The 113,439-nt window shown below is 67.2% G+C and carries 100 protein-coding genes and 7 tRNA genes (2 of these 107 only partly in view); 27 read left to right on the top strand and 80 right to left on the bottom strand.

Annotated elements, in window-relative coordinates; genetic code table 11:
* From ACG00X_RS10270 to rpsO, 23 genes are all read right to left on the bottom strand, one after another.
* Positions 1 to 847, bottom strand: partial view of an efflux RND transporter periplasmic adaptor subunit gene (locus tag ACG00X_RS10270; protein ID WP_394488042.1) — the 5' portion only. 329 nt of this gene lie to the left of the window's left edge; the window shows 847 of its 1,176 coding nt (coding positions 1-847); its start codon is at positions 845 to 847; its stop codon lies beyond the left edge, outside the window.
* Positions 848 to 1,161: 314 nt separating this feature from the next.
* A complete protein-coding gene (locus tag ACG00X_RS10265; protein ID WP_394488041.1) occupies positions 1,162 to 1,746 on the bottom strand; it encodes an NUDIX domain-containing protein in 585 nt (194 codons plus the stop codon).
* Positions 1,733 to 2,035, bottom strand: coding sequence for a DUF2818 family protein (locus ACG00X_RS10260; RefSeq protein WP_394488040.1), 303 nt, complete (start codon positions 2,033 to 2,035; stop codon positions 1,733 to 1,735). The genes ACG00X_RS10265 and ACG00X_RS10260 overlap by 14 nt, the downstream gene beginning before the upstream one ends.
* Before the next feature lie 4 nt (positions 2,036 to 2,039).
* Positions 2,040 to 3,521 carry an NADH-quinone oxidoreductase subunit NuoN gene (gene nuoN, locus ACG00X_RS10255; RefSeq protein ID WP_394488039.1) on the bottom strand — a complete coding sequence of 494 codons (1,482 nt, stop codon included), beginning with the start codon at positions 3,519 to 3,521 and terminating at the stop codon, positions 2,040 to 2,042.
* Positions 3,522 to 3,541: 20 nt separating this feature from the next.
* Positions 3,542 to 5,020 carry an NADH-quinone oxidoreductase subunit M gene (locus tag ACG00X_RS10250; RefSeq protein ID WP_394488038.1) on the bottom strand — a complete coding sequence of 493 codons (1,479 nt, stop codon included), beginning with the start codon at positions 5,018 to 5,020 and terminating at the stop codon, positions 3,542 to 3,544.
* 20 nt (positions 5,021 to 5,040) lie between these two features.
* The gene (gene nuoL / locus ACG00X_RS10245; protein ID WP_394488037.1) at positions 5,041 to 7,116 is read right to left on the bottom strand and encodes an NADH-quinone oxidoreductase subunit L; all 2,076 of its coding nucleotides are present in this window, start codon (positions 7,114 to 7,116) and stop codon (positions 5,041 to 5,043) included.
* 24 nt (positions 7,117 to 7,140) lie between these two features.
* Positions 7,141 to 7,473, bottom strand: coding sequence for an NADH-quinone oxidoreductase subunit NuoK (gene nuoK, locus ACG00X_RS10240; protein WP_394488036.1), 333 nt, complete (start codon positions 7,471 to 7,473; stop codon positions 7,141 to 7,143).
* Positions 7,470 to 8,111, bottom strand: coding sequence for an NADH-quinone oxidoreductase subunit J (locus ACG00X_RS10235; RefSeq protein WP_394488035.1), 642 nt, complete (start codon positions 8,109 to 8,111; stop codon positions 7,470 to 7,472). Before ACG00X_RS10235 ends, nuoK begins: the two co-directional genes overlap by 4 nt.
* Positions 8,112 to 8,258: 147 nt before the next feature.
* Positions 8,259 to 8,747, bottom strand: a complete 489-nt coding sequence (nuoI, locus tag ACG00X_RS10230; protein WP_268165894.1) for an NADH-quinone oxidoreductase subunit NuoI — start codon at positions 8,745 to 8,747, stop codon at positions 8,259 to 8,261.
* Positions 8,748 to 8,757: 10 nt separating this feature from the next.
* Positions 8,758 to 9,855, bottom strand: coding sequence for an NADH-quinone oxidoreductase subunit NuoH (nuoH, locus tag ACG00X_RS10225; RefSeq protein ID WP_394488034.1), 1,098 nt, complete (start codon positions 9,853 to 9,855; stop codon positions 8,758 to 8,760).
* 14 nt (positions 9,856 to 9,869) lie between these two features.
* Entirely contained in the window at positions 9,870 to 12,176 is a 2,307-nt protein-coding gene (gene nuoG / locus ACG00X_RS10220; protein WP_394488033.1) for an NADH-quinone oxidoreductase subunit NuoG, read from the bottom strand.
* 21 nt (positions 12,177 to 12,197) lie between these two features.
* A complete protein-coding gene (nuoF, locus tag ACG00X_RS10215; RefSeq protein WP_394488032.1) occupies positions 12,198 to 13,538 on the bottom strand; it encodes an NADH-quinone oxidoreductase subunit NuoF in 1,341 nt (446 codons plus the stop codon).
* A gap of 8 nt (positions 13,539 to 13,546) precedes the next feature.
* A complete protein-coding gene (locus ACG00X_RS10210; protein ID WP_394488031.1) occupies positions 13,547 to 14,059 on the bottom strand; it encodes an NADH-quinone oxidoreductase subunit NuoE family protein in 513 nt (170 codons plus the stop codon).
* A 10-nt stretch (positions 14,060 to 14,069) separates the two neighbouring features.
* Positions 14,070 to 15,323, bottom strand: coding sequence for an NADH-quinone oxidoreductase subunit D (locus ACG00X_RS10205; RefSeq protein ID WP_394488030.1), 1,254 nt, complete (start codon positions 15,321 to 15,323; stop codon positions 14,070 to 14,072).
* An 11-nt stretch (positions 15,324 to 15,334) separates the two neighbouring features.
* Positions 15,335 to 15,931 (bottom strand): NADH-quinone oxidoreductase subunit C, encoded by a 597-nt coding sequence (locus tag ACG00X_RS10200; RefSeq protein ID WP_394488029.1) that lies wholly within the window; start codon positions 15,929 to 15,931, stop codon positions 15,335 to 15,337.
* An 8-nt stretch (positions 15,932 to 15,939) separates the two neighbouring features.
* Positions 15,940 to 16,416 (bottom strand): NuoB/complex I 20 kDa subunit family protein, encoded by a 477-nt coding sequence (locus ACG00X_RS10195; protein ID WP_046113908.1) that lies wholly within the window; start codon positions 16,414 to 16,416, stop codon positions 15,940 to 15,942.
* A 33-nt stretch (positions 16,417 to 16,449) separates the two neighbouring features.
* Positions 16,450 to 16,809, bottom strand: coding sequence for an NADH-quinone oxidoreductase subunit A (locus ACG00X_RS10190; protein ID WP_394488028.1), 360 nt, complete (start codon positions 16,807 to 16,809; stop codon positions 16,450 to 16,452).
* A gap of 225 nt (positions 16,810 to 17,034) precedes the next feature.
* A tRNA-Leu gene (locus ACG00X_RS10185) sits at positions 17,035 to 17,119 on the bottom strand.
* Between the two features lie 111 nt (positions 17,120 to 17,230).
* Positions 17,231 to 17,620: a preprotein translocase subunit SecG gene (gene secG / locus ACG00X_RS10180; protein WP_394488027.1), complete on the bottom strand. Its 390-nt coding sequence runs from the start codon at positions 17,618 to 17,620 to the stop codon at positions 17,231 to 17,233.
* Positions 17,621 to 17,676: 56 nt separating this feature from the next.
* A complete protein-coding gene (gene tpiA / locus ACG00X_RS10175; protein ID WP_394488026.1) occupies positions 17,677 to 18,420 on the bottom strand; it encodes a triose-phosphate isomerase in 744 nt (247 codons plus the stop codon).
* 13 nt (positions 18,421 to 18,433) lie between these two features.
* Positions 18,434 to 19,420, bottom strand: coding sequence for an NAD(P)H-quinone oxidoreductase (locus tag ACG00X_RS10170; protein ID WP_394488025.1), 987 nt, complete (start codon positions 19,418 to 19,420; stop codon positions 18,434 to 18,436).
* 11 nt (positions 19,421 to 19,431) lie between these two features.
* Positions 19,432 to 21,576, bottom strand: a complete 2,145-nt coding sequence (gene pnp, locus ACG00X_RS10165) for a polyribonucleotide nucleotidyltransferase (RefSeq protein ID WP_394488024.1) — start codon at positions 21,574 to 21,576, stop codon at positions 19,432 to 19,434.
* Between the two features lie 205 nt (positions 21,577 to 21,781).
* Positions 21,782 to 22,051 (bottom strand): 30S ribosomal protein S15, encoded by a 270-nt coding sequence (gene rpsO / locus ACG00X_RS10160; RefSeq protein ID WP_394488023.1) that lies wholly within the window; start codon positions 22,049 to 22,051, stop codon positions 21,782 to 21,784.
* A gap of 412 nt (positions 22,052 to 22,463) precedes the next feature.
* On the opposite strand from rpsO, the gene ACG00X_RS10155 reads away from it, so the two are divergent.
* Positions 22,464 to 22,898, top strand: coding sequence for an Hsp20/alpha crystallin family protein (locus ACG00X_RS10155; protein WP_394488022.1), 435 nt, complete (start codon positions 22,464 to 22,466; stop codon positions 22,896 to 22,898).
* Here the strand turns inward: ACG00X_RS10155 and tsaD are convergent.
* The 9 genes from tsaD to uvrB form a co-directional block, all read right to left on the bottom strand.
* The gene (gene tsaD / locus ACG00X_RS10150) at positions 22,895 to 23,929 is read right to left on the bottom strand and encodes a tRNA (adenosine(37)-N6)-threonylcarbamoyltransferase complex transferase subunit TsaD (protein ID WP_394488065.1); all 1,035 of its coding nucleotides are present in this window, start codon (positions 23,927 to 23,929) and stop codon (positions 22,895 to 22,897) included. The two genes, ACG00X_RS10155 and tsaD, sit on opposite strands and share 4 nt — an antisense overlap.
* Positions 23,930 to 24,006: 77 nt before the next feature.
* Positions 24,007 to 24,345: an ISC system 2Fe-2S type ferredoxin gene (fdx, locus tag ACG00X_RS10145; protein WP_394488021.1), complete on the bottom strand. Its 339-nt coding sequence runs from the start codon at positions 24,343 to 24,345 to the stop codon at positions 24,007 to 24,009.
* Between the two features lie 10 nt (positions 24,346 to 24,355).
* Entirely contained in the window at positions 24,356 to 26,200 is a 1,845-nt protein-coding gene (hscA, locus tag ACG00X_RS10140; protein WP_394488020.1) for a Fe-S protein assembly chaperone HscA, read from the bottom strand.
* 27 nt (positions 26,201 to 26,227) lie between these two features.
* A complete protein-coding gene (gene hscB, locus ACG00X_RS10135) occupies positions 26,228 to 26,773 on the bottom strand; it encodes a Fe-S protein assembly co-chaperone HscB (RefSeq protein ID WP_394488019.1) in 546 nt (181 codons plus the stop codon).
* Between the two features lie 62 nt (positions 26,774 to 26,835).
* Positions 26,836 to 27,159, bottom strand: coding sequence for an iron-sulfur cluster assembly protein IscA (gene iscA / locus ACG00X_RS10130; RefSeq protein WP_394488018.1), 324 nt, complete (start codon positions 27,157 to 27,159; stop codon positions 26,836 to 26,838).
* A 3-nt stretch (positions 27,160 to 27,162) separates the two neighbouring features.
* Positions 27,163 to 27,555, bottom strand: coding sequence for a Fe-S cluster assembly scaffold IscU (gene iscU, locus ACG00X_RS10125; protein WP_394488017.1), 393 nt, complete (start codon positions 27,553 to 27,555; stop codon positions 27,163 to 27,165).
* Between the two features lie 20 nt (positions 27,556 to 27,575).
* Positions 27,576 to 28,796: an IscS subfamily cysteine desulfurase gene (locus ACG00X_RS10120; protein ID WP_394488016.1), complete on the bottom strand. Its 1,221-nt coding sequence runs from the start codon at positions 28,794 to 28,796 to the stop codon at positions 27,576 to 27,578.
* A gap of 26 nt (positions 28,797 to 28,822) precedes the next feature.
* A complete protein-coding gene (gene iscR / locus ACG00X_RS10115) occupies positions 28,823 to 29,368 on the bottom strand; it encodes a Fe-S cluster assembly transcriptional regulator IscR (protein ID WP_394488015.1) in 546 nt (181 codons plus the stop codon).
* Between the two features lie 198 nt (positions 29,369 to 29,566).
* Positions 29,567 to 31,696: an excinuclease ABC subunit UvrB gene (gene uvrB / locus ACG00X_RS10110; protein WP_394488014.1), complete on the bottom strand. Its 2,130-nt coding sequence runs from the start codon at positions 31,694 to 31,696 to the stop codon at positions 29,567 to 29,569.
* A 113-nt stretch (positions 31,697 to 31,809) separates the two neighbouring features.
* Here uvrB and ACG00X_RS10105 point away from each other — a divergent pair, with 113 nt between their 5' ends.
* The 6 genes from ACG00X_RS10105 to ACG00X_RS10080 all read left to right on the top strand — a co-directional run bounded on the left by ACG00X_RS10105 (position 31,810) and on the right by ACG00X_RS10080 (position 36,315).
* Positions 31,810 to 33,000, top strand: coding sequence for an amino acid aminotransferase (locus ACG00X_RS10105; RefSeq protein ID WP_394488013.1), 1,191 nt, complete (start codon positions 31,810 to 31,812; stop codon positions 32,998 to 33,000).
* Between the two features lie 134 nt (positions 33,001 to 33,134).
* The gene (locus ACG00X_RS10100) at positions 33,135 to 34,478 is read left to right on the top strand and encodes a polyhydroxyalkanoate depolymerase (protein ID WP_394488012.1); all 1,344 of its coding nucleotides are present in this window, start codon (positions 33,135 to 33,137) and stop codon (positions 34,476 to 34,478) included.
* Positions 34,475 to 35,119: an electron transport complex subunit RsxB gene (rsxB, locus tag ACG00X_RS10095; RefSeq protein ID WP_394488011.1), complete on the top strand. Its 645-nt coding sequence runs from the start codon at positions 34,475 to 34,477 to the stop codon at positions 35,117 to 35,119. Before ACG00X_RS10100 ends, rsxB begins: the two co-directional genes overlap by 4 nt.
* Before the next feature lie 19 nt (positions 35,120 to 35,138).
* Positions 35,139 to 35,783 (top strand): endonuclease III, encoded by a 645-nt coding sequence (nth, locus tag ACG00X_RS10090; protein WP_394488010.1) that lies wholly within the window; start codon positions 35,139 to 35,141, stop codon positions 35,781 to 35,783.
* A gap of 14 nt (positions 35,784 to 35,797) precedes the next feature.
* Positions 35,798 to 36,010 (top strand): DUF904 domain-containing protein, encoded by a 213-nt coding sequence (locus ACG00X_RS10085; protein ID WP_394488009.1) that lies wholly within the window; start codon positions 35,798 to 35,800, stop codon positions 36,008 to 36,010.
* A complete protein-coding gene (locus ACG00X_RS10080) occupies positions 36,007 to 36,315 on the top strand; it encodes a cell division protein ZapA (RefSeq protein ID WP_394488008.1) in 309 nt (102 codons plus the stop codon). Before ACG00X_RS10085 ends, ACG00X_RS10080 begins: the two co-directional genes overlap by 4 nt.
* 4 nt (positions 36,316 to 36,319) lie before the next feature.
* On the opposite strand, the gene ACG00X_RS10075 is transcribed toward ACG00X_RS10080, so the two are convergent.
* Positions 36,320 to 38,188, bottom strand: coding sequence for a M48 family metallopeptidase (locus ACG00X_RS10075; protein WP_394488007.1), 1,869 nt, complete (start codon positions 38,186 to 38,188; stop codon positions 36,320 to 36,322).
* A 323-nt stretch (positions 38,189 to 38,511) separates the two neighbouring features.
* Here ACG00X_RS10075 and ACG00X_RS10070 point away from each other — a divergent pair, with 323 nt between their 5' ends.
* The gene (locus ACG00X_RS10070) at positions 38,512 to 38,970 is read left to right on the top strand and encodes an EVE domain-containing protein (RefSeq protein ID WP_394488006.1); all 459 of its coding nucleotides are present in this window, start codon (positions 38,512 to 38,514) and stop codon (positions 38,968 to 38,970) included.
* 17 nt (positions 38,971 to 38,987) lie between these two features.
* Here ACG00X_RS10070 and ACG00X_RS10065 read toward each other — a convergent pair whose 3' ends face one another.
* The gene (locus ACG00X_RS10065) at positions 38,988 to 39,995 is read right to left on the bottom strand and encodes a GGDEF domain-containing protein (RefSeq protein WP_394488005.1); all 1,008 of its coding nucleotides are present in this window, start codon (positions 39,993 to 39,995) and stop codon (positions 38,988 to 38,990) included.
* Between the two features lie 218 nt (positions 39,996 to 40,213).
* Between ACG00X_RS10065 and ACG00X_RS10060 the strand changes: the two genes are divergently transcribed.
* From ACG00X_RS10060 to ACG00X_RS10030, 7 genes are all read left to right on the top strand, one after another.
* Positions 40,214 to 41,434, top strand: coding sequence for a BaiN/RdsA family NAD(P)/FAD-dependent oxidoreductase (locus tag ACG00X_RS10060; RefSeq protein ID WP_394488004.1), 1,221 nt, complete (start codon positions 40,214 to 40,216; stop codon positions 41,432 to 41,434).
* A 166-nt stretch (positions 41,435 to 41,600) separates the two neighbouring features.
* On the top strand, positions 41,601 to 41,813 hold the full coding sequence (gene rpsU / locus ACG00X_RS10055; protein ID WP_012346814.1) for a 30S ribosomal protein S21: 213 nt from the start codon (positions 41,601 to 41,603) through the stop codon (positions 41,811 to 41,813).
* A gap of 106 nt (positions 41,814 to 41,919) precedes the next feature.
* The gene (locus tag ACG00X_RS10050) at positions 41,920 to 42,366 is read left to right on the top strand and encodes a GatB/YqeY domain-containing protein (protein WP_394488003.1); all 447 of its coding nucleotides are present in this window, start codon (positions 41,920 to 41,922) and stop codon (positions 42,364 to 42,366) included.
* 11 nt (positions 42,367 to 42,377) lie between these two features.
* Positions 42,378 to 42,722 (top strand): TIGR01244 family sulfur transferase, encoded by a 345-nt coding sequence (locus ACG00X_RS10045; protein ID WP_394488002.1) that lies wholly within the window; start codon positions 42,378 to 42,380, stop codon positions 42,720 to 42,722.
* 97 nt (positions 42,723 to 42,819) lie between these two features.
* A complete protein-coding gene (locus ACG00X_RS10040) occupies positions 42,820 to 43,428 on the top strand; it encodes a TRAP transporter small permease subunit (protein ID WP_394488001.1) in 609 nt (202 codons plus the stop codon).
* Positions 43,428 to 44,936, top strand: coding sequence for a TRAP transporter large permease (locus ACG00X_RS10035; protein WP_394488063.1), 1,509 nt, complete (start codon positions 43,428 to 43,430; stop codon positions 44,934 to 44,936). Before ACG00X_RS10040 ends, ACG00X_RS10035 begins: the two co-directional genes overlap by 1 nt.
* A gap of 160 nt (positions 44,937 to 45,096) precedes the next feature.
* Complete coding sequence (locus tag ACG00X_RS10030; RefSeq protein WP_394488000.1) at positions 45,097 to 45,348, top strand: hypothetical protein; 252 nt, start codon at positions 45,097 to 45,099, stop codon at positions 45,346 to 45,348.
* Positions 45,349 to 45,418: 70 nt separating this feature from the next.
* Here the strand turns inward: ACG00X_RS10030 and ACG00X_RS10025 are convergent.
* From ACG00X_RS10025 to ACG00X_RS09915, 23 genes are all read right to left on the bottom strand, one after another.
* Positions 45,419 to 45,495: transfer RNA gene (locus ACG00X_RS10025), tRNA-Asp, on the bottom strand.
* Positions 45,496 to 45,597: 102 nt separating this feature from the next.
* Positions 45,598 to 45,673: transfer RNA gene (locus ACG00X_RS10020), tRNA-Glu, on the bottom strand.
* Between the two features lie 45 nt (positions 45,674 to 45,718).
* Positions 45,719 to 45,794 (bottom strand) — tRNA-Ala (locus ACG00X_RS10015).
* A 72-nt stretch (positions 45,795 to 45,866) separates the two neighbouring features.
* Positions 45,867 to 45,943: transfer RNA gene (locus ACG00X_RS10010), tRNA-Asp, on the bottom strand.
* A gap of 52 nt (positions 45,944 to 45,995) precedes the next feature.
* Positions 45,996 to 46,071: transfer RNA gene (locus ACG00X_RS10005), tRNA-Glu, on the bottom strand.
* Between the two features lie 49 nt (positions 46,072 to 46,120).
* A tRNA-Ala gene (locus ACG00X_RS10000) sits at positions 46,121 to 46,196 on the bottom strand.
* Positions 46,197 to 46,288: 92 nt separating this feature from the next.
* Positions 46,289 to 47,692, bottom strand: coding sequence for a glutamate--tRNA ligase (gltX, locus tag ACG00X_RS09995; RefSeq protein ID WP_394487999.1), 1,404 nt, complete (start codon positions 47,690 to 47,692; stop codon positions 46,289 to 46,291).
* A gap of 129 nt (positions 47,693 to 47,821) precedes the next feature.
* Positions 47,822 to 49,333 (bottom strand): amidophosphoribosyltransferase, encoded by a 1,512-nt coding sequence (gene purF, locus ACG00X_RS09990; protein ID WP_394487998.1) that lies wholly within the window; start codon positions 49,331 to 49,333, stop codon positions 47,822 to 47,824.
* A gap of 93 nt (positions 49,334 to 49,426) precedes the next feature.
* Positions 49,427 to 49,963: a CvpA family protein gene (locus ACG00X_RS09985; RefSeq protein WP_394487997.1), complete on the bottom strand. Its 537-nt coding sequence runs from the start codon at positions 49,961 to 49,963 to the stop codon at positions 49,427 to 49,429.
* Positions 49,964 to 49,969: 6 nt separating this feature from the next.
* Positions 49,970 to 50,710 carry an SPOR domain-containing protein gene (locus ACG00X_RS09980; RefSeq protein ID WP_394488061.1) on the bottom strand — a complete coding sequence of 247 codons (741 nt, stop codon included), beginning with the start codon at positions 50,708 to 50,710 and terminating at the stop codon, positions 49,970 to 49,972.
* A 112-nt stretch (positions 50,711 to 50,822) separates the two neighbouring features.
* The gene (gene folC, locus ACG00X_RS09975) at positions 50,823 to 52,133 is read right to left on the bottom strand and encodes a bifunctional tetrahydrofolate synthase/dihydrofolate synthase (protein WP_394487995.1); all 1,311 of its coding nucleotides are present in this window, start codon (positions 52,131 to 52,133) and stop codon (positions 50,823 to 50,825) included.
* 176 nt (positions 52,134 to 52,309) lie between these two features.
* A complete protein-coding gene (accD, locus tag ACG00X_RS09970) occupies positions 52,310 to 53,182 on the bottom strand; it encodes an acetyl-CoA carboxylase, carboxyltransferase subunit beta (protein WP_394487994.1) in 873 nt (290 codons plus the stop codon).
* Complete coding sequence (gene trpA / locus ACG00X_RS09965; protein WP_394487993.1) at positions 53,179 to 53,988, bottom strand: tryptophan synthase subunit alpha; 810 nt, start codon at positions 53,986 to 53,988, stop codon at positions 53,179 to 53,181. The genes accD and trpA overlap by 4 nt, the downstream gene beginning before the upstream one ends.
* A complete protein-coding gene (gene trpB, locus ACG00X_RS09960) occupies positions 53,985 to 55,247 on the bottom strand; it encodes a tryptophan synthase subunit beta (RefSeq protein ID WP_394487992.1) in 1,263 nt (420 codons plus the stop codon). The genes trpA and trpB overlap by 4 nt, the downstream gene beginning before the upstream one ends.
* Before the next feature lie 9 nt (positions 55,248 to 55,256).
* Positions 55,257 to 55,901, bottom strand: coding sequence for a phosphoribosylanthranilate isomerase (locus ACG00X_RS09955; RefSeq protein WP_394487991.1), 645 nt, complete (start codon positions 55,899 to 55,901; stop codon positions 55,257 to 55,259).
* A gap of 85 nt (positions 55,902 to 55,986) precedes the next feature.
* Positions 55,987 to 56,769 (bottom strand): tRNA pseudouridine(38-40) synthase TruA, encoded by a 783-nt coding sequence (gene truA / locus ACG00X_RS09950; RefSeq protein ID WP_394487990.1) that lies wholly within the window; start codon positions 56,767 to 56,769, stop codon positions 55,987 to 55,989.
* Between the two features lie 69 nt (positions 56,770 to 56,838).
* Positions 56,839 to 59,358, bottom strand: coding sequence for a motility hub landmark protein FimV (locus tag ACG00X_RS09945; protein ID WP_394487989.1), 2,520 nt, complete (start codon positions 59,356 to 59,358; stop codon positions 56,839 to 56,841).
* Between the two features lie 268 nt (positions 59,359 to 59,626).
* Entirely contained in the window at positions 59,627 to 60,748 is a 1,122-nt protein-coding gene (asd, locus tag ACG00X_RS09940; protein WP_394487988.1) for an aspartate-semialdehyde dehydrogenase, read from the bottom strand.
* Between the two features lie 94 nt (positions 60,749 to 60,842).
* Complete coding sequence (gene leuB, locus ACG00X_RS09935) at positions 60,843 to 61,943, bottom strand: 3-isopropylmalate dehydrogenase (protein WP_394487987.1); 1,101 nt, start codon at positions 61,941 to 61,943, stop codon at positions 60,843 to 60,845.
* Between the two features lie 109 nt (positions 61,944 to 62,052).
* A complete protein-coding gene (leuD, locus tag ACG00X_RS09930) occupies positions 62,053 to 62,700 on the bottom strand; it encodes a 3-isopropylmalate dehydratase small subunit (protein ID WP_394487986.1) in 648 nt (215 codons plus the stop codon).
* Between the two features lie 62 nt (positions 62,701 to 62,762).
* Positions 62,763 to 64,205: a 3-isopropylmalate dehydratase large subunit gene (gene leuC / locus ACG00X_RS09925; RefSeq protein ID WP_394487985.1), complete on the bottom strand. Its 1,443-nt coding sequence runs from the start codon at positions 64,203 to 64,205 to the stop codon at positions 62,763 to 62,765.
* Between the two features lie 112 nt (positions 64,206 to 64,317).
* Positions 64,318 to 65,211: a LysR family transcriptional regulator gene (locus ACG00X_RS09920; RefSeq protein WP_394487984.1), complete on the bottom strand. Its 894-nt coding sequence runs from the start codon at positions 65,209 to 65,211 to the stop codon at positions 64,318 to 64,320.
* An 81-nt stretch (positions 65,212 to 65,292) separates the two neighbouring features.
* Complete coding sequence (locus ACG00X_RS09915) at positions 65,293 to 66,621, bottom strand: phospholipase C/P1 nuclease family protein (RefSeq protein ID WP_394487983.1); 1,329 nt, start codon at positions 66,619 to 66,621, stop codon at positions 65,293 to 65,295.
* 190 nt (positions 66,622 to 66,811) lie between these two features.
* On the opposite strand from ACG00X_RS09915, the gene ACG00X_RS09910 reads away from it, so the two are divergent.
* On the top strand, positions 66,812 to 68,491 hold the full coding sequence (locus ACG00X_RS09910; protein WP_394487982.1) for a vWA domain-containing protein: 1,680 nt from the start codon (positions 66,812 to 66,814) through the stop codon (positions 68,489 to 68,491).
* 4 nt (positions 68,492 to 68,495) lie between these two features.
* On the opposite strand, the gene ACG00X_RS09905 is transcribed toward ACG00X_RS09910, so the two are convergent.
* From ACG00X_RS09905 to scpA, 12 genes are all read right to left on the bottom strand, one after another.
* Entirely contained in the window at positions 68,496 to 68,981 is a 486-nt protein-coding gene (locus tag ACG00X_RS09905) for a VOC family protein (RefSeq protein WP_394487981.1), read from the bottom strand.
* A 5-nt stretch (positions 68,982 to 68,986) separates the two neighbouring features.
* On the bottom strand, positions 68,987 to 70,192 hold the full coding sequence (locus tag ACG00X_RS09900) for an FAD-dependent oxidoreductase (protein WP_394487980.1): 1,206 nt from the start codon (positions 70,190 to 70,192) through the stop codon (positions 68,987 to 68,989).
* Between the two features lie 165 nt (positions 70,193 to 70,357).
* Positions 70,358 to 72,403, bottom strand: coding sequence for an acetyl-CoA carboxylase biotin carboxylase subunit (gene accC / locus ACG00X_RS09895; RefSeq protein ID WP_394487979.1), 2,046 nt, complete (start codon positions 72,401 to 72,403; stop codon positions 70,358 to 70,360).
* Positions 72,404 to 72,519: 116 nt separating this feature from the next.
* Positions 72,520 to 72,651, bottom strand: coding sequence for a hypothetical protein (locus ACG00X_RS09890; protein ID WP_394487978.1), 132 nt, complete (start codon positions 72,649 to 72,651; stop codon positions 72,520 to 72,522).
* Between the two features lie 43 nt (positions 72,652 to 72,694).
* Positions 72,695 to 74,140: a DUF389 domain-containing protein gene (locus ACG00X_RS09885; protein ID WP_394487977.1), complete on the bottom strand. Its 1,446-nt coding sequence runs from the start codon at positions 74,138 to 74,140 to the stop codon at positions 72,695 to 72,697.
* Positions 74,141 to 74,158: 18 nt separating this feature from the next.
* The gene (locus tag ACG00X_RS09880; protein WP_394487976.1) at positions 74,159 to 74,449 is read right to left on the bottom strand and encodes a helix-hairpin-helix domain-containing protein; all 291 of its coding nucleotides are present in this window, start codon (positions 74,447 to 74,449) and stop codon (positions 74,159 to 74,161) included.
* On the bottom strand, positions 74,446 to 75,588 hold the full coding sequence (locus ACG00X_RS09875; protein WP_394487975.1) for a hypothetical protein: 1,143 nt from the start codon (positions 75,586 to 75,588) through the stop codon (positions 74,446 to 74,448). The genes ACG00X_RS09880 and ACG00X_RS09875 overlap by 4 nt, the downstream gene beginning before the upstream one ends.
* Positions 75,589 to 75,596: 8 nt before the next feature.
* Complete coding sequence (locus ACG00X_RS09870; RefSeq protein WP_394487973.1) at positions 75,597 to 76,289, bottom strand: hypothetical protein; 693 nt, start codon at positions 76,287 to 76,289, stop codon at positions 75,597 to 75,599.
* 7 nt (positions 76,290 to 76,296) lie between these two features.
* A complete protein-coding gene (locus ACG00X_RS09865) occupies positions 76,297 to 77,829 on the bottom strand; it encodes an acyl-CoA carboxylase subunit beta (protein ID WP_394487972.1) in 1,533 nt (510 codons plus the stop codon).
* A 12-nt stretch (positions 77,830 to 77,841) separates the two neighbouring features.
* Entirely contained in the window at positions 77,842 to 78,231 is a 390-nt protein-coding gene (locus ACG00X_RS09860; protein ID WP_394487971.1) for a VOC family protein, read from the bottom strand.
* Positions 78,228 to 79,196, bottom strand: a complete 969-nt coding sequence (meaB, locus tag ACG00X_RS09855) for a methylmalonyl Co-A mutase-associated GTPase MeaB (protein WP_394487970.1) — start codon at positions 79,194 to 79,196, stop codon at positions 78,228 to 78,230. The genes ACG00X_RS09860 and meaB overlap by 4 nt, the downstream gene beginning before the upstream one ends.
* The gene (scpA, locus tag ACG00X_RS09850; protein ID WP_394487969.1) at positions 79,193 to 81,376 is read right to left on the bottom strand and encodes a methylmalonyl-CoA mutase; all 2,184 of its coding nucleotides are present in this window, start codon (positions 81,374 to 81,376) and stop codon (positions 79,193 to 79,195) included. The genes meaB and scpA overlap by 4 nt, the downstream gene beginning before the upstream one ends.
* 81 nt (positions 81,377 to 81,457) lie before the next feature.
* Here scpA and ACG00X_RS09845 point away from each other — a divergent pair, with 81 nt between their 5' ends.
* The 5 genes from ACG00X_RS09845 to ACG00X_RS09825 all read left to right on the top strand — a co-directional run bounded on the left by ACG00X_RS09845 (position 81,458) and on the right by ACG00X_RS09825 (position 97,047).
* A complete protein-coding gene (locus tag ACG00X_RS09845; RefSeq protein ID WP_394487968.1) occupies positions 81,458 to 82,117 on the top strand; it encodes a GntR family transcriptional regulator in 660 nt (219 codons plus the stop codon).
* A 377-nt stretch (positions 82,118 to 82,494) separates the two neighbouring features.
* Positions 82,495 to 90,705 (top strand): heme utilization protein, encoded by an 8,211-nt coding sequence (locus ACG00X_RS09840; protein WP_394487967.1) that lies wholly within the window; start codon positions 82,495 to 82,497, stop codon positions 90,703 to 90,705.
* 75 nt (positions 90,706 to 90,780) lie between these two features.
* A complete protein-coding gene (locus ACG00X_RS09835) occupies positions 90,781 to 95,214 on the top strand; it encodes a hypothetical protein (RefSeq protein ID WP_394487966.1) in 4,434 nt (1,477 codons plus the stop codon).
* A 106-nt stretch (positions 95,215 to 95,320) separates the two neighbouring features.
* Positions 95,321 to 96,283, top strand: a complete 963-nt coding sequence (locus ACG00X_RS09830) for a glycosyltransferase family protein (protein WP_394487965.1) — start codon at positions 95,321 to 95,323, stop codon at positions 96,281 to 96,283.
* Positions 96,280 to 97,047 (top strand): DUF4422 domain-containing protein, encoded by a 768-nt coding sequence (locus tag ACG00X_RS09825; RefSeq protein ID WP_394487964.1) that lies wholly within the window; start codon positions 96,280 to 96,282, stop codon positions 97,045 to 97,047. The genes ACG00X_RS09830 and ACG00X_RS09825 overlap by 4 nt, the downstream gene beginning before the upstream one ends.
* A gap of 31 nt (positions 97,048 to 97,078) precedes the next feature.
* Here the strand turns inward: ACG00X_RS09825 and ACG00X_RS09820 are convergent, their stop codons facing one another.
* The 7 genes from ACG00X_RS09820 to ACG00X_RS09790 all read right to left on the bottom strand — a co-directional run bounded on the left by ACG00X_RS09820 (position 97,079) and on the right by ACG00X_RS09790 (position 106,472).
* Entirely contained in the window at positions 97,079 to 98,200 is a 1,122-nt protein-coding gene (locus ACG00X_RS09820) for a UDP-galactopyranose/dTDP-fucopyranose mutase family protein (RefSeq protein ID WP_394487963.1), read from the bottom strand.
* A 14-nt stretch (positions 98,201 to 98,214) separates the two neighbouring features.
* Positions 98,215 to 98,907 (bottom strand): glycosyltransferase, encoded by a 693-nt coding sequence (locus ACG00X_RS09815; RefSeq protein WP_394487962.1) that lies wholly within the window; start codon positions 98,905 to 98,907, stop codon positions 98,215 to 98,217.
* 19 nt (positions 98,908 to 98,926) lie between these two features.
* The gene (locus ACG00X_RS09810; protein ID WP_394487961.1) at positions 98,927 to 100,264 is read right to left on the bottom strand and encodes a TolC family protein; all 1,338 of its coding nucleotides are present in this window, start codon (positions 100,262 to 100,264) and stop codon (positions 98,927 to 98,929) included.
* A gap of 111 nt (positions 100,265 to 100,375) precedes the next feature.
* Positions 100,376 to 101,584 carry an HlyD family type I secretion periplasmic adaptor subunit gene (locus ACG00X_RS09805; protein WP_394487960.1) on the bottom strand — a complete coding sequence of 403 codons (1,209 nt, stop codon included), beginning with the start codon at positions 101,582 to 101,584 and terminating at the stop codon, positions 100,376 to 100,378.
* A 3-nt stretch (positions 101,585 to 101,587) separates the two neighbouring features.
* Entirely contained in the window at positions 101,588 to 103,951 is a 2,364-nt protein-coding gene (locus ACG00X_RS09800) for a type I secretion system permease/ATPase (RefSeq protein ID WP_394487959.1), read from the bottom strand.
* A gap of 24 nt (positions 103,952 to 103,975) precedes the next feature.
* A complete protein-coding gene (locus ACG00X_RS09795) occupies positions 103,976 to 105,832 on the bottom strand; it encodes an O-linked N-acetylglucosamine transferase, SPINDLY family protein (protein ID WP_394487958.1) in 1,857 nt (618 codons plus the stop codon).
* A 130-nt stretch (positions 105,833 to 105,962) separates the two neighbouring features.
* Complete coding sequence (locus tag ACG00X_RS09790; protein ID WP_394487957.1) at positions 105,963 to 106,472, bottom strand: DUF1993 domain-containing protein; 510 nt, start codon at positions 106,470 to 106,472, stop codon at positions 105,963 to 105,965.
* Between the two features lie 146 nt (positions 106,473 to 106,618).
* On the opposite strand from ACG00X_RS09790, the gene ACG00X_RS09785 reads away from it, so the two are divergent.
* From ACG00X_RS09785 to ACG00X_RS09775, 3 genes are read left to right on the top strand one after another with little or no spacing between them, the layout of a single operon-like run.
* Positions 106,619 to 107,626 carry a D-2-hydroxyacid dehydrogenase family protein gene (locus ACG00X_RS09785; protein WP_394487956.1) on the top strand — a complete coding sequence of 336 codons (1,008 nt, stop codon included), beginning with the start codon at positions 106,619 to 106,621 and terminating at the stop codon, positions 107,624 to 107,626.
* Positions 107,623 to 108,171 carry a chromate transporter gene (locus ACG00X_RS09780; protein WP_394487954.1) on the top strand — a complete coding sequence of 183 codons (549 nt, stop codon included), beginning with the start codon at positions 107,623 to 107,625 and terminating at the stop codon, positions 108,169 to 108,171. The genes ACG00X_RS09785 and ACG00X_RS09780 overlap by 4 nt, the downstream gene beginning before the upstream one ends.
* Positions 108,168 to 108,707, top strand: coding sequence for a chromate transporter (locus ACG00X_RS09775; RefSeq protein WP_394487953.1), 540 nt, complete (start codon positions 108,168 to 108,170; stop codon positions 108,705 to 108,707). Before ACG00X_RS09780 ends, ACG00X_RS09775 begins: the two co-directional genes overlap by 4 nt.
* Positions 108,708 to 108,727: 20 nt before the next feature.
* Here ACG00X_RS09775 and ACG00X_RS09770 read toward each other — a convergent pair whose 3' ends face one another.
* Positions 108,728 to 109,090 carry a DUF1304 domain-containing protein gene (locus ACG00X_RS09770; RefSeq protein WP_394487951.1) on the bottom strand — a complete coding sequence of 121 codons (363 nt, stop codon included), beginning with the start codon at positions 109,088 to 109,090 and terminating at the stop codon, positions 108,728 to 108,730.
* 168 nt (positions 109,091 to 109,258) lie between these two features.
* Here ACG00X_RS09770 and ACG00X_RS09765 point away from each other — a divergent pair, with 168 nt between their 5' ends.
* Together ACG00X_RS09765 and ACG00X_RS09760 are read left to right on the top strand one after the other, a co-directional pair.
* A complete protein-coding gene (locus tag ACG00X_RS09765) occupies positions 109,259 to 109,735 on the top strand; it encodes a MarR family winged helix-turn-helix transcriptional regulator (RefSeq protein ID WP_394487950.1) in 477 nt (158 codons plus the stop codon).
* A gap of 54 nt (positions 109,736 to 109,789) precedes the next feature.
* The gene (locus ACG00X_RS09760; protein ID WP_394487949.1) at positions 109,790 to 110,224 is read left to right on the top strand and encodes an organic hydroperoxide resistance protein; all 435 of its coding nucleotides are present in this window, start codon (positions 109,790 to 109,792) and stop codon (positions 110,222 to 110,224) included.
* Here the strand turns inward: ACG00X_RS09760 and ACG00X_RS09755 are convergent, their stop codons facing one another.
* Complete coding sequence (locus ACG00X_RS09755; RefSeq protein ID WP_394487948.1) at positions 110,225 to 111,142, bottom strand: asparaginase; 918 nt, start codon at positions 111,140 to 111,142, stop codon at positions 110,225 to 110,227.
* Between the two features lie 84 nt (positions 111,143 to 111,226).
* On the opposite strand from ACG00X_RS09755, the gene lexA reads away from it, so the two are divergent.
* Positions 111,227 to 111,898 carry a transcriptional repressor LexA gene (gene lexA / locus ACG00X_RS09750; RefSeq protein ID WP_394487947.1) on the top strand — a complete coding sequence of 224 codons (672 nt, stop codon included), beginning with the start codon at positions 111,227 to 111,229 and terminating at the stop codon, positions 111,896 to 111,898.
* Positions 111,899 to 111,989: 91 nt separating this feature from the next.
* Here the strand turns inward: lexA and ACG00X_RS09745 are convergent, their stop codons facing one another.
* The gene (locus tag ACG00X_RS09745; RefSeq protein WP_394487946.1) at positions 111,990 to 112,835 is read right to left on the bottom strand and encodes a hypothetical protein; all 846 of its coding nucleotides are present in this window, start codon (positions 112,833 to 112,835) and stop codon (positions 111,990 to 111,992) included.
* A gap of 123 nt (positions 112,836 to 112,958) precedes the next feature.
* Positions 112,959 to 113,439: the 3' portion of an isocitrate lyase gene (gene aceA, locus ACG00X_RS09740; RefSeq protein ID WP_394487944.1), read on the bottom strand. The gene runs 818 nt beyond the window's last position; 481 of the gene's 1,299 nt are visible here — the last part of the coding sequence; the start codon falls outside the window, past its right edge; its stop codon occupies positions 112,959 to 112,961.

Genomic DNA, 113,439 nt, shown 5'->3' with positions numbered 1-113,439 from the left:
CCTGCTTGGGATCGACGAAATCCACCAGCAGTGCGACCTGGCGCGTGACCGGATCGGCGGCCACGTCGATGCGGCGAATGCGCCCCTCTACGTTGGGATTGGCCGCGCCGTTGATGCGCAGGTCGACCGGCTGCCCGAGCTTCAGCTCGGCGCGGCGATCGGCGGAGACGTAGCCCTCGAAGCGCATGCTGCTGGGGTCGATGACTTTGAGCAAGGCCTTGCCGACCTGGGCCGTGTCACCCGCCGACACCTGCCGCTCGCTGACCACGCCGTCGAATGGCGAACGCACCTCGGTGCGCGCGACCTGCTGGCGGGCGGCGACCAGCCGCGCGTCGGCCGCCACGCGCTCGCTCATCGCGGCCGTGCGGCGGTTCTGCGCGTCTTCCAGCGCCTGCAGCGACACCATGCCCTGCGCCTGCAGCTGCTTTTGCCGCTGGTACTGACGGTCAGACTGCTCGAAGGCCTCGGCTGCGGCCCGCGCCGCTTCCTGCGCAGACGTGAGGCTGTCGCGGATAGACGTGGCGTCCAGGCTCACGAGCAGGTCCCCCTTGCGCACCAGCTCGCCGTTCTCCTTGTAGACCTGCTGCACGATGGCCGAAACCTCCGCGCGCAGGTCAGCCCGGCGCTCGGGCTGCACCGCGCCGGTGATCAGCGGGCCGTTGCTGTGCTCCTGCTGGCCCATGACGAGGCGATCCTCGACCCGCAACTGCAACGCGGCGGGCGGCTTGGCAGCGCCGGCATCGTCGCCCGGCTTCTTGCACGCCGTCAACGCGAGCAGCGCTGCCAGTGCGGCGAGGGTCAGCAGGCTCTGCGAAGACGCAGGCGCAAAGTGGGGACGGTGTTTCATCCTGGAATCGATCTTCGTTGTTGTGGCCGGGATTCGTGACCGGTCGGTTGGCGCGCCGACCGGATGCGCCACCTTGCGGCAGCACCATCGTCTTCATGTTCGTACACAGTACGACACAAGCGCGGCAAGCATAACGAGACCGCCCAGGGGTGGCGGAAGTCGTGCGACAGACTGCGGATTGCGCGGCCAGGCCGCGACTTTGGCGGGACAGCCCGTCGACAGGTCGGATGAATTGCGCGAAAAGCTGCCTGAACGGCTGCGCGCAGCAGGCCACCGGCGGCAGGAGCCCGGCCGCGTGTGCGGCTCGGCGCCAGTCAGACCGCCGTGGGAACCCAGTCCAGCGGCCAGCCGCCCTGCTGCCAGCGCTGCAGCCACAGCAGCCCGATCAGCGTCTTGGCGTCGGTCAGCTCGCCCCGTTGGGCCAGCGCGTCGAGCTCCTCGACGCTGTGCGTGACCAGCTCGAGGAATTCGCCTTCGTCGAGCTGCTGCGCACCGCGCGTGAGCCCCCGGGCGAAGTAGATATGGATGCCTTCGTCCGAATAGGCGATGGCGTTGTGCAGCACACCGGCGTACGCCCACTCACGGGCGCTGTAGCCGGTTTCCTCCAGCAGCTCGCGGCGTCCACAATCGAGAGGATGTTCGCCCGCGTCCAGCTTGCCGGCAGGGAACTCCAGCATGACCCGCGCCATCGGATAGCGGTATTGCCGCTCCATGAGCAGCCGCCCGTCGTCGAGCAGCGGCACCACCATGACGGCGCCCGGATGGCGGATGTACTCGCGGTGCGAGGTCTTGCCGTCGGGCAGCGTCACGCGGTCACGACGCACATCCAGGAAATGGCCCTGGTAGACCTGCGTGCTCTCGAGCAGCCGCTCGACCAGATGATCGTCAGCCTCGGCCACGGCGCAGATACCTCCAGACGAAGCCAGGGAAGCCCAGCGTGATGAAGAGGCAGGTGCCGGCCGCGTAGAACTCCCAACCTTGTGGAGAGCGCTGGCCGATGCGGGCTTCGAGGAACGAGCCCAAGCCGTAGACCAGGCCGGCCATCAACGCCAGTTCCATCAGCCGCCAGCCCACCGCCTTCGGCGCGCGGCGCGGCCCGACGAAGAGCAGCCGCTCGCTGAAGTAAGGCAGGTTGGCTGCGGCGATGGCCACAGCCAGGACCAGCCAGACGGCGACGGTCTGGTCCATCAGATCAGGTCGCCAGCGCCTGGCGGATGGCGATCTTGCACAGATCGAGCAGGCCGCCCGGCAGCAGCCCGAACGCCAGCACGGCGACGCCGTTGAGCGTCATGACGAAGCGCACGTCACCGGGCGCTTGCAGCGGCGCGGTATCCGTCGGCGTGTCGAACCACATCACCTTGATGACGCGCAGGTAGTAGAACGCACCGATCAGCGACACCACGACGGCGAACACCGCCAGGCCGATGTAGAACGGCAGACCGGTGACCACCAGCGCCTGCAGCACGGCCAGCTTGGCGTAGAAGCCGACGGTCGGCGGCACGCCGGCCAGGGAGATCATGAACATCGTCATGACCAACGCGAACCACGGGCTGCGCTTGGCCAAGCCGGCCAGGTCCTTGATCTCCTCGGCCTCATGGCCCTGGCGCGACAGCAGGATGACCATGCCGAAGGTGCCCAGCGTCGTCAGGACGTAGGTGACGGCATAGAACATCGCGGCGCTGTAGGCGTTGGTGCCCCAGGTGGTGCTCGTGTTCACGACACCGGCGGTCATGCCCAGCAGCATGAAGCCCATGTTGGCAATGGTCGAGTAGGCCAACATGCGCTTGAGGTTGGTCTGCGCAATGGCCGCCAGGTTGCCGATCAGCAGCGACATGACGGACAACACGATCAGCATCTGCTGCCAGTCTGCGGCCAGGCCGATCATGCCCTCCACCAGCAGACGCACGGTGATGGCAAACGCCGCCAGCTTGGGCGCGGCGCCGATGAGCAAGGTGACCGCCGTGGGCGCGCCCTGGTAGACGTCAGGCACCCACATGTGGAAGGGTGCTGCGCCCAGCTTGAAGGCCAGGCCGGCGACGACGAACACGACGCCGAAGACCAGCACGCTGGTGTTCGGGATGCCCTTGGCGATGACGTTGAACACGTCGGGGATGGTCAGCGAGCCGGTGGCGCCATACATCATCGACAGGCCGTACAGCAGGAAACCGCTGGCCAGCGCGCCGAGGACGAAGTACTTCATCGCGGCCTCGGTGGACACCGCATGGTCGCGGCGCAGCGCGACGAGCGCATACAGCGACAGGCTCATCAGCTCCAGGCCGAGATAGACGACCAGGAAGTTGTTGGCCGACAGCATGACGCTGATGCCCAGCAGCGCGAACAGGCTCAGGATGAAGAGCTCGCCCTTGAGCATTTCACGCGACGCCGCATACGGGCGGGCGTAGACCAGCGTGACCAGCGTGGCCACGCAGGCGAAGCCGGCCAGCAGGTGGCCCATCGGGTCGGCGACCACCATGTCTTGCATGGCATAGGTCGTCAGGCCGGCGTTGAAGTAGCAGAAATGCATGCCACCGACGACGACCAGCGTCAGCTGAGTCAGCCAGTACGTCGGGCGGCGTTGCTCGTCAGTGACCCACAGGTCCACGAGTGCCACGATGCAGCCCATCGCCAGCAGCAGGATTTCAGGGTAGATCGCGAGCCAGTTCATGTCGTTCATTGTTGTGCCTCAGCTCGCCGTCAGACCGGGATCTTGCTCTGCGCGACGTGCTTGAGCAGCTCGACGACCGAGTTATGCATCACGTCGGTGAAGGGCTTCGGATAGAGGCCCATGTAGAGCGTCGCCACCGCCAGCACGGCGAGCATGATGAATTCGCGCTTGTTGATGTCGGTCAGCGCGCGGACATCGTCGTTGGCGATGTCACCAAAGTAGACGCGCTTGATCATCCACAGCGTGTAGGCCGCGCCGAACACCAAGGCCGTCGCCGCGATGCCACCCAGCCAGAAGTTGTGGGCGACGGTGCCGAGGATGACCATCCACTCGCCGACGAAGCCGGCCGTGGCGGGCAGGCCGCAGTTGGCCATGCCGAAGAACACCGCGAAGGCCGCGAACTTGGGCATGGTGTTGACGACACCGCCATAGGACGAGATCTCACGCGAATGCACGCGGTCGTACAGCACGCCGATGCACAGGAACATGGCACCCGACACAAAGCCGTGCGAGATCATCTGCACGAGGCCGCCGGAAACGCCGAGCTCGTTGAAGACGAAGAAGCCCAGCGTCACAAAGCCCATGTGCGCGATGGACGAATACGCCACCAGCTTCTTCATGTCCTTCTGCACCAGTGCCACCAGGCCGATGTAGACGACGGCGATGAGCGACAGCGTGATGATGAGCCACGACCACTCACGCACGGCGTCCGGCGCGATCGGCAGCGAGAAGCGCAGGAAGCCATAGCAACCCAGCTTCAGCATGATGGCCGCCAGCACGACGGAGCCGCCGGTGGGCGCCTCGACGTGGGCGTCGGGCAGCCAGGTGTGCACCGGCCACATCGGCACCTTGACCGAGAACGCAGCCAGGAAGGCGAAGAACAGATAGGTCTGCACCGAGGCGCCGAGCGGCAGCTTGTGCCAGGTCTGGATGTCGAAGCTGCCACCCGACTTGGCGTACAGGTACAGCAACGCCACCAGCATCAGCAGCGAGCCGGCCAGCGTGTACAGGAAGAACTTGAACGCCGCATAGACACGGTTCGGGCCGCCCCAGACGCCGATGATGATGTACATCGGAATCAGCGTGGCCTCGAAGAACACGTAGAACAGCATGCCGTCCAGCGCGGCGAACACGCCCACCATCAGGCCGGACAGGATCAGGAACGCGCCCATGTACTGGTTCACGCGCGTCTCGATGACCTCCCAGGCCGAGATGACGACGATGATGGTGATGAACGCCGTCAGCGGCACAAACCACATGGAGATGCCATCCACACCCAGGTGGTAGCGGATGTTGAAGCGCTCGATCCAGGCATGGTTCTCGACGAACTGCATGGCAGCCGTCGAGGTGTCGAAGCCGGTGATCAGCGGGATCGTGACGAGGAAACTCGCCACGGCGCCCACCAGCGCCATCCAGCGGACGGCGTTGGCCTGTTCATCGCGCCCGATCGCCAGCAGCAGCGCGCCGCAGACGATGGGCAGAAAAATCGCAAGACTCAGGTACGTCATTCTTGTTCTCCGCCTCTCGCTCAGCCGCCGATGAGGGACCTGAACTGCGGCTCGATAAACGGCCACAGCTGCCAGGTCATCAACCCCATGACGCCAAGGATCATGACGAGGGCGTACCAGTACAGATAGCCCGTCTGGAAGCGTCGCACCAAGCCCGCGATACCGCCGACCGTGCGTGCCGAGCCGTTGATGATCAGGCCATCGATGAGTGCGCCGTCACCGCCCTTCCACAGGCCGGTGCCGATGAGGCGCGCAGCGCGGGCGAGGATGTTCTCGTTGATCCAGTCGAGGAAATACTTGTTCTCCAGGATGACGACCAGCGGACGCAGCACCTTGGCCAGCGTTGCAGGAATGCCGGGCGCCACCATGTAGAAGACATAGGCCGTTGCCACACCGCCGAGCGCCAGCCAGAACGGCAGCGTCGTGAACGCATGCAGCGCCATCAACAAGGCCTCGTTGCCCTGAGCCACCTCGGCGCCGTGCAGGAACTCCTCGCGCAGCTCGGTCATGGCGTGATGCACATGCTCGTTCACGAAGATGGCGTCCTTGAGGAAGTCGCCGTACAGCATCGAACTGATCGTCAGGAAGCCGATGACGACCGACGGAATGGCCAGCAGCACCAGCGGCACCCAGACAACAGCAGGCGACTCGTGCGGCGTGTGCGCATGGCCGTGGCCATCGTCGCCGTGATCGTCATGGTGGTCGTGCTCACCCGGGAACGGCTTGTGGTGGAAGTTCTCCTTGCCGTGGAAGACCAGGAAGTACATCCGGAACGAATAGAACGCCGTCACGAACACGCCGGCGATGACGGCGAAGTACGCGAAGCCCGCGCCCGGCAGATGGCTGGCGTGCACGGCCTCGATGATCGAGTCCTTCGAATAGAAGCCCGAGAACAGCGGCGTGCCGATCAGCGCGAGCGAACCCAGCAGCGACGTGATCCACGTGATCTTCATGTGCTTCCACAGGCCGCCCATGTTGCGGATGTCCTGGTCGTGGTGCATGCCGATGATGACGGAGCCCGCGCCGAGGAACAGCAGCGCCTTGAAGAACGCGTGCGTCATCAGGTGGAAGACGGCGACCGAGTAGGCCGAGGCGCCCAGCGCCACGGTCATGTAGCCCAGCTGCGACAGCGTGGAGTACGCGACGACGCGCTTGATGTCGTTCTGGATGATGCCCAGGAAGCCCATGAACAGCGCCGTGATCGAGCCGATCACCATGACGAAGTTCAGCGCCGTGTCGGTCAGCTCGAACAGCGGCGACATGCGCGCCACCATGAAGATGCCGGCCGTCACCATCGTGGCGGCGTGGATCAGCGCGGAGATGGGGGTCGGGCCTTCCATGGAGTCAGGCAGCCACACGTGCAGCGGGAACTGCGCCGACTTGCCCATCGCGCCGATGAACAGGCAAATGCAGGCCACGGTCAGCAGCGCCCAGTCCGTGCCCGGGAACACCAGCTTGGCCAGCTCGCCGGACTTGGCGAAGGTCTCGGTGTAGTTCAGCGTGCCGCCGTAGGCGACCAGCAGGCCGATGCCCAGGATGAAGCCGAAGTCACCGACCCGGTTCACCAGGAAGGCCTTCATGTTGGCGAAGATGGCGCTCTGCTTCTTGTACCAGAAGCCGATCAGCAGGTAGGACACCAGGCCCACCGCTTCCCAGCCGAAGAACAGCTGCAGCATGTTGTTGCTCATGACCAGCATCAGCATGCTGAACGTGAACAGCGAGATGTAGGAGAAGAAGCGCTGGTAGCCGTCGTCCTCTTCCATGTAGCCGATGGTGTAGATGTGCACCATCAGCGACACGAAGGTCACGACGCACATCATCATCGCGGTCAGGCCATCGATGAGGAAACCGACCTCCATCTTCAGCGGGCCGAGCACCATCCATTCATAGACGGTCGCGTTGAAGCGCGCGCCGTCGACGGCCACGCTGTAGAGCGTCATCGCCGACAGGATGAACGCGACGAGCACGCCCAGGATGGTGGCCACGTGCGAGCCGCGGCGGCCCACCGTCTTGCCGAAGAAGCCAGCGACGATGGCGCCCGCCAGCGGTGCCAGCGGCACCGTCAGCAGCAGGTTCTGTGAGAGTTGTGCAGACATCTTTTTCGCCTGTGTCCTTGTCGATCAGCCCTTCAGCGCGTCGAGTTCCTCGACGTTGATGCTGGCGCGGTTGCGGAACAGCACCACGAGGATGGCCAGGCCAATGGCCGACTCGGCCGCCGCGACGGTCAGGATGAAGAACACGAAGACCTGCCCGGCCATCTTGTCGGCCTCAACCGGCAGATAGTGCGAGAAGGCGACGAAGTTCAGGTTGACGGCCAGCAGCATCAGCTCGATGGCCATCAGCAGCACGATCAGGTTCTTGCGGTTCAGGAAGATCCCGATCACCGACAGCGCGAACAGCATCGCGCCCAGCGTCAGGAAATGTCCCAGGGTCAATCCAGCGGCGCCGATCATGCCTGGCCTCCTTCGGTGGGTGCTGCGGGCTGCGCGGGGGCAGCGACGGTCGGTGCCATCTTGACGATGCGCAGGCGGTCCGCCTTCGTGACCTTGACCTGCTCCGACGCGTCCATCGCTCGGGAATCCTTGCGGCGGCGCAGCGTCAGCGCGATGGCCGCGACGATGGCGACCAGCAGCAGCACGGCAGCGATCTGCAGCGGATACAGGTAGTTCGTGTAGATCTCGATGCCGAGCAGCTTGGTGTTGCCCTGCTGGATCTGGGCTGCGGTGGCGACGGGCGCCTCGCTGACCTGGAAGCCACCCATCAGCACGATGCCCATCTCGAACGCGATCAACGCGCCGATGACCGCCGCAACCGGCATGTGCGTCCAGAAGCCTTCACGCAGACTGTCCGTGTTCAAGTCCAGCATCATGACGACGAACAGGAACAGCACCATGACCGCGCCGATATAGACCAGCACCAGCGCAATGGCGAGGAACTCGGCCTTCAGCAGCATCCACAGGCAGGAAGCCGTGAAGAACGACAGGATCAGGAACAGCGCGGCATGCACCGTGCTGCGCGCCGTGATGACGCGGAACGAACTCACCAGCAGGATGCCGGAGAAGACGTAGAAGAGGATGGTCGTGATGTCCATATGTACTCGGGCAAACACTTCTGACTTTTGATCCGGATCGACCGCCGGGCCGTCACAAGGACGATCCGGGCAGATGGCGGGCCAGGCGTCGGCCTGGGTCCGTCTGCGTCCCTTCGCGGGACCGACCGGGCACTCCCGGACGAGGGGTCAGCGATATTTGGCGTCTGCCTCCTTTTGCGCCGCAATCTGAGGCTCGTACTTGTCACCGACCGCCAGCAGCATGTCCTTGGTGAAGTACAGGTCGCCACGCTTCTCGCCGTGGTATTCGAAGATGTTGGTCTCGACGATGGAGTCCACCGGGCAGCTTTCTTCGCAGAAGCCGCAGAAGATGCACTTGGTCAGGTCGATGTCGTAGCGCGTCGTGCGACGGCTGCCGTCGGCGCGCACGTCGCTTTCGATCGTGATGGCCATCGCCGGGCAGACCGCCTCGCAGAGCTTGCAGGCGATGCAACGCTCTTCGCCGTTCTCGTAACGACGTAGCGCGTGCAGGCCGCGGAAGCGCGGGCTCAGCGGCGTCTTCTCTTCCGGGAACTGGACGGTGATGTTGCGCGACAGGAAGTGACGGCCAGTCAGCTTCATCCCCTTGAGCAGTTCCCAGAGGAAGAAGGTCTTCGCGAAATTCGTGATTGCTGTCATGGTCGCCGCCTCACTTCCAGATGTTGAACGGGGTCTGCATCCAGGCACCGACAACGACCAGCCAGATCAGCGTGATGGGAATGAAGATCTTCCAGCCCAGACGCATGATCTGGTCATAGCGGAAGCGCGGGAACGTGGCACGCACCCACAGGAACATCGTGACGACGAAGAAGGTCTTGGCGAACAGCCAGAACCAGTTCCAGAACGCCATCGTGCTCTTGAAGAAGGCTGGCACTTCCATGCCCAGCAGGCTCCAGGAGATCGGTGCGCTCCAGCCACCCAGGAACATGACGACGGCCAGCGCCGACACCAGGATCATGTTGGCGTATTCGGCCAGGAAGAACATCGCGAACGACATGCCCGAGTACTCGATCATGTGGCCGGCAACGATTTCCGATTCGCCTTCAACGACGTCGAACGGGTGGCGGTTGGTTTCGGCCAGACCCGAGATGAAGTAGACGATGAAGATCGGGAACAGCGGCAGCCAGTTCCAGGACAGCAGGCTCACGCCATGGCTGGCGAACCAGCCGCGCTCCTGGGCCTGAACGATCTCGGTCATGTTCAAGCTACCCGTGACCATCAGCACGATGACCAGCGCGAAGCCCATCGCAATCTCATAAGAGACCATCTGGGCCGACGCCCGCAGTGCGCCCAGGAAGGCGTACTTCGAGTTGGACGCCCAGCCGGCGATGATGACGCCGTAGACCTCCAGCGACGTGATCGCCATCAGGAACAGCAGGCCGGCATTGACGTTGGCCACGGCTGCGTCCGGACCGAACGGCACGACGGCCCAGGCGGCCAGCGCCGGCATGATGGTCATGACGGGACCGAGGAAGAACAAGCCCTTGCTGGCAGCAGCAGGCTTGATGATTTCCTTGAAGATCAGCTTCACCGCGTCGGCGATGGGGGTCAGCAGGCCGTAGGGGCCCACGCGGTTGGGGCCCGGGCGGATCTGCGACCAGCCGATGGCCTTGCGCTCCCACAGCGTCAGGTAGGCCACGCAGCCCAGCAGCGGCAGGATCACCGCGACGATCTTCAGCAGGCTCCAGACCAGCGGCCACAAGGCCCCCAGCAGCGAAGCGCCGTTTTGGTAGAGGGTGTCGATCATGGGTTCAGGCTCCCTCAGACCTTGCTGATGCTCAGCGTGCCGAAGATGGCACCCAGAGCAGCGGTTTGCGGCAGACCGGCAGGCACACGGGCCACACCGTCAGGCAGGCCGGCTTCCAGCCGTGCCGGCAGTTGGGCGGCTCCGCCGTCCTGGACCACGCGCACGAGGTCGCCATCCTTCAGCGCCAGTTGCTGCCAGAGGCTGGCCGGCAGGCCGACGGTCGCGGCCTCGCGGCCATCGGCCGTCAGCTGCAGCGAGCTGGCATTGCGCACCAGCGCATCCGCCGCGTAGATGGGCAGGTTGCCGAAGCGCTCGACGCCCTCACCTCGCGCAGCCACCGGCGTCACGGCGCCGGCCGCGTTGCTCAGTCGCACCGTGAGATCGCCACCCAGCGCTTGCTCGCGCACCTGCTCGGAGCTGTCCTGGTCGAAGCCCGGCAGGCCCAGCAGGTTGCCCAGCACGCGCAGCACCTTCCAGGCCGGGCGAGTCTCAGCCAGCGGACGCACGACGCCAACAAAACTCTGCAGGCGGCCCTCGGCATTCACGAAGCTGCCTGAGGTTTCGGTGAACGGTGCGATCGGCAGCACGACGTCGGCGTATTCCAGACCGCTCTTGAACGGGCTCAGCACGACCACCATCTCAGCTGCGTCGAGTGCCTTGGCGGCGCCAGCGGCGTTCGCGGCGTCCAGCACCGGATCGGTGTTCAGCAGCACGGCGGCCTTCAAGGCCGTGCCCGACAGCATCTGGCCGGCGTTCAGGCCGTCGATCTGCGGCTGCGCCTTCACCAGTTGCGCGCCAACGGTGTTGGCATCGGCGGTCAGGTAGCCAACGCTCGCTCCCGTCTGCTGCGCGATCCACTGCGCCAGGGCCAGCAGGCTGGTCGCCTGCGGATGTTCGGCGGCGGCGTTGCCGAGCAGCACGGCCTTCGCGCGACCCGATTGCAGGCTCGCGGCGATGGCCTGGGCCTCGGCCGTTGCAGTGCCGGCCAGCGGCGCACCGGCGCCGATGGCGGCGGCCACGTCGGCCAGGGCCTGAACCCAGCCCGACGGCGCGACCGACAGCGAGCCCGCCAGCGGCATCAGCCAGTCATCGCTGCTCAGGCCGATGCGATGCACGGCGGCGCCACGGCGCGCGGCGTGGCGCAGACGTGCGGCGAAGAGCGGGTGATCCTTGCGCAGGTTAGAGCCAACCACCAGCGCACGGTCCAGTTCGGACAGGCTGGCGATGCTGCTGCCCAGCCAGCGTGCATTGCCGGCCGGGGCCGCATTGCCGAAGTCGCTGTGGCGCAGGCGGTGGTCGATGTTGTCGCTGCCCAGGCCGCGCACGAGTTGCGCCAGCAGGTGCAGTTCCTCGACCGTGCTGTGGGCCGAAGCGAGCGCGCCGATGGCAGCGGCGCCGTGATCGGCCTTGATGGTCTTCAAGCCGTTGGCGATGTATTCGAGCGCGATAGTCCAGTCGACCTGCTTCCACGCACCGCCCTGCTTGATCATGGGGGCGGTCAGGCGGGCGTCGCTGTTGAGGGCCTCGTAGCTGAAGCGATCGCGGTCGGCGATCCAGCATTCGTTGACGTCCTCGTTCTCCAGCGGCACGACGCGCAGGACCTGGTGGTTCTTGACCTGGACGACCAGGTTCGCACCGGTGGAATCGTGCGGGCTGACGCTCTTGCGGCGCGACAGTTCCCAGGTGCGGGCGCTGTAGCGGAAGGGCTTGCTGGTCAACGCACCGACCGGGCAGATGTCGATCATGTTGCCCGACAGCTCGGAGTCGACGGTGCGGCCCACGAAGGTCTGGATCTCGCTGTGCTCGCCGCGGTGAGCCATGCCCAGCTCCATCTGGCCGGCGATTTCCTGGCCGAAGCGCACGCAGCGGGTGCAGTGGATGCAGCGGCTCATCTCCTCCATGGAGATCAGCGGCCCGACGTTCTTGTGGAAGACGACGCGCTTTTCTTCGACGTAGCGGCTCTTGCTGCCGCCATAGCCGACGGCCAGATCCTGCAGTTGGCATTCGCCGCCCTGGTCACAGATCGGGCAGTCCAGCGGGTGGTTGATCAGCAGGAATTCCATGACGCCCTGCTGAGCCTTGATCGCCTTGTCGCTCTTGGTGCGAACGATCATGCCCTGCGTGACCGGTGTCGCGCAGGCAGGCATGGGCTTGGGCGCCTTCTCCACGTCCACCAGGCACATGCGGCAGTTGGCCGCGATGCTGAGCTTCTTGTGGTAGCAGAAGTGCGGGATGTAGGCGCCGGCCTTCTCGGCTGCATGCATGACCATGCTGCCTTCCTGGACCGAGACCTTCTGACCGTCGAGTTCGATTTCAACCATGATGGTGTTTCCCTAGGCAGCTCAGGTCGGAGCCACCAGGGGCTTCTTGTGTTCAATCAGGTGCACGAACTCGTGCTTGAAGTGCTTGATCATGGCGCGCACCGGCATCGCGGCGGCATCGCCCAACGCGCAGATCGTGCGGCCCTGGATGTTGTCGGCCACCGAGTTCAGCAGATCGATGTCCTCCGCCCTGCCCTCGCCATGGTAGATGCGCTCCAGCACTCGGTGCATCCAGCCCGTGCCTTCGCGGCAAGGCGTGCATTGGCCGCAGGACTCGTGGCTGTAGAAGTAGGACAGACGCAGCAGGCTCTGCACCATGCAGCGCGAGTCGTCGATGACGATGACGGCACCCGAGCCCAGCATGGAGCCGGCCTTGGCGATGGAGTCATAGTCCATCGTGCACTGCATCATCACGTCGGCAGGCAACACCGGGGCGGATGAACCACCAGGAATCACGGCCTTGAGCTTGCGGCCCTTGCGCACGCCGCCAGCCAGCTCCAGCAGCGTCGAGAACGGCGTGCCCAGCGGGATCTCGAAATTGCCCGGCTTCTCCACGTCACCCGACACCGAGAACAGCTTGGTGCCGCCGTTGTTCGGCTTGCCGATCTCGAGGTAGGCCTGGCCGCCATTGCGGATGATCCAGGGCACCGCGGCGAAGGTCTCGGTGTTGTTGATGGTGGTGGGCTTGCCGTACAGGCCGAAACTGGCCGGGAACGGCGGCTTGAAGCGCGGCTGGCCCTTCTTGCCTTCCAGCGACTCCAGCAGCGCAGTTTCCTCGCCGCAGATGTAGGCGCCGAAACCATGGTGCGCATGCAGCTGGAAGCTGAAGCCCGAGCCCATGATCTTGTCGCCGAGGTAGCCCGCCACGCGGGCCTCTTCCAGGGCAGCCTCGAAGCGTTCGTACACCTCGAAGATCTCGCCGTGGATGTAGTTGTAGCCCACCGTGATGCCCATCGCGTAGGCCGCGATGATCATGCCCTCGATGACCTGATGCGGGTTGTGCATCAGGATCTCGCGGTCCTTGCAGGTGCCCGGCTCGCCCTCGTCGGAATTGCAGACGAGGTACTTCTGGCCCGGGAACTGGCGGGGCATGAAGCTCCACTTCAGGCCCGTCGGGAAGCCCGCGCCGCCACGGCCGCGCAGTGCCGACGTCTTGACCTCGGCGATCACCTGATCGGCCGTCAGGCCTTCGCCACCGTCCTTGCCGAGGATCTTGCGCAGCGCCGCGTAGCCGCCGCGCGCCTCATAGTCCTTGATCGACCAGTTCTTGCCGTTCAGGTCTGCATAGATCTGCGGCGTGATGTGGCGGCCGTGGAAGCAGGTCTCGGCGCCCGTGCTTTGGAATTTGGAGAGGTCCAGCATCGTTGTCCTCAGCCCTTGGCCGCTTCGGCGCGCAGCGTGTCGACCAGTTGGTCGAGGCGGTCGTTGCTCATGAAGCTGCACATCTGGCGATCGTTGACCAGCATGACCGGCGAATCGGCGCAGGCGCCCAGGCACTCGCTCTTCTGCACGGTGAACAGGCCGTCAGCCGTCGTGCCGCCCTGCTCGATGCCGAGCTTGCTGCACAGGTGATCGAGCGCCTTCTGGCCATCACGCAGTTGGCATGGCAGGTTCGCGCAGACGTTCAGCTTGAACTTGCCGACCGGCCGCTGGTTGTACATGTTGTAGAAGGTCGTCACCTCGTAGACGGCGATGGCCGGCATGCCGAGGTGGGCCGCGATGGCGTCTTCGGCCGCCCGCGACACAAAGCCTTCTTCCTGCTGCACGATGGCCAGGCAGGCCATGACGGCGGACTGGCGCAGGTCGTAGGGGTACTTGGCGACCTCGCGGTCGAAGCGAGCGCGGGTCGCGTCGCTGAGGGTGTAGTCGGTGCTGCTCGTCATCGTGTGCCTGTCAACGATCGATTTCGCCGAACACGATGTCCATCGTGCCGATGATGGCCACGGCGTCCGCGATCATGTGGCCCTTGCCCATTTCGTCCAGAGCCGCGAGGTGGGCAAAGCCCGGTGCGCGGATCTTCAGGCGATACGGCTTGTTGGCACCGTCGCTGACCATGTAGATGCCGAATTCGCCCTTCGGGTGCTCGACAGCCGCATAGGCCTCGCCCGCGGGCACGTGGAAACCTTCCGTGAAGAGCTTGAAGTGGTGGATCAGCTCTTCCATGCTGGACTTCATGTCCACGCGGGCCGGCGGCGCCACCTTGTGGTTGTCGGTGATGACCGGACCGGGGTTGGCCTTGAGCCACTGCACGCACTGCTGCACGATGCGGTTGGACTGACGCATTTCCTCGACGCGCACCACGTAGCGGTCGTAGGTGTCGCCATTGGTGCCGACCGGGATGTCGAAATCCATCTTGTCGTACACGTCGTACGGCTGCTTCTTGCGCAGGTCCCAGGCGATGCCCGAGCCGCGCAGCATGGCGCCCGTGAAGCCCATGTTGAGCGCACGCTCCGGCGACACGACGCCGATGCCGACCGTGCGCTGCTTCCAGATGCGGTTGTCCGTCAGCAGCGTTTCGTAGTCGTCGATGTTCTTCGGCAGGCGCTTGGCGAAGTCCTCGATGAAGTCCAGCAGCGAGCCCTGACGGTTCTCGTTCATCTGCGCAATCGCCTTGGCGTTGCGGATCTTGCTGACCTGGTACTGAGGCATCGTGTCCGGCAGGTCACGATAAACGCCACCCGGACGGAAATAGGCCGCGTGCATGCGCGCGCCCGACACCGCCTCGTACATGTCGAAGATGTCCTCACGCTCGCGGAAGCAGTAGATGAGGATGTTCATCGCACCGCAGTCCAGCCCATGACAGCCCAGCCACAGCAGGTGGTTCAGGATGCGGGTCAGCTCCGCGAACATGACGCGGATGTACTGCGCACGGATCGGCACGTCGATGCCCAGCATCTTCTCGATGGCCAGGCAGTAGGCATGCTCGTTGGCCATCATCGACACGTAGTCGAGACGGTCCATGTAGGGCAGCGACTGGATGAAGGTCTTGCTCTCGGCCAGCTTCTCGGTGGCTCGGTGCAGCAGGCCGATGTGCGGGTCGGCGCGCTGGATGACTTCACCGTCCAGCTCCAGCACCAGGCGCAGCACGCCGTGTGCGGCCGGGTGCTGAGGGCCGAAGTTCAGCGTGTAGTTCTTGATTTCTGCCATGGCTGTTCGACTTACAGGCCGCCGTACTTGTCTTCGCGGATGATGCGCGGCGTGATCTCGCGCGGCTCGATGGTCACCGGCTGATAGACCACGCGCTTTTGCTCGGCGTCGTAGCGCATCTCGACATGACCCGACACCGGGAAGTCCTTGCGCATCGGGTGGCCGATGAAGCCGTAGTCCGTCAGGATGCGGCGAAGGTCGTTGTGGCCGTCGAAGATGACGCCATACATGTCGAACGCCTCACGCTCGAACCAGTTGGCCGAGTTCCACACCGGCGTGACCGAGGCCACGCAAGGGAAATCGTCATCGGTCGCGAACACCTTCAGGCGCAGGCGGAAGTTGTGCTTGACGGACAACAGGTGGCTGACGACAGCGAAACGCGCACCTTCATAGCCGCCGTTGCCGTAGTCGCTGTAATCGACGCCGCAGAGGTCGATCAGCTGCTCGAGCTTGAGATCGGCGTGATCGTGCAGCGTGCGGGCGACGTCGAGATAGTCGGCAGCGCGCACGGTCAGCGTCAGCTCGCCGAGTGCATTCTTGAGTTCGACGACGCGCTCGCCGAGGATGGCGCCAATCTGCTGGGCCAGGGTTTCGAGGTGTTGACTCATCCTGCAGCTCAGCGGGCGATGGTGTTTTCGCGGCGGATCTTGGCCTGCAACTGCAGGATGCCGTAGAGCAGCGCCTCGGCGGTCGGCGGACAGCCGGGCACGTAGACGTCCACCGGCACGATGCGATCACAGCCCCGCACGACGGAATAGCTGTAGTGATAGTAGCCACCGCCGTTGGCGCAGGAACCCATCGACAGCACCCAGCGCGGCTCGGCCATCTGGTCGTAGACCTTGCGCAGCGCCGGCGCCATCTTGTTGCACAGCGTGCCGGCCACGATCATCAGGTCGGATTGCCGCGGGCTCGGACGGAACAGCATGCCGAAGCGGTCGATGTCGTAGCGCGCGGCGCCCGCGTGCATCATCTCCACCGCACAGCAAGCCAGGCCGAACGTCATCGGCCAGAGCGAGCCCGTCTTGGACCAGTTGATGAGCTTGTCGACCGACGTGGTGACGAAGCCCTCTTTCAAGACGCCTTCAATACCCATTTGGAGTTCCCAGCAACGTGTTTGGCGTGACGCTTATTCCCAGTCCAGGGCGCCTTTTTTCCACTCGTAGGCGAAGCCGACGACCAGAATGCCGAGGAAGATCATCATCGCCCAGAAGCCCGTCGCCCCGATCTCCTTGAGCGCAACAGCCCAGGGGAACAGGAAGGCAATTTCCAGGTCGAACAGGATGAAGAGGATGGCGACGAGGTAGTAGCGCACGTCGAACTTCATGCGCGCGTCCTCGAAGGCCTCGAATCCGCACTCGTAAGGAGAGTTCTTGGCTTCACTCGGCCGGTTGGGCCCGAGCAGCGCGCCCAACACTTGAGGCGCGATCCCGACCACTGCGCCGACCAAGATGAAAAGGATGACGGGCAGGTATTGTTCGAGATTCATCGTTGAGTTCCCGGGCCGGTAAAACTTCTGTCAACGTGACCGCTGCACAAGCCGACCACAAAAGCAAACGGGCGCGCCACCAGCGAATCGAAAGAATCGCTCGCGGATCGCGCCCGCCCGAAACCTTGCGCCAGCCAATCCGGATCAACCGGTCAGCCGCCACGACAGGCCGCTTTGCTCTGGACGACTCCCGCCTCAGAACCAGCGGGAATCCTAGCCAATATTTGGTGCCGTCGGCGAGACTCGAACTCGCACAGCTTTCGCCACTACCCCCTCAAGATAGCGTGTCTACCAATTTCACCACGACGGCAGGGTATTCAATTTGCCTGGCAGCTAGGAGGGTTTTGTCTGCCAGACAGCCTCGCATTCTATACCGGAAATTTCAAGCCTTTCGGTAAAGACGCGAGGTTTTTGCTTCAACTCAGCTCGACGCAGCGGAAGCAGCCACAGGAGCCGAGGCCGCAGGCGCCACAACAGCGCCCGGAATGGCTGCAGCGCCAGACGCCGCCGGCGCAGGCGCGACCACCGGGGCGCGATCGAGCGCCGTGTCGGCCCCCGTCGACACCGACGTGCGGCTGTTGGACAGGAAGGCCAGGCCCAGGGTGCAGCCGAAGAACAGCGTGGCCGCGACGGCCGTGCTGCGCGACAGGAAATTCGCGCTGCCCGTGGCACCAAACAGGCTGCCCGAGGCGCCGCTGCCGAAGGAGGCGCCCATGTCGGCACCCTTGCCGTGCTGCACGAGCACCAGACCGATGATCGCCAGGGCCGACAGCAGCTGAACGATCAAGACCAGATTTGCAAAGAACTGCATTCCAAACACTCCATCAAAACTCGAAACGCCCCACCCTCTCGGGCGAGCCGGAAAAATCAGTGAGCAGCCGCGCGGCAGATCGCCGCGAAATCGGCCACTTTCAGGGCCGCGCCGCCGATCAGCCCGCCATCGATGTCGGGCTGCGCGAACAACTCGGCGGCATTGTCCGGCTTGACACTGCCGCCATAGAGGATGCGCATGGCCACCGCACGGTCCGTGGCCGCGCGCAGCTGCGCGCGCAGCACGGCATGAACCGCCTGCGCCTGCGCGGGCGTGGCCGTCAAGCCGGTGCCGATCGCCCACACGGGCTCATACGCCACCACCATCTCGCCACAGCAATGCCCCAGCGTATGGATGACAGCGGCAAGCTGGCGCTTGACGACCGACTCGGTCAACCCGGCCTCGCGCTCCGCAAGCGTCTCGCCGACGCAGACGATGGGCGTCACCCCGTGGGCCAGCGCCGCCTTTGCCTTGTCGGCGACCAGCTGATCGCTCTCGGCATGGTAGGCACGCCGCTCGGAGTGGCCGACGATGACGTAGCGGCAAGCCATATCGGCCAGCATGGCGCTCGACACCTCACCGGTGTAGGCCCCCTGCTCGTGCGCCGAACAATCCTGCGCGCCGTAATTCAACGCCGTCGCCGTCAATGCCAGGGCAGTCTCGGCGATATACGGGAACGGCACGCAGACGGTGACATCCGCATTCCACGGACCCGCCTCCTTCAAGCCGGCCAGCAACTGGGCATTCGCCGCACGGCTGCCATGCATCTTCCAGTTGCCGACGACGAGCTTCCTTCTCATCTCTTGCTCTCCATCACCAGGTCAGCACGATCTTGCCGATGTGCTGGTTGGATTCCATGCGCGCATGCGCTTCTGCAGCCCGGACTGCCGGCAGTTCGCAGTCGACGACGGGCCGCACGCGCCCCGCCTCGATCAAGGGCCAGACCTTCTCGCGCAGCGACTGCGCCAGCCGACCCTTGAATGCCGCCGAACGCGGGCGCAGCGTCGACCCCGTGATCGTCAGGCGCCTGCGCAGCACGAGGCCGGCGTCGATTTCCGACGTCACGCCACCCTGCACCGCAATCAGCGCCAGGCGGCCATCTTCGGCGAGCGCCTGCACGCCGCGGCCGATGTAGTCTCCCGCGACCATGTCCAGGATCACATCGACACCACGGCCGCCGGTCGCGGCGCGCGCTTCGGCGACGAAGTCCTGCTCGCGGTAGTTGATCGCCACATCGGCACCCAACTGCCGGCAGGCCTCGGCCTTGTCGGCGCTGCCCACCGTCACCAGCACGCGGGCACCCAGCGCCTTGGCGATCTGGATGGCCGTCACGCCGATGCCACTGGAGCCGCCATGAACCAGCAGGGTCTCCCCCGCCACCAGGCCAGCGCGATCGAACACGTTGGCCCAGACGGTGAAGCAGGTCTCCGGCAGCGTGGCCGCCTGCGCCAGCGTCCAGCCCTTGGGCACGGGCAGGCACTGCCCCACCGGCACGCTGCACAACGCCGCATAGCCGCCGCCGTTCGCCAGCGCACAAACACGGTCACCCAGCCGGAAACCATGCGCGGCCAGCGCGGCGGCATCACCCGCGACGATCTCGCCCGCCACTTCCAGGCCGGGCAAATCGCTGGCGCCCGGCGGCGGCGGGTAAGCGCCCTTGCGCTGCAGCACATCCGGGCGATTGACGCCGGAGGCTGCAACGCGGATCAGGCACTCCGCAAGACCCGGCACCGGATCTGGCCGATCGACCAGTTCCAGCACCTCGGGCCCGCCGGGGCGGGTGATCGCGATGGCTTTCATCGCTGGCGCGTTTACTCCGTGGCGGGCGCCGCAGCGTCGGCCACCGGGGCGGCTTCACGCTCGGGGCGATCGATCAGCGCCTTCATGGACAGCTTGATGCGGCCCTTTTCGTCGGTCTCCAGCACCTTGACCTTGACGACTTGGCCTTCCTGCAGGAAGTCGGTCACCTTCTCGACGCGCTGGTGCGCGATCTGGCTGATGTGCAGCAGACCGTCCTTGCCGGGCAGCAGATTCACGAGGGCACCGAAGTCCAGGATCTTGACGATCGGGCCTTCGTAGACCTTGCCGACTTCGACTTCGGCCGTGATCTCTTCGATGCGCTTCTTGGCCAGGGCGGCCTTCTCGGCGTCGGTCGAGGCGATGGTGATCGTGCCGTCTTCGCCGATGTCGATCGTCGTGCCGGTCTCTTCGGTCAGCGCGCGGATGGTGGCGCCGCCCTTGCCGATGACGTCACGGATCTTCTCCGGGTTGATCTTCATCGAGTACAGACGCGGAGCGAACTGCGACACCTCGGTGTTGGCAACGCCCATGGCTTCGACCATCTTGCCCAGGATGTGCAGGCGCGCTTCCTTGGCCTGCGCCAGGGCGACCTGCATGATTTCCTTGGTGATGCCCTGGATCTTGATGTCCATCTGCAGGGCGGTGATGCCCGTGGACGTACCGGCCACCTTGAAGTCCATGTCGCCCAGGTGATCTTCGTCACCCAGGATGTCGGTCAGCACGGCGAAGCGGTTGCCGTCCTTGATCAAGCCCATGGCGATACCGGCCACGTGCGCCTTCAGCGGCACACCGGCGTCCATCAGCGACAGGCAGCCGCCGCAGACCGAAGCCATGGACGACGAGCCGTTGGACTCGGTGATCTCGGAGACGACGCGCAACGAGTACGGGAACTCTTCCTTGCTCGGCAGCACGGCAACCAGGGCACGCTTGGCCAGGCGGCCGTGGCCGATTTCGCGGCGCTTCGGCGAACCCACGCGGCCCGTTTCGCCGGTGGCGAACGGGGGCATGTTGTAGTGCAGCATGAAGCGGTCTTCGACCTCGCCGTCCAGCGCGTCGATGCGCTGGGCGTCGCGGTCGGTACCCAGCGTCGCCACGACGAGCGCCTGCGTCTCACCGCGCGTGAACAGCGCCGAGCCGTGGGTGCGCGGCAGGATGCCGTTGCGGATTTCGATGGGGCGCACGGTGCGCGTGTCGCGGCCGTCGATACGCGGCTCGCCGGCCAGGATCTGGCTGCGCACGATGCGGGCTTCGATCTCGAACAGCAGGCCTTCGACCTCAACCTTGTCGAACGAGACGCCTTCAGCGGTCAGCGCAGCGAAGACGTTCGCGGCGGCCGTGCGGCAGGCTTGCGTGCGGGCTTGCTTGGAGCGGATCTGATAGGCCTCGCGCAGCGGGCCTTCGGCCAGCGCCGCCACCTTGGCGATGAACGCTTCGTCCTTGGCCGGGGCAACCCAGTTCCACGACGGCTTGCCGGCTTCCTTCACCAGGTCGTTGATCGCAGCGATCGCGACGTTGCCCTGATCGTGGCCGAACACCACGGCGCCCAGCATGACTTCCTCCGACAGGCCCACAGCCTCGGACTCGACCATCAGCACGGCGGCTTGCGTGCCGGCGACCACCAGATCCATCTGGCTGTTGGCCAGCTCGGTCTTGCTGGGGTTCAGCAGGTATTCACCGTTGACGTAGCCGACGCGGGCAGCGCCGATCGGGCCGTTGAACGGGATGCCGGAGACGGCCAGCGCGGCAGACGTGCCGATCATGGCGGCGATGTCGGCCTGCACTTCGGGGTTCAGGCTGACGACGTGCACGACGACCTGGACTTCGTTGAAGAAGCCTTCGGGGAACAGCGGGCGGATCGGGCGGTCGATCAGGCGGCTGGTCAGCGTCTCGTGCTCGCTCGGGCGGCCTTCACGCTTGAAGAAGCTGCCAGGGATCTTGCCGGCGGCGTAGGTCTTCTCGAGGTAGTCGACGGTCAGCGGGAAGAAGTCCTGGCCGGCCTTGGCCTCGGTCTTGGCGACCACAGTGGCCAGCACGACGGTGCCTTCGATGTTGACAAGGACGGCGCCGGTGGACTGGCGGGCGATCTCGCCCGTTTCCAGCACGACTTGGTGGCGGCCCCATTGGAAGGTCTTCGTGACCTTGTTGAACATGGACATGCTCATCTCCTGGTTGTCATGGGCGCACGCTCGGCGCCCGGATTGGACCGGAAACGAGACTGGGTTTGGCCCAGATGCCATTCCAGGACGATTCGAAAAACCGTCTTGGAATGATCCGCGACCACGTCAGCTTGGTTCCGGCAGATGGACAAAGAGCCTGTACTGGGCGAATGGACCAGACAGGCTCCTCGTGGATTTCAGCGAATTACTTGCGCAGGCCCAGCTTGGCGATCAGCGCCACGTAACGGGCAGAGTCCACACGCTTCAGGTAGGCCAGCAGGCTCTTGCGGGTGTTGACCATCTTCAGCAGACCGCGGCGGCCATGGTGATCCTTGGCGTGGGTCTTGAAGTGGGGGGTCAGCTCGTTGATGCGGGCGGTCAGCAGGGCAACCTGGACTTCCGGGCTACCGGTGTCGTTGGCGCTGCGGGCATTGGCCTTGACGATTTCGGCCTTGTTCAGATCTGCGACGGACATTTCTATGTTCCTGGTGGTCGGAAAGACCGGCCGGGCTGCCCAAATGCGATGGTGCGCCGCAGACGGTTTCCGGGGTTGACTTGCGGTCACGGGGGAAACCGCCCCGAGCCGTGCTGCTGTTCTTCGCGCGCCCCGCCCCGAGGGGCCAAACGGCGAAAAACTCGCGGAGTATAGCGCAAACCCGCAAACCTCCCCCAGCCGCCGCCATGACCGAGCGCAGCGCGAACGGCCTCAATTGCCGCCGCCATGACCGCTTTCAAGAGGGCGCCCCTCACATCCCGCCGATTCATGTGACATGCGTCAACAGGCTGCCGCAACCCTCTTGAAGCATCGCGACCCGCGCCTAGTTTGGGGTCATCGGGCGCTGCTCCCGAGCCAAGACGAGCAGCTTCAGACCTCAAAGGAGATCCTCATGTTCCTCGTTCCCGTGAATCGCAATCTGTCCGACCTGTCCCGCTCGCTGGACCGTTTCTTCGACGACAGCTTCTTCGGCGACAACCGCGACGCCGGCAGCGCCGCACTGCGCAGCCCCGCGCTGGATGTGAGCGAATCCGAGACCGCCTACACCGTCAAGCTGGACATGCCGGGCGTTGCCAAGGATGCGGTCAAGATCAACATCGACGGCCGCCGCATCAGCATCGATGCCGAACAACGCAAGGAGGACGAGCGCAAGGACGGCGAGCGCGTGATCTATCGCGAACGGACCGTCAGCCGTTTCTCGCGCAGCTTCACGCTGCCGCAGGAGATCAGCCAGAGCGACTCCAGCGCCAACCTGGACCACGGCGTGCTGACACTGAAGCTGGCCAAGCGCGCCGCCAGCGCAGCCAGCCAGCTGGCCGTGAGCTAAGCGGCCGACAGGTCCCAGCGCGGCCGGACCTCGAACCCGCCGTCCCGCCGCGCGTCGGCCGTGCCGCGCTGCACCCGCAGCGCGGCGGCCATCGCGATCATGGCGCCGTTGTCGGTGCACAGCGCCAGCTCAGGGTAGTGCACGCGAACGCCTCGCTTCGCGCAGGCCGCATTCAGCTGCTCGCGCAGCTTAGCGTTCGCGCCCACGCCGCCTGCCACGACCAGCCGCTTCAGGCCGGTCTCCTTCAGCGCCAGCAGCGACTTCTTCACCAGCACCTCGACGATGGCGGCCTGCGTGGACGCGGCCAGGTCCGCCTTGGTCTGCTCGCAAGGCTGCCCACCGTCCAGCCCGAGCTTCTTCACCTGGGTCAGCACGGCCGTCTTCAGCCCGGCAAAACTGAAATCGGGCTTGCCACTGTGCAGCAACGGCCGCGGCAACGCGAACGCCTCCGGGTTGCCGAACTCGGCCATGCGCGCCAGGTGCGGGCCGCCCGGGTACGGCAGACCGAGCAGCTTGGCACTCTTGTCGAAGGCCTCGCCAGCGGCGTCGTCGATGGTCTCGCCCAGCATCTCGTAGGCACCGACGTCATCCACACGCATCAGCTGTGTGTGGCCACCGCTGACGAGCAGCGCGACAAACGGGAACTCCGGCGGGTCGGCCGACAGAAACGGCGACAGCAGATGCCCTTCGAGGTGATGGACAGGCAGGGCCGGCACATCCAGCGCCGCCGCGAGCGACACGGCCACCCCGGCCCCCACCAGCAGCGCACCGGCCAGCCCCGGCCCCTGCGTGTAGGCGATCAGATCGACGTCGTGCAGCGCCAGGCCGGCCTGCGACAACACCTCGCGGGCCAGCGGCAACACGCGACGCACGTGGTCGCGCGAGGCCAGCTCGGGCACCACGCCACCGTAGGCCTGATGCATGGCGATCTGGCTGTGCAGCGCCTGTGCCAGCAGCCGGGGCGGTTGCCCGCCCTCCACTTCGATGAGCGCCACGCCCGTCTCGTCGCAGGACGACTCAAACCCCAGGATGCGCTGGCGAGTGGGCACGCCGCCGAGCTCGACGGGCGCCGAGTCAGCTCGGGCGCTGCCCGTCGCGGGCGACGCGCTCACTTGCCTTCCTTGGCGTGGTTGATCGAGTACTTGGGAATCTCGACCGTCACATCCTGCTGACGCAGCAGCGCCTGGCAGGACAGGCGCGAGTCGGGCTCCAAGCCCCAGGCGCGGTCCAGCATGTCTTCCTCGTCCTCCTCCATGCCGGAGAGGGAGCGGCCACCTTCACGCACGATGACGTGGCAGGTCGTGCAGGCACAGACCTGGTCACAGGCATGCTCGATGTGGATGTCGTTGGCCAGCAGGGCCTCGCAGATCGAGGTGCCGGGCGCCGCGGTGATGCTGGCGCCGTCGGGGCAGTATTCGGCGTGCGGAAGGATCTTGATGACGGGCATGGTGTGAATCTCAGAGCTGGCTGACATCGCGGCCCGTCAGGGCTCTGGCGATGGAGCGGTTCATGCGTTCGGCGGCAAAGCCTTCGGTGGCCTCGGCGAGCGCCTTGACGGCAGCGTCGATGGCATCGGCGTCCGCGTCCATCGCGGACAAGGCCACGAGGCGAGCCTCCAGCGCCTCGCGTTCCGCGGCGGGCAGCAGATCACCGTCGGCAGCCAACGCGCTGCGCGTGGCCAGCACCATGCGCTCGGCCTCCACCCGCGCCTCGCGCAGCTTGCGCGCCGCCATGTCGCCCTCGGCACTCGCAAAACCATCCTTGAGCATCTGCGCGATCTCGTCGTCACCAAGCCCGTAGCTGGGTTTGACGGTGATGGCCGCCTGCACACCCGAGGTCAGCTCCTCGGCAGACACACTCAGCAAGCCATCGGCGTCGACCTGAAAGCTCACCCGGATGCGTGCCGCGCCGGCCGCCATCGGCGGGATGCCGCGCAGCTCGAAGCGCGCGAGGGACCGGCATTCGCTGACCAACTCGCGCTCGCCTTGCACGATGTGCACCGCGAGCGCCGTCTGACCGTCCTTGAAGGTCGTGAAGTCCTGCGCCTTGGCGACGGGGATGGTCGAGTTGCGCTCGATGACCCGCTCGACCAGGCCGCCCATCGTCTCCAGACCCAGCGACAACGGGATCACATCCAGCAGCAGGATCTCGCCGTCGGCGGCATTGCCGGCCAGCTGGTTGGCCTGGATGGCAGCACCCAGCGCGACCACTTCATCGGGATTCAGGTTGGTCAGCACCTCACGGCCGAACAGCTCACTGACGGCGCGGCGCACGACGGGCATGCGCGTGGAGCCGCCCACCATGACCGCGCCCTGCACGTCGGCCGCCTTGACCTTGGCATCGCGCAGCACGCGCTTCACCGACGACAGCGTCTTGGCGATCAGCGGCTGGGCGAGTTCTTCAAACTGGGTACGGGTGACGGCCACCCGCAGCTCGCCGGCATCCAGCGCAGCGACGAGTTCGGTCGAGTCGGCGTTGGACAGCGCCTCCTTGGCCACCCGTGCGGCGACAAGCACGGCGCGCTTGTCATGCGCCGACGTGACGACACGATCGCCCAGCGCCCAGTCGGCCAGCGCCCGGTCGAAATCGTCACCGCCCAAGGCCGCATCGCCGCCCGTGGCCACCACCTCGAACACGCCACGCGTCAGGCGCAGCAGCGAGATGTCGAAGGTGCCGCCGCCCAGGTCGTAGACGGCGTAGAGGCCTTCGCTGGCGTTGTCCAGGCCGTAAGCGATGGCCGCAGCCGTGGGCTCGTTGATGAGGCGCAGCACCTTAAGGCCGGCCAGCTCGGCCGCGTCCTTGGTGGCCTGGCGCTGGGCGTCGTCGAAATAAGCCGGCACCGTGATGACGGCGCCGAACAGGTCGTCGACGAAGCTGTCCTCGGCGCGGAAACGCAGCGTGGCCAGGATCTCGGCGGACACCTCGACGGGGCTTTTCACACCGTCGCGCGTCGCGATGGCCAGCATGCCGGGGCGGTCTTCAAAGCGGTACGGCAGACGCTCGCGGTTGGCGATATCCGCCACCGCGCGGCCCATGAAGCGCTTGACCGAGACGATGGTGTTCTCGGGGTCCTCGGCCTGGGCGGCCAACGCATCGGCGCCGATCTGCCGGCGGCCTTCGGGGAGGTAGCGCACGGCGGACGGCAGGATCACACGGCCCTGCTCATCCGGCAGGCATTCGGCGACGCCATGGCGCACCGCGGCAACGAGCGAATGCGTCGTGCCCAGGTCAATGCCCACGGCGATGCGGCGCTGGTGCGGGTCGGGCGACGCGCCGGGTTCGGAGATCTGGAGGAGAGCCATTTTTTGGTCAGTTGGGGACAGAGCGAGTCACTTCGCTCGGGCGGCCTGTCCCGCAAAGTCTTCTAGCTTCGCAAGGCGCTGGTCAATGTCGGCGCGGAAACGCTGGATGAACATCAGCGCCCTCACCTGCCCGGCGGCTGCCGGCGCGTCGTTGTGGTCGTCGAGCAGCCGCTGGGCTTGCGCCAGCGCAGCGGCTTCGGCCTGGGCCGCGTCATCGTCGAGCGCCTCGAGCGCGGTCTCGGTCGCGGCATCGTCCAGCGCCTCGCGCCATTCCATCTGCTGCATCAGGAACGCCGCCGGCATCGCCGTGTTGGTCTCGGCCCCCACCGACGCGCCACGCAGCTCGCACAGATAGGCCGCGCGCTTCACCGGGTCCTTCAGCCGCTGGTAGCCCTCGTTGACGCGCATGGCCCACTGCATCGCCACCCGCTGGGCGGCCGCGCCTTGCGCCGCGAAGCGGTCGGGATGCACCTCGGCTTGCAACACCTTCCAACGCGCATCGATGTCGGCGCGCACCTGAGCCTGCATCTCTGGCAGGCCGAAGAGCTGGAAGTCGTTGTCGGTCAGGCGCATGGGGTCGTCAACAAAAGCAAAAAGCGCGGCCATTGCCGCGCTCAGCAAGCATTCAGGTCGGATCAGACACGGAAGGACTCGCCACAGCCGCAGCGATCTTTCTCGCGCGGGTTGCGGAACTTGAAGCCTTCGTTCAAGCCTTCGCGAACGAAGTCGAGCTCGGTGCCATCGAGATAAGGCAGGCTCTTGGGGTCGATGAGGACCTTGACCTCATGCCCCTCGAACACGACATCCTCGGGCGCCACTTCGTCGGCGTACTCCAGCTTGTAGGCCAGGCCGGAGCAACCGGTCGTCTTCACGCCCAGGCGCACGCCGACACCCTTGCCGCGCTTGGCGATGTAGCGTTTGACGTGGCGGGCCGCCGCCTCGGTCAGGGTGACGGACATGGTTCAGGCCGTTGCCGCGTGCTTGGCGCGGTAGTCGTCCACCGCCGCCTTGATGGCGTCTTCGGCCAGGATGGAGCAGTGGATCTTGACCGGCGGCAGCGCCAGTTCTTCGGCGATCTGCGTGTTCTTGATCGTCAGCGCTTCGTCCAGGCTCTTGCCCTTGACCCATTCGGTCACGAGCGAACTGGAAGCGATGGCCGAACCGCAGCCGTAGGTCTTGAACTTGGCGTCCTCGATGAGGCCGGTCGCCGGGTTGACCTTGATCTGCAGCTTCATCACGTCGCCGCAGGCCGGCGCGCCGACCATGCCGGTGCCAACGTCTTCGTCACCCTTGTCGAAGTTCCCGACGTTGCGGGGGTTCTCGTAGTGGTCGACGACCTTGTCGCTGTATGCCATGAATGTTCTCCTTGCCGGGCTCAGTGAGCCGCCCACTGGATGGTCGACAGGTCGATGCCATCCTTGTACATGTCCCACAGCGGTGACAGTTCACGCAGCTTCGCCACGCGGTCCGTCAGCACGCTGATGGCGTAGTCGATCTCTTCCTCGGTCGTGAAACGGCCGATGGTCATGCGCAGCGAGCTGTGCGCCAGCTCGTCCGAGCGGCCCAGCGCGCGCAGCACATAACTGGGCTCCAGGCTGGCCGACGTGCAGGCCGAGCCCGACGACACCGCCAGGCCCTTGACGCCCATGATCAGCGACTCGCCCTCGACGTAGTTGAACGAGATGTTCAGGTTGTGCGGCACGCGCCGCTCGAGATCGCCGTTGATGAAGGTCTGCTCGATGCCGGACAGGCCCTTGATCAAGCGGCTGTGCAGCGCACGGATGCGCTCGTTCTCGGCACCGATTTCCTCGCGCGCAATGCGGAAGGCCTCGCCCATGCCGACGATCTGGTGCACCGGCAGCGTGCCCGAGCGCATGCCACGCTCGTGGCCGCCGCCATGCATCTGCGCTTCCAGGCGGATGCGGGGCTTGCGGCGCACGTACAGCGCGCCGATGCCCTTGGGGCCATAGCTCTTGTGCGAGGCCAGGCTCATCAGGTCGATGGGCAGCGTGGCGAGGTCGATCTCGACCTTGCCGGTGGCCTGCGCGGCGTCGACGTGGAAGATGACGCCGCGCTCGCGGCACAGGTTGCCCAGTGCGACGACGTCCTGGATGACGCCGATCTCGTTGTTCACGAACATGACCGAGGCCAGGATGGTGTCCGGGCGCAACGCGGCCTTGAAGGCTTCCAGGTCGACGAGGCCGTTCTCCAGCACGTCGAGATAGGTCACGTCGAAGCCCTGGCGCTCCAGCTCACGCATGGTGTCGAGCACGGCCTTGTGCTCGGTCTTCACGGTGATCAAGTGCTTGCCGCGCGTCTTGTAGAACTGCGCAGCGCCCTTGAGCGCCAGGTTGTTCGATTCAGTGGCGCCCGAGGTCCAGACGATCTCGCGCGGGTCGGCGCCAATGAGTTGAGCCACCTGCTCACGGGCGCGCTCCACTGCTTCTTCCGCCTCCCAGCCCCAGGCGTGGCTGCGCGACGCCGGGTTGCCGAAGTGCTCGCGCAACCAGGGAATCATCGCGTCCACGACGCGGGGGTCGCACGGCGTCGTGGCGCCGTAGTCGAGGTAGATCGGGAAGTGCGGGGTCATGTCCATGGAGCGACTACTTTTCTTGGTTCTTCTTACTTGCTGAACGCGCCGCTGAGGTTTCCCCCCAGGGCGAACACCGAATTCGGCGCCGTCACGCGGATGGGCTTGAGCACCGGCTGGCTGGAGATGGCGCGCTTGACGGGTGCCGCCTCGACCTCGAAGCCCTTGGCCAGCTGCTCATCGGCGAGCTTGCGCAGGGAGACGGAATCGAGGTATTCGATCATCTTGGCGTTCAGGTTGGTCCAGAGTTCGTGGGTGATGCAGCGGCCGCTGTCCTCGCCCATGCAGTTTTCCTTGCCACCGCAGCCGGTGGCGTCCAGCGCCTCGTCCACGGCGACGATGATGTCGGCGACTGTGATGTCCTCGGCCTTGCGGCCCAGCGAATAGCCGCCGCCAGGGCCGCGGGTCGATTCGACGAGTTCGTGGCGGCGCAGCTTGCCGAACAACTGCTCCAGGTAGGACAGCGAAATCTGCTGGCGTTGACTGATCGCCGCCAAGGCCACGGGGCCGGTATTCTCGCGCAGCGCCAAGTCCAACATCGCGGTGACTGCAAACCGGCCTTTGGTGGTGAGACGCATAAAAACTCCTTGGCGAGGGCGCCCGGACCGCAAAAGTCCAGGACATTCGATATCGGGTAAACCCGGGACAACCGGGACAATAGCCGAGCGAATCATTTCCGATTATTTTACTCGACTACTGAAATGCGTCCTCGCTGCCGGGCAAGCCCCCGCCGTCAGCAGGCTTTTTGCTGCAGTGCGGCAGCCGCGCCGACGCCCTCAGCGCCCCGCGCCGCCCTGGCGCGCAGCATCGAGCGGCACGACGTTGTCGTGCACCCGCGCCCCAAAGGCCTGCTCGCGCAGCTGCGCGAGTTGGTCGCGCAGCCGGGCCGCCTTCTCGAACTCCAGGTTGCGCGCATGCTCCAGCATCTGCTTTTCGAGCTGGGCGATGCGCTTGGACAAGTCCTTTTCGGACAGCTCCTCCACCTGGGCCGCCGCCAGCAGCTTGGCGTCGTCTCGGCCAGCCTCCTCGGAGTACACGCCGTCGATCAGGTCCTTGATGCGCTTTTGCACGCTGCGCGGCGTGATGCCGTTGGCCTCGTTGAAGGCGATCTGCTTGGCGCGGCGGCGCTCCGTCTCGCCGATGGCCTTGCGCATGGAGTCGGTGATGCGGTCGGCGTACAGGATGGCCTTGCCGTTGAGGTTGCGGGCCGCACGGCCGATGGTCTGGATCAGGCTGCGCTCCGCTCGCAGGAAGCCTTCCTTGTCGGCGTCCAGGATGGCCACGAGCGACACCTCGGGGATGTCCAGTCCTTCGCGCAGCAAATTGATGCCCACCAGCACGTCGAACGCCCCCAGCCGCAGATCGCGCAGGATCTCCACGCGCTCGACGGTGTCCACGTCCGAGTGCAGGTAGCGCACCTTGACGCCGTTGTCGCTGAGGTAATCGGTCAGCTGCTCGGCCATGCGCTTGGTCAGCGTCGTGATCAGCACACGCTCGTTGGCCTCGACGCGCAGGCGGATCTCCTGCAGCACGTCGTCCACCTGGTGCGTCGCGGGCCGCACCTCGACGATGGGATCGACCAACCCGGTCGGCCGCACGACCTGCTCGACCACCTGCCCGGCGTTGTCCTGCTCGTACTGCCCCGGCGTGGCCGACACGAAGACGGCCTGCCGCATCTTGCGCTCGAACTCGGCGAACTTCAGCGGCCGGTTGTCCAGCGCCGACGGCAGGCGAAAACCGAACTCCACCAGCGTCGTCTTGCGCGCCCGGTCGCCGTTGTACATGCCGCCGAACTGGCCGATCAGCACATGGCTTTCGTCCAGGAACATCACCGCATCCGGCGGCAGATAGTCGACCAGCGTCGGCGGCGGATCGCCCGGCTGGGCGCCCGACAGATGGCGCGTGTAGTTCTCGATGCCCTTGCAGTGGCCCACCTCCTGCAGCATCTCCAGGTCGAACCGGGTGCGCTGCTCGAGGCGTTGCGCCTCCACCAGCTTGCCCTCCTTGACGAAGAAGTCCACGCGCTCGCGCAGCTCCTGCTTGATGGCCTCGGCCGCTGCCAGCACCCGCTCGCGCGGCGTCACGTAATGGCTGCTCGGGTAGACGGTGAAGCGCGGGATCTTCTGCCGGACCTGGCCGGTCAGGGGGTCGAACAGCGCCAGGCCGTCGACCTCGTCGTCGAACAGCTCGATGCGGATGGCCAGCTCCGAGTGCTCCGCCGGAAACACGTCGATCGTGTCGCCACGCACGCGGAAGTGCCCGCGCGTGAACTCCATCTCGTTGCGGGTGTACTGCATGCGGATCAGGTGCGCGATCACGTCACGCTGACCCAGCTTGTCGCCCACGCGCAGCGTCATGACCATCTGGTGGTAGTCCGCCGGCGAGCCGATGCCGTAGATGGCCGAGACGGACGCGACGATCACGACGTCGCGCCGCTCGAGCAGGCTCTTCGTGCAGGACAGCCGCAGTTGCTCGATGTGCTCATTGATCGCACTGTCCTTCTCGATGAAGAGGTCGCGCTGCGGCACATAGGCCTCGGGCTGGTAGTAGTCGTAGTAGCTGACGAAGTACTCGACCGCGTTGTTCGGAAAGAAATCCCGGAACTCGCTGTAGAGCTGCGCGGCGAGCGTCTTGTTGGGCGCAAAGATGATGGCCGGCCGGCCCAGCCGGGCGATGACGTTGGCCATCGTGAAGGTCTTGCCCGAGCCGGTCACGCCCAGGAGTGTCTGGTAGCTCAATCCGTCGTTGATGCCGTCTACCAGCTGGCCGATGGCCGTGGGCTGATCCCCCGCCGGCGGGAAAGGCTGGAACAGCTGAAACGGGGAGCCTTCGAAGCTGACGAATTCGCCCTTGCGCTCCTCGGTGTCTCCCGAGGAGACGGTCATGGCGTTCAAGGCTTCTTGCATGGGGGATTCCCTGGGTTCACGGGCAAAATCGCAGCGCTGCGGAATCAGGCAGGTTAGCGCAGACCCTGATTCTTCAACCCTCCCCTGCTGACAACGCCTTTTCAGGAACCTCCATGTCTTCTTTGTTCGCCGACGTCGCCCTGGCTCCCCGTGACCCCATCCTCGGCCTGAACGAGCAGTTCAACGCCGACACCCGCCCGGGCAAGGTCAACCTCGGCGTCGGCGTCTACTACGACGAGGCCGGCAAGCTGCCGCTGCTGAAGTGCGTGCGTGAAGCCGAGGCCGCCATGGCCGCCGCCCCCAAGCCGCGCGGCTATCTGCCCATCGACGGCATCGCCGCCTACGACAAGGCGGTGCAAAAGCTCGTCTTCGGCGCCGAACGCAAGGACGTCGCCACCGTGCAGGCCCTGGGCGGCACCGGCGCGCTGAAGATCGGCGCGGACTTCCTCAAGCAGCTCAACGGCAGCGCCAAGGTCCTCATCTCGGACCCGAGCTGGGAGAACCACCGCGCGCTGTTCACGCAGGCCGGCTTCAAGGTCGAAACCTACCACTACTACGACGCCGCCAACAAGGGCGTGAACTTCGCCGGCATGCTGGCCGCCCTGAACGCCGCACCTAGCGGCACGGTCGTCGTGCTGCACGCCTGCTGCCACAACCCGACCGGCTACGACATCACTGCCGCCCAGTGGGCCGAAGTGGTCGCCGTGGTCAAGGCCAAGGGCCTGACGCCCTTCCTCGACATGGCCTACCAGGGCTTTGGCTTCGGCCTGAAGGAAGACGGCGAGGCGGTGCGCCAGTTCCTGGCCGCCGGCATCGGATTCTTCGTGTCGACCAGCTTCTCCAAGAGCTTCTCGCTGTATGGCGAGCGTGTCGGCGCGCTCAGCGTGGTGTGCAGCAGCGACGAGGAAGCCACCCGCGTGCTGTCGCAGCTGAAGATCATGATCCGCACGAACTACTCCAACCCGCCGACGCACGGCGCCCAGGTCGTGGCCCAGGTGCTGTCGGACGACAAGCTGCGCGCGCTGTGGGAGGAAGAGCTCGCCGGCATGCGCACCCGCATCAAGGCCATGCGCGGCGCGCTGGTGGCGGCGCTGAAGGCGGCCGGCGTCACGCAGGATCTGAGCTTCGTCACCGAGCAGCTGGGCATGTTCAGCTACTCCGGTCTCGCTGCGGCGCAGATGCAGCGGCTGCGCGACGAGTTCGGCGTGTACGGCGTCGACTCCGGCCGCATCTGCGTGGCCGCGCTCAATGAAGGCAACCTCCCGACGGTCGCCGCGGCCATGGCGGCCGTCATGAAGAGCTGAACGCCAGCAGCCCAGCACCAGCCCCGATGGGCGACGGATCGGCGGCCCGGCCGCCGATCCCATTGCTGCAGCGCACAAATCTGCAAGCGATTTCTGGCACCATCGGGTTCCCCTGACCCTTGCCAAGGCCGGCCATGCTGTATCAGCTCTTCGAAACCCAGCGCGCCCTGCTCAGTCCTTTTTCCGAGTTCGCGGCCGCGTCGGCCAAGCTCTACAGCCACCCGCTGTCGCCGTTCGCGCACACGCCGATGTCGCAGCGCCTGTCGGCCGGGCTGGACCTGATGCACCGGCTGGCCAAGGACTACGAAAAGCCCGAGTTCAACATCAAGTCCGTCGAGGTCGACGGCGTTGATGTGGCCGTGCAGGAACTCGTCGCACTGGAAAAGCCGTTCTGCCGGCTGCTGCGCTTCAAGCGCTACACCGACGACCCGGCGGTGCTGGCCAAGATGAAGGACCAGCCGACGGTGCTGGTCGTCGCGCCGCTGTCCGGCCACCACAGCACGCTGCTGCGCGACACGGTCAAGCAACTGCTGAAGGACCACAAGGTCTACATCACCGACTGGACTGACGCACGCATGGTGCCGCTGGAAGTGGGGGCCTTCCATCTGGATGACTACATCCGCTACGTTCAGGAGTTCATCCGGCTCGTGGGCGGCGCGGACAGCCACGTCATCTCCGTCTGCCAGCCCACCGTGCCCGTGCTGGCGGCCATTTCGCTGATGGCGTCGGCCGGCGAGCCGACACCGCGCAGCATGACGATGATGGGTGGCCCCATCGACGCCCGCAAGAGCCCGACGGCGGTCAACAACCTCGCCATGAACCGCAGCTTCGGCTGGTTCGAGGCCAACGTCATCTACCGCGTGCCGACCAACTTCCCAGGTGCCGGCCGCGCCGTGTACCCCGGCTTTCTGCAGCACACCGGCTTCGTCGCGATGAACCCGGACCGCCACCTCTCCTCGCACTACGACTACTTCCTGGACCTCGTGCGCGGCGATGACGACAGCGCCGAGGCCCACCGCAAGTTCTACGACGAATACAACGCCGTGCTGGACATGCCGGCCGAGTACTACCTGGACACCATCAAGACCGTGTTCCAGGACTTCGCCCTCGTCAACGGCACCTGGCAGGTCGACGGCGCGCTGGTGCGACCGCAGGACATCAGCACCACCGCGCTGCTGACCGTCGAAGGCGAACTCGACGACATCTCCGGTGCCGGCCAGACGCGCGCCGCGCACGACCTGTGCTCGGGCGTCCCCAGGCAGCACCAGCTTCACTACGACGCCAAGGGCGCCGGCCACTACGGCATCTTCTCGGGCCGCCGCTGGCGCGACAACGTCTACCCCGAGGTGCGCGACTTCATCGCCAAGTACGAGGCCGCGCCGCTGAAGCAGACGGCCAAGGCCGCACCCGTCAAGGCGGCGGCAAAGGCGCCGGTCAAGACCGCCGCGCCCAAGCGTTCGCGCAGTCGTTCGGCGTGAGCCTCGCCGACCTCATCGACGCCGCGCTGCCGCAGACGCAATGCACGCGCTGCGGCTACCCAGACTGCCGCAGCTACGCGCAGGCACTCGCCACGAACGACGCGGACATCAACCAATGCCCACCCGGCGGCGCTGAAGGCGTCGCCCGGCTGGCAGCCCTCACCGGGCGCCCCGCCCTGCCGCTGAACCCGGTCAACGGCATCGAAGCGACGCGGGGCGTGGCCGTCATCGACGAGGACTGGTGCATCGGCTGCACGCTGTGCATCAAGGCCTGCCCGGCCGACTGCATCGTCGGCGCGCCGAAGGCCATGCACGTCGTCGTCGCATCGCAATGCACCGGCTGCGAGCTGTGCGTGCCGGCCTGCCCGGTCGACTGCATCTCCATGCCGGAGGTGACCACGGCCACAGGCTGGGCCGCCTGGAGCCAGGCGCAGGCGAACGAGGCGCGCGAGCGCTACGACTTCCGGCAGTTCCGCCGCCACCGTGAAACGGTCGAGAACGACGCACGGCTGATCGCGAAAGCCGAAGCCAAGCTCGCCGACCTGCCGGCGGCCTCCGTCATCAGCGACCCCGCTCAGTTGGACCGCAAGCGTGCCGTCATCGAGGCCGCCCTGGCCCGCGCCCGGGCCAAGCGCGGCTGACGCGCTCGACAATCCGCGCATGAACGCGAGCCAAGTCGAACGCTTCTTCGCCACCTTGAAGGCCGCCAACCCGTCACCGCAGACGGAGTTGGAGTACGCCAGCGTCTTTGAACTGCTGACCGCCGTGTTGTTGTCCGCCCAGGCCACGGACGTGGGCGTGAACAAGGCCACCCGCCGGCTGTTTGCAGTGGCCCATACGCCGGCCCAAGTGCTGGCCCTGGGCACCGAGGGGCTGGAGCACTACATCAAGACCATCGGCCTGTACCGCAGCAAGGCCCGCCACCTGCTGCAGACCTGCCAGATCCTCATCGAGCAGCATGGCGGCGAGGTGCCGCGCTCGCGCGAGGCGCTCGAAGCGCTGCCCGGCGTCGGCCGCAAGACGGCCAATGTGGTGCTCAACGTGGGCTTCGGCGAGCCCACGTTGGCGGTCGACACCCACATCTTTCGCGTCGGCAACCGCACCGGGCTGGCACCGGGCAAGACGCCACTGGCCGTCGAGCTCGCGTTGCTGGACCGCGTCCCCGAGGCCTACCTCGTCGACGCCCACCACTGGCTCATCCTGCACGGGCGCTACGTCTGCCAGGCCCGCAAGCCGCTGTGCCACGCCTGCGCCGTGATCAACGAATGCGATCACGGCCGCCACTTAAAATCTGCCACTGCCTGATCACGAGCCCCTCCATGGCCAGCCTGACCGACCTGACCGACCGCGTTGAGCGCCTGCTCGTGCGACACGACGAAATCCTGCGCACCAACCTGCTGCTGCAGGTGCAACTCACCGCCATCACCCAAGAGCGGGACAGCCTGCGCTCGCGACTCAGTGCCGCGCGCGCACGCGTGGACGCCCTCCTCGAGCGGCTCCCGGCCGAAGCCCCGAAAGACGAAGACGCATGAAGCAGATGGAAGTCACCATCATGGGCCAGAGCTATCTGCTCGGCTGCCCGCCCGGCGGCGAAGCGGCGCTGACGGCCGCCGTTGCGCAGGTCGACCGGGAGATGAGCGCCATCCGCGACGGCGGCAAGGTCAAGGCGCGCGAGCGCATCGCCGTGCTGGCCGCGCTGAACCTGGCCTACCAGCTCGCCGACGCGCCACGCGAAACGCCCGTGGCGCCACCGGTGGCGCCCAACGAGTTCCCCGAGATCGACCCGCTGATCAAGCGGCTGGACGAGGCGCTGGGCCACGACGGCCAGCTCCTCTGAAGCGTCACGACGCGCTGCCGATCTGGGGATAGATCGGCTCGAAGGCGCCCCGGCGGATTTCATCGAGCGTCGGGGACTCACCCGCCCACAGCACGAGCACCGGGCCCGGCACGCTCAGCGTGCGCTCCAGCCAGCGGCACAGGTCGTACCGGTCCTCGTCGCTCAGTGCCGGCAGCTCGACGAACGCCAGGTAGGCCCGGCGGCGCGGAAACTCCCGCAGCGCCTTGCATACCAGCCAGGCCCGCACCACCGGCTGGCAGCGCGACAGCTCTGCCTGCACCTCGCCCAGCTCGAAGGAGGACAGGTCGTGCCGCGTGACCCGCGAGAAGTACGACGGATCACGCAACTCCTCCCAGGCCCGCTCCTCCGCTTCGGCCGCGTCCTTGCGCCGGTCGCGCCACAGCTTCAGCGCCGCCGCGTCGTGCGCGAAGCCAGGCCGTGGCGTCTCCAGTTCGTCAACCGCCATGCGGGTGGCCCACCAGCGGTAGTCCTGGCTGGCGGTCCACAGGCGCTGGAGCGCCTGCAGGCGGGCGACGCGGTCGCCTTCGGGCAGCGTCTGCACCAGCCCCTGCAGCGCGGCCGGATGCTCGGCGCTGCGCTGCAACGCGAGTTCGTACAGAGGGCGCAGCTCGATCTTCGGGTCGAGTTGCCGGCTCAGCGACGCCTCCTCCACGAGCTCGCCGGCACTGCTGGTGGCGCGAGACGCCGCCAGCAGCTTCACGCGCTCCCGCACCCGGCCGAGCCAAGCATGCTGCAGCTTCCAGCGGCTGGCGTTCTCCTTGCACCACTGCTTGTCGAAATGGGCGATCCAGCGCGCTGCGCCATCGCCGAGCAGCGACAGCGCACCGCGCCGCGACCAGTCCGGCAGCACCGGCTGCACGCCCAGCGCGGCCACCCGGTCACGCAGGCCGGGGTGGGTGTCGTCCAGGTCGCTCAGGCGGGCCAGCGCAAGCCGCAGCGCCTCCTGCGCAAAGCCGGGCTCCGGTGCCAGGCTCAATTGCGCCCGCATCGATTCGAAGGGCCCGACCGGCAACTCGGCGTTCGCCGCGCGCCGCCAGTGGTCGGCCCAGAAGCGCTGATGCAGCCAGGCGTTCTTGACCTCAATCTCGACGAGCGCGGCCGCCGCCACGTCGCCGCCGAGCAACCGCCCCGCGATCCTGTCGGCCTCGTACTCGTCCTGGCGGGCCAGGGCGAAGGTCTTGGCCGCGAAGCGCGGGAAATACCATTTCAGGAAGGCCTGCGTCGCTGCAGAGGCGATGTTCTCGTCGTCACGCAGGTTCTCGTGCAGCTTCATCCATGACAGGCGCGTGCGGTAGATCCAGGCGGCAAAGCGGCCATGGTCACCGCGCAAGTGGCCGTACTCGTGCGTCAACACCGCCAGCAGCCTGGGCTTGTCCAAGGCCATGAGCAGCGGCAGGCCCAGCGTCAGCGTGTTGACGGCGCCGCCGAACAGCCCCCAGCGCGGCGTCTGCCGGATGCTGGCATTGAAATCTCCGTCCAGATAGACGGTATCGATCGCCGGGCCGCGAACCTTCTTGCGGATGCGCTCGAGCGCATCGAACAAGGCTGGCGCCTCCTGCGCCGTGATGGCCACACCTTCCGGCGCGTCAAAGCGCAGCCAGAGCGCCCGCAAACTCGCCCACAGCAGGCCCAGAGCGCCCAGGAGCCCCCACAGTAGCCCGAAACGGAAACGGCCGTGCAGCAGCTGCGGCACCAGCCACACCACCAGGCCACCCGCCAACACGAGGCACCCGATGACCCATGCATAGCCCAGCGCCGCAAAGAGCGCCACACCGCGGCGATACGCCTGGCTGTCCTGCGCACTGGCCTGTTCGCTGACCCTCACCATGTGCACGAAATCGGCGTGCTCCATAACGCTCCCTCCCGGCGGCATCGCCGCCTTGACCCTGTTGTGCCCGAATCCTAGCCAGAGTTGCAAGGCGGTCGCCCTGACATATGCACGGGCTTGTCAGCGGCCCTAGAATCCACACCGTCCATCGCAGTCCCCGGGGCTTTTATTTCCTTCATCCGATGCTCTATGAGCAAGGGCTTGGAAAATTCCGGACGGGCGTGATCGTCTCGCGTCAGATGAACCCGAAGTCCGGCTGACCTCGCCCACCTGATTACCCCAGGGTGTTCAGGATCTCGGCCCCCAGGATTCGCGGTGGACACCTTTCGCGCGCTTAGCATCGGCCCATGAACTACTGGCTGATGAAGTCCGAGCCCGACGAGGCCTCCATCCACGATCTGCAGCGTGCCGGCACGCTGCCCTGGACGGGTGTGCGCAACTATCAGGCGCGCAATTTCATGCGTGACGACATGCGCATCGGAGACGGCGTGCTGTTCTATCACTCATCCTGCGCCGAGCCGGGCATCGCCGGTCTGGCCGAGGTGTGCAGCGCGCCCTATCCGGACGCCACGCAATTCGACCCGGCCAGCCCCTACTACGACGCCAAATCCAAGCCCGACGCGCCGCGCTGGCTGCATGTCGATGTGCGATGGCGCGAGACCACCCGCTTGCTGGCGCTGACCGAGATGCGCGCGGCTCCTGAGCTGGCGACGATGCGCGTGCTCGAACGCGGCAGTCGCCTGTCGATCACCCCCGTCACGCCAGAGCAATGGCAGGCCGTGCTGAGGCGGCTGAGCGGCGCCTGACGCCTCAACAGAACGGCTCAACCAAACGCAATGGACGCCAGCACGACCTGGTTGCCCCCGCGACGCTGGGCCTCCAGTACAGCGTTTTCACTGGCCTGCATCAGCTCGTCCTGCGTGGACGCCGTATGCGGGAAGCTGGACACGCCCATCGAGATCGACAAGCCGAGGTCCTGGCCGTTCAGCACGACGATCTGGGCAGCGCTCTGCCGGCGCAGTTGCTCCATACGCGCATGCGCCGTCGCCAGGCCAACGCCTGACAACAGCACCGCAAACCGCTGGGCGCCGATGCGACACGCACAGTCCATCGCACGGGTGTTGGCCCGCAGCATGCGCCCGATACCTTCCAGGAGCCGCTGCTGGACTTCCTCGCTGACGCCCGCCTCACCCGGCGAGGCATCCAGCGCAATCACGACGAGGGCGAATTCACGGTGCTCACGGGAGGACAGGTCGATCTCGCGGAGCAACTGGTCATCGAACTGCGGGCGCTGATAGAGGCCGGAGACGTCGTCCCGGCCAGAGCCCTGCTGCAGTTCGCGCCGCACCTGCTCAAGCGCACTCTGCTGCTGCTCGATCTGCGCGAGTGCCCGCTGCAGATGTGCCTCGCGATGGCGCTCTTCCGTGCGCTCATGCCAGACGGACAGCAAAAACTCCTGCCCCAGTGCCAGACGCGTGACGCTGAATTCGCGGCGACGCCCGCTGATGTCCAGCTTGTGCTCCGACACCACCGGCGCGCGCTGGGCCATCACCGTCTGTTCGACCCGGCGCAACGCGGTGGCCTCGTCGGGCTTGAGCAACTCGGCGTCCGTGTGGCCAACGACCGAGTCGCGCCCGAACATCTGCACCAGCCCCGAAGTGGCAAAAACGTAACGCCCATTCACAGCGGATTTGATGGCTGCCTGACTGCCAAGCGGCTCGATCAGGGCGACGAGTCCGAGCAATGCATCGCCGCCCAGCGTTGCATGGCCGGCGAGCCACTGCGCCAGGCTGCCAGGCTGCGTCGCGGAAGAATCGGCGGTCATGTCCATGGAATCGTTCTGATGCGATCGCGATCAGGCGCCATCGGCAGGGAACCAGGCTGGTAAGGTTTCAACGGAATGTAGTGGCGCGCCAGAGCTGCCATCAAGGGCGGCTCACCCCACGAATCGGGCCTCCCCCCTAGAAGCCCGCTGCATGACGTGGCGCGCATCCTACCGAGTTTCAACCCCGCAACCCGCGAGAATGCGGCCCCAATCGAGGGAGGCTTATGCAGGGTTTTGACGTGGTGGTCATCGGCGCAGGTGCCGCCGGCCTTTTCTGCGCGGCGCAGGCCGGTCAACGTGGCCTGCGCGTATTGCTGATAGACCATGCCTCACGCCTGGCCGAGAAGATTCGCATCTCCGGCGGAGGTCGGTGCAATTTCACGAATCGCGACGTCGGACCCAACAATTTCCTGTCCGAGAACCCGGCGTTCTGTCGCTCCGCCCTGGCGCGCTTCACGCCGCAGGACTTCATCAAGCTAGTGCAGCGACATGGCATCGCCTTCCACGAAAAGCACAAGGGCCAGTTGTTCTGCGATGACTCCAGCGAGCGAATCATCCAGATGTTGGTCGATGAATGCGCAACCGGGGGCGTGACGCGCTGGCAGCCGTGCACGGTGGCCGACGTCCGCCCGCTGACCGGTGGAGGCTTCGATCTGGACACGTCCCAGGGGGCCGTGCAGGCCCGCAGCGTCGTCGTCGCAACCGGCGGCCTTCCGGTACCCAAGATTGGCGCCAGCGACTGGGGCCTGCGTCTGGCCAAGCGCTTCGAGCACACCATCGTCGAGCCACGCCCGGCGCTGGTGCCGCTGACCTTCGATGCAGACCGCTGGGCGCCCTTCGCCGACCTCGCCGGCCTCTCGCTGCCCGTCGAGGTCAGCACCGGCAGCGGCAAGGCCCGCGCAAGGTTTCTGGAAGACCTGCTGTTCACGCATCGCGGCCTGAGCGGCCCGGCCATCCTGCAGATTTCGAGCTATCGCACGGCGAACGATCAACCGCTGCAGATCAACCTCGCCCCGGACCTGACACTGGATCGAGATCTCGTCGAAGCCAAGGCCAGTTCGCGCCGACAGCTCGGTACGGAGTTCGGCAGCCGCCTGCCGCAACGACTGGCGGCGGCCTGGCTCGCGCGCGCCGCGCTGGACGCGGCGCGTCCGCTGGCGGAATGCCGCGACGCCGATCTGCAGCGCTTGGGTCGAAGCGTTCACGACTGGCCGCTGACACCCACTGGGGACGAGGGCTGGCGCAAGGCCGAAGTCATGCGCGGCGGCGTCAGCACCCGCGACCTCAGCTCACAGACGCTGGAAAGCAAGCGTGTGCCCGGGCTTTATTTCATCGGCGAAGTGGTCGATGTCACCGGCTGGCTGGGGGGCTACAACTTCCACTGGGCGTGGGCGAGCGCAGCGGCTTGCGCCCAGGCTTTGGCGCAGTCTCCTCAACAGGGTTGAGAGATTCTTGGCGAGCGCTTGATTTCCAGGCTACAATCCTCGGCTTTGCTGGCAAACCCGCGCGTCGATTCGCTGCACTTCTCGAAGAAGACCCAAGAGAAGCAGTAATCCGGAACCTGCTGCTGAAACTTAGCCGCGAACACCGAGCGCAATTTGAAGGAAATACATGACCACCATCCGCGTCAAGGAAAACGAGCCGTTCGACGTCGCTCTGCGTCGCTTCAAGCGCACCATCGAAAAGCTGGGCCTGCTGACTGAGCTGCGCGCCCGCGAGTTCTACGAAAAGCCCACCGCCGAGCGCAAGCGCAAGAAGGCCGCGGCCGTCAAGCGTCACTACAAGCGCGTGCGCAGCATGCAGCTGCCCAAGAAGCTGTACTGATAGCTTCTGACGCGATCCGGAGCCCTGTTCAGCGCGGCTCCGGTGAACCCCAAAACCCGCCACAGGACGCTGTCGCGGGTTTTTGTCTTTTAGAACCGGAATTCCCATGAGCCTCAAAGACCGCATCACCGAAGACATGAAGGCCGCGATGCGCGCCAAGGAAAGCGACCGTCTGCTGACCATCCGAGGCCTGCTGGCCGCCGTCAAGCAAAAGGAAGTTGACGAGCGCATCGTCGTCGACGACGCAGCCCTCGTGGCCATCGTCGACAAGTTGATCAAGCAGCGCAAGGATTCGATCAGCCAGTTCACGGCTGCCGGCCGGGACGACCTCGTCGCCAAGGAAAGTGCCGAACTCGCCGTGCTGCAGACTTATCTGCCCGAGCGCCTGTCCGCCGAAGCGGTGGCCGAGAAGGTCGCTACCATCGTGGCCGAACTCGGCGCCAGCGGCCCGGCCGACATGGGCAAGGTCATGGCAGCCGCCAAGGCCGCGCTCGGCGGCATCGCGGAAATGAGCGCCGTCTCCGCTGCCGTCAAGGCGGCACTGTCCAAGTAAGGAACCCGGCCATGAGCCTGCCATTGCACTCCCTGGCACCCGACATCTGCGCGGCACCGCAGCTGGCGCCCGAATCGATGGCCGAGGCCGCTGCGATGGGGTTTCGCAGCGTCATCAATAACCGCCCCGATTTCGAACACGGCCCCGGCCAGCCAACCTCGGCAGACATCCAGGCTGCCGCAGAGGCTGCGGGGCTTCAGTACCGGCATCTGCCCGTCGCGGGGGGCTACCAGTCCCCGGCGGAAATCGAGGCCTTCGCACGGCTGCTCGAAGAGCTGCCGCGGCCGCTGCTCGTGTTCTGCCGCTCGGGCTCACGCTCGGCACGGCTGTTCATGCAGGCTCAGCAACTGGGCTGAACCCGGCCGGGACTTACCCGCAGCGACGGCTCCACGAAGCCGTTCCCCCTCAAACGGTCGCTACATTGGCGGCCGTTTGCGTTTCTGCGGCCAGCTCATGAACGCCCTGCTCTCCCTGGCGAGGTGCATCGACAACCTCAACGACCGCTTCGGCAGGCTGGCGGCGTGGGCCGTGCTGCTGTCCTGCTTCATCAGCGCCGCCAACGCCGCGATTCGTTACGGGCTGGACTACAGCTCCAACGCGTTCCTGGAGATCCAGTGGTATCTGTTCGCCGCCTGCGTGATGCTGGGCGCGGCCCAGGTCCTGCGGCTCAATGAACATGTTCGCGTGGACATCATCTACAGCCGACTCTCCGGCCACGGCAAGGTTTGCGTGGATCTGTTCGGCCTGTTGGCATTTCTGCTCCCCGTGATGGCGTACCTGACCTGGCTCTCCTGGGATCTGTTCATCGTCAAGTTGAGCACAGGCATGAGCGCGACCGATTCCATCGACAGCCTTGGCGCCGCCGGCTATCTGCGCAAACTGCTGACGAGCGGCGAAATGTCCAGCAACGCCGGTGGCCTGATCCGCTGGCCGGCGGTGCTGATGCTGCCGCTGGGTTTTGCGCTGGTCACCCTGCAAGGCCTGGCCGAAGTCATCAAGCGTGTGGCCTGGCTGGCGCACCGCCACGAGATGGACACGCACTACGAGAGGCCTCTCCAATGATCGCCATGGAGGCCTTCCCGCCGCTGATGTTCGCCGGCCTGATCCTGATCATGCTGATCGGCTTCCCCGTTGCCTTTTCGCTGGCGGCACTGGGTCTCGCCTGCGGCTTCTTCGCCGTGCAGCAGGGCTGGTTCCCACAGGCGTTCATGAGCGCCCTGCCCTCCAACGTGTTCGGCATCCTGTCCAACGACCTGCTGCTGGCCATCCCGTTCTTCACGCTGATGGGCTCGCTGCTGGAGCGCTGCGGGCTCGCCGAAGACATGCTGGACTCGATGGGCCAGTTGTTCGGACCCGTACGCGGCGGCCTGGGTTATTCGGTGATCATCGTGGGCTTCATCCTCGGCGCCATCACAGGCACGGTGGCAGGTCAGGTCATCGCGATGGCGATGATTTCGCTGCCGGTCATGATGCGCTACGGCTACAACATGCGCTATGCCACCGGCGTGCTGGCCGCATCGGGCACCATCACGCAACTGGTGCCGCCCTCGCTCGTGCTGGTGGTGCTTGCCGACCAGCTCGGCCGACCAGTGGGCGACATGTACAAGGGCGCCTGGGGGCCGTCGATCCTGCAGGTGCTGATCTTTGCGCTCTATACGTTTGCGCTCAGCCGCCTCAAACCCCACCACGTGCCCGGCGTGCCCAAGGAGGCGCGCACGCTGCAGGGATGGGCTCTGTGGCGCAAATGCCTGCGCGGCATCGTGCCATCAGCCGTGCTGATCTTCGCCGTCCTGGGCTCCATGGGCGGACTGCCAGGCATCAACGTCGCGATCTGCACACCGACCGAGGCCGGCGCGATGGGCGCAGTAGGCGCCTTCGTTCTGGCGGCACTGCATCGGCGACTGAACTGGCCTCTGGTCAGGGAAACCATGCTGAACACGATGCGCATCACCGCCATGGTGGTGTTCATCCTGATCGGCTCGCGCACGTTTTCGCTGGTCTTCCAGGGCGTTGAAGGCGGCCGCTGGATCGAGCATCTGCTCAGCGACCTACCCGGCGGACAGGTTGGCTTCCTCATCGTCGTCAACCTGTTCATTTTTTTCCTGGCGTTCTTTCTCGACTTCTTCGAAATCGCCTTCATCATCCTGCCGCTGCTGGGCCCGGTGGCCGACAAGATGGGGATCGATCTGGTCTGGTTCGGTGTGATGCTGTGCGTGAATATGCAGACGAGCTTCATGCATCCGCCGTTCGGCTTCGCGCTGTTCTATCTGCGCGGCATCTCCGACACGCTGTTCAAGAATGGTTCGCTGCCTAGAAAGGTGGAATCCAGCGACATCTATCTGGGCTCCATTCCCTGGGTCGGCATGCAGTTGATCCTGGTCGCCGTCGTCATCTTCTTCCCCCAGACCGTGACCACTTTCCTCGACAAGGAAAAGGCGGTCAATCTGAATGAAGCAACCGAGCTGCTGCAACAAATGGATGCGCACGACAAAGCAAACAGCATCGAGCCCGTCGATGCCGATCGCCCGTTTCAACCCGACGCAGCCTCCGCGCCCGCCTCAGCCCACTGAAATTACCGGGATCCCGCGCGCCTCGGCGGCACGGTGACTTGAGGTGACCCGCAATTCGCGCCCCGGAAAAGGCGTTTCGTCGCGCCGCGCTAGCCTCGCGTTGGGCCTTCGTGAACACTGCGCTTCCAATGCCTTGAGCGTCGCAAGGCTGGAGTTGCAAATGCAGTCAAGCAAGGGATGGATCGGGTTGGCCCTGTCGTTGTGCCTGTTGGTGGGCGGCTGGCCCGCCGAGGCCAGTGAAGTGGTCAAGCTCGCCCGCCTGGTCGTCAGCGGCAAGCGCGCGGCAAACGAGGCGCCACGCACACCATCGACGCCACAGGAACCCAGAAACCCGGCCAACGCACAAGCCCAGGGCGGCGGTGGCAGCGACGAAGCAGGCAATGCGCCGGCGCCATCGCGCAGCGTGTCCTGAACAGCCCGAAATTTTTGGATTTGAAAAACAAAATGCGCCCAGATCATTTGATTTGGGCGCATTGAAAATTTGGCGGAGTGGACGGGGCTCGAACCCGCGACCCCCGGCGTGACAGGCCGGTATTCTAACCAACTGAACTACCACTCCGCGTGGGATAAATTATATACTATTTTTCAATAGTATTCGAGCTTTATCAAACTCGCCTCGCTTTTCAGCGACTTTCTCAAATTACTGCTTTACGCAGAAATTTGGCGTCCCCTAGGGGATTCGAACCCCTGTAATCACCGTGAAAGGGTGGTGTCCTAGGCCTCTAGACGAAGGGGACTAATTTCACAAACCAACTGCAATCCGCCAATATATCACAAAATATTGGTGGAGGTAAGCGGGATCGAACCGCTGACCTCTTGCATGCCATGCAAGCGCTCTCCCAGCTGAGCTATACCCCCGGAAAACCGGTTGCAAAAGCAAACGGCCAAAAATTTGGGCCGTTCACTACCCAGGCGAACCTGAGGAATCCTTGGCGGAGTGGACGGGGCTCGAACCCGCGACCCCCGGCGTGACAGGCCGGTATTCTAACCAACTGAACTACCACTCCGCGTGGGATGAATTCGATATTGTATTACAACAATACCCAAGCTCATCAAACTTGGCGTCCCCTAGGGGATTCGAACCCCTGTAATCACCGTGAAAGGGTGGTGTCCTAGGCCTCTAGACGAAGGGGACTAAACCTTCTTACCTGAACTGCGCGCCACTTGAATCTCTTGCGAGATTTTGGTGGAGGTAAGCGGGATCGAACCGCTGACCTCTTGCATGCCATGCAAGCGCTCTCCCAGCTGAGCTATACCCCCGTTTTGATTTTCGATTCTGTCGTTGCCGACTTCTTCGTCAATCACTTCGTTTGCAGCGCTGTTCAAGCGAGACCAAGAGTATATGACGAATTTCAGACCGATTGCAAGCGTTCGACAACTTTTTTCTGTTCGAAGTGTTCGAGCACCGCATCCAGCGACGGAGTTTGAGCGCGGCCACACACGATGACGCGCACCGGCACCGCGAGTTGCGGCATCTTCAAACCGAAGGCTGTCAGCGTTTCCTTCAATGCCTGCTGGATGTTGGCTTTGTTCCATTCGCCCAGTGCCGCCAGGCGCTCGGCCAGCGACGCCACGGCCGGGCGCACCGCCTCGGTGACGTGCGCCGAGAGGTCTTCAGCAGAGGCCGTCACCGGCGCGAAGTACATCGACAACCAATCCGCCAGCGCTGCCACCGTGGCGCAGCGGTCCTTGAACAGCCCGATCTTGGGTTGCACCTGTGCTGCCGTGACCACGATGCCGCGGCCCGCCAGCTGCTCGACCACCAGGCCAGCCAGCCGCGCTTCGTCGATGTGCTTCACGTAATGGCCGTTGACCCAGTCCAGCTTGGCCGGGTCCCACTGCGCCGGGCTCTTGGACAGATGAGAGCCGTCGAACCAGCCGATCATCTGTTCGGCCGAGAAGAGCTCGTCGTCGCCATGGCTCCAGCCCAGGCGGGCCAGGTAGTTCAGCATGCCCTCGGGCAGATAACCATTGGCGGCGTAGTCCATCACGCTGACGGCACCGCGCCGCTTGGAGAGCTTCAGCCCGTCGTCGCCCAGGATGATGGGCAGATGGCCGAAGGACGGCAGCGGCGCGCCCAGCGCGTTGAAGATATTGATCTGCCAGGGTGTGTTGTTGACGTGCTCGTCGCCGCGGAAGACGTGGCTGATGCGCATGTCCCAGTCGTCGACGACGACGGCGAAGTTGTACGTCGGGACGCCGTCCGTCCTGGCGATGATGAGGTCGTCGATCTCACGGTTATTGATAGTGATCGGGCCCTTGACGAGGTCGTTCCAGGTCACGTCGCCCTCCACCGGATTGGCGAAGCGAACGACTGGCTTCACGCCTTCGGGCGGCGTCGGCAGTGTCTTGCCGGGCGCCGGGCGCCAGCGGCGGTCGTACAGCGTCTTCTCGCCGCGCGCCTTCTGCGCTTCGCGCATCTCGTTGAGTTCTTCCGGCGTCGCGTAGCAGCGATAGGCCTTGCCCTCGGCGATGAGCTGGTCGATGACGGCCTGGTAGCGATCCAGGCGCTGCATCTGGTAGATCGGACCCTCGTCGTAGGAGAGGCCCAGCCAGTTCATCGCGGCAATGATCTGGTCCACCGAGTCCTGCGTCGAGCGGGCGACGTCGGTGTCCTCGATGCGCAGCACGAACTCGCCGCCATGGTGGCGCGCATAGGCCCAGGAGTAGAGCGCGGTGCGCGCCGTGCCGAGGTGAAGGAAGCCAGTCGGCGACGGTGCGATGCGGGTGCGGATCTTGTCGAAGTGGGAGGTCATCGGTTCGTCATGGTTGAGCGGCACCGCGTCGGGGCGCGGCGCCCGCCCTCGTCGCCGAGGGCGTCATGGAGGCATCGTCGCCGGGCAGCGGGGTCAAGGCCTCGGTCCCCGGCGACGGTCGTCACGGGTTCAGCCCTCGCCGCCGCCCTGCAGCGCCAGGCGGCTGCGCGCGGCGGCGTCCTCTTCGTCGCCCTGCGAGGTGCGCTGTTCGCGGATGGCGGCGAAATCCTCGATGCTGACGTCACCGGTCACATAGTGGCCATCGAAACAGCTGGCCTCGAAACCGGCCAGGTCGGGCCGCAGGGCCGCCACGACGCGCTTCATCGCGTCGACGTCCTGGTAGATCAGCGCATCGGCGCCGATGTACTGGCGCACTTCTTCGATGCTGCGGCCGTGGGCGATGAGCTCCTCTTGCGTCGGCATGTCGATGCCATAGACGTTGGGGAAGCGCACCGGCGGCGCGGCCGAGGCCAGATAGACCTTGCGGGCGCCAGCGTCGCGGGCCATCTGCACGATTTCCTTGGAGGTCGTGCCGCGCACGATGGAGTCATCCACCAGCAGCACGTTGCGGTTCTTGAACTCCACGCCGATGGCGTTGAGCTTCTGGCGCACGCTCTTCTTGCGAGCGCCCTGCCCCGGCATGATGAAGGTGCGGCCGACGTAGCGGTTCTTCACGAAGCCTTCGCGGTAAGGCTTGCCGATGCGGTGGGCCAGCTGCATGGCCGACGGGCGGCTGCTCTCGGGGATGGGGATGACGACGTCGATGTCGCTGGGCGGCATCGTGGAGATCACGCGTTGGGCCAGCGTCTCGCCCATGTTGAGGCGAGCCTGGTAGACCGAGATGCCGTCCATGACGGAGTCAGGTCGAGCCAGGTAGACGAATTCGAACATGCACGGGTTCAACGACGGCTTGTCGTTGCACTGCTCGGTGTGCAGCTTGCCGGTCAGGTCGACGAACAAGGCCTCGCCGGGCGCCAGGTCGCGCTCGAGCTGGTGGCCGGTGCCTTCCAGCGCGACGCTCTCGCTCGCCACCATGAAGTCGCCGTTGGCCGCGCGGCCGAAGCACAGCGGACGGATGCCGAAGGGGTCGCGGAAGGCCAGCAGGCCATAACCCGCGATCAGCGCGATGACGGCGTAGCTGCCCTTGATGCGCTTTTGCACGGCGCGCACGGCGGCGAAGATCTCCTTGGGCGTCAGCGGCAGGTCGCGCGCTGCCAGCTCCAGCTCGTGCGCCAGCACGTTGATCAACACCTCGGTGTCGCTCTCGGTGTTGATGTGACGGCGGTCGATGTCGAACAGCTCGTCCTTCAGCGCGTGCGCGTTGGTCAGGTTGCCGTTGTGCACCAGCACGATGCCGAACGGCGCGTTCACGTAGAAGGGCTGGGCCTCCTCTTCGCTGTAGGCATTGCCCGCCGTGGGGTAGCGCACCTGCCCGAGACCGATGTTGCCGGGCAGCGCGCGCATGTTGCGGGTACGGAACACGTCCCGCACCATGCCACGGGCCTTATGCATGAAGCACTTGGGGCCCTGCATCGTGACGATGCCGGCGGCGTCCTGGCCACGGTGCTGCAACAGCAGCAGCGCGTCATACAGGAGCTGGTTGACGGGAGATGCCGCGAGGGTGCCGACGATGCCGCACATGTCAGTGACGCCCGGCCGTCCGAAGGCACTGACGCGCACCCGCGGGGGGCAGCGAGCGGAGCGAGCGTGGGGGCTGGTGTGTCATGAGAGTCCTTAATCAGTCGATTCCGCGTCAGATGGGGTCATCGAGCGGGAAACAAAACGGGCAACGGGTTCGGGCAGCAGGGGCGCCGCGTCGCGCAGCACATGGGCCAGCACGGGGGCGGCACGCGAGGCCTGCCAGGTAGAAGATTCCGCCAGCGGTGACGCGCCGATGACGAGCACCAGCAGCAGCGCGATGAAGACGCCGCGCAGCGCGCCGAAGCCGGCGCCACCCAGGCGGTCCAGCACGGACAGCGGGGTGGCGTGGATCAGGGCCTTGACCAGCCGCGAGGCCAGGCTCCAGACGATGAGGACGAAGCAGAACGCCAACACCAGCGCGAGCACATGCAACATGAGCGAGCTGAGCTTGGCGGCGGTGGAGGCTGGCAGGAGCTCGATCACGACAGGGGCCAGCGGTGACGCCGCGAAATACGCCACCAGCCACCCCACGAGCGACATCACCTCATAGACGAGGCCGCGCCACAGGCCGATGCCGATCGACAGCAGCAGCAGCACGGCCAGCGCGAGATCGACCCAGCTCAGTTCCATGGCGGGTCAGAGCGTGAGCACGGAGCCGGGCAGTCCCGCGCCTTTGAGCTTGGCCGCGGCGCGCTCGGCCTCGTCGCGGCTGGCGAAAGGCCCCAGACGCACGCGCACGCGGTGGCCATCCGGCGTTTCCACGGCCTGGGCGTAGGTCTTGAGTCCCAACTTCTCAACCTTGGCGCGCATGTCCTGCGCCGCCTTGTTCTCGCCGTACGCACCGACCTGAACGATGAAGCGCACCCCAGTCGCCTCCTTGCCCTCCAGCAAGGCCAGCGCCCGGGCGCCATCGTTGGACGCCGCCTTGGGTTTCTCGGCCACCTTGTCGGCGACCCGTTCGGCGGGTTTCTCGGCGGGCTTTTCTGCCACCTTGACGGGCGGCTTGTCCTGGGGCTTGTCGGCTGGCCTGGTCGCCGTGTGCTCCACCGGTTTATCGGCCAGACGCTCCGCTGCCCTGTCTTCGGTCTTCTGCGCCGGCTTTTCAACCGGCACTTCGGCAACCTTGGGCTCGACCGGCGGCGCTTGCACGACGGGCGTGGCCGCCGGCGGTGGCGCGGTCTGCGCCTGGGCCTGCGGCTCACGCGCGGGCACGGCCAGCGGCGGCGCGGTATCCCTGCTCGGGATCTCGATCGGCAGATCGACGGGGATCGGGCGCGGCTGCGTCTCGAAAATCAGCGGGAAGCCCACCATGCCCGCCGCGACCAGCACCGCAGCCCCGATGAGGCGGCGCCGGGCGCGCAGGCGCAACAGCTGCACATCGTCGGCCGCACTGGACCTCGCTCCCGTCTTGGCAGGCTTTTTGGGCGCCGCCGCAGCGGCCGCGTCATCGCGCTTGAGGAAGGAAAACAGGCCCATCGCGGCGTCTGACTCAGTGGAGGGTAGGAGGCTGCGGCGCGGTGGCGCCGGCGGTCACACGCGGGATGCCCTGTTGCAACACGCCGCCCACGGTGTAGAAGGAACCGAAGACCAGGATTCTATCGGCCGTGGTCGCGCCGGCTGCCGCCGCCTGCAGGGCGTCGAGCGGCGTGGCATGGGTATGGGTTGTCACGTCCGGCGGCGTCTTCAGCCCGGCGGCCCGGAAGGCCGCCTGCAACTGCTCGGCGGTCGCCGCCCGGGCGATGGGCAGGTCGGTGAAATGCCAGACATCCACCAGCGGCGCGATCCGGGCCAGGATGCCGGCCAGATCCTTGTCGCCCATGGCGCCGAACACCGCATGCGTGCGGGGGAAGAAGCCCATCTGGTCGAGGTTCTGCGCGAGCGCCGCCACCGCATGCGGGTTGTGCGCCACGTCCAGCACGACGGCCGGCTGGCCGGCCAGCACCTGGAAGCGCCCCGGCAACTCGACGAGCGCCAGGCCCGTGCGCACGGCTTGCGCGCTGATGGGCAGCCGATCGGCCAGCGCCTCGAAAGCCGCCAGCACGCCGGAGGCATTCAGCAGCTGGTTCACACCGCGCAGCGCCGGATACGACATGCCTGAGTAGCGCTTGCCCCGCCCTGCCCACTGCCATTGCGTGCGGTCGCCGCTGAAGGTGAAGTCGCGCCCCAGTTGGCGCAGGTCACAGCCCAGTTCGGCCGCGCGCGCCGCCAGCGAGGCCGGCGGCAGGGGGTCGCTGACGACGACCGGCCGGCCCGCGCGCATGATGCCGGCCTTCTCGCGGCCGACGCTCTCGCGGTCGGGGCCGAGGTATTCGGTGTGGTCGAGGTCGATGCTCGTGATGACCGCGCAGTCTGCGTCGACGACGTTGACGGCATCCAGCCGGCCGCCCAGGCCGACTTCGAGGATGACGAGATCGAGCGGCTCGTGCTGCAGCCGGCGCATGATGGCCAGCGTCGTGAACTCGAAGTAGCTCAGCGTGATGTCGCCACGCGCCGCCTCGACGGCCTCGAAGTGCGGCTCCAGCGACTCGGCTGCCACCGGCGCGCCGCCGACGCGGCAGCGCTCCTGGAAGTGCACCAGGTGGGGCTTGATGTAGAGCCCGACCCGGTAGCCCGCGTGCAGCGCGATGGACTCCAGCATCGCGCAGGTCGAACCTTTGCCGTTGGTGCCGGCGACGACGACGGTCGGGCAGTCGAAGGCGATGCCCAGCCTCTCCTTCACCGCCCGGACGCGCTCCAGCGTCATGTCGATGGTCTTGGGGTGCAGGCGCTCGCAGTGGGCGAGCCAGTCATCAAGCGTCATGGCATTTCAGAAAACAAGACGGCCAGGCGCTAGGCCTGGCCGCAGTGGGGCGTTGACATCGTTAGTGCCGCCGAAACCCATCCACCCAGTGGCTGCCATGGAACCGGCTTTGCCGGGCCATCGGCAGCGCCCCCTTGAGGGGGCCGGCGAAGCTGGTAGGGGGTGGGCCCATCACCTCAAGCCACCGCGTCCGCGCTCTGGCGCTGCAGCATGGCGAGCTGGCGGGCGATGGTTTCGCGCAGCTGGCGGCGGTCGGTGATCATGTCGACGGCGCCCTTCTCCATCAGGAACTCGGCGCGCTGGAAGCCGGGAGGCAGCTTCTCGCGCACGGTGTTCTCGATGACGCGCGGGCCGGCAAAGCCGATCAGCGCCTTGGGCTCGGCCAGCACGATGTCGCCCACGAAGGCGAACGAGGCGGACACGCCGCCCATGGTCGGGTCGGTCAGCACACTGATGTAGGGCAACTTGGCCTTGGCCAGGCGCGTCAGCGACGCGTTGGTCTTGGCCATCTGCATCAGGCTCAGCAGACCTTCCTGCATGCGCGCGCCACCGGTGGCGGTGAAGCAGATGAAGGGCGTCTTCTGCTCGATGGCCGTCTCGACGCCGCGCACAAAGCGCTCCCCGACGACGGAGCCCATGGAGCCGCCCATGAAGTCGAACTCGAAGCAGGCCGCAACCACTGGCACGCTCATGACCGCGCCGCCCATGACGACCAGCGCGTCGGTCTCGCCGGTGTTCTCCAGCGCTTCCTTCAGGCGGTCGGGGTACTTCTTGCTGTCCTTGAACTTCAGCGCGTCGACCGGCAGGACTTCCTGGCCGATCTCGTAGCGGCCTTCCGGGTCGAGGAAGGCATCCAGCCGCGGCCGGGCCGCGATGCGGTGATGGTGGGAGCACTTGGGGCAGACGTTGATGTTCTGCTCCAGGTCGGTCTTGTAGAGCACCGTCTCACAGCTCGGGCACTTGATCCACAGGCCTTCGGGCACCGTGCGGCGATCGGCCGGGTCCCCTTGCTGGATCTTGGGCGGGAGCAGTTTGTCGAGCCAACTCATGCGTCATTCCTCTTGTCGAGTGCGGCGCGGATCTCGCGGATGAAGGCCGCGCCGGTGGAAGCGACATTATCGGCTGGCTGGCGCTCCATCAGTTCGACGAGCTTGGAACCGATGACGACGGCGTCCGAAACATCGGCGACAGCCCGAGCCGTGGCGCCGTCGCGGATGCCGAAACCCACCCCCACCGGCGTGCTGACATGCTGCTTGATGCGCGGCACGGCCTCGGCCACGGCGGCCGTGTTCAGGTGGCCGGCACCGGTCACGCCCTTCAGCGACACGTAGTAGACATAGCCACTGGCCAGCTTGCCGACCTGGGCCATGCGCGCCTCGGTGGACGTGGGCGCGAGCAGGAAGATGGCGTCCATGTCGGCGGCGCGCAGCTTGGCGGCGAACGCCTCGCACTCCTCGGGCGGGTAGTCGACGATGAGCACACCGTCGACACCCGCGGCCGCCGCGTCGGTGACGAAGGCGTCCAGCCCATAGCGCTCGACCGGGTTGGCATAGCCCATCAGCACCAGCGGCGTGGTGGCGTTGCGGGCGCGGAACTGCCGAACATAGTCCAGCACCTTGCGCAGGCCGATGCCCTGCTTCAACGCCCGCTCCCCGGCACGCTGGATGACGGGGCCGTCGGCCATCGGGTCGGAGAAAGGCACGCCCAGCTCGATGACGTCGGCACCGGCCTCGGCCATGGCCAGCAGCAGGTCGACGGTGGCCGTCGGGTGCGGGTCACCGGCGGTGACGAAGGGGATCAGCGCCTTGCGGCCCTGGGCCTTCAGTTGCTCGAAAGTGGTGGCGATGCGGCTCACAGTGCGCCTCCCTTCACCTTTTCACCGGCTTGCGACGGGCGATCGAAATACGCGGCGCCGGACAGATCGGCGACGGTGCCGATGTCCTTGTCGCCACGGCCGCTGAGGTTCACCAGCAGCACCTTGTCCTGGGTCAGCGTCGGCGCGAGCTTGATGGCGTGCGCGACGGCATGGCTGGATTCGAGCGCGGGAATGATCCCTTCGGTGCGGCACAGGCGGTGGAAGGCCGCGAGCGCCTCGGCATCGGTGACGCCGACGTACTCGGCGCGGCCGATGTCCTTCAGGTGAGCGTGCTCGGGGCCGACGCCGGGGTAGTCCAGACCGGCGGAGATGGAGTGCGTCTCGATGATCTGGCCGTCCTCGTCCTGCAGCAGATAGGTGCGGTTGCCGTGCAGCACGCCCGGCGTGCCGGCCGTCAGCGTTGCGGCATGCTTGCCACTGGCCACACCCTGCCCTTCGGCCTCGACGCCGATGAGCCGAACGTTCTCATGCGGGATATAGGGGTGGAAGATGCCGATGGCGTTGCTGCCGCCGCCCACGCAGGCGATGACGGCGTCCGGCTGGCGCTGGATCAACTCGGGCATCTGCTCCAGGCACTCCAGGCCGATGATGCGCTGGAAGTCGCGCACCATCATCGGGTACGGGTGCGGGCCGGCCACGGTGCCGATGATGTAGAAGGTGTTCTCGACGTTGGTGACCCAGTCGCGCATCGCCTCGTTGAGCGCGTCCTTCAGCGTCTTGCTGCCGCTCTCCACCGGCACTACGGTCGCGCCGAGCAGCTTCATGCGATAGACGTTGGGGCTCTGGCGCTTGACGTCCTCGCTGCCCATGTAGACCACGCATTCCAGGCCGTAGCGGGCGCAGATCGTCGCCGTCGCCACACCGTGCTGGCCGGCGCCGGTCTCGGCGATGACGCGCGGCTTGCCCATGCGCTTGGCCAGCAGTGCCTGACCGATGACGTTGTTGATCTTGTGCGCGCCGGTGTGGTTCAAGTCTTCGCGCTTCAAGTAGATCTGCGCGCCGCCCAGCTCGCGGCTCAGGCGGTCGGCGTGATAGATCGGGCTCGGGCGGCCGACGAAGTGCTTGAGCTCCTTCTTGTACTCGGCCAGGAACTCCGGGTCATGCTGGTAATGCGCGTAGGCGTCTTTCAGTTGATCGAGCGCGTGAACGAGCGTTTCGGAGACGAAGCTGCCGCCATAGGTCGGCGTGCCGGCATGGCGGAAATGCCCGGTGGCATCGGGCTGGTCGTACTGGAACATGGTCTTCCCTTAACCGTGGGTCTCACGGGAGAGTTCTGCGTCAGCGCGCTTCACGGCGCTGCAGAACTCGTGGATCAGGTCGGCGCTCTTGAGCCCAAAGGCCACCTCGACGCCGGAACTCACATCAACGGCCCAAGGCCGCACCCGGGCGATGCCATCGCCGACGTTTGCTGCATTCAACCCACCAGACAAAACGAGGTGAGAGGCTGCGTTTGGTGGAATGAGTGACCAATCGAAGACCTTGCCGCCACCGCCATAACCGTCGACATGGGCGTCGAGCAGGATGGCCTGGGCACTGGAAAAACGAGAACTGAAGTCTACCAAGTCGAAACCCGGCGCCATGCGCGCGGCGCGCAGATAGGGCCGACCCACGCGCTCGCAGTCGGCGGGTGTCTCGTCACCGTGGAACTGCACCAGCATGTTGGGCAAGGCCTCCAGCCCCGCCTGCAGCTCGGCGTCGGTCGCGTTGACGAACAGCCCCACCGGCGTCACGAACGGCGGCAACAGTTTGGCCAGCGCCTTCGCCCGCGCCGGCGTCACGGCGCGCCGGCTCTTGGCGTAGAAGACGAAACCGATGGCGTCGGCGCCTGCCGCGACCGCGGCTTCGACATCGGCCTCACGCGTGAGGCCGCAGATCTTGATTCGGGTAGTCATGTTTGCCTCTCGGCTGTCGAGTACGCCAGCCGATCCCCCGAGGGGATGCGGGCCGGCTTGGGGCGGCCCGGCGCTCGGCCCGCGCTCACGGGAGCCAGTTCAAAGCCGAAACTTCGCGCGGAATGTCGAGTTCGGCATCGTAGGTCGGGCCGAGGAAATACAGGCCGTCGGGGGAAAAGGTCGGCGCGGCCACCTTGCGGTCGCGCGCGGCAAGCACATCGGACACCCAGTCGGGCGTGCGCGTGCCGCTGCCGACGGCCAACAGGCAACCCATCAGGTTGCGCACCATGTGGTGCAGGAAGGCGCTGGCCTCGAACTCGAAGCGCCAGTAGGCGCCGCGGCGCTGCACGGTGATCTCGCGCAAGGTCTTCACAGGCGACGCAGCCTGGCATTCGGACGAGCGGAAGGACGAAAAATCGTGCTCTCCGATCAGCCGGGCCGCGGCGGCCTCCAGCGCCGACTGATCGAGCGGCCGGAAGATCCAGCCGCACTGCCCGCTCTCGATGGCCGGCCGCACGGCCGACTCCAGCAGCAGATAGGCGTAGCGCCGGCCACGCGCCGAGTTGCGCGCGTGGAAGGCATCGCCGGGGAAGCGGCACCACTGGATGGCGATGTCAGGCGGCAGATAGCGGTTGCTGCCGCGCACCCACGAGAACGGTTCGCGCTCGACGTCGGTGTCGAAATGGATGACCTGGTTGAGGCCGTGCACGCCGGTATCCGTACGCCCCGCGCAAATGGTGCGAATCGGCTGGGCCGCGAAGGCAGACAGGCCTTTTTCCAGCGCGTCCTGCACGGTGCGGCCGTTGGGCTGACTCTGCCAGCCGTTGTAGCCACCACCTCGGTAGCTGACACCCAATGCAACTCTCATGCAACTCTCAACGATGGCCGGAAATGAAAACGCCCGGCCAGGCCGGGCGTTGAAGTATCGCGGCTGCGATCAGCGCAGCTCGTTGAGCATCGCCTGCGCCCGGTCACGCAGCGAGCCGCTGGCGCGCTGAACCAGCTCTTGCAGCACCTCGCGAGCGCCCTCGGTATCACCGATCTGACGGAACTCCTCCGCCAGCTCGAGTTGGCGCACCAGCGGGTCGCCCTCGTCGTCGCTCAGCGCGTCCAGAGCCTCCGCCAGTTGGTCCGGCTGCCCAGCGTCCGAGAGGCTGTTCAAGTCGAACTCCAGCGGAGCCGGCCCAGACGCCTTGCCGCTGCTGGGCGTGAGGTCACCCAGGTCGAGGCTCAGGTCAGGCGCCGGCGCGGCGCCACGAGCGCCGTAGCCAGAGATGTCGAAGTCCATCGTCATCGGGGCGTGCTCTGCCGACGAGGGCATGGCTTGCGTGGCCGACATGGCCGTCGGCGAGACGGGCTCCGCGGCGTCGAGGTCCAGATCCAGCGCCAGGTCGAACCCGCTGATCGGGCCGGTATCCGGGCCGCTGCGCGTGGCCGGCTCGGCCTTCAGTTGAGGCGCGGGCGGCTGAGCCTGGGTCTGAAGCGCCGTGTGCGGCAGCGTGCTGGCATTCATGGGCTCAGGGCGCTCGGAGTCATCCTCCGCTTGCACGGGACCACCGCCAGGCTGGTAGAGCGGGTTGTCGGCATCGATGCTGCGACCGAACTCCTGCGCCTTGGCCCAATCCTCGCCGACACCCTTGGTCTCGGCGAACAATTGAATGGCCAGTTGCTCGAAGCCCTTGGTGTCACGACGCTTCGCGTAGACCTCGAGCAGCTTCAGGCGGATGGCCAGGCGCGACGGATTCGCGCGCAGCGCTTCCTTGAGGATTTCCTCGGCCTGCAGGTCACGGCCATAGGCCAGATAGACATCGGCCTCGGCCACGGGGTCCACATCACCAATGGCGTCCAGCTGGCTGAGCGAATAGCTCATCGACGACTGGCCGCTGTGCTGCGCATCACGCGTATCGACGCGCTGCCCACCCGTGCCGCCAAAGAACGAATCTGCCTGCAGCCGGCTTTCGTGGAAACCGGTCTCGGCGGCGTAAGACGGCCGGCGCGAGCGCAGCAGGCGATAGAGGCCCAGCCCGCCGAGCACGAAGACGAGCGCACCCGCCAACGGCACGACCAGCGGGTTCTCCAGCAACTTCTCCAGGAAGCCAGGAGGCTCGGCCGCCGGCGGCGGCGGCAGCGGCGCCGCGCGTGGCGCGGGGCGCGATGCCGCCTCGCTGGCAGCTGCCACAGGCGCCGGAGCCGACGCAGGTGCTGGCGCGGGCGTCGCTTCAGCCTCGGCTTCCATCGTCGGCACGACTGGCGCCGAAGGCAGCGCTGCCACCACCGGCGACGGTGCCGGCGCGGTAGCGGTCACCGGAGCCGGCGCATTGCCAGCCGCGTTGGACAGCTTCTTCAATTCCTCGACGTTGCGAGTCAGCTCGGCCACGCGGGCAGCGGCATCCTTCTTTTGCGTGTCCTTGGAAACCTTGGCCTCGCTGCCGCTCGGCGCGCTGCCGGCCTTGCTCAGCGTGAGCTTGTCGGGCATGGGCGCAGCGGCGGGCTTGCGATCCTCGACCGCCGCCTGCACCTTGCCCTTGGACTGCCGCTCGCTCTCGGTGCTCTGCAACGTCGGCGCGGCCGAAGCCAGTCGCTGACGGTAGGCCGAGAAGTCGGCGCTCTGCGCCTGAATGACTTGACGCGCCTCGCCGGTCGACAAGGCCGCCAGCGTTTCGCTGCCAGGCACCTTCAGCAACGAGCCCGACTTCAGCCGGTTCATGTTGCCGTCGATGAAGGCGTCGGGGTTGTTGCGGAACAAGCCCACCAGCATCTGATCGAGCGAGATGCCGCGGACTTGCGTCTGGCTGGCGACGCGCGACAGCGAGTCGCCCGGCTGCACGCGGTACTCGGATTCACCCGTGGCCGCCGGAGCCGCAGCTGCCGTCTGGCGCGCGGGGCTGGACGACGCGGCCGGCGCCGAGCGCGGCAGCGCGGTCGCAGCGGCCGGAGCCGGCGACGCCACCCCTTCGCTGGACACACCGGACGATGCCGAGATGGCCGCAGGCGTCGTCACCGTCGGCGCGGGCTTGGGCACCGCCGGCGGGTCGAACAGCAGCGTGTATTCACGCACCAGACGACCCGTGGACCAGGTCAACTCCAGGATGACATCGACGAACGGCTCTTGCACGGAGCGGTCGCTGCTGACGCGCAGCACGGTGCGGCCGCCGCGTGTGACGACCTGCACCTGGGCCGAGCTCAGCACGGCGCTGTAGTCGACACCCGTGGCGCGGTAGGCGTCGGGCGGGGCCACACGCACCTTGAGCGAGGACGCCTCTTCCGGCGTCAGGCTGGTGACGTCGATCTCGGCGCGCATCGTCTCGCCAAGAGCGGATTGCACGTTGAGCTTGCCCAGCCCGAGCGCTTGCGCGCCGCTGGCGGCAACGAGCAGCGCCGTGGCCAATGCCAGGCGATGGCGGGCAAACCCTGTCGGGAGGACTCCCTCGAATGCGTCGCGGATGTGGTCTTTCAAGGCATTCCCCAAAGCAACAAGGCGGGGCAAAAGGCCCCGCCTGTCTCGATCTTCAGCACGCGTTGCACAAACGTGGTCTGCACGGTGTAACTTGCGTCGAGTTTCGAATCAAAAACACAACAGCATCAAGCATATACGCTGAAATGCTCAAGGGGCGCCTGATGTGTCGCTTGGATTCCATACGAATGCACGGGTAAACCCTGTCGTGCGCGTAAAAGAGGTAAGCAAATCAAAAATCGCACAGATTAGGGGTTCCACCAACGCGGAATCAGCGATCAATCAGGATGCGCAGCATGCGGCGCAGCGGCTCTGCCGCCCCCCACAGCAGCTGGTCGCCGATGGTGAAGGCGCCGACATATTCAGGGCCCATCGCCAGCTTGCGAACACGGCCGACCGGGATGGTCATCGTGCCGGTCACGGCGACCGGCGTCAGGTCGCGCAGCGTGTCTTCGCGGGTGTTGGGCACGAACTTCACCCATTCGTTGTCGGCGCGGATCATGGCCTCGATATCGGCGAGCGGCACGTCCTTCTTGAGCTTGAAGGTGAGCGCCTGGCTGTGGCAGCGCATCGCGCCCACGCGCACGCAGAAGCCGTCGACCGGGATGCCTTGAGCCGATCCATTGCCGAGGATCTTGTTGGTCTCGGCCATGCCCTTCCACTCTTCCTTGGATTGGCCGTTGCCCAGGTCCTTGTCGATCCAGGGGATCAGCGAGCCGCCCAGCGGCACGCCGAAGTTGGCGGTCTCGTCAGCCGACAGCGAGCGCTGCTTGGCGATGACCTGGCGATCGATCTCGAGGATGGCGCTCTTGGGGTCGTCCAGCAGCGGCTTCACGGCAGCATTCAGCGTGCCGTACTGCGTCAGCAGTTCGCGCATGTGCTGGGCGCCGCCGCCGCTTGCTGCCTGGTAGGTCTGCGTGGACATCCACTCGACGAGGCCGGCCTTGTAGAGCGCGCCCACGCCCATCAGCATGCAGCTGACGGTGCAGTTGCCGCCCACCCAGTTCTTGCCGCCGGCGGAAAGCGCCTGCTTGATGACCGGCATGTTGACCGGGTCCAGCACGATGACGGCGTCGTCATTCATGCGCAGCGACGAGGCCGCGTCGATCCAGTGGCCCGTCCAGCCCGCGGCGCGCAGCTTGGGGAAGACTTCGTTGGTGTAGTCGCCGCCCTGGGCGGTGATGATGATGTCGCAGCGCTTGAGCTGCTCGATGTCGAACGCGTTCTGCAGCGTCGTCTCGTTCTTGGCCTGCGCGGGGGCGGCGCCACCGGCGTTGGAGGTCGAGAAGAACAGCGGCTCGATCAGGTCGAAATCTGCCTCGGCGGTCATGCGGTCCATCAGGACCGAGCCCACCATGCCACGCCAGCCTACGAGGCCTACCAGAGTCGTCATCATCAAATCCTTTGTCTGTCGTTCACCAAACCCCTTCCACTTTGGGCCCCGGCTCGTTCGCCGGGTTTGGTGGGGGGCGAGACGAGACGGAGCTTTAGCTCTTGATGGTTTTGGTGGTCGTAATGGCTTTGACGACAGCGTCGCCCATCTCGATGGTGGAGACCTTCGAGGTGCCTTCAGACCAGATGTCGGCAGTGCGCAAGCCCTGGGCCAGCACCGACTGCACGGCCGTCTCGATACGAGCGGCAGCGTCGGGTTGGTTGAGGGAGAACTTGAGCATCATGGCAGCGGACAGGATTGTAGCCAGCGGATTGGCAATGCCCTTGCCCGCGATGTCCGGCGCGCTGCCGTGCGACGGTTCGTACAGCCCCTTGTTGTTGGCATCCAACGAGGCGGACGGCAACATGCCGATGGAGCCGGTCAGCATCGCGGCTTCATCGGAAAGGATGTCGCCGAACATGTTGCCGGTTACGACGACGTCGAACTTCTTTGGCGCCTTGACGAGCTGCATGGCGGCGTTGTCCACGTACATGTGATCCAGCTCGACGTCCGGGTAGCTCTTGTGGACTTCGGTGACGATGTCCTTCCACAGCTGCGAGGTCTCCAGCACATTGGCCTTGTCGACCGACGTCAGCTTCTTGTTGCGCTTTTGCGCGGCCTGGAAGGCCACGTGGGCGATGCGCTCGATCTCGGGGCGCGAATAGCGCATCGTGTCGAAGGCTTCTTCGGCGCCGGGGAAGTGGCCGTCCACGGCCGTGCGGCGGCCGCGCGGCTGGCCGAAGTAGATGTCGCCCGTCAGCTCACGGATGATGAGGATGTCGAGACCCGCCACCAGTTCGGGCTTCAGCGACGACGCATGCGTGAGCTGCTCGTAGCAGATGGCCGGGCGGAAGTTGGCGAACAGGCCCAGCGCCTTGCGCAGCCCCAGGATGGCCTGCTCGGGGCGCAGCGCGCGCTCCAGCTTGTCGTACTTCCAGTCGCCCACGGCGCCAAACAGCACGGCGTCGGCCTCTTGCGCCAGCTTCAGCGTGGCGGGCGGCAGCGGATGGCCGCTCGTTTCATACGCCTTGCCGCCGACGTCGGCCCATTCCAGTTGCAGCGGCAGCTCCAGCGCGTTCAGCACCTTGACCGCCTCGGCCATGATTTCCGGGCCAATGCCGTCACCCGGCAGAACTGCAATCTTCTTGATAGTCATCTCAATCTCTCCAACACCCGCCTTGCCCAGCGACCGCCGTGGAACCGGCTTTGCCGGGCCACTGGCGGTGCCCCCTTTGAGGGGGCGCGCGCAGCGCGCAGGGGGTGGTCTAAATCACTCGGTTGTTCAGCCAGGGCTTGGCGGCGATGCGGGCGGCCTCGTAGGCCCGGATCTTGTCGCTGTGTTTCAGCGTCAGGCCGATTTCGTCAAGGCCGCCCAGCAGGCATTCCTTGCGGAAGGGCTCGATGTCGAATGCGATCTCGGCACCGTCGGGCTTCACGACCACCTGGCGCGGCAGGTCCACCACGAGCTGGTAGCCCGGGAAGGCTTTCACCTCGTCGAACAGCTGATGCATGGCGGAGGCCGGCATGACGATGGGCAGCAGGCCGTTCTTGAAGCAGTTGTTGAAGAAGATGTCGGCGAAGCTCGGCGCCAGGATGGCGCGAAAGCCGTACTGCTGCAGCGCCCACGGCGCGTGCTCGCGGCTGGAGCCGCAGCCGAAGTTCTGCCGCGCGATCAGGATGCTGGCGCCTGCGTAGCGCGGCTGGTTCAGCACGAAATCGGGGTTCGGGCGGCGGCTGGCCGGGTCTTGCCCCGGTTCGCCATGGTCGAGGTAGCGCCACTCGTCGAACAGGTTGGGGCCGAAGCCCGTGCGCTTGATCGACTTCAGGAACTGCTTGGGGATGATCGCGTCGGTGTCGACGTTCTCGCGGTCCATCGGCGCGACCAAACCCTTGTGGATAGTGAACTTGTCCATTTGTCTCAGTCAGTTGGGGACAGAGCTACTCGCTTCGCTCGGGCGGTCTGTCCCGCAAGGCATTAGGCAAGCGTCCGAACGTCAACGAAATGGCCGGTCATCGCGGCGGCAGCAGCCATCGCGGGGCTCACGAGGTGGGTACGACCACCCGCGCCCTGGCGGCCTTCGAAGTTGCGGTTGCTCGTGGACGCGCAGCGCTCGCCCGGCTCCAGCCGGTCGGCGTTCATGGCCAGGCACATCGAGCAGCCCGGCTCACGCCATTCGAAACCGGCGGCCTTGAAGACCTGGTCCAGGCCTTCCGCCTCGGCCTGCGCCTTCACGAGGCCCGAGCCCGGCACGACGAGAGCCAGCTTGATGTTCTTCGCCAGCCTGCCGCCCACGCGCTTCACGACGGCGGCCGCCTCGCGCATGTCCTCGATGCGGCTGTTGGTGCAGGAGCCGATGAAGACCTTGTCGACATGGATGTCGCTGATGGCCTTGTTCGGTTCGAGGGCCATGTAGGTCAGCGCGCGCTCGATGGCGCTGCGCTTGACGTCATCGCGCTCCTTGTCGGGGTCGGGCACGCGGTCGTCGATGGCCAGCACCATCTCGGGCGAGGTGCCCCAGGTGACCTGCGGGCGGATCTGCGCGGCGTCGATCTCGACGACCTTGTCGAAGTGGGCGCCGGGGTCGGTGTGCAGCGTGCGCCAGTAGGCGACGGCCTGCTCCCATTCCACGCCGCCCGCGAACTGGCCGGTTCGCGGATCCGTGCCCGGCGTGAACGGGCGACCCTTGACGTAGTTGATCGTCGTGTCGTCCACGCCGACGAGGCCGGCGCGCGCACCGGCCTCGATGGCCATGTTGCAGACGGTCATGCGGCCTTCCATGCTCAGTGCGCGGATGGCCGAGCCGGCGAACTCGATGGTGTAGCCCGTGCCGCCGGCGGTGCCGATCCGACCGATGATGGCCAGCACGATGTCCTTGGCGCCGCAGCCGGCCGGCAGCTTGCCCTCGACCTTGACGAGCAGGTTCCTGGCCTTCTTGGCCGACAGCGTCTGCGTGGCCAGCACATGCTCGACCTCGCTGGTGCCGATGCCATGCGCCAACGCGCCGAACGCACCATGCGTGGACGTGTGGCTGTCACCGCACACGACGGTCATGCCCGGCAGTGTGGCGCCCTGCTCCGGCCCGATGACGTGCACGATGCCCTGGCGCCTGTCGTTCATCTTGAACTGCGTGATGCCGACGCGGTCGCAGTTGGCGTCCAGCGTGTCGACCTGCAGCTTGGAGACCGGGTCGGCGATGCCGCCGCTGCGGTCCGTCGTCGGCACGTTGTGGTCGCTGACGGCCAGATTGGCCGACAGGCGCCAGACCTTGCGGCCGGCCAGATCGAGGCCTTCGAAGGCCTGCGGGCTGGTGACCTCGTGCACGAGGTGGCGGTCGATGTAGAGCAGCGCCGTGCCATCCGGTTCGGAGTGCACCACATGCTCGTCCCAGAGCTTGTCGTAGAGGGTTCTAGCAGTCATGGCTGCCTCTCGTCTGGTGAGTACACCAGCCGATCCCCCAAGGGGATACGGGCCGGCTTGGGAGCGGCCCGGCACTCGGCCCGGCACGCCCCGTGAACGGCTTGGAATTGCATCATTGCTTCTCTCGGGGAATAAGGGTGTCCACGAAGCGTTGCACCACGGTGGGCAGGCGCTGTTGACGCAGCACACCGAGGTGATAGTCGCGCTCGGCCCACGACTCTTCAAGTCGCAGGCAGCGCACGCCGAACACGCGGGTGAAGCGTTCGGCGGGATGTTCGGGAAGGACGGCCACGCCCAGGCCGGATTCGACCAGTTGCGCAATACCGTCGAAGCCGCGCACCTGCAGGCGCGCGTTCAGCGTCTGGCCGCGCGCGGCGGCCTGTTCGCGCATCAACTCCTGCGCGCTGGCGCCGGCGTGCAGGCCGATGAGGTCATAGCTCAGCAGGTCGTCGAAGCTGACCGCCTCGCGGTTGGCCAGCGGGTGCTTGAGCGGCACCAGGGCGGCCAGCCGCCCGCGGGAGAAGACCCAGGTCTGCACCCGGTTGTCCAGCACCGGCGCGGTGAAGATGCCGACATCGGCCCGGCCTTCCGCCACGGCGGCCTGCACCTCGGCGCTGGTCAGGTCTTCCAGGCTGATGCGGATCTGCGCGTGCGCCTGCGAGAACTCGACCAGGTAGGGCGGCAGGCACTCGGCGATGGCGCTGGTGTTGGAGGCAATGCGCAAATGGCCCTTGATGCCACGCGAGAACTCCATGACCTCGGTTTCAAGGGCATAGAGCGACGCGTGCAGCGAGCGGATGTGGCGCACCAGCGCCCGCCCCGCCTCGGTGGGCTCTACGCCGCGCGCCCGCCGCTCGAACAACTGCACGCCCAGGCGGCTTTCGAGGTCGGACAGACGCTTGCTGGCCGCCGCCAGCGCCAGGTGCTCCTGCGCGGCGCCGCGGGTGATCGAGCGGGTCTGCTCGATCGCCAGCACGAGATTGAGGGTGGTGAGGTCGTGACGCATGGTGATGTGTCTCCAGCATAGCCTTCGTGGATCACACCATTCTGCGCCAGAAATAGACCGTGATTTCGTATTAGACGAAAATCAAGGCCGTTTCTGAGGGGTCTGATTCAACAGCCCACGCAGCGCATTGCGGCTGTGCGCGCCGAAATTCCCCAGCATCTCGGCCAAATGCGCCTGCAAGGCATCCCGGCGGCCCTGCATGTCCCGCGCCAGCTCGGGGCCCAGCTCGGCCTCGTGGGCCGCGAAGTCAAAAGTGGGGTCAGTGACAAATTTCGCCGGTGCACCGACCACGACGGCCGCATCGGTCGCCGGCCCCGCAGCAAAGGCCTCGGCCGCCACCACCTCGCGCACATACGCATCGCTCCATGGCGGATAGCGGGCGTCGCGCGCGCCGTTGCGCAGCGCCTGCTCCAGCGGGCCGTCGCGCCGCTGGCGGGCGGCGTCCTGGATCCAGCGCGTCTGGAACTGCTCCAGCACGAAATGCCGGTTGCCCTGCAGCACGACCAACCCCTGCCGGTCGGCCGGCGCGCCGAGCTGCGCCTTCAGGTTGACCCACATCATGTAGGCCAGCGTGGCGCCGGGCGCGGCGCTGGCGTGATAGGGCTGGGTCAGGTCCTCCACATGGTGCAGCGCCAGGCCCGCGAAACGCCAACCCCAGTAGGCATGGCCCGTGCGCCAGGCCAGCGCTGCCAAGCCGCCGTACTGCTGGATGCGCAGCTCGGTGAAGGTGCGCGCGAAGCTCGGCGCCAGGGTGTCGAAGATGGCGCCCTGGTGGAAGAAGCCCATGTGGAACGGCGCCTGGGAGCCGATCGCGATGGCCGGGTTGCCGAAGGGCTGGCGGCCGAAGGCGTAGCCTGGGTTGCCCGGGTTGTCGTCGAACAGGTTGATGTCGTGGCCGTAGTCGGGCTCGTCGCAGGCCGAGGCCAGCACCGCCAGCGGCGCGACCAGCTCGCCCGGCGCCAACGCAACGAAGCGCTGGCTGTTGCCGGCGGCAGGCCTGACGGCCATGACGACGCTGGCGTCCACCGCAGGCCGTGCCGGCGCGGCCTCCCGCGCATCCGGCTGCATATACAGCGCCAGCCGCGCCTGCGGCGACACGCGCAGCGCGCGCAGGAAAGCGGCGCGCCGTTCGGCATCCGCGCGGCCCGGCGCCGGCACGAAGCGCAGGCGCTCGGGGCGCCGCGCATGCCCCGGCAGGTGCGCCCGGGCCCAGGCTTCCTGGGCGTCGAGCAGGCTGGCGATGCCCGCCTCCTGGTCGCGCAGAAAGTCCACCAGCGGCTCGGCCGCCACCGGCGCAGCCCCCGCCACCTCCGGCATGCGCTCGAAGGCGAGGTAACACAAGGGGCTGTGATTGCCCCAGGCCTGCGCGAAGTTCGGCAGCAGGGCCAACAGGAAGGCGAGGTAGCGCATGGAGCGTCTGGCAAGGCGAAGCTGCGATTCTGGCTTGCCGTTTCTGGCTTACCGTCCCTGGCCCGCCCCTGCTCGTTGGGCCCGCCGCCGATATCCGCCCGCGCGGGTTTGCTCGGGGGGCCGGCCTGTCAACGCCAGCGGGCGTCGCCCGTTGGTGCGCTCGGGGCATGTGTCCCGCAGGGAGATTTCGATGTCGTCATTTCTGAGCCCGCAGTGGCTCGGCTCCGCGTTGCTCGCCGGCCTGTTGCTGGCCGGCTGCGGTCATCAGCCCAACCAATCACCGGCCGAAGCGGACCTGCGGCGGCTGGAGGCACCGCCCGCGCCACCGGCGCCGATCGCCAAGCCGGCGCCACCACCCGCGCCAGCGCTGATGAGCGCCCTCTCGCGCAAGATCTCCATCCCCATGCCGGCACCGCCCGTCGTCACGCCACCGTCCACGGCGCGCTACGACAGCTTCGACGACCGCGCCTGGCAGCGCGTGAGCGAGGTGCCCGTCTCGACCTTCAGCGCCAGCGTCGACACCGGCAGCTACGCCAACGTGCGCCGCTTCCTGAACCGCGGCGCCCTGCCCCCACGCGACGCGGTACGGGTGGAAGAACTCGTCAACTACTTCGGCTACGACTACGCCACGCCGCCGGCGGGCTCGCCCACCCCGTTCACCGTCGACGCGCGTCTTGCCGCATCGCCCTGGCACGCCGGGCGCGGCCTGGTGCGCATTGCGATCAAGGGGCAAGACCTGGCCAAGCAAAGCCTGCCGCCGGCCAACCTCGTCTTCCTCGTGGACGTGTCCGGCTCCATGGCCCCGCAGGACCGGCTGCCGCTGGTGCGCTCGGCGCTGCACCTGCTCACCCACCAACTGCGCGCCCAAGACCGCGTCGCCATCGTCAGCTACGCCAGCGGCACGCGCGTCGTGCTGGAGGCGACGCCGGGTGACAGCAAGGACGCCATCCATGCCGCCATCGACACACTGAATGCCGGCGGCGGCACCCACGGCGAAGCCGGCATCCGCCTGGCCTATGCGCAGGCGCGCGCCGGCTTCATCACCGAGGGCATCAACCGCGTGCTGCTGGCCACCGACGGCGACCTCAACATCGGCGTGACGAACCCGAGCGAGCTCAAGGCGCTGGTGGAGGGCGAACGCCAACGCGGCGTGAGCCTGACAACGCTGGGCGTGGGCGACAGCAACTACAACGAAGCGCTCATGAAGAAGCTCGCCGACGTCGGCGACGGCAGCTACCACTACCTCGACACGCTGCAGGAGGCGCACAAGGTGCTCGTCAACGAGATGACCAGCACGCTGGCCGTCATCGCGCAAGACCTGAAGCTGCAGGTCGAGTTCAACCCGGCCGTGGTGCAGGAATACCGCCTCATCGGCTACGAGCTGAACAACCTGACGCGCGAGCAGTTCAACGACGACAAGGTCGACGCCGGTGACATCGGCGCGGGGCACACGGTGACGGCGCTGTACGAGGTCATCCCGGTGGGCGCGCAAGGCACCGTCGACCCGCTGCGTTACGGGCAACCCGCCGATGCCGGCGCCAAGGCGACGACCGCGCACGCCAACGAGCTGGGTTGGCTCAAGCTGCGCTACAAGCCGCCGGGCCAGGCCGACAGCCGACTGGTGCAAGTGCCCATCGCCCGCGGCGACCGCTGGCCCGCCTGGCCAGCGCTGGAGCAGGCCGACGCCGACCTGCGCTTCGCCGTCGCCGTGGCCGCCTGGGGGCAATGGCTGCGCGGCAGCACGCAAATCGGCGACTACGGCCCCGCGCAGATCGCCGACCTCGCACATGCCGCACGCGGCGCCGACCGCTACGGCCACCGCGCGGAATTCGAGCGCCTGGTGGCGCTGTCAGCCGGTTTGAGGCGCTAGCTAGCTAGGGAATATTCCGGGGCTGAAGGCTTGCAACAACTTCGGGCGGCGCCTGCACCAGCTCGATCAACACGCCTTCGCCGCCGAACGGGAACTGCTCGTTGCCCTTGGGGTGGACGAAGCAGATGTCGTGGCCGGCCGCGCCGCGGCGAATGCCGCCGGGGGCGAAGCGCAGGCCTTGCGACTCCAGCCACTGCACGGCCACGGGCAGATCGTCCACCCACAGGCCGATGTGGTTCAGCGGCGTCGCGTGCACCGCCGGCTTTTTGTCGGGGTCCAGCGGCTGCATCAGGTCCACCTCCACCGCGTGGGCGCCCTGCCCCAGCGTGCAGATGTCCTCATCGACGTTCTCACGCTCGCTCTTGAAGTTGCCGGTGACGGGCACGCCCAGCAGGTCCACCCACAGGTGGCGCAGCCGACCCTTGTCTAGGCCACCGATGGCGATCTGCTGCAGGCCGAGGATCTTGAAGGGTCTTGCGTTGCTCATCATGTTGCTCACAGCTTGAGTCGCCCCCACAGCCAGCCGGTCTTGACCCCGGCCAGCGTGGCGATGGATTGTTGGTGGATGTAGGGCAGCCGGCCGCCCCAGCCGAAGAAGCGGTCGCGCAGCCACGGCGCGACGACGGCGTGGGACTGGAACATGGGCGTCAGCCTGCGGCTGGCCTGGCCGTAGAAGCGCAGGTGGGCCCGGCGACGGTGCGTGTAGCGCGCGAAGACCTGCGGCCAGTCGCCGTCATCACCGATCTCGGCCGCCAGCTCGTGCGCGTCGATGAGCGCCATGTTGGCACCCTGCCCCAGCTGCGGGCTCATGCCGTGGGCGCAGTCGCCGATGGCCAGCACGCGACCGTCGTGCCAGCGCTGCATCCAGACGTCGGCATAGCGCGCCTCGCGCAGTTGTTCGGCATCGTGCAAGCCGGCCAACAGCGGCGCAACGTCGGGGAACAGGGCTGTCATGCGCTGCTTCAGCGCGGCCAGGCCGACGCGCTCGCGCCAGCCGTCCAGCTCGGCGACCGGCAGGCTCCAGAACAGGTTGATGCCGTGCTGCGCATCGGCCGCATCCGCCTTGCCAACTGGCATCAGCCCCAGCATCTTCGACGCCGAACGGAAGCGCTGGCGCAGCTCGATTTGCGGAAAACCCGGCGGGGCCGGCAACACCGTCCAGACGGCACCCCACGGAAACGGCCGCGCATGCTGAGCCACCGCCATGCGCTCACGCAGCTTCGAAAAGCTGCCGTTGGCGAGGATGAGCGCCAGATGACGCACCGGCTCGCGGCTGGCGATGCGCAGCGTGACCCCGTCGGCGTCCTGCTCGAAGCCGTCCACGGCGGCACCACAGTGCCAGCGCACGCCCAGCTCGCGCAAACGCCGCCACAGCAGGCCCATCAACGCCCCGCGCTGCAGGCCCATGCCGTACGCGGCGGCGTCATAGCGCCGGTAGCTCATGTCCAGCACGGTGCGGCCGGTGGGCGTGTCCCCGAACAGACGGTCCACCCGCGTGCCCAGCGCCAGCGCCTCATCCAGCAAGCCCATCGCCGCCAGCACGCGCTGGCCAGTGGGCTGCAGCAAAAGGCCGGCACCAATGGGCTTGGGCTCGGGCACGGCTTCGTAGAGATCGACCGCGACGCCGCGCTCGGCGAGGCGGATGGCCGCCGCTGCGCCGGCCACGCCGGAGCCGACGATGGCGATGCTCTCAGCGCTCATCAGCGTCGTGACTTACCAAGCGGCCGCTGCGGAACCGGCTTTGCCGGGCCGCCAGCGGCGCCCCCTGAGGGGGGTGAGGCCGGGCACAAAGAGTCCTGAGGACTCTTTGTGCCTGCCGAACGACAAGCCCTCTGGGCGCGGCACGGCAAAGCCGGTAGGGCTGGGTCATTGAAATCGCAAGATGGGCTGATCCACCGACAGGCTCTCCCCCGGCTTGGCCAGCACCTCGGCCACCGTCACGTCCTGCGGGGCGTTCAGGATGTTCTCCATCTTCATCGCCTCGATGATGGCCAGGCGCTCGCCGGCTTGCACGGTCTGGCCGACCTGTGCGGCCACGTGCACCAGCAGCCCGGGCATGGGCGACAGCAGCAGCTTGGAGGTGTCGGGCGGCGCCTTGTAGGGCATCAGCGCCTGCAGTTCGGCGGCGCGCGGGCTGAGCACGGTCAGCTCGATGGCGCGGCCACCGTGCTGGATGCGGTAGGCCAGCGGGTTCTTCGCCGTGCCGCGCTCGGCCTGGGCCGTGAAGGGCTGGCCGTTGACGGTGCCGCTGATGCGCACGTCGTTCAGCCGCGAGCGGCAGACAAGCCGATAGTCCTTGCCGCCCACCTGCACGCGGGCCTCACCGAGCGCGCCAGCAAATTCGCTGATGTGCATGGGGTGCTGCTCGCTGCGCCCGCCACCCAGATTCAGGACAGCCACGTAGTCGCGCTCGATCTGCACCTCATGGCCCGGCAGCTGGCCACTGATGCCGGCCTCGCGCTCGCGCGCCTTGCGGCGGATAAAGCCGGCCAGCGCGACGAGGAACAGCGGGTCGTCGTGCGGCACGTCTTCGGCCTTGAAGCCACCCGCGTAGTGCTGGGCGATGAAGCCGGTGTTGAAGTTGCCGCTGCCGAAATCCGGATGCGCCAGCAGCGCCGCCTGGAAGGGGATGTTGCTGGACACGCCGCGGATGACGAAGCCGTTGAGCGCCTCGCGCATCTTGGCAATGGCCTCGGCGCGGTCCTTCCCGTGCACGATGAGCTTGGCGATCATCGAGTCGTAGTACATCGGGATCTCGCCGCCCTCGTAGACGCCGGTGTCCACGCGTACGCCGAAGCGGCCTGTCTCGGCCTGCGTCATCGTCGTCTCGGGCGGCTGGTAGCGCACGAGGCGGCCGGTCGATGGCAGGAAGTTGCGGAACGGGTCTTCCGCGTTGATGCGGCACTCGATGGCCCAGCCGTCGCGTTTGATGTCGGCCTGCGTGAAGGTGAGCGGCTCGCCGGCCGCCACGCGGATCATCTGCTCGACGAGGTCCAGCCCCGTGATGCACTCGGTGACCGGGTGCTCCACCTGCAGCCGCGTGTTCATCTCCAGGAAGTAGAAGTCCTGGTCCTTGCCGACGACGAACTCCACCGTGCCAGCGCTCTGGTATTTCACGGCCTTGGCCAGGGCCACGGCCTGCTCGCCCATGGCGCGGCGCGTGGCTTCGCTGATGAAGGGCGACGGTGCCTCTTCGATGACTTTCTGGTGGCGGCGCTGGATGGAGCATTCGCGCTCGTGCAGGTACACGACGTTGCCCTGGCTGTCGCCCAGCACCTGGATCTCGATGTGCCGCGGCTGCTCGACGAACTTCTCCATGAAGACACGGTCGTCACCGAAGCTGTTGCGCGCCTCGTTGCGGCATGACGTGAAGCCCTCGAAGCACTCCTTGTCGTTGAAGGCCACGCGCAGGCCTTTGCCGCCGCCACCGGCACTGGCCTTGATCATGACCGGGTAGCCGATGCGCTGGGCGATCTGCACCGCCTCGTCCGCCGACAGGATGGGCTCGTTGTGGCCGGGGATGGTGCTGACCCGCGCCTCGTTCGCGAGCTTCTTGGACGCGATCTTGTCGCCCATGGCCGCGATGCTGTAGTGCTTGGGGCCGATGAAGGCGATGCCCTCTTCTTCCACGCGGCGCGCGAAGTCCTCGTTCTCGGACAGGAAGCCGTAGCCGGGGTGGATGGCCTGGGCACCGGTCTGCTTGGCGGCGGCAATGATCTTGTCGGCGACGAGATAGCTCTCGCGCGACGGCGCCGGGCCCAGCAGCACGGCCTCGTCGGCCAGCTCCACGTGGCGGGCGTCCTTGTCAGCCTCGGAGTAGACGGCGACCGTCGCGATGCCCATCTTGCGGGCGGTCGCGATGACACGGCAGGCGATTTCACCCCGGTTCGCAATCAGGATCTTCTTAAACATGAGCGGCTCCCGGGGTGAACTCGCCTGCCCGGCCGGCGCTGCCGGTCGGCAGGCGATGTGTCGCTGGCGCGACCGCGCCCAAGGCGCGAGCACCCCGGTTCGCAATCAGGATCTTTTTAAACATGAGCGGCTCCCGGGGTGAACTCGCCTGCCCGGCCGGCGCTGCCGGTCGGCAGGCCATGTGTCGCTGGCGCGACCGCGCCAAAGGCGCGAGCACCCCGGTTCGCAATCAGGATCTTGTTGAACATGCGTGTCTCACTCGTTGGATGGCGGGAACGGATTTCGGAGCGCCTAACGCTGCGGCGTGGCGTAGTCGACGACGACCTGGTGGCGCGGCTCGCGGGCGGCCAGCCAGCGCGCGAGCCGCCGCTGGTCCTCGCGCCCGGGCAGGCGTGGCAGCTCGATGTGGACCAGCAGCAGCGACGGCGATGAGACGTCGCTGGCGGCAGCAGATGCCGATGCGGCGCCGGGCGAGACGGCGCTGCCGGACAAGTCGGCCGGCACGGCGACCGCGCTGGCGACGGCAGCCACGCCCACCAGCACCCGTGTCGCTTGCGGCAGCTGCGCCTGCAGTTCGGCGATGAGTTGCGTGTGGTCGCCCTGCGCCTGGCGCAACAGCCGGTTCTGCGCCTGCAGTTGCTGCACGCGGTTGCGCAGTTCGTCGGCCTCGCGCGCGACCTGGCGGAACACGTCTTCACGCAGTTCGCGCTTGAGCCCGGCAACGTCCACGCGCTCGGAGCCTGAGAAGCGCACCGCCACGTCGGTGCCCTTGAAGCCCTGGGCCGCCAGGCGCTCGGCGATGTCGCGGCCGATGGCCTCCTCGCGCCGGTCGCCCGAAAGCGTCAGCCGCACCGTGCGCGTCGTCGGGTCCACCTCGCGGTCCAGCAGCAGAAAGCGGCTGTCGTGCGCCACCAGCTCGACCTGGGCATTCGCAGCCGCCAGAAAGCGCTGCGTCTGCACGAAGCGCCAGGCGAGGTAGCCGCTGGGCAGCGTCACGGCCAGTGCCGTCAGCACGGTGAACATCGTGGCGTGGCGTTGCGCGCGGCTCGACACCTGGCCGCGCATCGGCAGCTTCATCAGCTTCACGAACAGAAAGGTCGAGAACGCGATGAAGACGCCGTTGATGACGAACAGGTAGAACGCACCGCCCGCCACACCCCAGTCGCCATGGGACATGCCAAAGCCCACCGTGCACAGCGGCGGCATCAGCGCCGTGGCGATGGCCACACCCGGAATCACGTTGGAGATGCTCTTGCGCGTCAGCGCGATGATGCCGGCCGACCCACCGAAGAAGGCGATCAGCACGTCCCACAGGTTGGGCGTGGTGCGGGCCAGCAGCTCGGTGCCGGCCGCGCGCAGCGGACTGACGGCGAAGTACAGCGTCGACGTCGCCAGGCTGATGGACGCGAAGATCAGCAGGTTGCGCAGCGCCCGCCGGATCAGCACCGCGTCATGCACCGCCAGGCCGTAACCGGCGCCGACGATGGGGCCCATCAACGGCGAGATCAGCATCGCGCCGATGATGACCGCCGTGCTGTTGACGTTCAGCCCCACCGACGCGATCAGGATGGCGAAGAACAGCACCCACAGGTTGGTGCCGGCGACGTCCACGCCCGCCCGCACGCTGGCGTCGATCGCCTCCGCGTCCTCCAGGTCCTGGCGCAGGTTGAACAGCTGGGCAATGCCGCCGGCCGCCGGCGCGTGCGGCTCGGGAGATGGCGGAGGCAGCGTGCTCATCGTCAGCTTGTGGTGCCGTCAGCGCGCCCGGGTCAGCAACTTCTTGCGCTGCTCGGTGAAGTCCCACCACGGCCGCACCGGTCCACCGTTCATGAACTCGTGGGCGGCCATGAAGGTGTCGAGCACGCAGGGGTCATGCAGTTGGCCCTGGCCGTCGCGCAGGCGGTGGTAAGTCTCGAACGGGTCCATGGTCTTGACGTGCGCGGGCGTGGGCAGGCCCAGCTGGACGAGGTCCGCCGCCATCGCCTTGCCGATGTTGGGGATGTCGGTGAGCTTGAACGCCTCGGCAGCGCAACTGGCCTTGGTCACGGCAGCTTCTCCCCGTCGCGCAGCGGGCTGGGCAGGTCGAGCTCATCGCTGCAGTCCGCCTCGGCGCAGGCCATCTGTGCCACGAGCTGCAGATGCAGGCCGCGCGGCAGCGAGGCGTCGGTGTCGGGCAGGCGCCCCATCACACGCACGGCGATCAGGCGCGCGCCCGGCTCCCATTGCGCCAGCCCGGCGCCCTCGACCAGCGCGTAGCTGCTGCCGAAGCCGCCGCCCAGGCCCACGACACGGGCCTGCGTCGGCGCCACCACTTCGTCGAGCCGCACGGCGGTCAGCACGACCTGGCCCTGGTAGCGGAACGGGTTCTGCGCCAGCGCCGGCACACCGACCCACAAGGTGGTGCCGGCCGACTTCGCGAAGCCCTGCAGGCGGCGCAGGTGGTCCTGGCGCCCGGCCTCGCGGGCCTCGCGCGCCTGGCGCGCGCGCTGCTGGCTGGCGACCTCGTTGCTGAAGCGGTCGATGGGCTTGGCCGGGTCCAGCGGCAGCACCGCGTCGAGAACCGTGCCCTTCGGGTTGCCGTAGCGGTCGGTCTCGAGTTCTGCCTGCGGCACGGCGCGCACGCGCAGCTCGGTGCGCTCGCTGGCGGAGCGTTCGGGTTTGCGCAGGCGCTCGTCACCGCAGCGGTGCTTGAGCTTGTCGACGGCCGAGCGCAGCAGCTGGCGGGCCAGGTCGTCCGACGCCAAGGCCGCGCCATCGGCCTTCAGCACCCACAACGCGTCAGGTTGGCAGGGGTCCGGCAGGCGGGTCAGCTCACCGGTGGCCTCCACGGCCAGCCGCGGTGTCATGCCCTGCAGCTTGGGCAGCGGCCCGAGGTCGAACAGCACGCTCTCGCCCTGCAGCACGCGGGCCCGCATGCCGTCAGACGGTTCCGGCAGGAAGACGCCCGCGCTGAAGCGCCCAGCGTGCTCCTGGCGGTTCTGCGGCGACAGGCGCAGCGCCCAGGTCGCCCGGCCCTGCCCCTCGGCCAGCCCGTCGCGGCAGGCGCCCTGGTAGCTGAACACGTAGTCGCTGCTGCCGAGATAGCGGGGCGCGATGACGGTGCAGTTGGTGGCGGCATCCGTATGCTGCGCTGCATACGTATTCGTGGTCACCGCCAGCAATCCAAAGATCAACGCTTTTTGCATGTCAGCCCTCAGCGGTTGATGAACATTGAATACGTCGGCGGAACCACGGAGCGATCGACGAACACGTAGGCCGTGCCATCGCTGCAGAAGTTCGCGATCTCAGCGGTTTCACCGCCTTCCAGCTCGAGCCAGTTGTCGATCTGCAGGAGCAGGCGCCCTGGAGGAATGTCGGGCTGGGCCTGCGCCCCATTGGCCGTCCAGCACGGCACGCCGCCGCTCTTGGTGTGCCAGCCGCCGGCCCAGTTGTGGGGCGCGGAAATGGCCTTGGGCAGATCGCTGTGCGTGCCGTAGCGGTAGAACGCCGCCTCCAGCTCGGGTGGCGCGCCGTCGTCCTTCTCGTCCCAGCCGGTGATACCGATCTCGCGCAGCACGGGGGCCGGCACGCCGTCGGATTCGGGAGCCGGGGTCGGGCTGTCACCCAGAGCCGAACGATCGACCGTGACGACAGCATTCGCGCCACCGTCGTGCTCCCAGAAGCTGCAGCCATCACCGCTCTCGCACTTGAAGATGAACAGCACCTGGCCGTCGCCGACAGGCATCGTGCGAGGCTCGTGCGGCAGCTGCGCCAGGTGGCTCATGGCGCCGCCGCATTCCTCGCAGACGGGCCACAGCCGCTGCGGAAAGCCCCAGGGCAAACCGCCCAGCTTGGGCACGAGTCCCGGGCCGGCACCTTCGCGAAATCGTGGGTAGTAGGCGATCAAGACAGCCTCACAGCGGAATGTTCCCGTGCTTGCGCCATGGGTTCTCCAGTTTCTTGTCCTTCAACATCGCCAGCGAGCGGCAGATGCGTTTGCGGGTTTCGTGCGGCTGGATGACGTCGTCGATGAAGCCGCGGCTGCCAGCGACGAAGGGGTTGGCGAAGCGGGCCTTGTATTCGGCCTCACGGGCCGCCAGCTTCTCCGGGTCGCCCTTGTCCTCGCGGAAGATGATCTCCACCGCGCCCTTGGCGCCCATCACCGCGATCTCGGCGTTGGGCCAGGCGAAGTTGACGTCGCCGCGCAGGTGCTTGGAGGCCATCACGTCGTAGGCACCGCCGTAGGCCTTGCGGGTGATGACGGTGATCTTCGGCACCGTGGCCTCGGCGTAGGCGTACAGCAACTTGGCGCCATGCTTGATGATGCCGCCGTACTCTTGAGAAGTGCCGGGCATGAAGCCGGGCACGTCGACGAAGGTGACGACCGGGATGTGGAAGGCATCGCAGAAGCGCACGAAGCGCGCGGCCTTGATGCTGCTCTTGATGTCCAGGCAGCCGGCCAGCACCAGCGGCTGGTTGGCGATGATGCCCACCGTCTGCCCCTCCATGCGGGCGAAGCCGGTGACGATGTTCTTGGCGTAGTCGGGCTGCAGCTCGAAGAAGTCGCCGTCGTCGACCACCTTCAGGATCAGCTCCTTGATGTCATACGGCTTGTTGGGGTTGTCGGGCACCAGCGTGTCGAGCGACAGGTCCAGCCGGCCGGCCGGGTCGCCACTCGGGCGCACGGGCGCCTTCTCGCGGTTGGACAGCGGCAGGTAGTTGAAGAAGCGGCGCAGCATCAGCAGCGCTTCCACATCGTTCTCGAACGCGAGGTCGGCCACGCCGCTGCGCGAGTTGTGGGTCGCCGCGCCGCCAAGCTCCTCGGCCGTCACTTCCTCGTGCGTCACGGTCTTCACGACCTCGGGGCCGGTGACGAACATGTAGCTGCTGTCCTTCACCATGAAGATGAAGTCGGTCATGGCCGGCGAATACACCGCGCCGCCTGCGCACGGCCCCATGATCATGCTGATCTGCGGGATGACGCCGGAGGCCAGTACGTTTTTCTGGAACACGTCGGCATAACCCCCCAGCGACGCGACACCCTCCTGGATGCGCGCGCCGCCCGAGTCGTTCAGCCCGATGACCGGGGCGCCCACCTTCATGGCCTGGTCCATCACCTTGCAGATCTTCTCGGCGTGCGCTTCGCTGAGTGCGCCGCCGAAGACGGTGAAGTCCTGGCTGAAGGCGAAGGCCAGGCGGCCGTTGATCATGCCGTAGCCGGTGACGACACCGTCGCCGGGGATCTTGTTGTCGGCCATGCCGAAGTCCACGCAGCGGTGCTCGACGAACATGTCCCATTCCTCGAAGCTGCCTTCGTCGAACAGCAGCTCCAGCCGCTCGCGCGCGGTCAGCTTGCCCTTGGCGTGCTGGGCGGCGATGCGCTTCTCGCCACCGCCCAGCCGCGCGCGGGCGCGCTTGGCTTCGAGGGCTTGCAGGATGTCGTGCATGGTGATGGGCTTTCAGAACGGAAAGTTGATCTCCACACCGTTGCCGGCGGGGTCTTGCAGGAAGAACTGGTGCTGCCGCGTGATGTCGGAGCGGGACTCGCGAAAGGCCACACCGCGCGCCCGCAGGTGGGCGGCCGTGGCCTGCGCGTCGCTGCCGGTGAAGGCGGTGTGGTCGTAGGTCGTCGGCCGCGCCGGGTCCACCGGCCCGCGAACCGCTTCTTCGGCACGCTGCGTGGACAGGTGGACGACTGCCTGGCCGCCCGCATACAGCCAGTAGCCGTCGCTGTTGAAAGCCGGACGCGGGCCGACCGTCAGGCCCAGCACCTCGGCATAGAAGTCGCGCAGCACGGCCAGCAGCTCGGCCGGGGCGCGCAGGTTGATGTGGTTCAGGCCAGTGATCATGAATTGCTCCGCAGCTGGAAGGCCGCCAGCAACTGGCGGGCTGCCGTGGAAGCCGGCGTGCGCCCATCGCGCACCTCGGCCGTGGCGGCCGCCAGCTGTTGCGCCATGCCGGGCGCGCCCATGAAGGCCTGCCGCAGCCCGGCCTGGATGCGTTCCCACAGCCACGCCAGCGACTGCTCGCGGCGCTTGTGCTGCCAGGCACCGCTGGCCTGGCGGTCGCTGCGCAGCGTGCCCAGCGCGGCCCACAGCGCCTCGATGCCATCGGCGCGCAGGGCGCTCACCTGCAGCACGCGCGGCACGCTGGCCGCGTGAGCCGGCAGCAGCCGCAATGCAGACGTGATCTGGGCCTGGGCACGCATCGCCGCCCCGGGGTCCAGGTCTGCCTTGTTGATGACAACGAGATCGGCCAGTTCCATGACGCCTTTCTTGATGGCTTGCAGATCATCGCCGGCATTGGGCAGCTGCAGCAGCAGATACAGGTCGGTCATGCCGGCCACCGCCGTCTCGCTCTGGCCCACGCCCACCGTCTCGACGATGACGATGTCGTAGCCGGCCGCCTCGCACAGCAGCATGGCCTCGCGCGTCTTCTCGGCCACGCCGCCCAGCGTGCCGCTGCTGGGGCTGGGGCGGATGAAGGCGCGCGTGTCCATGGAGAGCTTTTCCATGCGCGTCTTGTCGCCCAGGATGGCGCCGCCCGACAAGGTGCTGGACGGATCGATGGTCAGCACCGCGACGCGGTGGCCACGCGAGAGCAGCAGCAGGCCGAAGGCTTCGATGAACGTGCTCTTGCCCACACCCGGCACCCCCGAGATGCCCAGCCGCAGCGCATGGCCGGTGGCCGGCATCAGCGCCGTCAGCAGCGCGTCCGCCTGCTCGCGGTGGTCGGCCCGCGTGGACTCGATCAGCGTGATGGCCTTGGCCAGCGCGCGGCGCTCGCCGGACCGGAGCCGCTCCGCCAGGCTCAAGCGGCCACTCCGGAAAGCTGCGTCCTGATGGCCTCCAGCACGCTCTTGGCGCTGACCGGAATGGGCGTGCCCGGCCCGTAGACGCCCTTGACGCCGGCGGCGTAGAGGAAGTCGTAGTCCTGCGCGGGAACGACGCCGCCGACGAACACGATGATGTCGTCGGCGCCCTGCTTCCTGAGCTCGTCGATGATGGCCGGCACCAGCGTCTTGTGGCCGGCGGCGAGCGTCGAGACGCCCACGGCGTGCACGTCGTTCTCGATGGCCTGGCGGGCGCATTCTTCGGGGGTCTGGAACAGCGGGCCGATGTCGACGTCGAAGCCGAGGTCAGCGAAGGCCGTGGCGACCACCTTGGCGCCGCGGTCGTGGCCGTCCTGGCCGAGCTTGGCGATCATCACGCGCGGGCGGCGGCCGTGCTCCTCGCCAAAGGCGGCGATCTCGCCCTGCAGCCTGGCCCAGCCCTCGGCCGAGTCGTAGGCGGCCGCGTAGACGCCGCTGACCTTGTGCGTGTCGGCGCGGTGGCGGCCGAACACGGCTTCCAGCGCGTCGCTGACCTCGCCCACGGTCGCGCGCAGGCGCATGGCCTGGATGCTGAGGTCCAGCAGATTGCCCTCGCCGTTCTCGGCCGCCCGCGTCAACGCGGCCAGCGCGCCCTGCACGGCCGCCGTGTCACGCGTGGCCTTGATTCGCTTCAGCCGCTCGATCTGCGCGTCGCGCACCTTGACGTTGTCGACATCCAGGATCTCGATCGGGTCTTCCTTGGCGAGCTTGTATTTGTTGACGCCCACGATGACGTCGGCGCCGGAGTCGATGCGGGCCTGCTTCTCGGCCGCGCTGGCCTCGATCTTGAGCTTGGCCCAGCCCGTGTCCACCGCCTTGGTCATGCCACCCATGGCGTCCACCTCCTCGATCAGCGCCCAGGCCTTGTCGGCCATGTCCTGGGTCAGCTTCTCCATCATGTAGCTGCCGGCCCAGGGGTCGATGACGCTGGTGATGTGGGTCTCTTCCTGGATGATGAGCTGCGTGTTGCGCGCGATGCGGGCGCTGAACTCGGTGGGCAGCGCGATGGCTTCGTCCAGCGAGTTGGTGTGCAGGCTCTGCGTGCCGCCGAACACGGCCGCCATGGCCTCGATGGTCGTGCGCACGACGTTGTTGTAGGGGTCCTGCTCGGTCAGGCTCCAGCCTGAGGTCTGGCAGTGCGTGCGCAGCATCAGGCTCTTGGGCGAGGTGGCGCCGAAGCCCTTCATGATGCGGCACCACAGCAGCCGGGCGGCGCGCATCTTGGCGATCTCCAGATAGAAGTTCATGCCGATCGCCCAGAAGAACGACAGGCGCGGCGCGAAGTCGTCCACCGCCAGCCCCTTGGCCATGGCCGTCTTCACATATTCCTTGCCGTCGGCCAGCGTGAAGGCCAGCTCCAGCGCCTGGTTGGCGCCCGCCTCCTGCATGTGATAGCCGGAGATGCTGATCGAGTTGAACTTGGGGCAGTGGCGCGCCGTGTACTCGATGATGTCGCCGATGATCCGCATGCTCGGCGCGGGCGGGTAGATATAGGTGTTGCGGACCATGAACTCCTTGAGGATGTCGTTCTGGATGGTCCCGGCCAGCTGATCCTGACCCACACCCTGCTCTTCCGCGGCCACCACATAGCCCGCCAGCACCGGCAGCACGGCGCCATTCATCGTCATCGATACCGAGACCTTGTCCAGCGGGATGCCGTCGAACAGGATCTTCATGTCTTCCACGGAGTCGATGGCCACGCCGGCCTTGCCGACGTCGCCGGTCACGCGCGGATGATCGCTGTCGTAGCCGCGGTGGGTGGCCAGGTCGAAGGCGACGGACACGCCCTGCCCGCCGGCAGCGAGCGCCTTTCTGTAGAAGGCGTTGCTTTCCTCGGCGGTGGAGAAGCCGGCGTACTGGCGGATCGTCCAGGGGCGCGCGGCATACATGGTGGCCTGCGGGCCGCGTACGAAGGGCTCGAAGCCGGGCAGCGTGTCGGCATGCGGCAGGCCGGCGGTGTCGGCCGCCGTGTAGAGCGGCTTGACGGTCAGCCCTTCCGGCGTGACCCAATTCAGCGCGGCGACATCGCCACCCGGCGCCGACCGCGCTGCGGCCTTGGTCCACTGGTCCAGCGTGGCGGTCTTGAACTCCGGGGCGCTCCCGGCGTGGCTGGCGTCCGACATCGAACTCTCCTTGACTGTGCAGGCATCATAGCCCTGTCGTTATTCATAATTATGAATTCAGATTGACCTAAACTGCGCGCCATGACGGCCCCGCTCCCGCTCCCGCATCGCGCCCTCTATCAAGAGGTGGCCGAGCGGCTGCGCGAGCGCATCTTTGCCCGCGAGCTGGAGCCCGGCAGCTGGATCGACGAGCTCAAGCTGTGCGCGGACTTCGGCATCAGCCGCACGCCGCTGCGCGAGGCGCTGAAGGTGCTGGCCGCCGAGGGGCTGGTCACGATGAAGCTGCGCCGCGGCGCCTATGTCACCGAGATGTCGGAGCGCGACGTGCGCGAGGCCTACCAGTTGCTCGCGCTGCTGGAAAGCGATGCGGCGGCGCAGGTGGCCGCAAACGCCACCGACGCGCAGCTGCAGGAACTCGGCGCCCTGCACGCGGAGCTTGCGCAGCAGGTGGGGCTGCGCGATGCCTTCTTCGCGGCCAACGAGCGCTTTCACCTGCGGCTGCTCGAAATCGAAGGCAACCGTTGGCGCCAGCAGATCGTGACCGACCTGCGCCGCGTGATGAAGCTCAACCGGCACCATTCGCTGTTCAAGCAAGGGCGCATCCAGGAGTCGCTCAAAGAGCACGACGCGCTGACCGATGCCTTGCTGCGTCGGGACGGCGCGGCAAGCGCCCGGCTGCTTCGTGAACATTTTCACAACGGCCTGGCCGCCGCGACGGCGCCCGACACGCCGCTGGCCTGACGGCCCTCGCCAATCGCCCGCCACGGCGGGCAAAAACGTGAACTGAAGCCTGCTTTACCCGCTTTTAGGGCAACGTCCATCCCAAGTGTTGCCCTAGGATTTCTGAGGTGCAAACCCGTGACATCTGAGAAGGGCCGCAACGATGTCACGAGTTTCGGAATTGATGGCTTTCAGAGCGCTCAAGTTCAGCACTCTGTTACCGAAAACCGAACTGTGATGGCCGAGTTGCGACCAGCCACGACCACCGTCGCCCCGGAACGCCTCTGTGCAGACCGAACGCCCCGCCCAGGGACTTTCGGACACCGCACACAGGCTGACCGGGCAACCGAAATACCTGGCGCCATTGGGCGCAACGCTCATCGCCGAGGGAGCTGAAGATGGCATCACTGATCACGAACCTGACCACCGAACAAATCGCCGGGCTCTCGACGGCGACCCTCGCACGCCTCACCAGCGAAGACTGGGCGGCCTTCTCGACGGAACAGTTCCAGGCGCTCACCAGCCTTCAGTTCTCCTCGCTCACCACGCGGGCAGTGTCATATTTCACGACGACCAACATCGCCGCGATCGAGACATCCGACCTGCAGGCCTTGAGCACCGCAGCGATTCGCACGCTCAACACCGAACAACTGAACGCGCTGGGCTCCGACCAGTTCGGCACCCTGACGACGCGGCAGGTCGGCTCGCTGAGCACCAGCCAGGTCCACAACCTCGAATCCGACGACCTGAATGCACTGGGCAGCGAGCAGATCCAGTCCCTCACCAGCCAGCAACTGGCCGCCCTGACGACCAGCCTCGTCGGCACCCTGGTCAGCGACGACGTCCAGGCACTCAAGTCGGATCAGATCAAGGCGCTGGCGTCCTCGCAGGTGGGCGCGCTGTCCACCGAAGCCGTGGCCGCTTTGCAATCGCAGCAGGTCGGCGCGCTGAGCAGCAGCCAGGCCGGCGCCCTCACCTCGGATCAGGCGAGCGCCATCACGACCGACGCCATCAAGGCGCTGTCCACCGCCGCCATCGGCGCGCTGGGCACCAGCCAGGTGGGCGCCCTGACGTCCGAACAAGTCGCCGCGCTGGGCACGCAGCAGATCGGCGCCCTGTCGACCCGGCAAGTCCTGCAGATCAACAGCGACTCCATCGCCGCACTGTCGACCGACCAGATTCGCGCCATCGGCACGGCCCAGATCGGCGCGCTGACGACCGACCAGATCGGCGGCCTGAACACCGCCGACGTCGCCGCGCTGTCCGCCAACCAGGTGCGCGCGATGAACTCCGCGCAGCTCGGCATCCTGAGCAGTGACGCGATCCAGGCCATGGGCACGGCACAGATCTCGGTGCTGAACTCGGTCCAGATCAAGGGACTGAACACCGATCAGATCGCCGCCATCGGCTCGGATCAGCTTCGCACGCTGTCCACCGCCACCGTGCGCGCGCTGTCGACCGATCAATTCGCCGCACTGACCTCCGAGCAAGCGGCCGCGCTGTCCACCAGCCAGGTGGCCTCGCTGACCACCGGTCAGATCGGCGCCCTGTCGACCGACGACCTCAACGCCTTCAACAGCGCGCAGATCCGCGCCCTCGGCTCCGCCCAGGTCGCGGCGCTGTCGACCGACCAACTGGCCGGCATGCAGACGGATGACGTGCAGGCCCTGGCCACCAGCCAGCTGCAGGCGCTGAACTCCGCCCAGATCGGCGCGCTGTCCACCGACAGCATCGTCGCGCTGAGCTCCGGCCAGATCGGCGCGCTGAGCTCGCGCCAGGTGCTGGGCCTGACGACCGAGCAGATCGCCGCCATCGAGACGGGCGACGTCAAGGCCTTGTCCACCACCGCGCTGCGCGCACTGGGCACCGACCAGTTCGACGCCTTCAACTCCGACCAGATCGGCGCGCTGACCACCACCCAGGTCATGTCGCTGACCACCGCTCAGGTCGGCGCCCTGTCCACCGACGACCTCAACGCTTTCAACAGCGCACAGATCCGCTCGCTCGGCACGGCCCAGGTGGCCGCGCTGTCGACCGACCAGCTCGCTGGCCTGCAGACGGATGACGTGCAGGCCCTGGCCACCAACCAGCTGCAGGCGCTGAACTCCGCGCAGATCGGCGCGCTGTCCACCGACAGCATCGTCGCGCTGAGCTCCGGCCAGATCGGCGCGCTGAGTTCGCGCCAGGTGCTGGGCCTGACGACCGAGCAGATCGCCGCCATCGAGACGGGCGACGTCAAGGCCTTGTCCACCGCCGCGCTGCGCGCACTGGGCACCGACCAGTTCGACGCCTTCAACTCCGACCAGATCGGCGCGCTGACCACGACCCAGGTCACGTCGCTGACCACCGCTCAAGTCGGCGCCCTGTCGACCGACGACCTCAACGCCTTCAACAGCGCGCAGATCCGCGCCCTGGGCACCGCACAAGTCGCCGCCCTGTCGACCGACCAGCTCGCCGCCATGCAGTCCGATGACGTGCAGGCGCTGACCTCGGGTCAGCTGCAGGCGCTGAACTCCGCGCAAATCGGCGCACTGGCCACCGACAGCATCGTCGCACTGAGCTCCGGCCAGATCGGCGCGCTGAGCTCGCGCCAGGTGCTGGGCTTGACGACCGACCAGATCGTCGCCATCGAGACGGGCGACCTCAAGGCCTTGTCCACGGCCGCGCTGCGCGCGCTGGGCACCGACCAGTTCGACGCCTTCAACTCCGACCAGATCGGCGCGCTGACCACGGCCCAGGTCGCCTCGCTGACGACCGGCCAGGTGGCCGCCCTGTCGACCGACGACCTCAACGCTTTCAACAGCGCACAGATCCGCGCGCTCGGCACGGCCCAGGTGGCCGCCCTGTCGACGGCCCAGATCGCGGCCATGGAAAGTGCCGACGTGCAGGCCTTGGCCACGAACCAACTGCGCGCGCTGGACTCGAGCCAGATCGGCGCGCTGGCCACCGACGGCATCGCCGCGCTGACCTCTTCGCACATCGCCGCGCTGACCTCCACCCAGGTGGTGGGCCTGACGACCGACCAGATCGTCGCCATCGAGACGGGTGACCTCAAGGCCTTGTCCACCGCCGCGCTGCGCGCGCTGGGCACCGACCAGTTCGATGCCTTCAACTCCGACCAGATCGGCGCCTTGACCACGTCGCAGGTCACGGCCCTGACGACCGGCCAGGTCAGCGCCCTGTCGACCGACGACCTCAACGCCTTCAACAGCGCACAGATCCGCGCGCTCGGCACCGCCCAGGTGGCCGTGCTGTCGACCGCCCAGATCGCGGCCATGGAAAGCGCCGACGTGCAGGCGCTGGCCACGAACCAACTGCGCGCGCTCGACTCAAGCCAGATCGGCGCGCTGGCCACCGACGGCATCGCCGCGCTGACCTCTTCGCACATCGCCGCGCTGACCTCCACCCAGGTGGTGGGCCTGACGACCGACCAGATCGTCGCCATCGAGACGGGTGACCTCAAGGCCTTGTCCACCGCCGCGCTGCGCGCGCTGGGCACCGACCAGTTCGACGCCTTCAACTCCGACCAGATCGGCGCGCTGACCACCACCCAGGTCACCTCGCTGACCACCGGCCAGGTCGGCGCCCTGTCCACCGACGACCTCAACGCCTTCAACAGCGCGCAGGTCCGCGCACTGAACAGCGCGCAGGTTGGCGCCCTGTCGACCGCCCAGGTCGCCGCCATGGAAAGCGCCGACGTGCAGGCGCTGACCACCAGCCAGGTGCGCGCGCTGAGCTCCGACCAGATGGGCGCCCTGTCCACCGACAACATCGTCGCGCTCAGCTCCGCGCAGGTGGGGGCCATCAGCACCAAGCAGGTTTCCGGCCTGACGACCGAACAGATCGGCGCCATCGAGACCAGCGACATCAAGGCCGTTGCCACGAGCAGCCTGAGCGCGCTGGGCACCACGCAGACCAACGCGTTCACCTCCGACCAGATGGCCGCGCTGACGACCGTCCAGGTCGCTGCGCTGACCACCGACCAGATGGCCGCGCTGGGCAGTGACGCGCTGAACGCCCTGGGCACCGCCCAGTTCCGCGCCCTCACCACCGCGCAGCTCCACGCTCTCGGCACCACGCAGCTCGCCGCGCTGGAAACGGCCGACGTGCAGGCACTGAGCACGGCGCAATTGCGCGCCCTCAGCTCCGACCAGGTCGGCGCCCTGTCGACGGCCGGCATCGCCGCACTGACGTCCAGCCAGCTGGCCGGGCTGAACTCCACCCAGGTGAGCGGCCTGACGACCGACCAGATGGCCGCCATCGAGACCGGCGACCTCAAGGGCCTGTCCACCAGCACGCTGCGCGCGCTGTCCAGCGACCAGCTCAACGCCCTGAATTCCGACCAGATCGGCGCGCTGACCAGTGCGCAGGTCGCGTCGCTGTCCACGGCCCAGGTCAGCACGCTGGCCACCGAGGACCTGAACGCCTTCACCAGCAGCCAGATCCGCTCGCTGGGCACCGCCCAGATGGCCGCGCTGTCGACGGCCCAACTGGCAGCCATGGAGACGGCCGACGTCCAGGCCTTGACGACCACGCAATTGCAGGCGCTGGGCTCCGACCAGGCCGGCGCGTTCTCGTCGGAGGCGATCGCCGCCCTCAGCTCGGCCCAGATTGGCGGGCTGACATCCAAGCAGGCCGCGGGCCTGACGACCGACCAGATCGCCGCGATCGAATCCGGCGATATCAAGGCACTGTCCACCAGCACGCTGCGCTCGCTGTCCAGCGACCAGCTCAACGCGTTGACGTCCGACCAGGTCGGCGCGTTGTCGACCACGCAGGTGTCCTCGCTGACGACCGCACAGGTCAGCACACTGGCCAGCGATGATCTGAACGCCCTCAACAGCGCCCAGGTCCGCGCGCTGACCACCGTGCAGATCGCCTCGCTGGGCACAGCGCAGATCGCCGCCATGGAAACGGCCGACGTGCAAGCGCTGTCCAGCACGCAGCTGCGCGCGCTGGGCTCCGACCAGGTCGGCGCCCTGAGCACCGATGGCATCGCCGCGCTGACATCCACGCAACTCAGCCAACTGGGCTCGACGCAGGCCGCCGGCCTGACGACCGAACAGGTCGCCGCCATCGAAACGGCCGACCTGTCCTCGCTGTCCACCACGGCCCTGCGCAGCCTCACGAGCGACCAGCTCAACGCGCTGGGCACCGACCAGGTTCGCGCGCTGTCGTCCAGCCAGATGGCCTCGCTGACGACCGGCCAGGTCAGCACGCTCGCGACCGACGACCTCGCCGCCCTCGACTCCAGCCAACTGCGTGCGCTGTCGTCCGGCCAGCTGCGCGCCCTTGGCAGCGACCAGCTCAACGCGCTGGGCACCGACCAGGTCGGTGCGCTGTCCACCGCCCAGGTCGCCTCGCTGTCCACCGACCAGCTGAGCGCCCTGTCCACCGACAACTTCAACGCGCTGACCAGCGGCCAGATCCGTTCGCTGACCTCCGCCCAGCTCGCCTCGCTGACCACCACCCAGGTCGCCGCGATGGAAACCGCCGACGTGCAGGCCCTGGCCAGCAACCAGATCCAGGCACTGGGCTCCGACCAGGTCGGCGCCCTGGCCACCGACGCCATCGTCGCGCTGACCTCCGCCCAGATCGCCGCGCTGGGCACCAAGCAGGCGGCCGGCCTGACCACCGACCAGATCGGTGCCATCGAGTCCGCCGACCTCAAGGCCCTGTCCACCGCCACGCTGCGCGCCCTCACCAGCGACCAGCTCAACGCGCTGGACTCCGCCCAGATCGGCGCGCTGAGCACCACCCAGGTCGCCTCGCTGACCACCGCCCAGGTCAGCACGCTGGCCTCCGACGACGTCGCCGCGCTCGGCTCGGCCCAGCTGCGCTCGCTGACCACCGCCCAGCTCACCGCGCTGAACTCCGACCAGCTCGGCGCGCTGAGCTCTGACCAGGTCGTCGAGCTGACCACCTCGCAGGTCGCCGCGCTCACCACCGTCCAGGTCAGCACGCTGGCCAGCGACGACCTCAATGCCTTCACCAGCGCCCAGATCCGCGCGCTGGGCACGGCCCAGGTCGCCTCGCTGACCACGACCCAGGTCGCCGCGATGGAAAGCGCCGACGTGCAGGCTCTGAGCAGCACGCAGATCCAGGCGCTGGGCTCCGACCAGGTCGGCGCGCTGGCCACCGACGCCATCGTCGCGCTCACCTCCGGCCAGGTCGCCGCCCTCGGCACCAAGCAGGTCGCCGGCCTGTCCAGCGACCAGATCGTCGCCATCGAGACCGCCGACCTCAAGGCCCTGTCCACCACTGCCCTGCGCTCGCTCACCAGCGACCAGCTCGGCGCCCTCAACTCCGAACAGGTCGCCGCGCTGAGCAGCACCCAGGTCGCCGCGCTGACCACCGCCCAGATCAGCACGCTGGCCAGCGATGACCTCAACGCGCTGACCAGCGGTCAGATCGGCGCCCTGAACTCGGCCCAGCTGGCCTCGCTGACCACCAGCCAGATCGCCAGCATGGAGAGCGCCGACGTGCAGGCCCTGAGCAGCACCCAGCTGCGGGCCCTGGCTTCCGACCAGATCGGCGCCCTGGCCACCGACGCCATCGCCGCGCTGAGCTCCACCCAGGTCGCCTCGCTGAGCTCGACCCAGGCCGCCGGCTTGACCACCGACCAGATCGCTGCCATCGAGACCGCTGACCTGAAGTCCCTGTCCACCGCCACGCTGCGCGCCCTCACCAGCGACCAGCTCAATGCGCTGGACACCGCCCAGATGGCGGCGCTGACGACCGGCCAGGTCGCGGCACTGTCCACCACCCAGCTCAGCAACCTCACCAGCGATGACCTGAACGCCTTCGACAGCAGCCAGATCCGCGCGCTGAACACCGCGCAGATCGCCTCGCTGACCACCAGCCAGCTCTCCAGCATGGAGTCGGCCGATGTGCAGGCGCTGGCGACCAACCAGCTGCAGGCGCTGAACTCCGCCCAGATCGGCGCACTGGCCACCGACGCCGTCGCCGCACTGAGCTCCACCCAGGTCGGCGCGCTGACCTCGGCCCAGGTGCTGGGCCTGGGCACCGACCAGATCGGCGCCATCGAGACCGCCGACCTCAAGTCGCTGTCCACCGCCGCGCTGCACGCCCTGAACAGCGATCAGCTCAATGCACTGAACACCGACCAGGTCGGTGCGCTGACCTCGGCCCAGGTCGCCGCGCTGTCCACTGGCCAGCTGAGCACGATGACCACCGACGATGTGGTGGCCTTCACGACGACGCAGTTCGCCGTACTGAGCACCACGCAGCTGCAAGCCTTCACCACCGACCAGGTCGCGGCGATCGAGACCGCCGACCTGGTGGCCATCGGCTCCGCCCGCCTGGCGGCCCTGGACTCGGCGGACTTCGCCGCGCTCAGTTCCGACCAGATCCACGCGTTGACCGTGTCGCAGTGGAGCGCCGTCACCAGCACGCAGATCGTCGGCATCGAGACGGCGGACATCGCCGCCATCGGCACCGCCGAGCTGCATGCGCTGACCACCACGGCACTGCAGGCCTTCGCCACCGACCAGATCGCCGCGCTGGGCACCGACCAGATCCAGGCGCTGTCGACGCTGCAACTGCGCGCCTTCGACACCGCCCAGATCCTGGCGATCTCCACCGACGATATCCAGGCGCTGACGACCGCCCAGATCGGCGCGCTGAGCACGGCCCATATCCTGGCGCTGTCCACCGACCAGATCGTGGCGCTGGCCACCGACGACATCCTCGCGCTGTCGACGGCTCAGGTGCACGCGCTGTCGACCGATCAGCTCGTTGCCTTCACGACGGACCAGGTGCTCGGCTTCGAGACGCAAGACCTGGCCAGCATGTCGATGACCCAGGTGCTCGCGTTCACGACCGACCAGACCCACGCGATGACCACCGATCAGATCGGCGCGATGTTCCTGGCCACGCCGATCATGCTCGACCTCGACGGCCACGGCATCCAGACGCTGGCGGCCAGCCAGGGCGTGCAGTTCGACCTGCACGGCAATGGCACGGTCAACCAGGTGGGCTGGGTCGCCGGCGGCGATGGCTTGCTGGCGATGGACCTGAACGGCGACGGCCAGATCAGCAGCGGCCGGGAGCTGTTCGGCTCCGGCACCGTGCTGGCCGACGGCAAGGCCGGCGTCGATGGCTTCACGGCCCTCGCGACGCTGGACGCCAACCAGGACGGCCACATCAATGCGCTGGACGCCAACTTCGGCAAGCTCTCCGTGTGGGTGGACGCCAACCATGACGGCAAGACCGACGCTGGCGAACTCAAGGGCCTGCTCGACCTCGGCATCACCGACCTCAACCTGTCGGCGACCAAGGGCACGACCATCGACAACGGCAACGTCGTCGGCCTCGTCTCCAGCTACACCTCCAGCGACGGCACGACCCACGAGATGAGTGACGTCTGGCTGGCCAAGCAGGTGCCGGGCGCCACCAGCAACTCGACGACGGTGCAGCTGTCCGACCTGCTGGCCCAGCCGGAGCAGAATCTGCTGGTCGGCACGACGACAGTGGCATCGACGACAACGGCGGCGGCCACGACGTCCTCGACGGCTGAACATGCGGCGGCGCTGGCGATCCTGAAGAAGCAGGAGGAGGACGCCAACGGCGGACTGCCGCTGCTGTGACCCTGATCCGGCCGGAAGCTCCGCACTTCCGGCCGGCCCCTCCTGCAGCGGACGACCCGGAAGCGGTATAGCCGGATGAGCATCAGCACCCTTGACATCGGGTCCCTGAGTCCAGCGGACATTGCCCAGCTCAGCACTGCTGAGCTGGCTGCGCTTCGGCCGGCGCAATGGCTCGCCTTCTCGGCGGAGCAGGTCATCGCGCTGACGCCAATCCAGGTGAATTCGCTGACGGCCGGCGCGCTGAGCAGCCTGGCCAAGGGTCATCTGTCGGCGATGGAACTGCAGGACGTGCAGGCCATCAACACGACGGCGGTGCACCAGATCACCTCGAGCACGATCGCCGCGCTCACGCCGGAGCAGGTTGGCGCACTGACGACGGCCCAGGTGCCCGCGCTGACGGTGTTCCGGCTGCGGCAACTCGACAGCGCCCAGTTCGAGGCGCTCGGCTACGACCAGATCGATGCACTGACCAGCAACCAGATCCGCGGGCTCACGTCGGCCCAGGTCCCGCTGATCGCGGTGGACGAAATTCCGGCGCTGGACACCGGCGCCTTCCGGTCGCTCACCCCAGGCCAGCTGAGCCAGATGACGTCCGACCAGGTCGCTGTGGTCGACAGCAGCCAGGCCGCGGTCCTGTCGAAATCGCAGGTGCAAGGGCTGGGCTCGACCCAGGCAAACGCGCTGAGCACAGAAGCGCTCCAGGCCCTGGCCACACAGGCCGTGCAAGGGCTGGCGACGCAGGTACTGCAGGCCCTGGCGACGCAATCGCTGCAGGCGCTGCAGACGGCCCAGCTCGCCGCCCTGCAGAGCACCCAGGTCCGCGCCATCGGCAGTGACGGCCTGGTGGCGCTGTCGACGGAACAGGTGGCCGCACTGGGCACGCAACAGCTGCGGGCGCTGTCCACGCAACAGGTGTCGGCGCTGGAGGCCGAAGACCTGGACGCGATGGGAACGCGTGGGCTCAAGGTCCTGAGTTCGCTGCAGATCTCGGCGCTGTCGACCACGCTGGTCGCCACCCTCGACAGCAGCGAACTGCGCACCCTCACCTCCCAGCAACTCGCCGGCCTGAACAGCGACCAACTGAGTGCGCTCAGCCCGGACAGCCTGCAGCTGCTGCAATCCAGCGCGCTGGCGGGCATCAAGGGCTCGGTGCTGTCCTCCTTCACGCCCGAGCAAATCGCCGCCCTCAGCACGCAGCAGATCCGCCAGCTCACCAGCAGCCAGATGGCGGCGCTGGATTCGCTGGACGTCGCGGCGCTGAACGCGACCCAGCTCGCCGTGCTGAATTCCAAGCAGCTGCAATCCCTGTCCACCGACGCCATCCGTGCGCTGGAAGTGGACGAGATCGGCGTGCTGCAGAGCAATGCCATGCTCGGGCTCACCGCGAATCAGCTGGCGTCGCTGGACGCCACGCAGCTCGGCGCGCTGACCAGCGTGCAGGCCGCCGCACTCAGCGGCAGCCAGCTTCGCGCGCTCTCGGCCGAGCAGCTCGCCACCTTGAGCACCGACGCCATCCACGGCCTGCCCACCCGCACCATCAGCACGCTCGCCGGCGAACAGCTGGCCGCGCTGACGCCCGAGCAGCTGCAGGCGTTCAGCAGCACGCAGATGCGCGCGCTGACGCCGGCCCAGATCACCGAGCTGTCGGCCCAGAGCCTCACGGCGCTCGGCGCCGACCGCCTGCTGTCGCTCAGCGGCTCGCAGTTCCGTGCGCTGACCGCCGACCAGATCGCCGCGCTGCCCAGCGAGACCTTCTCCGCCCTGAGCTCAACCGTCATCCACACGATGACCACCGAGCAGATCCAGGCCTTGACCGCCGAGGACTTGAGCGCGCTGGGCAGCCTGCAAGGCAGTGGGCTGAGCCCGCTGCAGGTCGGCGCGCTGGGGCCCGAGCATCTGCAGGCCATCAGCTCCGACGCCTTGCGCGCGCTGAGCAGCAACGCGCTGCGCGTGCTGTCTGCCGAACAGCTGGACGCGCTGGGCCCGCAAATGCTCGCCCAGCTGCAAACCCAGCAGATCGCCGCACTCAGCACGCTGCAGGTCGCCTCGCTGCACCAGGAGGCGCTCAACGCGCTGGGCACCGACCAGTTCGCAGCGCTCGGCTCACGGCAGCTGGCCGCCATCTCGTCCGATGCGATCGGCGCGCTGGACGCCACCCTGTTCGACGCGGTCAGACCGGCCGCGCTGTCGGCGCTCCGCTCCGATCAGATCGCCATGCTGACGCCGGACCAGTTGGCCTCGCTGAACAGTGCGCAGATCGGCGCCTTCGGCAGCGCCCAGGCCGTTGCGTTCAGCGCCGACCAGATCGCGGCACTGACGACGGAGGGCATCGCCGGGCTGAGCCTCAGCGCACTGCGCAACCTGAGCTCCCTGCAGCTCGATGCGCTGCACGACGAGCAGATCCTCGCGCTGCGTGGCGCGCAGATCACGGCGCTCAGCACCGCGCAGCTCGCCGGCTGGTCGATCGACGACTTCAATGCCTTGGGCAGCGACCAGATCGCCGCGCTGAGCCCCTACCAGCTGGCGGGCCTGACGCTGGAGCAGGTCGGCAACCTGACGGCCGAGGACATCGCCGGGCTCAGCACCCGCTCGGTGATGGCGCTTACCTCGGCGCAATTCGCCGCGCTGAACGTGGACGCGTTCGATGCGCTGTCCGTTCGCCAGCTGGCCGTCGTGAGCACCGGGCAGATCGCCGCCTTGAGCCCGCAGCAGATCAGCCTGCTGGACAGCACACAGCTGGCCGCGTTGAGCAGCGCGACGCTGGCTGCGCTGAGCGCCGACCAGATGGGCGCGCTCAGCGGCGACCAGCTCGCCGCCTTGCCCCCACTGCAGCTGGCTCGACTGTCCAGCGACCAGTTCGCGGCGCTCGCCCCCGCGCAGATCACCGCGCTCACGTCCAGCCAGTTCGCCGTCATGCGCAGCGACCAGCTCGCCGCGCTGCACGGCGATCAGATGACCGCGATCGAGACGGCCGATCTCGCCGCCTTGAACACGCGCACCTTCCGGGCGCTGAGTTCCGAACAGATCGGCTCGCTGAGCCTCGAGCAGGTGCAGGCGCTGACGACGGCACAGATCGGCGCGCTGGGCTACTTCCAGGCGATGGGCCTGACGACCGAGCAGATCGGCGCGCTGACGACCCAGCAGGCCATGGCGCTGAACAACCCGTCGGTGCTCGCGTGGACGCCGGAGCAGGTGGCCGCGCTCGCGCCCTCCAGCGTGACTGCGCTGACGTCCGGCGCCATCGTCGTGATGCCCACCGCGGATTTCGCGGCCTTCTCGACCGACCAGATGCATGCGCTGGTCAGCACGCAGCTCGCCGTGCTGAGCACGCTGCAGCTGGCCTCCTTCAGCAGCGACGCGATCGCCGCACTCGCCCCCGAGGCGCTGCGCGGCCTGGCCACCGCCAACCTCGCCGCGCTGGGCGCCGGCCAGTTGCACGCGCTGCACAGCGACCAGCTGCACGCCTTCAACACCCGGCAGTTGCACAGCCTGTCGACGCTGGCGATCGCCTCGTTGGGCAGTGATGCCATCTCGGGGCTGGACACGCAGCAGATCGCAGCGCTTTCCAGCACGCAGATCCACGCCATCAGCAGCGAGGCCTTCGGTGCGCTGAGCAGCGCGGACCTCGCCGCGCTGAGCGTGACGCAGGTGCACGCGCTGTCCACCGACCAGATCCACGCCATCGGCAGCGCGATGGTGACGGGCTTCGAAACCCGCGACCTGGCGGCGCTCAACATGGAGCAGATGCTCGCCTTCAGCACCGAAGCGCTGCAGGCCATGCGGGCAGACCAGCTCGATGCCCTCTATCTCGCCACCCCCATCATGCTGAACCTGGACGGGCATGGCCTGTCGACGGTCTCGGCGGCGCAGGGCGTCAGCTTCGACCTCAACGGCAGCGGCCAGCAACAGCAATGGGGCTGGATCGCCGCAGGCAACGCGCTGCTCGCGCGCGACCTCGACGGCAACGGCCTCATCGACTCCGGCGCCGAGCTGTTCGGCACCGGCACGCTGCTGGCCAATGGCCTGCACGCCGCCAACGGCTACCAGGCGATGGCCGCGCTGGACTTGAACCACGACCACCTGCTGACCGCAGCGGACGCGGCGTTCTCGCAACTGCGGCTTTGGGTGGACGCCAATGGCGACGGCAAGACCGACACCGGCGAGCTGAAGACGCTGGCCGAGCTGGGCATCGTCGAGGTCGACCTGCTGGCGCAGGCCAGCTCGCGACTGGACAACGGCAACCTGATCGGCCTGGTGTCCACTTTCAAGACGGCAGACGGGCAGACGCACGAGATGGGCGATGCATGGTTTGCCAAAGCGGCCACGCCCGAAGCGGCATCGACGGCCACGCCGGCATCCGCCGCGGCCCCCTCGTCACCCGCGCTGCACGAAGTGCTGGGCCACCGCCTCGACGCGGCGCCCAAGTCCGACGCCACCGAGCCGCCCTGGCCGCCGACGCATGCCCGTCGGCCGGACGACGAGAACGGCGCGGTGCAACCCCTGCTGTAGCCAGCGGCACAGCAGGTCGGGCCCATCGCGGGCCCGGTCGAAATTCCCGGGGGAATCGCCCGCAGTTCATGCGCTGCACGCGGGCGTCCTTTGTTCAAATCAGGGCATGACACGCATCGTTTACGTCAGCCCGGACAGCAACAGCCCGACCGGTGGCATCAAGGTGATCTACAAACACGTGGAGTTGCTGCGCCGGCTGGGGGCAGACGCCTATGTGATGCACATCAAGCCCGGCTACCGCTGCGACTGGTTCGAGAACAGCGCCCCCATCATCTCCCTCGGCGAGCTGCAGCAGACCGACCTGGTGATGGTGCCGGAGATCATGACCATCCTCGCCACGCAGCTGCACGGCATGGGCATCCGCTACTGCATGTTCGTGCAGAACGGCTACCTGGTGCTGCCGACGGCGCCGATGCCCGAGCTGCAGGCCTGCTACCGCAATGCGCAGGCGGTGCTGTCGATCTCCGACGACACCAGCAGCCTGCTGAGCGCCGTGTTCCCGGAGATCTCGGACAAGGTCTTGCGCTGCAAATACTCGGTCGACACCGAGCGCTTCAAGCCGCTGGCCGACAAGCCGCGCAAGGTTACCTACATGCCGCGCAAGCTGCCGATCCACGCCAACAATGTGGCGCCCTGGCTGGCCAAGGAGTTCCCGGACTGGGAGTTCCGCGCTATCCACGGCATGAGCGAGGCACAGGTGGCGGCGGAGCTGGCGAGCTCACGGGTCTTTCTCGCGTTCAGCGACTTCGAGGGCTGCCCCGTGCCGCCCATCGAGGCCGCGCTGTCGGGCAACGTGGTGCTCGGCTACCCGGGCTGGGGTGGCCGCGAATACTGGGACGAGCCCAACTTCCGCGTGGCCGACTTCGGCGACATCCGCGACTTCGTCCGCAAGTTCTACGAGGTGGCGGCCTTCGCCAGCCGCCCCGACCTGCAAGCCGTGCTGGCCCCCGGCATGGCCCGCCTGAAAGCCGACTACGGCCTGCAAGCCGAGGCCAACACGCTGGTTGCGGCGATCAACGCCGTCATCGCCCGTATCGGCGGCATCGCCAAGGTCAACCCCGCATCATGAACACCGACACCCCGCGCGAGCTGCTCGTCCTGGCCACCTTCCACAAGCCCTACTACGTACGGCCGGATTCCAGCTGGCTCAAGCCCTGCACGGTGGGCGCCTTCCGCATGGACGCGGCAGACGCCTTCTGCGACGCCGACGGCGAGAACATCTCGGCGCTGAATCCCTTCTTCTGCGAGCTGACGGCGCTCTACTGGGCGTGGAAGAACCTGAAGAACGTGCGGCACTTCGGCCTCTACCACTACCGCCGCTACCTCTACCTCGGCCCTTCCTTCCTGAATGCGCCGCGCGTGCCCATCGACGAGCCCCGCGCCGCGATGGACGCCATGGCCAGCGAGGAATCCGGCCAGCGCGCGCTGCAATGGCTGTCCTACGCCGACGCCATCGTGCCCATGCCCTACCGCCTGGGCGGCGCCATCGCACAGGAGTACGTGGCCCATCACGACCGGACGCACTGGCAGCTGTTCGTCGACGTGCTGATGGCGCAGAACCCGGAGTACCGGCGCTACCGCGGCTTCTTCGACCACTCCAACCGCTTCACCTACTGCAACATGTTCATCTTCGGCTGGGAGCGGTTCGAGCATTACTGCAGCAAGCTGTTCCCGCTGATGAACGAAGTCTTCGAGCGCGCCGAACGGCCGGCGGACAAGTACCAGGCCCGCTACATCGGCTTCCTGGCGGAGCGCTTCATGATGTTCTACCTGCACGCCGAGGGCCTGCGCACGCACGAGACCCCCATCGTCGGGATGGAGCCTGGCGCCTGAAGATGGAGCTCGCTCGGCGCCCGGCGCCCGCCTAGGCCTGGCGCCGCGCGAGGAACGCGCGCGCCGCGTTCAAGGCCTCGCGGATGGTCACGTCCATGTCCATGTAGCGGTAGGTGCCCAGGCGGCCGACGAAGGTGACATTCGGCTGCGCCTGCGCGCGTGCCTGGTAGGCGCGAACGAGGTCATCGCCTTCGGTGAGGTGAACCGGGTAGTAGGGAATGTCGTCGGGGCCACAGGCCCGGCTGAATTCCCGGTAGCACACCGACCCGGCATGCTGCTCCCACGGCGAGAAGTGCTTGTGCTCGGTGATGCGCGTGTAGGGCACGGCCTCGTCGGTGTAGTTCATCACCGCGCAGCCCTGCAGGTCGCCCTGGCCGGAGAACTTCTGGAAGTCGAGTGTGCGGTAGCGCAGCCGGCCCTGGTCGTAGCCGAAGAAGCCGTCCATGGGGCCGGACCAGAACACATGGTCGTAGTCCCCGACGGCCGACGGCGACAACTCGGCGTTCAGCGTCACGGCGATGCCAGGGTGGTCGAGGATGCGCTCGACCATGGCCGTGTAGCCGTGCTCCGGCATGCCCTGGTGCTTGTGGGCGAAATAGTTGTCGTCGTAGTTGAAGCGCACCGGCAGCCGCTTGAGGATGGCAGCCGGCAGGCGCGCCGGGTCGACCTCCCACTGCTTGCGCGTGTAGCCCCTGAAGAACGCCTCGTAGAGCGGCCGGCCGATGAAGCGCAGCGCCTGCTCCTCGAAGCTCTGGGGCGCCGTGATCGACGTGTCGGCCTGCGCCTCGATGAACGCGCGCGCCTCGGCGGGGTTGAAGGTGCGGCCGAAGAACTGGTTGATCGTGTGCAGGTTGATCGGCAGCGAGTACACGCGGCCACCGGTCGTCGCCTTGACGCGATTCACGTACGGCATGAAGCGCTGGTAGCGGTTGACGAAGTCCCAGACCTCGTCGTCGTCCGTGTGGAAGATGTGCGGGCCGTAGGTGTGCACCATCACGCCGGTCTCGCCGTCGCGCTCGGTGTGGCAGTTGCCCGCCACATGGCTGCGGCGGTCGAACAGCTGCACGCGATGGCCGGCCTCGGCCAGCAGGCGTGCGATGACCGCGCAGGACAGGCCCGCGCCGGCCATGCCGATGTTCAAGGTCTGCTTCATCGACTGACTCTCCGTCATTCCGTCGGCTGCTCGGCCCAGGCAAAGCGCATCTTGCCGACCGAGCCCTTGTGGCCCAGCGTCAGGATCTTGTGGTGGATCAGGGCCTGGTTGCGGGACGTGTCGCGGTTGAGCGTCTCGGTGCGAAAGCCGAGCTGCGTGAACACGATGTCGACCAGCAGCACCTCGGGGCCGACATGGTGCCGCCACATGTGATGGAAATGGACGTCCTCGTAGCCATAGTGCCCGGCGAAATCCTCGTCCAGCCCGCCCGCCTTGAAGAAGCCCCGGCGCGTCATCAACAGCGTGTTGATGTGCGAGGCCACCTCCTTGCCTTCTTCGACACGGCGGAAGTTGTAGAGCGTGTCGGGCTTGAGCTTGTCCAGCGACGCCACCAGCATCTCCAGCCCGCGCTCGTCGATCATGTTGTCCAGGTCGAAGAACAGCAGCCAGTCGGCCCGGGCCATCACGGCGCCAAGGTTCTTGCAGCCCGGCATGTTCCAGTCGATGTCGTCCAACACACGGAACAGCCGCAGGTTCAGGCCATCGCGCGTGATCTGCACCGGCGGGTCGGAGAAGTCGTCCACGCAGATGAACTCGAGCTGGGCCGCGAGCGCGGGCGACAGCGACTTCCAGAACTCGACATGGCGGGCCATGCCTTCGGGCTGGTTGTAGACGTGGGTGATGAGGGAGAGCTTGGGCAGCAGCATGCGCGAAGTGTCCGCAGAATCAACGCAACGGCACCATGACGCCGCGGCCCAGCGACCACATCAGGGCAATCACCTGTTCCGCGTCGAAGAGCGTGTTCACGTGGGCCACCCGCATGGCGTAGTAGTCGCCCTCGGCCGACATGACGTCGAACAGCGATCGACGGCCCAGCTGCTGCCACTGCTCCAGCGTGGATGCCCGCACCCGCTCGCTGTTGCGCAAAAGGTCCGCGATGCGCCGTGAGCGATCGAGTGCGCTCGTGGCCATCTCGTGCAGTTCGCGCGCCCGAAAGCGCTTGGACTCGATGAGGTCGTCGCGCTGGAACTCGGCGGCCTGCGTGCGGCGCAGCGCCGAGGTGACCGTCGCGTCCGCGCCAGGGATGTAGATCGGCAGGTTCACGTTGACGCCCGCGCCCCAGTCGGTCTGCTTGCCCACCCCGCGGATGGTGTTGCCCGTGACCGAGACGCTGACGCTGGGGCGTTGCCCGGCCACGATGGATTCGGTGTAGCTGCGCTGTGCGCGCGCCTGCGCGTCGGCGGCGGCGACGTCCGGCCCTCTCGCCACGTCGTCCATGATGTCCTCCAGCTTGGGCAGCTCTGCCAGCACATTGCTCATGCCGACGATGGGCGGCAGCTGCTCGCCGGCCAGCCGGCGCAGGCGAACTTCGGTCTGGCGCAGCGAGGTGGCCGACTGCTCCAGCGACAGGTCCGCCTGCTGCAGGCTTTTCTGCGCCTGCACGAGTTCGCTGCTGCGGCCGCGGTCCTGCTTGGTGATCATCTCGAGCGCGTCCACCAGGCAGGCCATGCGCCGCACGTACTGCGAGTAGATCTGGCTCTGCAGCTGGTAGCGGCTGCGGTCCATGGCCAGCGTGACCACCTGCACCGAGAGTTGCTCCTCGGCGTTGGCCTTGCCCTGCCGGGCCGACTCCAGCAGCTGGCTGCGCCATTCCGTCAGCTTGGTGATGCGCCCCGAGTCGTACAGCGGCGCCGTGATGGAGAAGCCGGCATGCGACTGCTGGCCCTCGACCTTGGGGCCGAGTTCCGGCGTCACCGAGACGCGGGAGGTGCCGAGCCCGACCGACAGGGTCGGCATGCGCTGCGCCCGCGCTTCTTCGAGGTCGGCTTCGGCTGCCAGCTTCAGCAGGTGCGCCGCGCCGATCTGCTTGCTGCGGCCCAGCACCTGGCTGACGAGCAGCTGCAGCTGGCTGCGCGGGTCGGACGGCTCGGCGGACGGTGCCGCCGCGCTGGCCGTGCTGGCCGCGCGAGCCGTCTCTTCGTTGCAGCGCAGTTGCGCGAGGGCCGGGCGGCTGCAAAGCGCCAGAACGGCCAGCAAGGCAATGGAGGATTGGCGTACGAACATCATGGCAAGCCCGGGCAAAGTCGCTCGACGGTCTCATGGACCACACCCGTACTTCAACACGGTCGACCGGCAGCGGCTCGCCGAAACAGCGCGGGCAATGCCCATCAGATCTCAGCGCTCGCGCAAGGCCTCGCGTGATTTCAGCATCGGCCGCAGCAGATAGCTCAGCACCGAGCGCTCGCCCGTACGGATCTCCACGCTGGCCGTCATGCCGGGAATCACCGGCAGCGGCTTGCCCTTGTGCATGAGGTTGTTGCGGTCGGCCGCAACCACGGCCCGGTAGTAAGCGCCCTGGGCGCCGCGCTCCGTGTCGCCCAGGGCATCCGGGCTGATGTACTCGATCTTGCCTTCCAGCCCGCCCATCACGTTGAAGTCGTAGCCGTTGAGCTTGACGATGGCCGGCTGGCCCAGCTGCACGAAGCCGATGTCGCTGGGCTTGACCCGCGCCTCGACCAGCACGCGTGGCCCGGTCGGCACGATATCCATCAGCGGCGACCCGCCGGGCACCACGCCGCCCAGCGTGTTCATCTTGATCGACTTGACGAGGCCTCGCACCGGCGACTTCAGCTCGGTGTGCTTGATGGTGTCGGCGCGCACCACCAGCTGTTCGTCGAGCTGGGCGAGCTCCGTCTGCGCCCGCGACAGCTCGGCGCTGGCATCCTGGCGGAACCGGCTGATGCGCTCCGTGCGCTGCGCCTGCAGCTCGTTGACCTGGCGGGTCAGCCGCATCACCTCCACGTCGGACATCAACCCCTTCTCGGCCATGCCCCGTGCCAGCCGCAGCTCCTTGTGGACCAGCTCGATGCTGCGCCCGGTGCTGGCCGAGCCTTCCTCGACCACGCGGCGCCGCGCCTCGAACACCTCGGTCTCGGCTGCCACCACGCGCTCGCTGTCCTTGACCTCGGGCGGGAAGGCCAACGGCCGCCCGAAGGCTTCCGCCTGCAGACGCGCCACCTGCGCCAGCAGCGCCAGGCGCTTGGCCTGGCTCTCGTTCTGCGCCGCCGTGGCGCGGGTCGGGTCCAGGCGGGCCAGCGGCTGGCCGGCCTCCACCTCCTGCCCCTCGCGCACGAGCAGCTCGCTCAGGATGCCGCTCTCCAGGCTGGCAATGACCTGCTCGCGCCCATCCGGAATGACGCGTCCTTCGCTGCGGGTGATTTCGTCCACACGCGCCAGGGCCGCCCAGGCGATGCCGGCCACCACCACGGCCAGCAGCAGGTACAGGGCCCAGACCGCGCGCGGCAGCGGCTCATCCAGCAGCGCGGCGTGCGCTGGCGACACCAACAGTCGCTCCTGGCGATCCATCCCGGACGAGACGCTCATCGATCAGACCGAGGCCGAGCGCTGCACCGGCTGCGCCGCGGGGTGCATGTGCAGGTTGGCACCCTCGCCCGCCGGCGCGGGCTGGGCCGCCGGGCGCACGCCCGACAGCGCCGCCAGCACCTGGTCGCGCGGGCCGTCCAGCACCAGGCGCCCACCATCGACGACGACAACCCGCTGCACCAGCTCCAGCACCGCCGGCCGGTGGGTCACGACGACAAAGGTGCAGTCGGTCGCGGCGTCACGCAGCTGCCGCAGGAAGGCAATCTCCGACTGCGCATCCATCGAGCTGGTCGGCTCGTCCATCAACAAGATTTGCGGCCGGCCCACCAGCGCACGCGCCAGCGCCACCAGCTGCCGCTGGCCGCCCGACAGCATGCCGCCCATCTCGCCGACGGGCAGATCCCAGCCCATCGGGTGGCCGGCCACCACACGGTCCAGCCCGGTGAGGCGCGCCACCTCCACCAGCCGCTGCGAATCCAGCGGCCGGCCCATCAGCACGTTGTCGCGCAGCGTGCCGTTGAACAGCCGCGGCTCCTGCGACACGAAACCAATGCGCGAGCGGTACTCGGCCGGGTCGATCTGCCGCAGGTCGATCCCTTCGAGCTCCACCATGCCCTCGGTCGGCTGGTACAGGCCGGCCAGCAGGCGCAGGATGGTGGACTTGCCGCTGCCGATGCGGCCCAGCATCGCCACCCGCTCGCCGGCGCCGATGCGCAGCGACACGCCCTTCAACACCTTCGGCGCCTGCGCTTCCGTGGCCGGGTAGGCGAAGCCCACGTCGTTCAGGGCCATGCGCCCGGTGATCTGCGCCAGCGGGACGTAGTTGCGGCCGGCTTCGCGCTCGGTGGGCGCGGTCATCATCTGGTTCAGCGACACCATCGCCGCACGGGCACCCTGGTAGCGCGTGGCCAGCCCCACCACGCTGCTCAGCGGCATGGTGGCGCGGCCGGCGAACATCACCGCGCCCAGCAGCGCACCGGCGGTGATCTGGCCGTCCTGGATCAGGTACACGCCCCACACCAGCATGATCAGGTTGATCAGCTGCTGCACGGTCATGGTCAGGTTCATCGTCCAGCTGCTCATCGTGCGTGCGCGCAGGCCGGAGTCGGCCGCCACCGCCATGCTGTGCTCGTAGCGGTGCAGGAAGCGCCCTTCGGCGCCGGAGGACTTGAGGTCCTCCAGCCCCTCGATGGCTTCAACCAGCGTGCCGTGCAGGTCGGCGGATTCACGCATGTTCGTGCGCATGGCGCGCCGCAGCCGCCCCTGCAGCAGCAGGTTGAAGCCCACCACCAGCGGAATGGCGATGACCAGCACCCAGCCGAGCGGGCCGCCGATGACGAAGGTCATCGCGACGAAGATCAGGATGAACGGCAGATCGCTCAGCGCCGACATCGTGGCGGACGTGAAGAAGTCGCGCACCATCTCGATCTGCGCCAGGTAGTGCGCATAGGCGCCGGCCGACGGCGGCCGGTGCTCCATGCGCACGCCCAGCGCCTGGCGGAACAGCTTGGCACCGACGATCAGGTCCGTCTTGCGGCCGGCCAGGTCGATCAGGTGGGCGCGCAACTGCCGCGCGAACAGGTCGAAAAGCAGCGCTGCGGCGGCACCCACGGCGAGCGTCCACAGCGTCACCGTCGCCTGGTGCGGAATGACCTTGTCGTAGATGACCGACGTGACCAGCCCCGACACCAGCATCAGCACATTGCTGAGCAGCGCCGCCACCATGGCCGCGCGGTAGTAGGGCACGAAGCGCTTGAGCGCACTCCAGAGCCAGTGCGAGTCACCCAGTACCCCCTGGCCAGACTCGGCGGCGGCCTCGCGGCGCGACGCATCGGTGCCGAGCACCGGCGACGCCACCAGCAGGAAGCCGCTGAACTCCGGCTCCAGTTCGGCCGTCGTGGCCGGCACGGCGGCCGCCTCCGGCCCGGGGAACACCACCTCGTAGCGGCAACTGCCCGCCGCGACGGTGGTCGGGTCGTCCAGCCGGCGCACCAGCACGCAGGCATCGCCGCCATTGAGCAGCAGCACGGCCGGCAGCAGCAGGCCGTTGATCTCGTCGATGCCCTTGCGCAGCAGGCCGGCGTTGTAGCCCGCCTCGCGCATCAGGCGCACGGCGTCCGGCGGCGTCAGCACGCCTTCGGCGGGGAAGCCGGCGCGCAGCGAGGCCGTCGAGCGCGGGCGGCCGTGGTGGCCCGTCAGCCACGACAGGCTCTGCAGCAGCGGGTCGCCGATGCCCTGTTGCGACAGGTCATCCAGGCTTTCGGCGACCGGGTCCGGCGCCGGCGGCGGCTCACCGTTGGCCGCCAGGCGCAACCCCGGGCGCCCACCGGCGGGGGCGTCGAAGAAGGTGTCGTGGCGCTGGGGCATGCGGGGCGGGCGTCAGCGTGAGGCTCAGCGCTCGGCGCGGGCCTTCAGGGCCAGGCGCTCGAACTCGGCCTCAAGATCGCACACCATGGCCGGAATATCAAACAGCGGCGACTGGCGGCCGAACTCGCGCAGGTAGCGCTTGTACGACGCGGCGCGTGCCGGCTGCAGGCCGATCTGCACCGCCCTCGCCTCGTATTCCTCGATGCTGGTGGTGATGAGGTCGGGCAAGCCCACGGCCGTCAGCAGGCTGCCGGCCATGCGCGAGATGTAGCTGCGGCCCGAGCGCGTCAGCAGCGGCGTGCCCATCCACAGGCAATCGCTGGCGGTCGTGCCGGCGTTGTACGGGAAGGTGTCGAGGAACAGGTCGGCCACGGCGAAGCGCGCGAGGTAGTCGGCGGGCAAGGCGCGCGGCGCGAACACGAGGCGCGCCGGGTCGACCCCCTCCTGCGCCGCCACGCGGCTCAGGTTGGCCTTGGCGAAGTCGTTGTCCGCCAGCAGCCACAGCACGCTGCCCGGCACCTGGCGCAGCACACGCATCCACGTGCGCCAGACCGGCTCGCTCATCTTGTGGTTGTTGTTGAACGCGCAGTAGACGAAGCCCGACTCCGGCAGCCCGGCCTCGGCCCGGCTCGGCGGCACCGACGCCTCGCGCTTGCGGTCGCTGACCTGGTAGCAATGCGGCAGATAGATGGGCCGCTCGGTGTGATAGGGCAGCGACTGCGGCGGCATGACGTAGCGGTCGGCGATGATCCAGTCCACGCCAGGTAGCGCCGAGGTGGCCGGCAGGCCCAGGTAGCTGACCTGGATGGGCGCCGGCCGGTGGGCCAGGATGCCGGGACGCGCGCCGTTGGTGAGCCCCTGCAGATCCACCAGCACATCGATGCCGGCCTCCGCGATGCGCTGCGCCGCCTCGGCGTCGCTGAGCGCATGCAGCGATGTGTAGTGGTCCATCGCGGCACGCAGGCGCGCCTGCAGGGGCGTGCCGTCCTGCTTGCTCCAGCAGAAGGCATGCACCTCGAAGCGGCTGCGGTCGTGCAGTTCGTACAGCTCGGCCGTCAGCAGGCCGACGGCATGCATGCACAGGTCGCCGGACAGATAACCGACCTTGATGCGCCCCTCGCGCTGGCGCCCCTGGTGCAGCGCCGGCGCCTTGATCTTGGGCACCTTCTCGTACACGAAGCGCTGGGCCGACATGAGCTGCAGCGCGGGGTCGTCCGTCTCGTCCAGCATGGCCAGCAAGGACGTGCTGGTCAGCAGGTGGTTGTGGGTGACGTCACCAAAGGTCTCGTACACCGGCCAGGCGCATTGCTTCTGCCGCAGATGCACATAGTGCTGCGCGACATCGCTCTGGCGCGGGTCCAGCAGCAGCGACCGGCGCATCAGCGCCTCAGCCTGGTCGTAGCGGCGCAGCACTTCCAGCAGCCGGGCCGCGTTGTTCAGCGCATGCAGGTGCAAGGTGCGCACATCGGTGCCCACGCCCTGCGGCGACCCGTCTTCATACACCTCGCGCCACAGCGCGAGCGCCTCCTCCGAGCGCCCCTGGTGCTCCAGCTGGTGCCCGAGGTTGAGCTTGGCCTGGGCGAAGTTCGGCACGGCTGCCAGCGCGAGGCGGTAGACCCGCTCGGCCTCGCCGTGCTGGCGCAACTCACCCAGCACCGCGCCCCAGTTGAAGCAGGCGACATGCCGGAACGGCGTGTCGGTGTGCTCGACCCAGGTCTTGTAGAGCAGCGCCGCCGCCCCCAGCGCGCCCGCCGCCTGCAGGCGCGACGCGGCCTCCATCAGCTGGGGCAATGGCCACTGCCCGCCCCGGGCCTGCAGCAGCCACTGCTCGACGAGGGCGAGTCCTTGGGTCTCCGCGGCGGTAGGAGGTGTCATATCCATGGGGGAGGTTGATCTGATGGGATCTCCCCCAATTGTCCGGAGTTCGCCGGATCAACGCGACTGGAATTGGCGCCGGATTGCGTAGCTTTTCCCACCCGGGGCGAGTCCCGGGGCTCGCCCGCCCGCCGCGTCAGCCGCCGAGGTAGTCCAACTTGCCCAGCGGCACGCCGGCGTGGCGCAGCAGCGCGTACGTGGTCGTCGCATGGAAATAGAAGTTGGGCAACGCGAAATGCTGCAGATAGCTCAGCCCGTCGAACTTCAGCGGGTCGCCGACGCGGCGCGGGATGGTGATCTCGCGGCTCTCGCTGCCCGCAAACGCTGCGGCGGGCACCGACAGCACGAAATCGCGCGTCTTGCGGATGCGCTCGGCCAGGTCGTCCAGCGTCGCTTCGTCGTCCTTGTAGCTGGGCACGTCCTGGCCAGCCAATCGCGCGACGCAGCCCTTGGCGGCATCGCTGGCGATCTGGATCTGCTTGGTGAACGGCAGCATGTCGGGCGCCAGGCGCAGCGTCAGGTAGACGTCGGTCGAGAAGTTCTTGGCCGTGGCATGGGCCTTAGCGGCCTCCAGCCAGGTGAGCATGTTGCCCAGCATCTTGGCCAGGGCGGGCGCACTGGCCGAATGCATAGAAATCGTGGTCATGGGTTCGTTCCGTTGAGGGGAAAACAATCGTAGCCAGCCTGGCGGGAGGCTGCTGGCACCACAGGCACAATGCCCCACGATGTGACGCCCTTGCCTGCGGCGCCCACCGCCTGTGCGGCTCCGGGCGGCCCGCACAGGCCCCGACCATGAATGTGATCATCCTCGATGACTACCAAGACGCCGTTCGCAAGCTGCGCTGCGCGTCCAAGCTGGAGCCACTGAACGCCAAGGTGTTCACCAACACGGTCAAAGGCATCGGTCAGCTGTCCGTGCGCCTGCGGGACGCCGAGGTGCTCGTGCTGATCCGCGAACGCACCGCCTTCCCCCGTCAACTGCTGGAAAAACTCCCCCGGCTCCGGCTCATCTCGCAGACCGGGCGCGTGGGCAGCCACATCGACGTGGACGCCTGCACGCGACTGGGCATCGCCGTCGCCGAAGGCGGGGGCAACCCGGTGGCGCCGGCCGAACTGACCTGGGCGCTGATCATGGCCTCGATGCGCCGGCTGCCACAGTACATCGGCAACCTCAAGCATGGCGCCTGGCAGCAGGCGGGGCTCAAGGCGGCGTCCATGCCCGCCAATTTCGGCGTGGGCATGGTGCTGCGCGGCAAGACGCTGGGCATCTGGGGCTACGGCAAGATCGGCCAGCTCGTGGCCGGCTACGGCCGCGCGTTCGGCATGGACGTGCTGGTCTGGGGCAGCGAGGCTTCGCGGCAGCGCGCCCTGGCGGACGGTTATCGCGCGGCGCACAGCCGCGAGGCCTTCTTCGGCGAGGCCGACGTCGTGTCGGTGCACCTGCGCCTGTGCGACGCGACCCGCGGCATCGTCACGCCCGAAGACCTTGCGCAGATGAAGCCGACGGCGCTGTTCGTCAACACCTCGCGCGCCGAGCTGGTGACCGAGGGCGCGCTCGTCTCGGCACTCAACCGCGGCCGCCCGGGCATGGCCGCCATCGATGTCTTCGAGAGCGAGCCCATCCTGCAAGGCCACCCCCTGCTGCGGCTGGAAAACGCCGTCTGCACGCCGCACATCGGCTATGTCGAGCAGGACAGCTACGAGCTGTATTTCGACGCCGCGTTCGACAACGTGCTGAACTTCCTGAAGTCCCAGCCCACGCACATCATCAACCCCGAGGCGCTGAAGGTCCACCGGTGAACCGCCCGGCCAGTCTCACCGCACTGTTCCTGGCCTTCTCGCGCCTGGCGCTGCAGGGCTTTGGCGGCGTGCTGGCCGTGGCGCAGCGCGAGCTCGTGGAGCGTCTGGGCTGGATGACCCGCGAGGAATTCGTGGAGACACTGGCCATCGCCCAGGTGCTGCCGGGCCCCAATGTGGTCAACCTGTCGATGATGGTGGGCGACCGGTTCTTCGGTACGCGCGGCGCCATGGCCGCGCTGGCCGGCATGCTGGCCGCGCCCGCCGTCATCGTGCTGTGCCTGGCGGCGGCCTACGGCCAGCTGCATGCGCACCCGGTGGCGGCCAACGCGCTGCGCGGCATGGGCGCGGTGGCCAGCGGCCTGGTGCTCGCCACAGGCTTCAAGCTGCTGCCGGCACTCAACAAGAGCCCACTCGGGAAGCCGGCAGCCTTCGGCCTGGCGCTGGCGGCCTTGGTGCTGATCGGCGTGCTGCGTTGGCCGCTGATCGGCGTGCTGGCACTCGTGGGCGGCGCCGGCATGGCGCTGGCCTGGTGGCGCATGAAATGAACACCGCCGCCTGCGCAGGCCTGTTCCTGCACTTCCTGATGCTGTCGCCGATGTCCATCGGCGGCGCGATCACGACGGTACCGGAGATGCACCGCTACCTCGTCGAGCAGACCGGCTGGCTGAGCGACACCGACTTCACGACCTCCATCGCGCTGGCCCAGGCAGCGCCCGGCCCGAACATCTTGTTCGTCGCCGTGCTCGGCTGGAATGTCGCGGGCCTGCCCGGCGCCATCGCGGCCATGGGCGGCATCATGCTGCCGTCGACGCTGCTGACGCTCTCCGCCACGCGCTGGGCACGGGCGAATCGCGAGCACCTGGCGGTGCGGGCGTTCTCGGCCGGCATTATGCCGCTGACGTTGGGCCTCATCATCGCCACCGGCTGGCTGCTCGCGCAGCCCTTCCTGCGCGCCGACGACCATCGGTGGGGCACCGTGGCGCTGATCGCCACCACGGTGCTGCTGACGCTCAAGACGCGACTGGGCCTGGTCTGGATGGTGCTGGGCGGCGGCGTCCTGGGCGTTCTGGGCCTCGTGTAGCCCACCCAGGCGCAAGCGCGTCAGGCCATCAACAGCGCCGCAAGCGCCAGCAACGCCGGCACGCCCTGCACGAACAGGATCTTGCGTGACACCGTCAGCGCGCCATAGACGCCCGCCACGATGACGCAGCCCAGGAAGAACACCAGCCACGGCCGGCCGGCGCTGCCGGCGTCCTGCACGAGGCCCCACAGCAGGCCTGCGGCCAGAAAACCGTTGTAGAGCCCCTGGTTGGCGGCCAGCGTCTTGCTCTGCTCGGCGAAATCGGCCTTGAGCCCGAAGGCCTTGCGGCCCAGCGGCTTGGTCCAGAAGAACATTTCCAGCACCAGGAAATACACGTGCAGCAGCGCCACCAGCGCCGCCAGCACGATGGCCGCGATCAACATCACCCGTCTCCTCGTCATTCAAATGGACGCGCATCCTCGCAGATCGGCCCATGGCCGATGTCGCCACGTCGACACACACGGCGGCGAAGATGCCGACGTGCAGGCACCGCCATCGACCAAAAACCACAATGATTGTGTGCAATTTAATTTGCAACTATATTTTCAGTCATGAACTCCGGCAAGGCCTCCACCCCAGACGACAGCCGCGCGCAATGGCTACAGCTGGACCATCAGCTGTGCTTCGCCCTCTACAGCAGCTCGCTGGCGATGACGAAGCTCTACAAGCCGCTGCTGGCGCCGCTGGGGCTGACCTACCCGCAGTACCTGGTCATGCTGGTGCTGTGGGAGGCCGACGGCCTGAGCGTCGGCCAGATCGGCCAGCGTCTGTCGCTGGACTCGGGCACGCTGACGCCACTGCTCAAGCGGCTGGAGCAGCAAGGCCTGGTCGAGCGCCGCCGCGCCAGCGACGACGAGCGGCGGGTCGACCTGCTGCTCACGCCCGCCGGCCGCGGCCTGCGCACCCAGGCGCTGGACATCCCCGAACAACTGGCCTGCGCCAGCGCCTGCGAGCTGGATGAACTCGTGTCGCTCACGCAGCGTCTGCATGAACTGCGCCAGCAGCTGGCGAAGGCCGCCGGCAGTTGACCGTTGGTTGACCGTTTCCTGTTCCCGTTCCCCAACCCACCCCAAGGAGCCCTCATGGCCATCGAAAAATCCCTCTACACCGCCACCGCCACCGCCACCGGCGGCCGCGCCGGCACTGCCAAGTCGTCCGACGGCGCGCTGGACGTGGTCCTGACCACGCCCAAGCAACTCGGCGGCGACGGCGCCCCCGGCACCAATCCCGAGCAGCTGTTCGCGGCCGGCTATTCGGCTTGCTTCATCGGCGCGCTGAAGGCCGTCGCCGGCCGCCAGAAGCTCAGCCTGCCGGCGGACGTCTCCATCACGTCCGACGTCGGCATCGGCCCTCACGCCAACAAGCCGGGCGCCTTCGGCATCTCGGTCGACATGAAGATCTCCGTGCCGGGCCTGGCCCGCGACGTGGTTGAGCAACTCGTGGCCGCAGCCCACGAGGTCTGCCCCTACTCCAACGCCACGCGCGGCAACGTGGACGTCACGCTGACCATCGTCTGATCAGCGCGCCAGCAAGGCCAGGATCAGCTCGACCCTGGCCTTGACCGGGCTCAACGCGCCGGCCGCCGGCAACAGGCCGGGCAGGTCCATCACCGGCCCGGCATCGCAGCGGGTGCTGCGCACGACGCGCACACCCCGGGCCTGTGCCTCGCGCAGCGCCGCGTCGAGCGACGTGCTCAAGGTGCCATTGCCCGTGCCGGCGGCCACCAAGCCGTCGACGCCTGCATCCAGCAGCGCACGCACCATGCGGCCGTCTGCGCCGGCATGGTTGAACACCATCTCCACCCTCGGCCAGTGCTCGACATCCGTCGCCACCCGCTCCAGGCCCAGGGCCGCGCCGGCGGGCCAGCGCCCCAGAGGGCGCACAACACCCTCCTCCACCCGCGCCACCAGCGCGCCGTCCGACGACTCGAAGGCGTCGACGCGGTAGCTGTGGGTCTTGCGCACCTGCACGGCATCGTGCACCCGCCCCGCGATCGCCACGACGACGCCGGCAGCCCCCGGCGCAGCCGCCACCTGCACGGCGTCGAACAGATTCTGCGGCCCATCGGGCGCGAGCGCCGTGGCCGGCCGCATGGCGGCCGTCAGCACCACCGGCTTGGCCGGCGCCAGCACGCGGTGCAGGAAATAAGCCGTCTCCTCCAGCGTGTCGGTGCCATGCGTGATGACGACACCGGCCACCTCCGGCCGCGCCAGATGCTGGTGCACGGCGCTGGCCAGCCGCTGCCAGGTGGCGAAGTCCATGTCCTTGCTGTCCAGCTGGGCCACTTGATGGGCCTCCAGGCGCTGTGCCGCGAGCGCCGGCACCGCCGCCAGCAGGTCCTCCACCCGGAGCTGTGCGGCCGTGTAGCCCACGCCATCGCTGGCCGTGCGCGCCGTGCCGGCGATGGTGCCGCCGGTGCCCAGAATGACGATCAAACGGTCATGGGTTTGCAATTTGCGAGATTCCTGGACAAAAATACAGTTGCTGGACAAATTGCCAGCCATACGAAAAGGCCGCCTGTGCAAGACCAACCCAAGCTTACCGCCCGCCAGCAGCAGATCTTTGATCTCGTCCGCAACGCGATCGCAAGCACCGGCGCTCCGCCCACCCGCGCCGAAATCGCCGCCGAGCTCGGTTTCAAGTCGGCCAATGCGGCCGAGGAACACCTCCAGGCCCTCGCGCGCAAAGGCATGCTCGAACTGGTGGGCGGCACCTCGCGCGGCATCCGCCTGAAGTCGGACGCGCTCAGCGCCTTGAATCGCGCGCGCCAGATCCAGCTGCCCATCCCTGCCCTCGCCCAGCTGACACTGCCGCTGATCGGCCGCGTCGCCGCCGGCGCGCCCATCCTGGCGCAGGAACACATCGAACAGACCTACGCCGTGGAGCCCAGCCTGTTCGCCAGCCGCCCCGATTACCTGCTCAGGGTCAAGGGCATGAGCATGAAGGACATCGGCATCCTCGACGGCGACCTGCTCGCGGTCCAGTCGGCCAAGGAGGCCCGCAACGGCCAGATCGTCGTGGCCCGCCTGGGCGACGAAGTCACCGTCAAGCGCTTCAAGCGCGGGCCAGCGGGCATTCAGCTGCTGCCCGAGAACGCGGATTTCGAACCCATCCTCATCGACGAGCGCACCGAGCAGTTCGCCATCGAAGGCCTGGCCGTCGGCCTGATTCGCGGCCGAGGCTTCAACTGAACACTCACACAGGCATCGCAAGACGTTTTGAGCAGCGCTTGACGAGCGCCGCAGCGGCCGGCGCTCCGTAGATCGTCGATCCGAGCGCCCTTCAGTCGCCGCCCCCGCCGCAGCCGGAACCACAACTCGACCCGCAGCTCGAACCGCTGCTGGCATCCGAGCTCGCATCGCAGGCGTCGCTGGAGCCCGCATCGCTCCAGTCACCGCCGCCGGTGCTGCCACTGTCACTCCCCTGGCGGCGACGCTCCTCGGCCTTCAGCTCCGCGTCGGTCATCAGCCCCAACGCGACCAGGCCGCCGCCGGCGATACCCGCATGCATGACGACGCTGCCGGCCGGGCGGCCAAAACCGTCGATCTGCTGGTGCGCCAGCGTGCCGCGCCGGTGCTGGTAGGCCCAGCCGGTCGGCACGCCCACCCAGCCATCCAGCGCGAACATCAGCGGCAGGCGTGGCCCGAGCGGGCTGATGCCCTCGCTGCGGCAGGCGCCCACCCAGCTCCGGGCCAGACAAGCCTCCAGCGGCTCACCGAGTGCCTGCGCTTCGCGGTGCTCGACGACCTGGCCAAAACAGCGCTGCTGCCAGTGCGCCAGGCCTGCGGGGTCGGTCTGCAACCAGACATGCCACACCGAATCGGCCGCCTTGCTCGGCAATGCGCAGGGGCCGCTGGCCTGCTGCCGCCGGCAGACATCGAAGAACTGGGCCAGCCCCAGCGAACACCGCAGCCATGCCGCGTCGTCGATCGCCAGGCCAGGAAATTCGTCGGGCGCCAGCCGCGCCCAGGCCGCACGCACCTCCGGCGGGATGCGGCCGGCGGCGACGCTCGCAACGGCGTAGCGCCGGCGCAGCACCCGGGCCCGGCCGGGCTCGGCCCGTCGGGCCCACCAGTGGCGAATGCGTGTGGGAAGGTTGAACGTTGTTGTCGTTGTTGTGTTGTTCATGGCGCCAGTCTTTGACATGCAGATGACACTGCGATGACACCATGAAAAAAGCCCGCCGAAGCGGGCTGAAAAAGCCGTCAGGAGTTGACGTTGACGGCGGGAAATCAGCGTGCTGCCGGTCGATCAGCCGTGCTTGGCGTCGAAGAACTGTTCGTCTTCGGTCGACCCCTTCAGCGCCGCCGTGGAAGCCTGGGCTTCAATGGTGGTGGTCACGGCGTCGAAGTAGCCGGTTCCGACTTCGCGCTGGTGCTTGACCGCGGTGAAGCCCTTCTCGGCGGCGGCGAATTCAGCCTCCTGCAGCTCGACGAATGCGCTCATCTGATGACGCGCGTAGCCGTGCGCCAGGTTGAACATCGAGTAGTTCAGGCTGTGGAAGCCGGCCAGCGTGATGAACTGGAACTTGTAGCCCAGCGCACCCAGCTCGCGCTGGAACTTGGCGATCGTGGCGTCGTCCAGGTTCTTCTTCCAGTTGAACGACGGCGAGCAGTTGTAGGCCAGCAGCTTGCCGGGGAACTTGGCATGGATGGCGTCGGCAAACGCCTTGGCATAGGCCAGGTCGGGCTTGCCGGTCTCGCACCAGATCAGGTCGGCGTACGGCGCATAG

The organism is Pelomonas nitida (assembly GCF_043555975.1).
Lineage (GTDB): Bacteria > Pseudomonadota > Gammaproteobacteria > Burkholderiales > Burkholderiaceae_C > Pelomonas > Pelomonas nitida.
The sequence above is the reverse complement of the archived record's forward strand: the minus strand, read 5'-3'. Positions and strand labels throughout refer to the sequence as shown.

Excerpts from the sequence above, each read along its gene's own strand:
- ACG00X_RS10050 (WP_394488003.1), top strand. The coding sequence starts at position 41,920 with ATGAGCCTCAAAGACCGCATCACCGAAGACATGAAGGCCGCGATGCGC.
- trpB (WP_394487992.1), bottom strand. The coding sequence starts at position 55,247 with ATGTTCCAGTACGACCAGCCCGATGCCACCGGGCATTTCCGCCATGCC.
- accD (WP_394487994.1), bottom strand. The coding sequence starts at position 53,182 with ATGAGTTGGCTCGACAAACTGCTCCCGCCCAAGATCCAGCAAGGGGAC.
- ACG00X_RS10205 (WP_394488030.1), bottom strand. The coding sequence starts at position 15,323 with ATGGCAGAAATCAAGAACTACACGCTGAACTTCGGCCCTCAGCACCCG.
- ACG00X_RS10030 (WP_394488000.1), top strand. The coding sequence starts at position 45,097 with ATGCAGTCAAGCAAGGGATGGATCGGGTTGGCCCTGTCGTTGTGCCTG.
- ACG00X_RS10250 (WP_394488038.1), bottom strand. The coding sequence starts at position 5,020 with ATGACGTACCTGAGTCTTGCGATTTTTCTGCCCATCGTCTGCGGCGCG.
- secG (WP_394488027.1), bottom strand. The coding sequence starts at position 17,620 with ATGCAGTTCTTTGCAAATCTGGTCTTGATCGTTCAGCTGCTGTCGGCC.
- nuoL (WP_394488037.1), bottom strand. The coding sequence starts at position 7,116 with ATGTCTGCACAACTCTCACAGAACCTGCTGCTGACGGTGCCGCTGGCA.
- ACG00X_RS10060 (WP_394488004.1), top strand. The coding sequence starts at position 40,214 with ATGCAGGGTTTTGACGTGGTGGTCATCGGCGCAGGTGCCGCCGGCCTT.
- ACG00X_RS10100 (WP_394488012.1), top strand. The coding sequence starts at position 33,135 with ATGCTGTATCAGCTCTTCGAAACCCAGCGCGCCCTGCTCAGTCCTTTT.
- leuC (WP_394487985.1), bottom strand. The coding sequence starts at position 64,205 with ATGACTGCTAGAACCCTCTACGACAAGCTCTGGGACGAGCATGTGGTG.
- nuoH (WP_394488034.1), bottom strand. The coding sequence starts at position 9,855 with ATGATCGACACCCTCTACCAAAACGGCGCTTCGCTGCTGGGGGCCTTG.
- ACG00X_RS09910 (WP_394487982.1), top strand. The coding sequence starts at position 66,812 with ATGTCGTCATTTCTGAGCCCGCAGTGGCTCGGCTCCGCGTTGCTCGCC.
- nuoG (WP_394488033.1), bottom strand. The coding sequence starts at position 12,176 with ATGGTTGAAATCGAACTCGACGGTCAGAAGGTCTCGGTCCAGGAAGGC.
- ACG00X_RS09810 (WP_394487961.1), bottom strand. The coding sequence starts at position 100,264 with ATGTTCGTACGCCAATCCTCCATTGCCTTGCTGGCCGTTCTGGCGCTT.
- nuoN (WP_394488039.1), bottom strand. The coding sequence starts at position 3,521 with ATGAACGACATGAACTGGCTCGCGATCTACCCTGAAATCCTGCTGCTG.
- ACG00X_RS09900 (WP_394487980.1), bottom strand. The coding sequence starts at position 70,192 with ATGAGCGCTGAGAGCATCGCCATCGTCGGCTCCGGCGTGGCCGGCGCA.
- ACG00X_RS09885 (WP_394487977.1), bottom strand. The coding sequence starts at position 74,140 with ATGAGCACGCTGCCTCCGCCATCTCCCGAGCCGCACGCGCCGGCGGCC.
- ACG00X_RS09775 (WP_394487953.1), top strand. The coding sequence starts at position 108,168 with ATGAACACCGCCGCCTGCGCAGGCCTGTTCCTGCACTTCCTGATGCTG.
- ACG00X_RS10040 (WP_394488001.1), top strand. The coding sequence starts at position 42,820 with ATGAACGCCCTGCTCTCCCTGGCGAGGTGCATCGACAACCTCAACGAC.
- ACG00X_RS09845 (WP_394487968.1), top strand. The coding sequence starts at position 81,458 with ATGACGGCCCCGCTCCCGCTCCCGCATCGCGCCCTCTATCAAGAGGTG.
- ACG00X_RS10045 (WP_394488002.1), top strand. The coding sequence starts at position 42,378 with ATGAGCCTGCCATTGCACTCCCTGGCACCCGACATCTGCGCGGCACCG.
- nth (WP_394488010.1), top strand. The coding sequence starts at position 35,139 with ATGAACGCGAGCCAAGTCGAACGCTTCTTCGCCACCTTGAAGGCCGCC.
- ACG00X_RS09770 (WP_394487951.1), bottom strand. The coding sequence starts at position 109,090 with ATGTTGATCGCGGCCATCGTGCTGGCGGCGCTGGTGGCGCTGCTGCAC.
- ACG00X_RS09765 (WP_394487950.1), top strand. The coding sequence starts at position 109,259 with ATGAACTCCGGCAAGGCCTCCACCCCAGACGACAGCCGCGCGCAATGG.
- leuD (WP_394487986.1), bottom strand. The coding sequence starts at position 62,700 with ATGGACAAGTTCACTATCCACAAGGGTTTGGTCGCGCCGATGGACCGC.
- truA (WP_394487990.1), bottom strand. The coding sequence starts at position 56,769 with ATGAGAGTTGCATTGGGTGTCAGCTACCGAGGTGGTGGCTACAACGGC.
- ACG00X_RS09795 (WP_394487958.1), bottom strand. The coding sequence starts at position 105,832 with ATGGATATGACACCTCCTACCGCCGCGGAGACCCAAGGACTCGCCCTC.
- ACG00X_RS09865 (WP_394487972.1), bottom strand. The coding sequence starts at position 77,829 with ATGCACGACATCCTGCAAGCCCTCGAAGCCAAGCGCGCCCGCGCGCGG.
- folC (WP_394487995.1), bottom strand. The coding sequence starts at position 52,133 with ATGACGCTTGATGACTGGCTCGCCCACTGCGAGCGCCTGCACCCCAAG.
- nuoF (WP_394488032.1), bottom strand. The coding sequence starts at position 13,538 with ATGCTGGACCTCTCCAAATTCCAAAGCACGGGCGCCGAGACCTGCTTC.
- ACG00X_RS10210 (WP_394488031.1), bottom strand. The coding sequence starts at position 14,059 with ATGACGAGCAGCACCGACTACACCCTCAGCGACGCGACCCGCGCTCGC.
- accC (WP_394487979.1), bottom strand. The coding sequence starts at position 72,403 with ATGTTTAAGAAGATCCTGATTGCGAACCGGGGTGAAATCGCCTGCCGT.
- hscB (WP_394488019.1), bottom strand. The coding sequence starts at position 26,773 with ATGCGCCTGACCGACAACGACTTCCAGCTCTTCGGCCTGCCAGAGATG.
- ACG00X_RS09760 (WP_394487949.1), top strand. The coding sequence starts at position 109,790 with ATGGCCATCGAAAAATCCCTCTACACCGCCACCGCCACCGCCACCGGC.
- nuoI (WP_268165894.1), bottom strand. The coding sequence starts at position 8,747 with ATGACAGCAATCACGAATTTCGCGAAGACCTTCTTCCTCTGGGAACTG.
- iscR (WP_394488015.1), bottom strand. The coding sequence starts at position 29,368 with ATGCGTCTCACCACCAAAGGCCGGTTTGCAGTCACCGCGATGTTGGAC.
- ACG00X_RS10155 (WP_394488022.1), top strand. The coding sequence starts at position 22,464 with ATGTTCCTCGTTCCCGTGAATCGCAATCTGTCCGACCTGTCCCGCTCG.
- ACG00X_RS09815 (WP_394487962.1), bottom strand. The coding sequence starts at position 98,907 with ATGCTGCTGCCCAAGCTCTCCCTCATCACCCACGTCTACAACCAGCCC.
- ACG00X_RS09955 (WP_394487991.1), bottom strand. The coding sequence starts at position 55,901 with ATGACTACCCGAATCAAGATCTGCGGCCTCACGCGTGAGGCCGATGTC.
- ACG00X_RS09890 (WP_394487978.1), bottom strand. The coding sequence starts at position 72,651 with ATGTTCAACAAGATCCTGATTGCGAACCGGGGTGCTCGCGCCTTTGGC.
- ACG00X_RS09820 (WP_394487963.1), bottom strand. The coding sequence starts at position 98,200 with ATGAAGCAGACCTTGAACATCGGCATGGCCGGCGCGGGCCTGTCCTGC.
- ACG00X_RS10070 (WP_394488006.1), top strand. The coding sequence starts at position 38,512 with ATGAACTACTGGCTGATGAAGTCCGAGCCCGACGAGGCCTCCATCCAC.
- rpsO (WP_394488023.1), bottom strand. The coding sequence starts at position 22,051 with ATGTCCGTCGCAGATCTGAACAAGGCCGAAATCGTCAAGGCCAATGCC.
- ACG00X_RS10075 (WP_394488007.1), bottom strand. The coding sequence starts at position 38,188 with ATGGAGCACGCCGATTTCGTGCACATGGTGAGGGTCAGCGAACAGGCC.
- fdx (WP_394488021.1), bottom strand. The coding sequence starts at position 24,345 with ATGCCCGTCATCAAGATCCTTCCGCACGCCGAATACTGCCCCGACGGC.
- ACG00X_RS09835 (WP_394487966.1), top strand. The coding sequence starts at position 90,781 with ATGAGCATCAGCACCCTTGACATCGGGTCCCTGAGTCCAGCGGACATT.
- iscU (WP_394488017.1), bottom strand. The coding sequence starts at position 27,555 with ATGGCATACAGCGACAAGGTCGTCGACCACTACGAGAACCCCCGCAAC.
- ACG00X_RS09805 (WP_394487960.1), bottom strand. The coding sequence starts at position 101,584 with ATGAGCGTCTCGTCCGGGATGGATCGCCAGGAGCGACTGTTGGTGTCG.
- gltX (WP_394487999.1), bottom strand. The coding sequence starts at position 47,692 with ATGACCTCCCACTTCGACAAGATCCGCACCCGCATCGCACCGTCGCCG.
- ACG00X_RS09745 (WP_394487946.1), bottom strand. The coding sequence starts at position 112,835 with ATGAACAACACAACAACGACAACAACGTTCAACCTTCCCACACGCATT.
- ACG00X_RS10085 (WP_394488009.1), top strand. The coding sequence starts at position 35,798 with ATGGCCAGCCTGACCGACCTGACCGACCGCGTTGAGCGCCTGCTCGTG.
- hscA (WP_394488020.1), bottom strand. The coding sequence starts at position 26,200 with ATGGCTCTCCTCCAGATCTCCGAACCCGGCGCGTCGCCCGACCCGCAC.
- uvrB (WP_394488014.1), bottom strand. The coding sequence starts at position 31,696 with ATGCAAGAAGCCTTGAACGCCATGACCGTCTCCTCGGGAGACACCGAG.
- nuoK (WP_394488036.1), bottom strand. The coding sequence starts at position 7,473 with ATGATCGGCGCCGCTGGATTGACCCTGGGACATTTCCTGACGCTGGGC.
- ACG00X_RS09830 (WP_394487965.1), top strand. The coding sequence starts at position 95,321 with ATGACACGCATCGTTTACGTCAGCCCGGACAGCAACAGCCCGACCGGT.
- ACG00X_RS09825 (WP_394487964.1), top strand. The coding sequence starts at position 96,280 with ATGAACACCGACACCCCGCGCGAGCTGCTCGTCCTGGCCACCTTCCAC.
- ACG00X_RS09875 (WP_394487975.1), bottom strand. The coding sequence starts at position 75,588 with ATGCAAAAAGCGTTGATCTTTGGATTGCTGGCGGTGACCACGAATACG.
- ACG00X_RS10235 (WP_394488035.1), bottom strand. The coding sequence starts at position 8,111 with ATGGACATCACGACCATCCTCTTCTACGTCTTCTCCGGCATCCTGCTG.
- ACG00X_RS09785 (WP_394487956.1), top strand. The coding sequence starts at position 106,619 with ATGAATGTGATCATCCTCGATGACTACCAAGACGCCGTTCGCAAGCTG.
- ACG00X_RS10260 (WP_394488040.1), bottom strand. The coding sequence starts at position 2,035 with ATGGACCAGACCGTCGCCGTCTGGCTGGTCCTGGCTGTGGCCATCGCC.
- purF (WP_394487998.1), bottom strand. The coding sequence starts at position 49,333 with ATGTGCGGCATCGTCGGCACCCTCGCGGCATCTCCCGTCAACCAGCTC.
- ACG00X_RS10190 (WP_394488028.1), bottom strand. The coding sequence starts at position 16,809 with ATGAATCTCGAACAATACCTGCCCGTCATCCTTTTCATCTTGGTCGGC.
- ACG00X_RS09800 (WP_394487959.1), bottom strand. The coding sequence starts at position 103,951 with ATGCCCCAGCGCCACGACACCTTCTTCGACGCCCCCGCCGGTGGGCGC.
- ACG00X_RS10080 (WP_394488008.1), top strand. The coding sequence starts at position 36,007 with ATGAAGCAGATGGAAGTCACCATCATGGGCCAGAGCTATCTGCTCGGC.
- asd (WP_394487988.1), bottom strand. The coding sequence starts at position 60,748 with ATGACGACTCTGGTAGGCCTCGTAGGCTGGCGTGGCATGGTGGGCTCG.
- scpA (WP_394487969.1), bottom strand. The coding sequence starts at position 81,376 with ATGTCGGACGCCAGCCACGCCGGGAGCGCCCCGGAGTTCAAGACCGCC.
- ACG00X_RS10200 (WP_394488029.1), bottom strand. The coding sequence starts at position 15,931 with ATGAGTCAACACCTCGAAACCCTGGCCCAGCAGATTGGCGCCATCCTC.
- ACG00X_RS10170 (WP_394488025.1), bottom strand. The coding sequence starts at position 19,420 with ATGAAAGCCATCGCGATCACCCGCCCCGGCGGGCCCGAGGTGCTGGAA.
- ACG00X_RS09985 (WP_394487997.1), bottom strand. The coding sequence starts at position 49,963 with ATGGAACTGAGCTGGGTCGATCTCGCGCTGGCCGTGCTGCTGCTGCTG.
- ACG00X_RS09915 (WP_394487983.1), bottom strand. The coding sequence starts at position 66,621 with ATGCGCTACCTCGCCTTCCTGTTGGCCCTGCTGCCGAACTTCGCGCAG.
- ACG00X_RS10195 (WP_046113908.1), bottom strand. The coding sequence starts at position 16,416 with ATGGGTATTGAAGGCGTCTTGAAAGAGGGCTTCGTCACCACGTCGGTC.
- ACG00X_RS10105 (WP_394488013.1), top strand. The coding sequence starts at position 31,810 with ATGTCTTCTTTGTTCGCCGACGTCGCCCTGGCTCCCCGTGACCCCATC.
- iscA (WP_394488018.1), bottom strand. The coding sequence starts at position 27,159 with ATGTCCGTCACCCTGACCGAGGCGGCGGCCCGCCACGTCAAACGCTAC.
- ACG00X_RS10065 (WP_394488005.1), bottom strand. The coding sequence starts at position 39,995 with ATGGACATGACCGCCGATTCTTCCGCGACGCAGCCTGGCAGCCTGGCG.
- ACG00X_RS10120 (WP_394488016.1), bottom strand. The coding sequence starts at position 28,796 with ATGGACATGACCCCGCACTTCCCGATCTACCTCGACTACGGCGCCACG.
- tpiA (WP_394488026.1), bottom strand. The coding sequence starts at position 18,420 with ATGAGAAGGAAGCTCGTCGTCGGCAACTGGAAGATGCATGGCAGCCGT.
- ACG00X_RS09920 (WP_394487984.1), bottom strand. The coding sequence starts at position 65,211 with ATGCGTCACGACCTCACCACCCTCAATCTCGTGCTGGCGATCGAGCAG.
- ACG00X_RS09905 (WP_394487981.1), bottom strand. The coding sequence starts at position 68,981 with ATGATGAGCAACGCAAGACCCTTCAAGATCCTCGGCCTGCAGCAGATC.
- pnp (WP_394488024.1), bottom strand. The coding sequence starts at position 21,576 with ATGTCCATGTTCAACAAGGTCACGAAGACCTTCCAATGGGGCCGCCAC.
- leuB (WP_394487987.1), bottom strand. The coding sequence starts at position 61,943 with ATGACTATCAAGAAGATTGCAGTTCTGCCGGGTGACGGCATTGGCCCG.
- ACG00X_RS09860 (WP_394487971.1), bottom strand. The coding sequence starts at position 78,231 with ATGATCACTGGCCTGAACCACATCAACCTGCGCGCCCCGGCCGAGCTG.
- ACG00X_RS09790 (WP_394487957.1), bottom strand. The coding sequence starts at position 106,472 with ATGACCACGATTTCTATGCATTCGGCCAGTGCGCCCGCCCTGGCCAAG.
- rpsU (WP_012346814.1), top strand. The coding sequence starts at position 41,601 with ATGACCACCATCCGCGTCAAGGAAAACGAGCCGTTCGACGTCGCTCTG.
- ACG00X_RS09840 (WP_394487967.1), top strand. The coding sequence starts at position 82,495 with ATGGCATCACTGATCACGAACCTGACCACCGAACAAATCGCCGGGCTC.